The following is a 113,301-nucleotide window of genomic DNA, read 5'->3' as shown; positions in this document are numbered from 1 at the left end:
CGTCATCGGCACCTTGGTTGCGGACAGTCCACAACACGATCAGGCCGAGAACTCCGGCACCGCTCAGGATGAAAGCGGGTGCCGTTTGGTTACCGGTTGCTCCGATCAGCCAGGTCGCCATGAAAGGCCCAATGCCGCCGCCGATCACGGCACCAACGCTGTGGCCAAACGCGACGCCGGTGTGGCGAACGTGGGTAGGGAAGAACTCAGGCATGACCGAGTAGGTGCCAGCTAGACACAGCGCGTACGGGATCATTCCCAGGGCCAGCCCGGCCATGGCCAAGCTGACCTGACCTTGCTGCATCAGCAGAAACGATGGGACAGAGAGAACGGCATAGCCGAGATAGGCCAGGCGCAGCACGGCTTTGCTGCCGATGATCGAGCCAAGATGACCTGCTAATGGGATCATCATGGCTGCGAAGCTGACTGCCACCAGAACGATGGTGGAGGCCTGGCCCTTCGAGTAGCCGAGGATCGAGCTGAAGTAGGCGGCGATGAAGACGGTGCCGATGTAGGTGCCGATGTTCTGCACCAGGGAAATCATCATGACCTTAATGAGCGGACTCATATAGTCGCGCACGAGCTCAGTGAAAGGTGCGCTATGTTCCTTGTTCCCTTCAGTTTTTTTCGATTCGTATTCCGGGCTGTCTTCGATTCCCAGGCGCATCCACAGACCGATGATGCCCAGTGGCAGGGCGAGAAGGAACGGAACACGCCAACCCCAAACAGCCATCTGTGGGTCGGTCAGCCATGCAGCTGCAAGACCGGCGACGGCTGCGGCGAGCCCTTTACCGAACTGGGCAATTGACGGTAGGAAGGAGATGTACAGCGAGCGACGATTGGCGGGAGCCCACTCGCGAATGTAGCTGGCCGCGCCGCCAATTTCACCGCCGGCAGAGAAGCCTTGCACCATGCGAAGTGCGACGAGAAGGATGGGGGCCCAGACGCCGATTTGCGCATAGCCAGGCAGAAGACCGATGAGTGTCGCAGCGGCCCCCATAAGCGTGATACTTGCGATTAGGCTTGCGCGGCGTCCTACCTTGTCCCCAAGCCAGCCGAACGCTACTGCGCCAATCGGTCGAACAAGGAACGCTGAGCCGAAGACCAGGAAGGTGTTAAGCAGCCCAGTGGCCGGGTCGTCCGACGGGAAGAAGACCAGGGCAAGGGTGGCAGCAAGATATCCGTAAATGCTGAAGTCGTAATATTCAACGAATGTACCAAAGACGGCTGCCGCAGTAGCCTTCTTGGCTTTCGTCTGGCGTTCTATTCCAGGCTCAGGCATGGCCACGGACTCGGTCAAAGAATTGTTGTTATTCATGGGGCTCTCCATTTTTTGGATCACGCCCATTATTAAAAAATGGGACAGCGTCCTGTTTTTGTTTTTTTAGAATCCTCGTGCTCAGTTCGGTTGTCAACAGGTGGCGATTGCCCTGCAGCTCAAAACCGGCACAAAATGAGCCCTTCCGATGCTTAGCAAGCCAATTAAATGCCCAACGCGACCATTAAAATTGCGGTTTCCGAAGCCCACGCAGCCACATCCAGCCACGGTCGATTGATTGAGGTGTTGGATGCTTTGGTCAGACGAGCAGATGGTGAAGCTTGGGGCGTCAGAGAGCTGGCTAATGATTTGGGGGAGAGCCGGAGCACCATCAACCGTATCCTGGTGACCTTAGTTGACCGAGATTTTGCGGTTGAGGATGGCATTGGAAAGTACCGATTGGGGCCGCGCTTCAGGGTGTTGATGCACGCCTTGAATCATCGCAGTACTCTGCTGGATACGGCTCGATATCTCCTAGATGTGTTGGCGGAGGGTGCCAAGCAAGCAGCCTTGCTGTCGGTGTATGCGCCACATTTGAACGGCTACTACGTCCTGCACTGTAGCGAGTCGCCGGCCACCTTGTTCTTCAGGCCGAAGAGCGGAAATCCCTTCCCTTTGGAGTTCGGAGATATCGGTAGAGCGTTCAGTGAATACCTTAAAACGCATCCCTCGCCGAATGAAATCTCGCCCCACCAAACGTCGATTGAACCGCCGCAAGGCATTTCGGAGTCCGAGTTTCCCTCAGCTGTTTCGACGGTGGTTAGGAAGTTAGCTCCGGGGCTACTGGTTTTGGTGTCGCTTCACGATCTTGGGGGCATCGATACGAAGGTGCGGAACTCCGCCCGGACGACCCTCAATAAGATTGCCGACCGGTTAGCACAGGCAGTTGAACTGTCGGATAGCTTCGGTCGTGAGGTGGTTAGTGATGGTGATAGTTCTATCGTTGCCCGGCTTGAGAGGCTGCTGCAGGTGGTATGTGCTGAGCCAAATGGCTATACGTGCAGACTGGGCATGGCCGCTCAGTTGCAATGCAATGCGGCGACTGCCAAAAAGATCATCGAATCTGCCACTCTGGAACGCTTGATCCGCATCGATGGACAGGTGGTCTATCCAGGTGTCCGTCTCTATCAATGGGCGGCGCTGCTCAGCAATAAAACCTACTCTCCGGTGAAACTATGTAAGGCAATTCTCGACTCTCTCGTGAAGGAAACAGGAGAGACAATTGCGTACCTATCATTCGACGGGACTACTTCTAAAGCTCAGTTCCTTGAGGTTATTCAAGGTTGGCGGCCTATTCAGTACAAGCTGGAAACCAGGACGGATGTTCCGCTGTATGCGGGCGGCGCCGGCAAGGCCGTGCTAGCCCATTTGCCGGCAGATTTTGCTGATGGTTTGAACCTGGAGAAGCTCACCGAGGCAACCATCACTTCGCACTCCAAGCTCCGGGCTGATCTTCAGTCCATCAGAGAGCGAGGGTGGTCAGTGGGGGATGGTGAAAGGGTTCTAGGTGCTTTTGGTATCGGCGTTCCGTTCTTTATCGATGGGCAGGTGGCGGGCTCAATCTCTGCGACGATACCTCAATATCGAAAGGAGGATTGTGACATTCCGTCCCTCGTTAAGAGCATGAAGCAGGCCTCAAAGCGCATAGGCCAGCTGCTTTCATTGGTTAAATGAGCCGAGCCTCCCTTATCTGGCTGCGGGGGGCACTGGACTATCTTACAGTGAGCAGCATGTTAGCTAAGCGCTTACGCTTGGGATATTTCTTTCAAGACCTAGTGCATGGGTCATGCCAGGCTTGGATCTTGATACACTTCAAAAACAAGTCCAGAATCAAGTCTTTTCCTGCTTGGGTAAGAAAAGAAATCCCTTAAATTTCAATGGGTCGGACGCCAGATACGAGTCTCGTTTCCCGCTCCAAGATTCAAAAAAGGCCACTCAGAGATGAGTGGCTTTTTTTCGTCTACGTGTCAAAAGCGCAGGGGTGCTGCCCTCCATTTTCAATGCCTTGGTTTGATTTACCCCGACAACCACGGCATAGGTCTATTACTACGCTGAAAACTCCTCCAGCGCATCGAGCATCGCCTCGTGGAAGTATGCCCGTGACGCCCGGTCACAGAGGATCTGGAACGCCGGGCTGTCGTCGGTTCCGCAATGGATGACGATCACGTTGATCCGCGCCGCCGAAGTCTGCGCCACCGCACCCGGGTCGAAGGCCTGCCGGCTCAGGTCGACGCCGCACAGCTTGGCCATGACCTGGGCAATGGGGGCGCCGCTCAGCAGGAAGCAGGCATGGCTGTCCTGGCGTGGCAACAGGTAGTTGGCGCGGTGGTCGAGTTCCCAGCGTGCTTCTTCATCGGCGATCCGCTCGCCTTGATCCTCGACGCTGCCCAGCAGCAGGTATTCGGTCTGTGACAGACGGGCCACCTGGCTACCGTCAGCCTGGAGGACCGACCGATTGGGGGACTGCGGCAGGACAAAGCCGCGAGCCTCCAGGTAATCGGCCGCTTGCGCTCCACGAAAACCCACCCGGGGCAGGTCGGTCAGGTCCTCCAGCGTGCAGGCTTGCGGGTGGGTAATCGGGCACGGCCTGATCATCTCTTGTGCATTGAGACTGGACATGACTTAAAGCTCCTGCCGTTGGTTTTCAGGATCGAAGAAGGGTAATTGCACCACCGTGGCCTGGACGACGATCCCGCCCTCGACGCGGATCGGGATCTGCTGTCCCACCGCGCTCTGGTGGCTGGCGGCGTAGGCCAGACCGATGATCTTGCCGAGGCTTGCGGAATATTCGCAGGAGGTGACGTTGCCGCTGATGTCCGGGCCGTTGAGCACCAGATGACCTTCCAGGGGTTGCGGGCTGCCCTTGGGCAAGGTGAAACCCACCAGTTTGCGTTTCAGCGGTTGGGCTTCGAGGATGTCCACCGAGCGCCGGCCGACGAAGAACGGTTTGGTGCGGCTGACCGCCCAGCCCATGTCGATTTCCGCCGGGTGGGTCATACCGTCGGTGTCCTGGCTGATGATCACGTGGCCTTTTTCCAGGCGCAACAGGCGCTGGGTTTCGACGCCGAACGGGCGGATGTCGTGGGCCTTGCCGGCTTCCATGAGGGCGTCCCATAGCTTGAGCCCATGGCGCGCCGGCACGTGGATCTCATAGCCCAGCTCACCGACAAAACCGACCCGCAGCAGACGCGCCTTGATGCCGGCGACCGTACCCTGGCGCACCGCCAGATAGGGGAAGGCTTCGGCGCTCAGGTCCAGGTCGGTGCAGAGCTGTTCCAGCACTTTGCGCGAGTCCGGCCCGGCAACGTTGACCGCGCAAATGGCGGCGGTGACGTTGGCGACGTCCACGTCGAGGCGCCACTGTGCGTTCCACTTGAGCATCTGCTGGTAGATGCGGTCGACACCGCTGGTGGTGGCGGTGACGTAGAAGTGATTCTCGGCGAAACGCGCGCACACGCCGTCGTCGATCACCACCCCGTGCTCGTTGGTCATCAAGGCATAGCGGGAGCGGCCGACCGGTTGCTTGAGAAAGGCAAAGGTGTACATCCGGTTGAGCAGTTCGGCGGCGTCCGGGCCGCGTACATCCAGACCGCCCAGGGTCGAGACGTCGATGATGCCGACCTTGTTGCGCACATGCAGGGCTTCGGCTTGCATGCAGGCCTCGCGATCCTGGGCGCTGCCGTAGTAGGCCGGGCGTTGCCAGATGCCGGCGGGCATCATCTTGGCCCCCGCCTGGACATGCCGGGCATGCATCGGCGTTTGCCGGTACGGGTCGAAAGCCCTGCCGGCCACATGGGCGAGCTTCTCGGCCACGAACGGCGGCCGGGCCGTGGTGACGCCGGTTTCGCTGATATTGCGCTGGGTGGCCCAGGCCACCAACCGGGCGGTTGGCAGCGCCGAATGACGGCCCTGGGACGGGCCCATGCCGACGGTGGAATAGCGCTTGACCAGTTGAACGTCGCGGTAGCCGATCCTGGTGGCGTTGACGATGTCAGCGACTTGCAGGTCCTCGTCGAAATCGACGAAATCCTTGCCCTTGGGATGGGGAAAGATCGGCCAGTTGAAGTTGACTTGAACCTCGCCGCTGTATGACGGGCGCTGTGCACCAACCACCAGGCCCAGCGCGAGCGCTGCATCCGTCCCGGCATTCACGCCATCGGCGAGCACGTTGTCCAGACGGTGACGACCATTGACCGAGCCGGCCACCGCGAGGTTGTGCGGCAAGCCACTGAGGGTGAATTCGGCACGCTGATCGTCGTAGGCCAGTTTGCCACCGGCCTGGCACAACAACTGATAGACCGGCATGTAGCCGGCGGACATGCACAACAGGTCGCAGTCGATGCGTTGTCCGTTTTCGGCAACCTGGCCCTGGGCGGTGATCTTGCGTACATCGACGCCGTTGACATGGCGCAGGCCTTTTTCATGCAGTGCTTCATACACGGTGCTGTCGCGCTGACAGGGAATGTTGCGTCGGGACAGTGCCTGCAACAGGGTTTCATCGCTGGGGCCGTGACGCAGATCCACCACGGCGGCGACTTCCACGCCCTGGTCATGCAAATCGAGCGCGGCGAGGTAACCGTCGTCGTTGCCCGTCAGCACCACGGCGCGCTTGCCGGGTTTGACCGCATAGAGTTTCATCAGGCGTTGCGCGGCGCTGGTCAGCATCACGCCGGGCAAGTCGTTGTTGCGGAACACCACCGGTTGATCGAAGGCGCCGCTGCACACCAGGCATTGGTTGGCGCGGACCTTGTACAGGCGCTTGCCCTGGATCACCGGCAGGTAGTTGTCGGTGAACCAGGCGTTGCAGGTGGCTTCGGTGAGGACCCGGATATTGGCGTGCTGCTCCACCGCCGCCAACAGTTCGCGGCGCAGGGTTTCGGCTCGGGTGCCTTCGATGTCGAAGCGGGCATAGGTGAGCGAACCGCCGAGAATCGGTTGTTGCTCGATCAGCAACACCTGGGCCCCGGCATTCGCCGCCGTCAGGGCCGCTTGCAGGCCCGCCGGTCCGGCGCCGATCACCGCGACGTCAGTGAACAGGTAGGCCTTGTCGTAATACTCGGGCTGGAAAGTCAGGTCGAGCACACCGAGGCCGGCCTTCTTGCGGATAATCGGTTCCCAGAGTTTCCACATGCCCTTGGGCTTGTAGAACGAGCGGTAGTAGAAGCCCACCGGCATGAATTTCGAGAACTTGCCCAGGTAGGCATCGCGATCGTGGTCCAGCGAGCCGTTGACGTTCTGCGCCGTCACCTGCAAACCGGCGGACAGCGCATGAGCGTCAGCCAGCACGTTGGGCTCGCGAGGCAGTTGCACCAGGCTGTTGGCGTCCTGGCCGGCCATGGTCAGCGGGCCACGCGGGCGGTGGTATTTGAACGAGCGGGAAATCAGGAAGCGACCGTTGGCCAACAAAGCGCTGGCAATACTGTCGCCCTGCAGGCCTTGATAGCGCTGGCCGTCGAAGCTGAAATCCAGTGGCCGATCACGGTCGATCAGCAGGCCCATGGGGGCGGGTAGGCGGTTCATCCGGCGATCTCCTTGGCGGCGCTGAAGTCGACGCGGGCGGTGAAGAGTTCTTTGGGGTCGAAGGTGCGGAGGATTTCATCGCTCACGGTATGACGTTCCGCCAGGAACCAATAGCTCGACGGGGTGTGCATCCACCATTCGCGCACCACACCGGCGAGGTTGGCGCTGTTGAACACGTAGTCGGCCCATTCGGCGTCGCTGCAATTGACCGGATCGGGCATCGGTTTGAACTCGCCGCCGTAGGTGAATTCGCTGATGTTGCGTGGCCCGTTGAGCGGGCAAATCATGATTTTCATAGTCCGCTCTCCGTCAGTGACTGGCCGCCGTGGCGCCCATTTCGTTGACTTGCTGGAAGGTCGAGAAACGCTCCAGGCCGAAGGGTTTGATCAGCTCCGGCACCTGGCCGCCGCTGGCAACCAGCTCGGCCATGGTCTTGCCGCAGATCGGCGTGGCCTTGAAGCCCCAGGTCCCCCAACCGGCATCGAGGTAGTAATTCTTCACCGGTGACAGGCCCATGATCGGACTGTAATCCGGGGTCATGTCGGTGATGCCGGCCCATTGGCGCATCAGTTTGGCGTTTGCCAGGAACGGGAACATCTCGATGGCGTGGGCCAACAGGCTTTCCTTAAGGTCCAGCGTGGAGCGGGTATTGAACAGCGGATACGGATCGGAGCCGCCGCCAAACACCACTTCGCCACGGCTGGTCTGCTGCACGTAACAGTGCAGGGCGGAGGAACTCACCAGTGGATCGAGAAACGGTTTGAACGGTTGGGTGACCATCGCTTGCAGCGGGAAGGTCTGGATCGGCGAGCGGATCCCGGCTTTCGCCATCAGCAAGGAACTGTGCCCGGCAATCGCCTGCACCGCGCAACCGCATTTGATGGTGCCGCGATTGGTCTTGACGGCGGTGATGGCGCCGTTCTCGATGATCAGGTCCTGGACCTCGGTGAGCTGATGGATTTCCACGCCGCGCTTGGCCGCCTGCTTGGCGTAGCCCCAGGCGACGGCGTCGTGGCGGGCAGTGGCACCGTCGATGTGCCAGAGCCCGGCGAGCACCGGCAAGTGACCGGGATCGAGGTTCAAGGTCGGCACCAGTTCGCGGATCTGCTGGCGGTCGATCATCTCGGTACGCCCGCCGAAATGCTTGTTGACCTCGGCCCGCTGGCGGAACGAACGCACGGTGGCATCGGTATGGGCCAGGGTCAGTTGGCCGCGCTCGGAGTACATGATGTTGAAGTCGAATTCATTGGACAGCCCCTGGAACATCCGCACCGACTCCGCGTAGAAACGTACGCCTTCGCTGGTCAGGTAGTTGGAGCGGATCACCGCGGTGTTGCGCGCGGTATTGCCGCCGCCCAGATAGGATTTTTCCAGCACCGCGATGTTGGTGATGCCGTGGTACCTGGACAGGTAATAAGCGGTGGCCAGACCGTGGCCGCCGGCGCCGATGATCACCACGTCATAGCTCGGCTTGAGCTCCTGGGGTGGCGGCAGGTCGACCTCCACCGGGTATTCCGAACTCAGCCCGTACTTCAATAGATTGAACGGCATAGGGCCTCCGATTGGCTGCGTTGAGCCTGCTGTTGCATAAGGGCGGCGGTCACGGTGTTTTTCATCAGAAAGGCAATGGTCATCGGGCCGACGCCGCCGGGTACCGGAGTAATCGCCGAGACGTGGGGCAGGGCGTTGTCGAAGTCCACATCGCCCACCAGGCGGCTGCGGCCATCGTCCTCGATGCGATTGATGCCGACATCGATCACCACGGCGCCGGGCTTGAGCCAACTGGCGTCGATCAACCGCGGGCGTCCCACGGCGGCAATGACAATGTCCGCCTGCCGGCACAGCGCCTGTGGATCGGGACTGCGCGAATGCAGCACGGTCACCGAACAGTCAGCCTTGAGCAGCAGGGCGGCCATGGGTTTACCGACGATGTTCGAGCGGCCGATCACCACCGCGTGCTTGCCGCGCAGATCGCCACAGGTTTGCTCCAGCAGGTACAGGCAACCGCTGGGGGTGCAGGGCGCCAGTACCGTACGCCCCTGGCTGAGTCCGCCAACGTTTTCACTGTGAAAACCGTCGACGTCCTTGCCCGGGGCAATGGCCTCCAGGGCGCGTAACTCATCGATGTGCGCCGGCAACGGCAATTGCAGGAGAATGCCGTTGATCGACCGGTCGGTATTCAGCGTGGCGATCAGGTTGAGCAGTTGTTCGGTGCTGGTGTCGAGGGAAAGCCGATGCTCCACGGAGCGAATGCCCACCTCTTCGGCGCGCAGGATCTTGTTGCGCACATAGACCTGGCTGGCCGGGTCGCTGCCCACCAGAATCACCGCGAGGGCCGGTTGAATGTCTTGTTCGCGCAAGCTGTCCACGTCCTTGCGAACCTGGAACAGCACTTGGGCGGCGGCAGCCTTGCCGTCAATCAGTCGGGGCACGTTCACCGGAAAATCACCGTTCTGTCCTGATTGAGGAAGACCCGATGTTCCAGGTGGTACTTGACCGCCTTGGACAGGGCCACGGTTTCGGTGTCACGGCCAATGGCGACCAGGTCGTCGGGCAAATAGGCGTGGTCGACACGTTGCACTTCCTGCTCGATGATCGGCCCTTCGTCGAGGTCGCTGGTGACGTAATGGGCGGTGGCGCCAATCAGTTTCACTCCGCGTTGATAGGCCTGGTGATAGGGCTTGGCACCCTTGAAACCGGGCAGGAACGAATGGTGGATGTTGATGGCTCGTCCCGATAACTGCTTGCACAAATCGTCCGAGAGAATCTGCATGTAGCGCGCCAGCACCACCAGTTCGGTGCCGGTTTCGTCGACGACTTTCATCAGTTCGGCTTCCTGCTGCGCCTTGGTCTCTTTGGTCACGGGCAGGTAGATGAAACGGATGCCTTCGCGTTCGGCCATGGGCCGCAGGTCGAGGTGGTTGGACACGATGGCGGTGATGGTCATGTCCATCTCGCCCTTGTGATAGCGGTAGAGCAGGTCGGTCAGGCAATGGTCGAATTTGCTGACCATCAGCAACACTCGCATCGGTTCGCGGGTGTCGTACAGTTCCCAGTTCATGTCGAAGGCATTGGCAACGTCGCTGAAACCGTCCTTGATCCGTTGGATATCGCCAGGGTGACCATCGTTGAAGCGGAACACCGCACGCATGAAGAAGCGGCCGCTAAACTCGTCGTCGAATTGCGCCATCTCCCCGATGTAGCAACCGTTGTCCGCCAGGTAGGTGGTGACGGCGGCGACGATGCCGGACACCGCCGGACAGGTGATCTTGATGATGAAATGATTTTTTTCGTGTTGCATGACACGTCCTCGGGAAGATGGCGGCAGCTCATCGCAGGGCGAAAAAACCAGGGCAGACAGCAATCTCATGCATGAGATTATTTTCTTCTGAGGAATAAAATATTCCTTTGAGTGGCTTTATAGGGGAATGCCAGCAGCGCGTCCAGACTTTCGAGAAAGTTTTTTTACAGCAGGAAAATGCTTGAGGCCGATGGGGATCGGCCTCAGCGGGGGTAAAGCGGGAAGGGAGGGGAAGGGCGTTATCCCTTGTCGTTTCCGTAGTTCATGATCGACAGCAAACGAATCGGCACTTGCACCAGTTGCTCGGGGCCATGGGGAATTTCGCCCTCGAAGGTGAGACTGTCGCCGGCTTCCATGTGGTACAGCTGGTTGCCATGGCGATAGATCAGTTCGCCCTGGAGCAGGTGCAGGAATTCGGTGCCGGGGTGGGAGAACGTCGGGAACTCCTCGCTGGCGTCATCCATGCTGACCATATAGGCCTCGAAACTTTTCTTCGGCCCGCGGGTGTGGTTGAGCAAATGGTAGGTGTGGCCTTTCTCGGTGCCACGACGTACCACCTCCATGCCCTGATCGGCTTTCACCAGCAGCGCACTGCCGCCTTGCTGGTCGTATTCGCCGAACAACTTGGACAATGGCAGGCCCAGCACGTCGCACAAGCGGCTAAGGGTGTCCAGGCTGGTGGATACCTGGGCATTTTCGATCTTGCTCAACATGCCCTGGCTGATATCGGCCATCTTGGCCACATCGGACAATTTCAGATCCTGCTCCTGGCGCTGACGCTTGATCTGCAAGCCCAGGTATTGCTCCAGCTTGAGACGCGGTGCGGTTTCGATCGGCATAGTCATCAGGTCCTGCACACTTTCTGTTCGATAATATTAGTTTCGCACCAGGAAAGTGCGAATCAGGTGTGCCGTCCATGCACCGTGCAACATTCCTTTAGGGAAAAGAATATTCCCATATAACCGGCACGAAAGCGCTTTCTACGGCAACTCGACACCCTATGGCGAATCTGGCAAGGCCCTTGCATTCCTGTTGAGAAAATATCTTTCCTTTTAGGAATAAAACGTCTAGCTTTCTTTTTAGAAATAAAAAGAGCCAGCAGCCACCCACAACCTTTTGCCTTTTCGCAAGGAGTGACGAGCAATGTTGCCAGCAGAAACACAGCGCATTATCGACAAGCACGGCATCAAGTACGTGCTTGCACAGTTTGTCGATATTCATGGTGCAGCCAAGACCAAATCGGTACCGGTATGTGGGCTCAAGACGGTCGCCGAGGAGGGTGCCGGTTTTGCCGGGTTCGCCATCAGCGGCATGGGGATGGAGCCCCACGGTCCGGACTTCATGGCTCGGGGGGATCTGTCTACGCTGACGCCCGTTCCGTGGCAGCCGGGTTATGGTCGGGTCGTGTGTATCGGCCATGTCGATGGCAAGCCGCACCCCTATGACAGCCGTTATGTGTTGCAGCAGCAGATCCTGCGTTTGCAGGAGAAGGGCTGGACCCTCAACACTGGCCTGGAACCGGAATTCAACCTGATGCGCCGCGACGAGCAGGGCAAGCTGCAACTGGTCGATGCCAGCGACAACCTGGACAAGCCTTGCTACGACTACAAGGGCCTGTCCCGTTCCCGGGTGTTTCTCGAGCGCCTGACCGAAGCCTTGCAGCAAGTGGATTTCGAGATCTATCAGATCGACCACGAGGATGCCAACGGCCAGTTCGAGATCAACTACACCTACAGCGATGTCATGACCTCGGCGGATCGCTTCACGTTTTTCCGCATGGCCGCCGGCGAGATCGCCAACGACCTGGGCATGATCTGCTCGTTCATGCCCAAGCCCGACCCCAAGCGGGCCGGCAACGGTATGCACTTTCACCTGTCGATCAGCAGCGCCGAGAACAAGAACCTGTTCCACGACGCCAGCGACCCGAGCGGCATGGGCTTGTCGAAACTGGCCTATCACTTCGCCGCCGGGCTGTTGGCTCACGGCCCGGCGCTCTGCGCTTTCGCCGCACCGACGGTCAATTCCTACAAGCGCTTGGTGGTCGGGAACTCCCTGTCCGGCGCGACTTGGGCGCCAGCCTTCATCGCCTTCGGTGCCAACAATCGTTCGGCCATGGTGCGGGTGCCCTACGGCCGCCTGGAGTTCCGCCTGCCGGACGCCGGTTGCAATCCTTATCTGGTCAGCGCGGCGATCATCGCTGCGGGCCTCGATGGCATCGACCGCCAGCTGCAAATCGACAACGTCTGCAATGAAAACCTCTACGGCCTGAGCCTGGAGCAGATTGCCGCCCGGGGCATCAAGACCTTGCCGCAATCGCTCAAGGAGGCCTGTGACGCGTTGGAAGCCGACCCGTTGTTCGCCGAAGTGATGGGGCCGCAGATCGTGGGCGAGTTCATCAAGCTCAAGCGCATGGAGTGGGTGGAGTACAGCCGCCATGTCTCCGATTGGGAGATCCAGCGCTACACCGAATTCTTCTGACTGTTCCCTCAACAACCATTCGGGCATCCGGCACTGCGTCGGCTGTTCACTGCCTCCGAAGGAGACTTGATATGTGTGGAATCGTAGGCCTTTACCTGAAAAATCCGCAGCTGGAATCCCAGCTCGGCAAGCTGTTCGAACCCATGTTGCAAGCCATGACCGACCGTGGCCCGGACAGCGCCGGCTTCGCCATTTATGGCGATGAAGTCGCCGATGGCTGGGTCAAGTTGACCTTGCAGGCGACCACCGAAGGCTTTGACTGGAACGCCTTGATGGGTGCATTGGAAGGCCGTCTCGGCTGTTCCCTGGACTGGTTTCAGAACGCCAGCGCCGCCGTGTTGAAAATCCAGGCAGAAGAAGCGCCGGTGCGCCAGGCGCTGGCTGAACTGGCACCGAGCGTTCGGATCATGAGTGCCGGGCAGAGCATCGAAATCCTCAAGGGCATGGGCTTGCCGCAGGAAATTTCCCAACGCTTCGGTCTGTCCGGGATGAAGGGTAGCCACATCATCGGTCATACCCGCATGGCCACCGAAAGCGCGGTGACCATGGAAGGCAGTCACCCGTTTTCCACCGGCGCCGACCTGTGCCTGGTGCATAACGGCTCGCTGTCCAATCACTTTCGTCTGCGCCAGGAGCTCAAGCGCGAAGGCATTCAGTTCGAGACCGAGAACGACACGGAAGTGGCTGCCGGCTACCTGACCTGGCGCCTGCAACAAGGCGACTCGCTCAAAGAGGCGCTGGACCATTCCCTGGAGAACCTGGACGGCTTCTTCACGTTTGCCATCGGCACCCGCAATGGTTTCGCGGTGATTCGCGATCCGATTGCCTGCAAGCCGGCGATCCTCGCCGAGACCGACGACTACGTGGCCATGGCTTCCGAATACCAGGCCCTGTCGAGCCTGCCGGGTATCGAGCACGCCAAGGTCTGGGAGCCTGCACCGGCCACCATGTACATCTGGGAACGCGAGTCCGCCTAAAGAGGAGCACACATGAAAACCATCGATCTTTCCACTGCCACCGTGCGTGAGCTCAATCAGGCGCTGCACAACCAGGTCGACCACCTGGAGGAACCCGAGTGGGTGGTGACCCATTCCAACGGCAAGCACAACCTCGCGGTCGGGGTGAACCAGGCCCTGAGCATCGATATCCAGGGGCATGCCGGTTACTACTGTGCAGGCATGAACCAGAAAGCCAACATCACCGTGCACGGCAACGCCGGCGTCGGCGTTGCGGAAAACATGATGTCCGGCAGCGTGCGGATCAAGGGCAGCGCGTCCCAGGCCGCTGGCGCCACTGCCCATGGCGGGTTGCTGGTGATCGAAGGCGATGCCGGTGCCCGTTGCGGTATTTCCATGAAAGGCATCGACATCGTGGTCGGCGGCAGCATCGGCCACATGAGTTGCTTCATGGGCCAGGCCGGTCGGCTGGTGGTGTGCGGCGATGCCGGCGATGCGCTGGGCGACTCGCTGTATGAAACCCGTATCTACGTGCAGGGCAGCGTGCAGTCCCTGGGTTCTGACTGCGTCGAGAAAGAGATGCGCGCCGAGCACCTGGAAGAGTTGCGGGAGCTGCTCAACCAGGCCGGCTTCAGCGCCGACCCGGCGAATTTCAAGCGTTATGGTTCGGCCCGTCAGTTGTACAACTTCAAAGTCGATAACGCGTCCGCGTACTGATCCGCGCCAGGAGAATAGACATGAGCGACCCTACTACCCAGAAAGCAGGCACCCCGGTGCTGCGCGAGTCCGCGACCTTCGACCGCCTGACCATCCAGGAAATCCAGCGCGCCGCCGAGACCGGCATCTACGACATCCGCGGCGGTGGCACCAAGCGCAGGGTGCCGCATTTCGATGACTTGCTGCTGCTCGGCGCCAGCGTGTCGCGCTACCCACTGGAAGGCTATCGGGAGAAGTGCGGCACCGATGTGATCCTCGGCAATCGCTTCGCCAAAAAACCGATCCACCTGAAGATCCCGGTGACCATCGCCGGCATGAGTTTCGGCGCGCTCTCGGCCAACGCCAAGGAAGCCCTGGGCCGTGGTGCGACCATCGCCGGCACCAGCACCACCACCGGTGACGGCGGCATGACGCCGGAAGAGCGCGGCCAGTCGCAGCATCTGGTCTATCAATATCTGCCATCGCGCTACGGCATGAATCCGGACGATCTGCGCAAGGCCGACGCCATTGAAATCGTGTTGGGGCAGGGCGCCAAACCCGGTGGCGGCGGCATGCTGCTGGGCATGAAGGTCACCGAGCGCGTCGCCGGCATGCGGACCTTGCCGATTGGCGTCGATCAGCGCAGCGCCTGCCGTCACCCGGACTGGACCGGCCCGGATGACCTGGCGATCAAAATCGCTGAACTGCGCGAAATCACCGATTGGGAAAAACCGATCTACGTGAAGATCGGTGCCAGCCGGCCGTACTACGACGTCAAGCTGGCGGTGAAGGCGGGGGCCGATGTGATCGTACTTGACGGCATGCAGGGCGGCACCGCGGCGACTCAGGAAGTGTTTATCGAACACGTGGGCATTCCGATCCTGCCGGCCATCCCACAAGCGGTCCAGGCGTTGCAGGAGATGGGCATGCATCGCAAGGTGCAGTTGATCGTCTCCGGCGGCATCCGCAACGGCGCCGACGTGGCCAAGGCCATGGCCCTGGGCGCGGATGCAGTAGCCATCGGTACTGCGGCGTTGATCGCCTTGGGCGACAACCATCCACACCTGGACGAGGAACTGAAGAAAATCGGCTCGGCCGCCGGTTTCTACGACGACTGGCAGAACGGCCGTGACCCGGCCGGGATCACCACCCAGGATCCGGAGCTGTCCAAGCGCCTGGACCCGGTGGAAGGCGGTCGCCGCCTGGCCAACTACCTGAGGGTATTGGTGCTGGAGGCGCAGACCATGGCCCGTGCGTGCGGCAAGTCGCATCTGCACAACCTCGATCCCGAAGACCTGGTGGCACTGACCGTTGAATCGGCGGCCATGGCCCGGGTGCCCCTGGCGGGAACCAACTGGGTGCCTGGATCCGGTTACTGAAGCTCGTTCCCATGCTCTCGCGTGGGAATACCTCACGGGACGCTTCGCGTCCCGCTTTATTCGAAGAGGCCATCAAGGCCCATTGTTTGCCATTTGCTCACTGCCCGACACATCCCTTCTTTTGCAGGAGCTTTGAACATGGTCAATCGTCTTTTCGGCAAATCCTTTCTTGGCGCGTTATCCGTCGGTGCAATCGCGCCGATGGTCCAGGCCGCTGAAGCGCCCAGCCTCAATACTGGCAGCACCGCTTGGATGGTCACTGCCGCGGTGCTGGTGCTGTTCATGTGTCTGCCGGGCCTCGCATTGTTCTACGGTGGTTTGGTACGGGCGAAAAACATGCTGTCGCTGTTCACTCAGTGCTTCGGCATCGCCGGTCTGGTGGGCGTGCTATGGGTGATTTACGGATACAGCATGGTGGTCGACAGCAGCGGCATGATCGAAGGGCAGGTGAGCTTCAACAGTTTTGTTGGTGGTTTGAGCCGGGCCTTTTTGGTGGGCATGACCGCCGAAAGCCTGGTGGGGGATATTCCTGAAGGGGTGTTCGTGACCTTCCAGATGACCTTCGCCATCATCACTCCCGCGCTGATCGCCGGGGCGTTCGCCGAGCGCATGAAATTCTCGGCGGCACTGCTGTTCATGGCGCTGTGGTTCACTCTGGTGTATGCCCCCGTGGCCCATATGGTTTGGGGCGGCGCCGGTGCCTTGATGCACAACTGGGGCGTGCTCGACTTTGCCGGCGGTACTGCCGTGCATATCAATGCCGGCGTCGCCGCGCTGGCCGCCTGCCTGATCCTCGGCAAGCGCAAGGGCTATCAGAACGCGCCGATGCCGGCCCACAACCTGAGCCTGACCATGACTGGCGCGGGCATGCTCTGGGTTGGCTGGTTCGGTTTCAACATCGGCTCCGGCGGTAGTCTCAACGGTACGTCCGGCATCGTCATGCTCAACACCCAACTGGGCGCCTGCGCCGGCATTCTCGGCTGGATGTTCACCGAATGGTTCAAGGTCGGCAAACCCAGCGCCTTGGGCCTGGCCAGCGGTGCGCTGGCAGGCCTGGTCGGTATCACCCCGGCGTGCGCTTATGTCGGCGTCGGCGGCGCGTTGGCTATCGGTCTGTTGTGCGGGGTGTTTTGCTACTTGAGCGTCACGGTGCTGAAACGTCGTTTCGGCTACGACGACAGCCTCGACGTGTTTGGCTTGCATGGCATCGGCGGGATGATCGGCGCGTTATTGACCGGCGTGTTCTGCGTGCCATCGCTGGGCGGGCTGGTCGACGGCGTGACCCTGGGGGGACAGGTCATGGCGCAGATCAAAGGCGTGGCGCTGACGACCGTTTACTGTTTCATCGTCAGCTGGATCATTCTCAAGGTAGTCAAGGCCTTGATCGGCTTGCGCGCCGATGAGTCAGTGGAAGAAATGGGCCTGGATCTGGCCGAGCATAACGAGCGTGCCTACAACCATTGAGCTTGGTGCCTGTTGGAGGAGCGCTGGGCTTTGGGCCCGGCCCCGATAGCATGCGCGAAGCGTGGGAGCCAAGGCCTTTCTGTCATCCGTGATTAAACCGGCTGCGTTGCCTCTTCTGCGGCAATGGCGGCCTGCACGCTTGGACGTGCTTCCATACGCTCCATGAACGACGCCAGCTCGGACCAGTCCTTGACGTCGATATTGAAGAACGGCAGCCACTTCAGCACGGTGAACAGGTAGGCATCGGCCAGGCCAAAGGCGCCCAGCAGGTAGTCTTTGTTCCGCAGGCCCTTGTTCAGGTAGTCCAGGCGCTTGAACAGTTTCTGCCGGAAGATTTCTTTGGTGGGCTCAGGGATATCGGCATTGAACAGCGGTGCGCTGCCGCCATGGATTTCGGAAGTGATGAAGTTCAGCAGTTCTTGTAGACGCGTGCGCTCCCAGGTGCCGTTGGCGGGAGCCAGTGAATTGCCCGGAACCTGATCGGCCAGGTATTGGACGATAGCCGGACCTTCGGTCAACACTTGGCCGTTATCGAGCACCAGTGCGGCGACGTATCCCTTTGGGTTGATGTCGCGAAAATCCTGGCCGTCTGCCGTGGCTTTGGTCTTGTTGTTGACCCGGATCAGTTCGAACGGTAAGCCCAGTTCACGCAGCACGATGTGGGGTGACAGGGAGCAGGTCATGGGGGCGAAGTACAGTTTCATGCGAATCTCCTTTAAAACGGGCAGTGCATGCCCGATATGTTGCCGGTGCAGGCCTGAAACGGCCGTGCCAGATATAGCGCTGCAACGGCGGCTCGATTGCCATCGGTCATCCGTCCGGCTACTTGGATTGGGTCGCGGAATTGCCCTGAGTGTCCTCCCGTGCATCGAACGCATTCCTGGCCGCATCGATATCGGCAGTATGGTTCTGAGCCCACAATCCAAGCGCGATGACGGGCACCGTGAGTGAACGCCCGAGTGGCGTCAATTCGTATTCCACGTGCGGTGGCATGACCGAATAGACCGTTCGCTTGATCAACCCGTCCCGTTCGAGTCCGCGCAGGCAAAGCGTCAGCATCCGTTGCGATATGCCATTGATGGTGCGCTTGATTTCCGTGAAACGGCGCGGGCCGCTCTCAAGCAGCATGATAATCAGGACGCTCCATTTTTCCCCGACGCGAGCCAGTACCTGACTGACTTTCTGGCAGTCGGTGCTTTGCAGGTTATGAGGCGATTCAGTCACATTCATAATACCGGGTTCACTTTGTGTGCCTTATTGTGTACAGCTGAAATGCTGATTACATTGCTGATTCCAGTAACAAATTTATACCAGGAATTCAGCCATGACAGTACTTCATATCGACGCCAGTATCCTGAATGAACATTCGGCCAGCCGCCAGCTCTCGGCAGCCATCGTCAATCGCTTGAGTCAGATCGTACCCGGGCGCAAAGTCATCCGGCATGATCTTGTCACTGAGCCGATCGGCCATTTGTCCACCGCCGAGTTCTTTGCCTACCAGGGTATCGAGCCTCAGGACGATGAAGTGAAGCAGGCTGTTGCCCGTAATACCGCAATCCTCAACGATTTTCTCGCCGCCGACGTCGTGGTGATCGGCGCGCCGATGTACAACTTTTCGCTGCCCTCACAGCTTCGTGCCTGGCTGGATCGGATTGCGGTGTCGGGCAAGACCTTCCGCTACACGGAACAGGGACCCGAGGGGCTGGTCGGCGGCAAGCGCGTGATCGTTGCCTCGACGCGCGGTGGCTTCTATAGCGAAGGTTCTCCAATCGCTTTCCTCGATCACCAGGAAACCTACCTGCGGGGTTTCTTCGGCTTCCTGGGTATCACTGACATCACCTTTGTCCGGGCTGAAGGCCTGGCCATAAGTGCGGAAAACCGTACTGCCGCCATCAACTCGGCCGTAGACCAAATCGAAACGCTCACCGCATAACGTGCCCAACAGGTCCTTTATGAAAAAAACTTCTTCAGCAACGCGAAACGCACCCAGTCGAGCAATGAAATTCACCTCCCTGGGACTGCGCATTCTTGCGGCTGTCGTGTTTCTCAGCGCCGGTGGCGCCAAGCTCGCGGGCGTGCCGATGATGATCGAGATATTCGACAAGATCGGCGTCGGTCAGTGGTTTCGCATCGTGACAGGCGTTGTCGAGGTGATCGGTGCCATCGCCCTCCTGAGATCGACGAGCGCCGTATTCGGCGGACTGCTGCTGGCAAGCACTATGCTCGTTGCCGTCCTGGTCCACCTGTTTGTCATCGGCGGCAGTCCCGCGCCGGCCATTGTGCTGCTGTTCATCACTGCGACGGTCACCTGGTTGCATCGTGCCGATTTCGCGGCGGTGCTGGGTCGCGTCTGATGTTTGGAGAAAAGACATGAATACCCATGATTCCCTGCGCAACCCCCGGCGCGTCGTACAGCGTACGCGAGGCCATGGCCACGGCCCCATCACCCGGTTGATGAGTCCTTCCGACCTGGGGCAAGTTGTAAAACCTTTTGTGTTCCTGGACATCTTCGATGCGAACCGGGCAACCCTCCAGGCGATGGCCAATATGCCGCTCCATCCCCACTCGGGTGTTGCGACGGTGACGGTCTTCACCGAGGGCCGCATGCGCTACAGCGATGTGGAGGCCGGTTCCGGGACGCTGGGTTATGGCGGCGTCGAGTGGATGCGGGCCGGCAGCGGAGTGTGGCACGGCAAGGAGATGACCCCCGACGACGTGTCGCGTATCCAGGGGTTCCAGCTCTGGTTGTCGTTGCCTGCCGAGGTGGAAAACGGCGAGCCGGTCAGCCGCTATATCGAAGCCAGGGACATGGTGCAGGCGGGGCCGGCGTACGTCATCGTCGGAAAGTACGACGGCATGCAAAGCCCGGTACCTGCCCCCGAAGGCATCAACTACCTGTTGGTGACCCTGCGGGCAGGGGAGCGCTGGACCTACCAGCCTCCGGCCGGCCACGACGTTGGTTGGCTGGCGCTTGCACAAGGCTCTCTCGGTGGCGCCGCTGCCGTCGTCGCGGGTGAGATGGTTGTCTTCGAACCGAGCGAGACGCCGATTGTGCTCGAGGCTGCGGGAGCGGCGGATGCGGTGTTTGTCCTGGGGTCTGCCGTACCTCACCCTTACCCGTTGCACCTTGGCTATTACTCGGTGCATACCTCTGCCGCGGCGCTCGAGGCGGGCGAAGCCCGTATCGCCGAACTGGGACGACGGTTGACCGAGTCGGGTGACCGCCGAACAGCGGCGGGGACGATTCCGGTTTTTCGATGAAGCCCTGCGAGAAGTGGAATGAACACACGGCTTGTCTTCGCGCCGGCGAAGCACAACAGGCTCTTCGTGCAATGCTGGGCAGCGACTGATCAGGCGTATCCTTCCATCGCCGGCGCAGCCCTTCTTAAGCCTCCACTTCGCCTTTGGCGAGTCTCCTGCGCGGAGGCTCGCCTTCTCTTCGGTCGACCTCCGCCCGCGACTTTTGGTACAAACCCTAGTGGCCTGTACGGTTAATTCGAGTACTCAAATTCGAGTGCCAGGGCTTGCCAGGCAAGGCGCCATGACGAGTCGTAGCCCCGCTACGGCGAGGAATGGCAACGCAGGCTGGCAAGTCCTGGCGCCGAAGTTGAGTAAACGAATTAGCCACACAGGCCACTAGTCCCTTGCGATCAATTGAATAATCACAACGCCCCCATAGAGATTGTTCATGGAGAACGCCGATGATTTTGACAGTCGGGTGACGGATCATAGCGGCTTGTTTCGAGACCCTGACCGAGGGCGGCACCGGTTCCGACTGTTTGCAATTGATGAGTTTGTGACTGTCTCTGCAAATTTGGAAAATGTAACCGGTGTCACGGAATGGGATGTCGATTGGAGCTTGATTATCATGCGTTCAGCAACGCCCAAGAGAAAATAAAAGGATCGGGTTTCCACTAGACACAATCGAATGAAAAGCCCAGGCGGCCTAGGAGTTTTATTATGGTGAATGGAAGGGATGGCGGGGGCGATATGGAGCATGACCATCCACAACAGGTGCATGAAGTTCTGGATATCTGGGGAACGCTGCAATCTTTCATACGAACCGCCGCGCCGCTCAAGGTGGACATGATTCTCGAAGGGGAGACGGGTACCGGGAAAGATACGTTGGCGCGCCGTGCCCACCAACTTTCCGGACGCCCGGGGCCGTTTGTCGCGCTGAACTGTGCCGCGGTGCCTGAGCAACTGGCGGAAAGCGAATTGTTCGGCGTCATGGCGGGGGCTTTTACCGGGGCGCTTAAATCCCGGGCCGGTTACATCGAGTCTTCCGACAAGGGCACCCTGTTTCTCGACGAGATCGACAGCATGCCGCCCCTGTTACAGGCAAAGTTGCTTCGGGTCCTGGAAATGCGCGGTATCGAGCGGTTGGGCTCGACGCGTTTCGTACCGTTGGACCTGCGCATCCTCGTCGCCACGCAGACCCCGCTGAAAACCCTGGTCGAGCAAGGTAAATTCCGTCGCGACCTGTTCTTTCGTCTGAATGTCATCACCGTCAAGCTGCCGACCCTGCGCTCGCGACCCGATCTGATATTGCCATTGTTCGAGCGCTTTGCCTGCGAGGCGGCATCCAGGCACGCCAAGTCCGCAATCCCGGCCGCGGCTGATTTGCGCAAGCAACTGCTCGCGCATCATTGGCCAGGCAACATCCGCGAGCTCAAGGGGGCCGCCGAGCGTTTCGTGCTGGGAGTTGCGCCCCTGCAAGGCGAGTCGCACGCCAGCGGAGAAAGCCCGGTACTGCTGAAATCCCGGCTGCGCTCGTTCGAGAAAGCGTTGATCCAGGATTCCCTGTCTCGCCATGCCAAGTGCATCGAGGCGGTGGTCAGTGAGCTGGGTATCCCCAAGCGGACGCTTTACCACCGTATGAAAGAGTTGGACATCAAGGCGGCACGCGATTGGGCAGGCGCAGACATGGCCCACGCCTGAATGTTCGGCTGGCGTCGTTGTAATGCTGTTTGATTGTTCGTCTCAAGAAACATTGGAACCATTTTTCACGCACCTCCACTCATTAAGCGAACGTCATGTCGATGTTCAAATAACTTTAATGATCAGGAGTAATAACTATGGCTGGTGGTGCTTCTCTCGGCGCTTCGATGGCTGCAATGACCAAAATGGACGCAACTGCTGCTGCGACCACTACGATGAACGCTGAAGCTCAATCCAACAAGATGATGACCGATACCGTGAACGGTATCTCCAGTGCCTATCAGGACTCGGCAACCAAGTCCCAGAACGCGATGCAACAAACTGGCAAGGCCATCAACTACTAAGTTGTCGACAGCCCTGCCCGTAATAACGGGTGGGGCTGTATGGCTCATCATTTTCGAGGAGTAGAACACATGATTTCTTCTTCGCTTAGTACCGCTTCGGTGCCCAGCGGTTTCAATACCGCTGCCGAATTTGACAGTAAGAACAGCGATACCGCCAGCAGCATCGCCTCGTTGCTGGTCGACGTACTGCTTGAAAAGAAAGGCAGCGGCGCGACATTCGACGAGAAAAACCCGCTGATCGGCATGGTCGCCGAGCATATGGACAAGAACCCGGAGAAGTTCGGCAAACCTGACGATGCCACCGGCAATGTGAATGGCTGGAAAGATGAACTGACCGAGGACGACTATCTCAGCGGTGATGAAAAGAAAGCCTTTACCAAAGGGTTGGAGAGTCTGATCCAGGAGATCCTCGGTGGTGGCGCGGGCAATGCCGGCGGCACCAGCAATACACAGGGCAACTCGGGCTCGCTGGACACCAACGACTTGCTGTCGGCCTTGCTCGGTGACCTGGGCGAAGAGAAGCTCGACAACCTGCTCAAGCCGACCGGCGATCCTGCCCGCGACAAGCGTGGCGAGGTGGCGTTCAACCCTGAAGACAAGGACTTGCTCAAGGAAGTCGCGCGCTTCATGGACATGCATCCGGAAGAGTTCGGCAAGCCGGATGGCAAGTCGAAGGATTGGATGGGTGAGCTGTCCGAGGGCGATACCTACATGTCCCGTGCCGAAGGCGCGCAATTCCAGAAAGCCATCGACATGATCAAGGGGCAGGTCAAGGACAACGCTCAAGGCAACTCGCTGGCAGCGGACATGCCGAACGCCGCGCAGAACTTCCTGAACGGTGGCGCGGGCAATACGCTGCAGACCGACGCCAGTATTGCGGCGGGTAACGTTCTGTCCGTGCTGGTCCAGCAGTCGTCCACCAACGCCCGCGGTTGAGGGCATCACCCATGCTTTGGCAGGAGAAGCGTGATGGCGATTACACGCATAGCAGATAGTCATTCAACGATATCCGGTTCTGCAATGACGCCGGACGATGCTCCTGCCAGGGCAGACATCGCCTGGTTCAGCGCGCAGATGCAGCGTCCCGCCGAAAAACCGGCCAGTGCCGATCAGGTGGCCATACCGGCGTCGCAAGCCTCGTTGTCGCTGCAAGGCTTCAGTGATCGGGCGGCACGGGACCTGGATCGGGCCTCGCGCTCCATCGATCCGCAAGATGCAATGAAGGCCAACCGCTCGTTGTCCTCGTTTTACCTGGAGAGTCTGCTGAGCGCAAAAATCGTCAGCAAAGCCGCACAGAGCGTGGAAAAACTCACCAGTCTGCAATAGGCACGAATATGCGTCTTAGAGTATTGAGACTGGCAGCGCTCCTGCTGCTGTCGATGTCGATCGCGGCCTGTGGCGACCGGATGGAGTTGCACCGTGGCCTGTCCGAACAGGACGCCAACGAAGTGCTTGCCGAATTGGCGAGCAAACACATCGATGCCCAGAAACGCGTCGACAAGACCAGTGTGGCGGTGCTGGTCGCCGCACAGGATATTTCCCGCGCCGTTCGGGTACTCAGCGCCGTAGGGCTGCCAAGGGATTCGCATTCGAGCCTGGGCGATATTTTTCGCAAGGAAGGGGTGATCTCTTCGCCGCTGGAGGAGCGGGCGCGCTACATCTACGCCTTGTCCCAGGAACTGGAGCGCACGCTTTCGCAGATCGACGGAGTGGTGGTGGCGCGCGTCCATGTCGTGCTGCCTGAGCGCATTGCCCCCGGTGAGCCGGTGCAACCTGCTTCGGCGGCGGTGTTCATCAAGCATCGCGAGGATTTCGACCCGGACAGTGTCGTGCCGCGCATTCGCAGCATGGTCGCCAGCAGTATCCCGGGCATGGCCGGCGCCGATGAAAAGAAACTCTCGGTGGTTTTCGTCCCGGCTGAGACCTATCAGGCGCAACCGGACATGGTCAGCTTCGGATCGTTCGTCATCCCGCGTGAGCGCTGGGAGTTCTGGCAGTTGACGGCATTGCTTTGCACAGTGGGACTGCTGTTGTTCATGATCGGACTGTTCGCGTTGAGCCCGAGTTGGCGAAAAAACCTGACGACCCGCCTCAAGCCCGATAAAGAGCCTGTGAGCGACGCCCGATGAACGTCGCACCAGGCACCGAGCCTTTGTTGAACTGGTTGCGTTGGTGGGCCCATGGTTGGTCCGATGCCCATCCGAGTTGGGAGCTGGCAGCGCGTTGCGGCGTGGATGCTGGGCTGTTCGAAACCTGCGGCAAACTTCGCTATTCGTGGCTGAGTCACCGGCTGGAAGTCCGGGCGCTGCCGGCGCAAAAACCGCATCCGGCCTTGTTGCGCCTGCTTCTGCTCGAACCGCAGGGTCGTCAACGGGCGTTGGAACTGGCAGTCGTCATCTGCGGCGGGAGCGAACCGCTATCGACCCTGGATGACGCCTGTCACACCTGGTGCCGGCGCATGGCCAAGGCCTTGCAGCCTGGCAATTGGATACCCGAAGGGTGGCGACAGTATCCGTGCGAAGAGGCCGGGCTGTTGCTGCTCAAGGCCTGGGTCGGACAACCCTGTTGGGAAAAACTGCGTCTGGGTTTTGCTCGCGGCGCCGTCGAGGCGGTCGAGCGGATCACAATGCCGGCGATGCCCTCATCCCGGCTGGATGCCATGTGGGAGGCGGTCAGCTGGCATGTCTCTAACGTCACGGAGTAAGAGGACCAGACATGCTGGCCGTTCGAAAAATCACACTGGCAAGTGACAGTCCGGTCATCGGCGAGCCATTGTTGCGTCGCGAGACCCTCGCCGACTGTCTGCTCGCCGGGCAGATCCTGGAGAGCGCTCGAGAGCAGGCGCAGGGCATTCTCGACGCGGCGCTTGCAGAGGCGCAGGTGTTGCGCGAGGAAGCCGCCGGGCAGGCGCAGGCGCAGGTCTGGGAGCAGGCTCAGGCGCTGTTCGACGACTGGCAGGCGCAGCGCGAGCAGATGTGGGCAGGGCTGAACGAAACCGCGCGGCAATTGCTCAAGGAAGCCTTACGGACCTTGCTGGGCGAAGTACCGCAGCCTGGGCGGATCGACGCCTTGCTGCATCACTTGAAGGCGGCCCAGCCTGCCGACGAATCCGCTGTGTTGCACTGCCACCCGCAGCGGGTGCAAGCGTTGAGCGAACGTTTGGCGTCGCCGAGCTATTCGAACTGGACGGTGCGTGCCGATCCGCAACTGCCCGAGGACGGCATGAGCCTGCGTACCGAAAGCGGCGAATTCAATCTGAGTTGGCAAGCGCTGGAACGCTGGGCGCTGCCGGAGCAGGTGTGTCTGGAGGGTGATGACTGAGTCCCGGTCGATTCATCGAACCTGGGATGGAACCGAAGTGAAGCAGGGTGCCACTCAGGAGAGGAGTCACGAACCAGGAGTATCACCATGTTTTCTTTGGAAGCAATCCGACACCGTCTCGATCGCAACTTCGAGCGCACGCAACAACAGTTGGACAAGTCCGCCGTAGAGATGGATGGCCTTTCCCCGGATGACTGGCACGCGTTCAACAACGCCATGCGCCAGACCTCCACCGCCTCTTGGGCGGCGAATCAGGAGGTTGTGGTCAAGCACAACCTGGCCAAGGCCATCATCAATGAAATCCGCTGAACTGAGGCTGACGCTCGAGCGTTGGCTGGACAGTGGCGAGCATGAACTGAGCCTGACCGTCGACAGTGCCCGGATGTCGGTGCAGCGCCGTGGCGGTGGAGTGTTGTGCTGCGCAATGCTCAATGCGGCCTGGCGTGGCGACGACGCTTCGCTTGAAGCCGCGCTGCGTCTGTGCGGGCCCAGCCTGGGTCGCTTTGCCGGTGCGCTGGCGCTCGACCCGCAGGACCAATGCTTGTGCCTGTTACTGCGTCTTCTGAGCGATGACAGTGGCGCGATCATCCGTGCGCTGGAGTCATTGGCCAATCAGCGCGATGTCTGGCAATCGATGCTCACGCAATCCTCCGTCGTGGCCGCTCGACGGCTGGATCGACCTACCTTGAGGGGCAGACCCTATGTTTAAGCGACTTTGCTGGTTACCCCTGCTCGGCGTCCTGGCGCTGCCGGCGCTGGCTGGAGTCCCGGAGGATTGGCGCGTGTCGGCTTACGCCTACGAAGCCGTGGAAACACCCCTGACCACGGTACTGGCCGATTTCGCCGAATCGTTCGGCGTGAAGTTGAGCATGCGTGGCGTCAACGGTGTCGTGAACGCGAAGATACGTTCGGCAAATGCCGAAGAATTTCTCAACCGCTTGGCGCTGGAGCATCAGTTCCAATGGTTCCTCTACAACGGCACATTGTACGTGAGCCCACAGGCCGAACAGGTTTCCCAGCGCCTGGAGATTTCCGCCGATGCCGCACCCGACCTGAAGCAGGCGTTGACGGACATCGGCCTGCTGGACAAGCGTTTCGGCTGGGGTGAGTTGCCCGACGAAGGCGTGGTGCTGGTCAGCGGCCCGTCGAGCTACATCGAGCTGATCCGCGGCTTCAGCAAGGAGAAGGTCAAGCCCGAAGAGAAGCAACAGGTCATGACCTTCCCCTTGCGCTACGCCTCGGTGGACGACCGGGAAATCCGTTATCGCGACCAGAGCGTGGTGATACCGGGGGTGGCGAATATGCTCAACGGTCTGCTCGACAGCCGTCGGACACCCGTTACGCCGGTGGGTTTCCAGGACACCATCCAGGCCTACCAGAACATGGCGGAGATGGCGCGCGGGAAAATCCAGACCCTGGCGGGCGAGCGCGAGACGGTCAGGCCTCGGTCCGGTAGCACATCGAGCACTCGCTCGAACAAGAAGGTGGTGGCCGATTCACGCAACAATGCGCTGTTGATCTATGACGATCCGCAGAAGTATGCGGTCTATGAGAAGCTCGTCGAGCAATTGGACGTTTCCCGTAACCTGGTGGAAATCGACGCGGTGATCCTGGACATCGACCGTACCCAGTTGTCGCGCCTGGAATCGCGCTGGGGCGCGCAGGTCGGGTCGGTCGGTTTCGGCAGTTCCTTGCTGACCGGGGGATCCTCGACGCTGTTCATCAGTGACTTCAAGCGTTTCTTTGCCGACATCCAGGCCCTGGAGGGCCAGGGCGTGGCGTCGGTGATTGCCAATCCGTCGGTGCTGACCCTGGAAAACCAGCCGGCGGTGATCGATTTCAGTCGAACCGTATACATCACTGCAACGGGGGAGCGGGTAGCGAACATCCAGCCCATCACGGCCGGAACAAGCTTGCAGGTGATCCCGCGAACCATACCCAATGGCGCGCAGAATCGCTTCCAGTTGATCATCGATATCGAAGACGGGCAGATCGAAAAGACCGGCGACAGCACCACGCCGGGAGTCAAGCGCAGCACCGTCAGTACCCAGGCGGTCATCAGCGAGAACCGCTCGCTGGTCATTGGCGGGTTTCATGTCGATGAAAGCGGCGATCATATCGACAAGGTTCCTGTGCTCGGCGACCTGCCGGCGGTGGGCTCACTGTTTTCTTCCAAGCGTCGGGAGAATTCACGGCGCGAGCGGTTATTCATTCTCACGCCCAGGTTGATCGGTGACCAGGTGGACCCGGCACGCTACCTGGCCCAGGAGAACAAGTCACAGTTGGCGGCGGCCCTGGCGCACACCGGATCGCCGGGCAAGGACGTGATGCTGCGCGAGGTGCTGGCCACGGCCATGGGGGATCTGGTCAAGGGACGCATTCCGGTCGGGACCAAGGCTTTGTCTTCCGGGGTGGCGGTGCGAGACCTGTGCAAGGTGGGCGATCAGTCCCTGGTGTTCAGGCCTGGAATGGGGCAGTGGTTCGCGGGTGACGACTACAGCGTTGCGGTGGGGGTCGTGCGCAACACCGGCAAACAACCCCGGCAGTTCGAGGAACAGTCTTGTGCCGGCCCGCAGACGCTGGCGGTGACGGTCTGGCCGCGAGCCTTGTTGCAACCGGGCGAGTCCGCCGAAGTGTTTGTTGCCCTGCGTCCTGTCGCTGTTGCGGGGCTGCCGGGAAAGCCATCGAGGATGTCGTTATTGCCGTATTAAACAGTGCTCATATTGAGTAGATTAATTAATCATGACCCCATGTTCTGCTATCTGCCGAATGTCTCAATAATTAGTCTTACTAATTTCGGATGGCACGAGCGAAAAGGCAGGGAATATAAATATGAAAGTTAATTTTTTTTTCATGTTCTTGATCAGTCAGTTGCTTTTGAGTGGTTGCTCCACCCTGGGCACCTCGAATTGTCAATCGGCAGATTGCGCAAGGCCAGTCTCCAATGAGCAGCAGTTGAGCGTTTGGTGGTCACCGGCTTTACGTAACGGACAGAGTGATTACAGTAGGGTACCGCTGCATGAATGAAGTGATTATCCGCAGTACCGATCGACAGGGTTTCATCAGTCGTATCGGTGATGGACAAGCCAGTATCTGGCAATGGGCGCCGGGTATAGAGCTTGTCTTTCGCGAAGAGGGCGTTGGTTGGGGCATTGCCTTGAACATTCATCGCAGTGCGCAACGGCCGAATCTCTTTTCCGACACGCTCAAACGCCGTTTCGAGGATGTGGAGTCCTTCGATGGCTACTACATCTGCCTCGATAGCCAGCATACGTTCGTTATCTGGCGTGCGTTGCCCGGCGAGCTGCGCTCCAGCGATACGCTGGAGCATCTCTTGACCCAGGTCCTGGAACTGGCCGGCCTGAAGCACTGAGCCCGTGCCGTTGTGGAAGGAACCGCAGGCCATTGTTTTCCACTCATGAGGTGAGCCAGGCGCATGTCTGGCAGACGCTAACATGAGAGGGAATCAAAATGGCGAACGCCAACCAAACTATCCAGCGTTTTCTCGACCGGATGGGTGAACGCCTGGGCCTGCCCCTGGCTTTACAACAAGGCGTGTGTGCGCTTTATGACCGCGACGATAATCAAGTGGCGGTTATTGAACTGCCGGAGCACAGCGAAAACATCGTACTTCATTGCCGACTCGGTAACGTCCAGCAGCGCGCGGATAATCTGCAACGCCTGTTGGATATGAACTTCGATGTTTCTGCCTTGCGCGGATGCTGGCTGGCGCTCGACCAGGGCCAGGTGCGTCTGTGCACCCAGCGCGAACTTGAATATTTGAATGAGGACCGCTTCTGTCACTGGGTAACCGGCTTTATTGCGCAGGTCCAGGAAACCCGTACTTCGCTCGGTCGATTGTTGGCGTAAATGCAACTTGTTGGGAACTGGTTGTTATTCGGCGCCACTTAGCGAGGGATGGTTACAAGCCGTAACTATCCCATTCACTTACAAGCGAGGCTACAGATCATGGCAGATTTAGGTATTTCGCAAACTTCATTGGGTTCTTCCGGACTTAACAGCCTGGGCGGTGTGGGCAATACGGGATTGGGCCTGAGTGCTGCGAATGGCAGCCAGTCCGGTGGATCGGCCCTGGAGGATCTGGCCGGACTGTTGGCAGAGATGCTGCTCAAGTCTTCCTCGGGACAGGGCGCGGGCGGGGCGAAGACGGGTGAAGGCTCTACCCTCAGCGACCTGCTGGAGAAACTCAAGGGCGGTGATTCCGAGAAGGGCGGCACCAAGGGCGGCGACGAAGCGTCGGACAAAGAGCTGCTCAAGCAAGTCTTGCTCGCACTCTTCGAGAAAATCCTGGGCGGTGACAAAGGCGATAGTTCGGACAAGGGCAACGGCCTCGACGCCTTGGGTGGTACTGGCGGCGGTGGCGGCAAGCTCAACCCGCTGGGTGGCACCAACGAACTGAGTGGTGGCAAGGGCATCGGTGGCACTGGAGGGATCGGCGGCGGGGGTGAAAGCCAGAGCACCGAAGACCTGGTCAACAACCTGATGAAGAGCCTGGGCGACGGTTCCTTGAAGAACTCGGTATCGCCAACCGCCGACGGCGGTGGTCAGGTCAGCAAGGACGATGGCCTCAAAGAGTTGCTGGAGCTGATCAGCCAGTTCATGGACAGCCACCCGGAAACCTTCGGCGATGCGGCCAAAGGCACTGATACGAACTCCGACAAGGGCGTTTCGCCAACTTCAACGGCCGGCAGCCCGGCGCCTGGTGGCGGTGGCGGCGCGGTTCCAACGGCGGGCGGTCCCGAGGGCGGGGCGCCGGCGGTCGGCGGAACTGGTGGCGGTGGCGGCGGTACACCCGCGCCTGTGGGCACAGGCTCCACGGGCCCGGCGCCAACCTCCAACGCGACGTCGAGCACTGGCGGCGCTTCGAACATCGACTTCCCGACCGCCTCGAACAATCCGACCGTGGTCAACGAGACCATCAAGATCGGCCCCGGCGAAACCTTCGACGGCAAAGGCCAGACTTTCACCGCAGGCCCTGCCTTGGGTGATGGCGGTCAAAGCGAGGGGCAGAAACCACTGTTCGAACTGGCCGAGGGCGCCACCTTGAAGAACGTCGTGATCGGTGAAAACGGTGCGGACGGTGTCCACGTCAAGACAGGGCCGGCCAAGCCGGACGCCAACGGGGAACTGATCGATAAACCGGTCAACGTCGACAACGTTCACTGGACCAACGTCGGCGAGGATGCGCTGACCGTGAAGGACGGCGGTGCCAAGACCACCAACCTGAACGTCACCAACAGCTCGGCCCAGGGCGCCAATGACAAGGTGTTCCAGCTCAATGCCGATACCAATGTGAATGTCGATAACTTCAAGGTCAAGGATTTCGGCACCTTCATGCGCACCAACGGTGGCCAGCAGGGTAACTGGGACCTCAACCTGAATAACATCAGTGCTGAAAACGGCAAGTTCTCCTTCGTCAAGAGCGACAGCGAAGACTTGAAGCTCAAGACCCATAACATCGATCTGCAGAACGTCGAGAACGCCTACAGCAAACTGCCTGAATCGACCAAGCGGGAGGAGGTGTGATGGCCGGCGAGCAGCCTGAGGATCAAACCCCGGTGAGCTGGAAGAGCCTGGTACAGGGCGACGGTTACCTTTCACCGCGGCAGCGTCAGGCGTTCGAATACGCCATCGACCTGGTGCTTGAGCGCTTGCATGCGACGCTCGACCAGCCGGTTCAGGGCAACGGGCGTTTTCAGTTCGACCGCTATGTCGACGGGCTGGAAACATTGTTCCTGCGTAATGCCAGTGCTCAGGACCTGCAAAGCGATGCAGCGGTGACCGCGTTCTGGATCGTGCGGCTGTTCGCCGACAGGATCCTGCGGGCGGGGGATACAAGACCCAGCATGCACTGATACGTCGCTGGATCCGGGCCCGGTCATATGACCGGGCTTTTTCGTTGGTGGGTACTCAAGGCACTTGCTCGCGATAGCGATATGTCAGCTGCTAAGAAGCCGCGTCAGCGACTGGCCATCCGGGCCTTGTCGAATTCCAGGTAGAGGATGGTGCGTTCGGTATTCGAGGCGTTCACCACGAAGTGATCGAGCGAACCGTCGAAGATCACCGCCTCACCCGTGCGGTGCTGGTGGAATTGGCCGTTGACATTGAGGTACGCATAATTCCCTTCCGTCGCGGCACTCAAGGTGATGTGCATCTGCAGCAGGCCTTCGCCGAGAATTTCCGGGTGCCGATGACAAGTCAGGAAACTATGGGCTGCCAGCCGTGCCAGGGAGCAGACCTTGATGCCCCGCAGGGCGCCGAGCAATTGGAGTGTCCGGGGAAAAGATGCCCGGGCGGCTTCGATCGGGCGGTCCTGCACTTGCAGGGCGAACTGTACCCAATCGCGATTGCCGCCGGCCTGGCCCCAGCCTTTGAGCCAGCCGTAATCGCCGCCCCGGTCCAGATATTGGTTGAGTTCAGTGAAGACCTGGTCGTGGCTCTTGTCGGTGCGGTCGATGTCGAGCAGAGGCGCATCCAGCTGCAACAGTTCGTCGCGCATGACTTGCCACTGGTTGGTCAGCTCGAGTAGTGGTTTGAATGATTCCAGGGGATAGAAGGACGGACGCATGAGGGACTCCGGATAATTGGAAGGATCGCTGACCTGTCATTGGCCGGGCCCTTGCGGACACCGGCCAACGACGCGATGGGTCAGCTCTTGAGTTGCAGTCCCGCGTCTTTCAACTCGGCCAGCAGCGCCTTGGTGTCGCTGCCGGTACGGGCAATATCACCCGCCAGGGTGTATGCCTTGGGCACGTTCTGGTCTTCGCCATAGGTGAAGTTGATCTGCCCCAGGGTCTTGGTCACGGTCGTGGCCGCACCGCTGCTGGCGCTGAGCAACGGGGTCGGCGTGGTGAAACTGTCCGGTTGGGTGGCGGAGTGGTAGACGGTGATCGCCTTGAGCCGCATGTTGTCGCGGTTGCCGAGCATCTTGGTCAGGTCGCCCTGGGTCAGGGTGCCATTCCTCGAGCCGACATCCACGGCCTCGGCGGGCCCGTCCTTGAGTTCCAGGCGAACGCGGGCGAGGGTGCCCATGGAGGATTTCAGGTGCCCGACCAGTTCCTTGAGTTTCGGATCCTGCTCCATGAACCCGGCGATGCGCTCGGCGTTGCTTTGCACGTGGGCCGGATTCATGTCCATGGTCAGTTGGGTCAGCAGGCTTTTCTCATCCAGACGCGAAAGATTCGTGTAGGAACTCTCGAAGCGGCCGCTGTCGAGGATGTTGTGATGGGCCTTCGCGGCGGCGTGCTGATGACCGGCCTTGCTCAAGGCGCGCTTGGCCGCATATTGCTCGTCGTTTTGCGGTGTCCTGTCGGCGAACAGGGTTTCGAGGCCCTCCAGGTGCGCGTCGACGGCTTTTTCCGGCGTGCTGCCGGCCTCGGGGGCCTTGGACTGTTCGCTGAGCCGGGCCAGTGCTTTCTCGGTGTCCTTGTCGGGAAAGGCTTTTTTCAGGCTATCGGAAAGCTTGTCGACGTCCGAGTCCTTCAGCTCAGCGGCCTCCTTGAATTCGAACTTCACGCGTTTAGTGGTTTTCGATTCCACCGTGACCGATGTGTTGAGCGCGGCGGGGATCGTGGCCCCTACAAAGCCGGCAACGTCAGTGCTGCCTTCCGGTGGTGGCAGTTCCTGCCCACCCGCCAGTTGACCGCGAAGATGAACACCACCGGTGATGCTGTTGAAAAAACGCGGGCGGTTCATACCGCCCTCACGACGCTCGCGACCGTCGTCCGAGGTCGAGGCCAGCGAGTAGTCGCTGTAGTTCATCAGGTTGACGCTGACACTGGCACCGCCAGTCGCCCGGGCCGCTGCGGACAACGGCGTGCTGCTGTCCTTGCTTAGCGCGAGCCCGGCGCGGCCATCGACGGTAGCACTGAGGACCACGTCGAAATTGAAGTTGCGGCCCTTTTCCACTTCATGGGAATAACCGCTTTTCATGATGTCCATCGGGGTGGTCTTGCCGGACATCATGTTATTGATGAATTTGTCGACGTCTTCACTGGCAACGTTGAACACCAGGGCATTGCGTTGGCGGCTGGTACCGGTGCCGCTCAGTTCAGCGTCCAGGCGAAAGGCCGGCAAGAAACTGCGCTCGGAGTCCGTGGGCAGCTTCGTGTTGTTGGACTCCTTGCCGGTCATGTCGGGCAGCACGTTCCGGCCTGCGCCAAGTCCCCCGGAGCCAACGACCGAGCCCTCGCGAATCATGTAGACCTTGACGGCATCGCCGTCACGTTCGGCGTTCAGGGTGTAGCTGCGCGAGGCGCCCAGACCGCCGCTGGGGAAGGGCCCCATGGGTTTGCCGGTGGGGGCGATGAATGGCGTGCTGAGGTTGGCGCCGTAGCTGCGCTGGATACTGATTTCATCGTCGCCGTCGAGCTGCTTGAACGCGGTTGAGAGTGTGCCGGCCAACTCCTTCTGGGTCGTACTGCCGGTGGCAGCGCGTAGGTTGGTGTTGATGGCGTGGTCGGTTTTGCTGAAACCATTGATGAAGGCCTTGATGCCGTCATAGGTCGATTCGAGACTGGCATGCCCACGAAAGCCCATGTCGGTGACCTGCTTGACCGGATGATCTTCGTACTGCACCTCGCGCAGCTGCAGCAGTCCGTCGCGAAATTCCATGATCTGCGCCGTACGCATCCGTGGCGGTTCCATTGGCTGGTGCGGTTGCTCAAGCCCGGTGGCCTGGGCCTGCTTCTGCTCGTTTTCGATCTTGCCCACCAGGTCGGACAGATCCTTGAGAGCCACCACATCCAGCGCGAGTCGGGCCTTGGTCAGCGCCAGGTCATCGCTCGGGTTACGTCGGCGGCCCAAGGGAATCTCTTCCTTCTGGTGAGAGATGTTCATGCCTTTTTCTTCGAGCTTGGCCAACAGTTCGCCGGTACGGTTTTCATCCGAGGGCGCGATTTTCTTCAGGGCGCCTTGCAGTTCCAGCATCAGGTTGTGGTCGGAGCTGTTGATGTTGAGCTTACGCGCGACATCCGACAGGCCCATGCTCAGGGCCGTGCGTTTGGACGGCGGATTGAATTCCCCATGTTGGTTGAGCAAGCCTTCGAACTGGCGGAACGGCAGCGTTTTCAGCTGGCCGTATTCCTGGCCCAACTGCACGGTGCTTTTGTAGGCATGATTTTCCAGCTCACTGCGAAACCCTTCGAGTTGGTCCACCAGTGCTTTGCCTTCCGGCCCCAGGTCGAGCCTGGCGATCCGTGACTTGAGGTCTTCGCCCTTGGCCGGTATGGGGGTGTCGGCATCTGCGATGGCTTCCAGGCGCTTGAACAGCTTGCCCTCGGACTGATAGACATCGTTGAGGCCATCACGGCCCTTGGCGGTATGCACCAGGCTGTCACCAGTGGCCTTCATCCAGCGCGGCATCTCCAGCGTGGGCTTGAATACGTGGGCCGCGACGAACTCGCTGGTACTGGGGCGGATATTCGACTCCATGCCGCCACGACCCAGCACGGTGGTGCTGAACTTGGCGATCAGGCCGGTGCCGGGGATTTTCTTGCGTACCTCGGCGCCACTGATACGTTCGTGCAGGTCGGTCACGACATCCTTGCTTTCCGACGGCTCGACCGGTTTCCAGTCGTGGTTGTTCTGCCGGGCCAATAGCTTGCCGTCACCGTTCAGCAGGGTGGCGTTCAACTGTTTGTCATCGCCGGTGCGCAGTGAGCCCAGTGGCTCATTGTCCGGTGTAGCGATTTTTTTCCACTGTGCTTCGGGACGCGGCTTGGCCTCGGAGGCCTGCCAGTCTTCCTTGTCCAACTGGAAGGCTTCGCCTTTATCGTTGAGGGCGTACAGGTCGGCGTGCTGGTCCAGGGCCAGGGTCTTGATCGAGCCGTTCAGGCCTTCGGTGGTCAGCTCGGTCGTCATGCCTTTTTTATGATGGGCGGTGAGCTTGCCGGTGTCGTCCAGGGCCACGAACCGTTCCCCGTTGACCATGGCGAAAGCGGTGACGTTACGTCCTTTCAGGCCGGCGATATCACTGCCGACGCTGATGCTGGTGGTCTGGGTTGCCTGGGCCAGCGCATAGTCGCGACCGAAGGCCTGCGGCGCCGCGGCCTGGCTCACTTCGAGTTTTTTCAGCGTGCCGTCCTGAATCATGTAGGCCCGGCTGTCGAGGCCGATGCTCAACTGGCTGACGTCCTTGATGTCCGTATGGCCCCAGGAGCGGGTGGCCACGTCCCAGCGCTGGATTTGCTGTTTGTCCAGGCCGACCTTGTTGTCGCGGCCCAGGTCGAAGGTGTTGTCCGGGGTCGGCGTAACGCTGGGCAGCCCCTTCGTGTTGTTCAGCACCAGGGCGTCAGTCAGGTTCCAGCCAGCCTTGAGCGAACCGTTGGCCGTATCGACCGGGAAGGCATGAGTGTGACCGACCTGATCCTTGACCAGTGCGTGGGCTTGGCCCTTGTCGTCGCCGATCAAGGCTTCAGTGCGGTGCGTCACCCCCAGCTCCGCCTCCGGATGGGCGATGGCCTGCTCCGCCGTCAGGGACAGTTCGGTACGGTCATCGCCCAGTTGCTGGCGATCGACACTGTACAGCCGACCCTGAGTGTCGCTGAGCAGCAGGGCGTCCTTGGTCAGGGCGATGCTGGAAGCCTGCGCGTCATCGGCGAGCTTCAAGTCGATGCCCGCCGTGAGTGGCGCCGCCGGGCTGGTGTTCAGGTCGATCAGGCCGAGGCTCTGTTTGTCGTCCTTGATGTGGAGCAGGGCGGCTTCGCCCTCGCGGCTGACCGAAAAGGCCTTGATGTTGGCGGCCGGGTAATGCCGATTGTCCGGGGAGCTCAGGTCGACCACGGCTTTGTCTGTCAGGCCATAGGTGCGGCCATTGCCCTGGGTGCTCAGGGCGCTGAACGTCTGCTCGGCGAGGTCCGGATGCGCTTGCCAGGCTTTGCTGGCCGGGTCGAAGCGATAGAGCTTGTCGTTGTGCAAGCGCAGTTGCTGGCCGTTGTGGTCCTCGTGGACACCGGTCAAATGGCTGAACTGGGCCTTGCCGGGTGCGTCGAGAATCTCCTTGCCGATGCGGGTGTTCTGGCCGTACAGACCCAGGGTGCCGTTCTCGTTGCGCAGTTGCGGCGCAGCGTCGGTGAAATCCTTGAGGAACGGGTGGGCGTCGCTGGTCTGGCTGCTGCGCAATATCGTGGTGGCGGTATCGGACTGCTTGAGATGGAGCAGGTTGCCCTTGTTGTCCAACAGCGCATGTTCGTGACTGTTGGACCCGGACTCGCTGTGCAGGGCGACGAATGTGTTGTCGGCGGTCCGGAGTTTCGATTGAACGATGTCGGCGAGCGCCGCGGGCTCCATGCGCCCTACGTGCAACTGCCCTTCAGAGTCCAGGTTCAACGGTTTCTTCGGGTCGCTCATGCGCTCGAGCAACTCAGTGCCATGGGTGAAGTGTCCGCCCTGGCTGCGGGACAGCTTCGGCCCGGGCTCGTTGGTTTGCACCCGTGCGTCGCCGGTCGGCGCGAGTAGATCGTTGATCGAGGGGCCGAGGCCATCCCCTCCCTGCATGCGTCCAGTGCCCCGCCGGGTTTCCCGGGTGGCCGACTTGATAGCGTCTTCATCCTCCTTCAGGGTTTTGCCGGTCGCCGGGTGAATGCCTTCATCGGTATCGTGCAGTGGCGTGTCGTCCCCGACTTCCTCGATCTCGCTGGTAGAACCGCTTGAAGCGCCGGCCGGCTGCGCCGCTGTCGCCTTTGGTTGCGGGGTGCTCTGGGCGAGTATCCGGTCCAGATCCGATTTGCTTCTGTGGGGCACGGGCGGGACGCTTTCGCTACCCTCCGGAATCGACTCCAGCGTGGCCTTCATCCGTTGCTTGGGTTTGGCACGGTAAGGTTGCGACATCACCAGTTCAAAGGTTTCATGGTCCATCAGCTTGGGCAGCGGTTTGGTCGGCGCTTTCGGGGTTTTGCCTGCCGTTGAAGTCGAAGCCTCATCGCTTGCCGTCGAGGACGACGTCTGTGGCTGTGTCGCTGGCTTCTTGCCGGCCAGTTTCTCTTGCCGGCGCTCGTTCTCCAGTATCGCCCCCAGCGAGCCGGCTTTAAGGTTGGCCCGTCCAGGTCGGGCGGATGAGGGCGTGGCCGTTTGCGGTGTCGGTGCGGCGGTTGCAGCGGCCGCCGAGGTCGCAGCTGCAGCATTCGGGCGACTGCTTGACGACGTGCCGATATGCAGCAGCTTGCCGAGTTTCTTGCGGAAGTTCTTGCCGATGCTGCCCAGTGAATGGGAGCTGCGTTGGGTCGGTTGTTCCGGTCGTTGATGGAACTCGCTGCCGCCAGTGGTTCGCTGCGCCGTATCCACGGAGCCTGAGCTGGCGGTCCGGACGTTTGTTGATGGGATCATGTCGGTGCTCCTCGTACTGATAATCCGCGCCCGGAAAAGCCCGTCCTGGGCGAACGTTAGGGATGTATTCAGTCCGGTGAGTGGCCGTCGGCGTCCACTGGTTCCATGAGCACAGCAAAATCGCGCAGGCGCTCGATCAATCGAGGTTATCGGTGATCTCGATGACCTCGTCGCGGGCCTGTTCATCCAGCTCCCGCAACAGGCGATAGGCCTGGGCCACGGCTTGCAGGGTTTCACGGGGGATGAAGCGACCGACCTCGCTGCGATACAGGGTGCGGGCCAGCCAGACGAAACGGATCACCGGCACACCGGCTTCACGGGCCCGCTCGATCAGTTCACGTGCTTCGGCATCCTGTCCCTTGCAGATGATGCGCGGCAGGGCGGTTTCCTCTGGCCGGTAGAACAGCGCCACGGCGTAGTGCGTGGGGTTGACCAGCAGCATGTCGGCGTCTTCCACCGGGGCTTTTTTCGGCGCTGGCGCGGCACCGTCCTGGGTGAGCTCGCGCCCCATGGAGCGGCGGTGCATCTTCATGTGCGGGTCGCCTTCGGAGTCCTTGTGTTCTTTGCGAATGTCCTCGTGACTCATGCGTTGGCCCTTGAGGAAGAAGTATTTCTGCAAGCCGAAATCCAGCGCCGCCAGCACTAGCAACACCCCCAGGCAGATACGCGACAGGCGCGAGAACATCTCGATCATGGCCCGCCAGTAGGTATCCAGATCGGTGGTGGCCAGCCCGATCAGATCCCCTACCGCCGGCGGCAGCAGCACATACAGCACACAGGTGATCAGCACCGCTTTGCTCAGGCTGTTGAACAGATTGAACAATTGCCGGGCGGAGAACATCTGCTTGAATTGGTTGATCGGGTTGAGCCGGTCAAAGTCCAGTTTCAGGGCTTCGGGGGCGAAGAGGATGCCGAACTGCGACCAGCCACCGATGACCCGCATGATCACTGCCAGGCCCAGGGCCGGGAGCATGAATGCCAGCAGGTCGATGCCGGCCTTGATGGACATTTCCTTGAGCGCGGGCTGGAAAGGCATGTCCAGTTGCCCGAAGGGCACGGACATCAGCCCCTTGAGTTTATCGATGCCACTTTCGGCGAGGGCGAAGATCAGCTCGATCAAGGCACCGAAGATCAACAGCTTGTGCACGTCCTGGCTCTGTCCGATCTGGCCTTTCTTGCGCGCATCGTTGAGTTTTTTCTGGGTGGGTTTTTCTGTTTTTTCACTCATGACGACTCCTGGCGCGGCTTTTGGGGAGGGCTGTTTTCAGGATCTCAGGGCTTCGGAGTGAACAGCAGCGGCAGGGTATGGCGCAGATCGCCCAAGGCCTCGAGCCGACCGTCCGCCAGGTACGACAGCATGGGCAGGTACAGCAGCAGGAACGCCAGTCCGGCCAGGCTCTTGGCCGGCATCGCCAGGGTCGACACCTGCAATTGCGGGCTGTACAGACTGAGGATCGCCATGCCGAATTCGATCAGCAGGAGCAGGCCGACCAGAGGCGCGGCGTAGAGCACCATGAATCGGAAGAGGCTTGCGACCAGGCTCAGGTAGACGGCGAAGCCATCGACCGCGGGTATCGGCATCCAGCGGGTGGCCGGCCATACGCTGTAGCTGTCCCACAGCACCTGGGTAAGACTGGAAAAACCGGCGCCGAGGATCAGCAGCATGATCAGCACCTGTTTGAACATGAACCCGAGTTCCGAGGTGTTGTCACCGAGCGCCGGGTTGACCTGCCCGCCGACCAGGGCGCCGCGCTGGTTGTCGAACAGGCAGCCGATGGATTCGAACAGCCAGAATGGCATGGCCAGCAGGATCCCCAGGAGCATGCCGATCACCGCCTCCTTGACGGCCAGGCCGCACAGGCTCAACCAATGGAACTCGGCGCCGGCCAATGTGGCGCGGATCCCTGGCATGGGCATCAAAGCCAACGCCAGGACGATGCCGTTACGCTGGATGCCCTTGAGTTCACGAAAGGAGAAGGCCGGCACCAGCAGCAGGCAAGGGTAGATCCGTGCCATGCCGAGGGTCAGGGCGATGACCGAGTCCGACAGCAGGCTGATGGCATAGTCGAGCATGTCAGTGTCCGGTCTGCGCAATCATGTTGAACGACAGGATGGTCAGTTGCATCAACTCGACGCCGATCCAGCGCCCGGTCAGGGCCAGGGCCACGCCGACCGCGACCAGCTTGATGGCGAACGGCAGCGTCTGGTCCTGCAATTGCAGCACCGCTTGCAGCAGCGAGGTCACGATGCCGACGATCACCGCCACGATCAGCGGCGGCGCCGAAAGCACGACCACCAGCAACATGGCCTGCTTGAACAGGTTCAGGACTTCCATAAGGGCCTCGATTCTTCGCGCACAGGTGCTGCTACAGGTAGCTGTAGAACAAACCGTCGAGCAGCCGTGTCCAGCCGTCCACCAGGACGAACAGGAGGATTTTCAGGGGCAGGGAAATCGTCATCGGCGCGACCATCTGCATGCCCAAGGCCAGCAGGATGTTGGAGACGATCAGGTCGATGACGATGAACGGAATGTAAATCAGGAAACCGATCTGGAAACCGGCCTGCAATTCCGAGAGGACGAAGGCCGGGACGATCACCAGGATATCCTCGCGACTGGCCTTGGCGGCCATGTCCGCCGGCCACATGCGCTGGGTGTTTTCCAGCAGGTGGGTCTGGGTATCGGGATCGACGTTGCGCGACATGAACAGTCGCAGCGGCTCGACGATCTGGCTCGCCGAGCTCTGCATTTGCGCCAGGGTTTCATGGCGTTCCGGCAGTTGCTTGAAACGCTGCCCCATCTCGTTGAATACCGGCGCCATGACAAACAGGGTCGCCGCCAGCGCAATGCCGTACAGCGCCATGTTCGGCGGCACCTGCTGCACGCCGATGGCGTTGCGCGTGATCAACAGCACCATGGAAATCTTCAGGAAAGCAGTGCAGATCACCATCAGCAACGGCACCAGCGAAAGCCCGCCGAGAAACAGCGCGAGCATCATCGGGTCGATTTGTGCCTCGCTCATCGCGATGGTTCCAGGTGTGTGATCTGCAGGCCGAGGCGTCCCTCCACATCCACCAGTTCGCCATGGGCCAGGGACCGCTCGCCATAGCAGAGCATCGCGCCACCCACGGCGCCGCCTTCCACGGTCAGGACCGAGCCGATGGCCAGGTTGCGCAGCTCGGACAGTTTGAGGTGGACGTTGCCCAGGCGCAGGGTCAGCGCCAGCGGCAGGTCGGTGAAAGGATCCGGCGCTCTGTCAGGCGCATGCCCGGGGTTATCCAGGTCGGGCAAACCGTCAATGGCGTTCATCTGATCGAGGCTGGGAGGACTGAGGTAATCGAGTGGTGCATTCATGGCGTTTTCTTCCAGGTCGATGACAATGAAACGCAGTGGATGAGTAGGCTGCCCCTGTAGATCCAGGCGCCAGTCGCCGATATGCAGGGTGCCTTGCCCCTCAACGTTGAACAGCGGCTGATCGGGAAAAACGATGTCGCCCGGGCGCAAGGACTGCAAGAGCGTGGTGCTCAGCCGGGTACGACCCAGCAGAAGGGGAAAGCACAAGGACAGATCGGCGTCCTGGCCGACCGCGCCCGGACGCCAATGGCCTCGGTCGAGCAAGCGCAGCAAGGTGGTCGGCGCCATTCGCGATGGGCTGCACACGCGCATGCCGTTGATGCGCGCCTCCAGCAGACAGTCCAGGCCCTCATCCAACGCCGTTTGCGCCGGCTCCAGATGGACAAACAACGCCTGCAACTCGGGACTCAGGTACTGGTTGTAGAGTTGCCAGTACCAGGCGCTGTCCAGCGGATTGTGCTGGCCTTCGGGCAACATGGCCGGGCAACTGGAGACCAGGCTGAGCAAGGCTTCGGCATCGCTCAGCAAAAAGGGGCCGCAGCCACAGTTCATGACATTGCCCGCAATCGGCTCGAAGCCGGCGTCGGGCAGGTGCAGGCTCAGCGTGCCCCGGGCCGCCTCCAGCTGAAAATCCATCGTCAGGCCTTTACCCAGCCGCTTGCGCACCTGCGCTTCGTCGCTGTTCATCGGCCGCAGCCTGAGTGCTCGAACGGTCATTTCAGCGGTCCTTGAGGTCGAGTGACAACTGGACCCGCCGCCCGAGCCGCTGGCTCAACAACTGGCGGCTGGATTCCTGGTTTTCCCGGCAACGGGCCCAGGCTTCGCCCTGGGCAAAGCGCAGGGCGATATCCATGACGTTGCCCTGGCGCGTGACCTGTACGGCGACTTCGCCCAGGTTCGGCAACTCGAAGATCGCCTCGACGGGCAAGTCGTCAGCGAGCGGCGGCTGCTCATCGATGTGCTGTATCAGCGCCTCCCACAGCGGTGCCTCATGGGACGCGGTGGCGGATTCCGCTTCGAACGATGGCGCGCTTCCAGCGAACCCCTGGGAGGAACCCTCGCCGGTGAATCCCATGAACGTCGGATTGAATCCGACGGGATCGGAGCCGAGCAGGCTCTCGAAGCGTTCACCGTCATGGCGGATCTCGCCGGTAAATTCGAAGGTGCGGGCGGCGCGGGGAAGTTCGCCGCGCCCGGTCGCTTCCTGGGTGCGACCGGCGGCCGTCCTGGCCGGGGCGTGGGCGTGGTTCATGAGGCCTCCCGGGCAAGATCGAGCAGGTAGTCGAGTTTCTCCACATCGCGCAGCCGACGGTTGACTTCGAGGCGACTTTCCTCGGCCCAGAGCGATTGCTGGTCGTGTTCCTTCTGCAGCGCCAGGCGGGCCTGCTCGCTGCGCTCGATCCTGCGCAGCGACAGTTGTTCCTCGGCGAGGGAGTCCTTGAGTTCCGTCAGCGGCATGGGCTTGTCGCGGTACTGTTCGAGCAGTTCGAGACGTCGTTGCTGATGGAGGGTGCGCAAACGTTGGGTTTCGCTGCTCAAACGGTCGAGCCGGGCGTGCATCTCGGCCAACACCTGGCGCTGGCGGCGCCAGGCCTGTTCAGCCAGCCGCAGGCGTTGTTGGCGGATGGGCGCCAGCATGTCGACGGTTTGGCCAATCGCGGCAAGATTGGCGGCTTGGTAGTCGTCCTGGTCTGCATCAGAGTGGGACATCGGCGGTTACCTGGGCAAGATGGTCGAGGGTGTCGTCGAAGGACACCGGTTCGCGCAGCGACTGTTGTAGAAACTCATTGATGGCCGGGCGTGAGTCCACCGCACAATCGGTCAAGGGGTCATGTCCGGGCTGGTATTCACCCAGCTTGAGGAGCATTTCCACCTGCTGGTAAGCCGCCATCAGTTTGCGTATCTGAGTGGCGTTCCTGACCTGTTCGGTTCCCACCACGCCGCTCATTGTGCGACTGAGACTGGCGAGGACATCGACCGCCGGGTAGTGGCCGCTTTCAGCGAGCTTCCTGGAGAGCACGATGTGACCGTCGAGCAGCGAGCGGACTTCGTCGGCCACCGGATCGTTCATGCTGTCCGCCTCGATCAGTACCGAGTACAAGGCGGTGATGGCCCCGTCGTAGGTGCGTCCGGCCCGCTCGACCAGGCGCGGCAGCAGGCTGTACACCGAGGGCGGTAAGCCGCTGCGTCCGCTGGGCTCGCCACTGGCCAGGCCGATTTCGCGTTGGGCCCGGGCAAAACGCGTCAGCGAGTCGACAATCAGCAGCACTGATTTGCCCTGCTCACGGAAGCCCTCGGCAATGGCGGTGGCGGTGAAGGCCGCCCGGGCGCGCTCCATGCTGCTGCGGTCGGACGTCGAGCAGACCAGCACCGTGCGCTGGCGCAACTGCTCATCGAGTTCATGATCGAGAAACTCCCGCAGCTCACGTCCACGCTCGCCGATCAGACCGAACACGATGGCATCGCACGGTGCATTGCGCGCCAGTTCGGCGAGCAGGGTGGTTTTGCCGCAACCGGCGCCGGCGAACACGCCGACCCGTTGTCCTTCACCCAGGGTCAGCATCGCGTCAATGCTGCGCAGGCCGGTGGGCAGGGGCACCTCGATGCGCGGACGGGCGGTCGCCGCCGGTGCATCGCGAATCACCGGGATGGCCCCCGGTGTACCGGCATCGGCGAACGCGCTGGGACCGTCACCGTCCAGGCTGCGACCGAAGCCGTCCAGCACCGCGCCGAGCAGACGCTCGTCGACACACAGGCTATGGGGTTGGAACAAGGGTTTTACCGGTGCGCCGATGGCGATGCCATCGAGCGGGCCGAGGGCCGCGAGCAAGGTGTTCTGGCGGTCGAAACCGACGATTTCCGCCATGACCAGGCTGCCGTCGGCGCGGCGGATTTCGCATAGGTCACCCATGCGGGCCTTGGGGATCTGGCTGTGCAGCAGAATCCCGCTGACTGCGCAGATCCGCCCGAGCACTTCCACGGGGGCGTCCATTTGCAGGCGTTGGCGTTCGCCATGCGCCCAGTCTTCCAGACGCTCAAGAGCCTCGCGCATCACCAGCTCAACTCGACTCGGCGGTCGCCTTCGAAAATCACCTGGCGATCGTTGATCTCCACCAGGCGTACCCCGTCGATCTCATCACCGAGGAACAGTCGACGGCCATCGTCCGTCACGACATGGGGCAGGCGGCCATTGCTGATCTGGGTCACGGTAAATGGCAGAACGGGTTTGGCCACCGGCAGGGCGCTCTGCACCCGAATCGGGCTTTGGTACTGGCGTTCGAAACGCAGCAGCATCCGTTCGGTCACTTGCAGCAGATCGTCTGCGGCGAAGTCACCGTTAAGAAGCAGTTTCCCCGGCTCTTCAGTCAAGGTGATGCGGTTTTGCAGATCACGCTGTTGCAGCATGTTCAGGATCACCTTGCGCACGGCCTGGGCATCGGCCAGCACCACTTTGGCCGCGGGTGGCGGGGCGGCGGGGATCGGTTCCTGGCGATTGAAGGCCCAGAACAGGATTCCAAGAAACAGCGCCAGGCCGCTGATCAACAGTAACGATGCGATCAGCGGGGGACGCTGGCGGCGCTGCTGCGCAGGCGCGGTTTCGTCCCGCAAGGCGTTCAGGGAAAGCAGTTGCGGTGTATCTTGAGCGCTGTTCGAGGGTTCATCGGGCGCAGGCGAGGCCAGCTCGGCGCTGACTGTCTCGTCTTCGGGCCAATCGGTGTTGGCACTGACCACCGAGAGCCAGACGCCGTTCAGGGAGAACGGCGTGTCGGGCTTCAAGGTTGAAATAGCCTCGACCCGATGCCCCTCGTTGTCCGTGACAATGCCTTCCTGGCCGGTCAGCGACCAGTTGCTGTCAACCAGTTGCAGCATGCAGTGGCGGCCCTTGATGCCAGTATCGTAGAGGGCAAGGTCGGCGTCGCTGGACGAGCCGATACTCCACTGTTCGCCGGACAACGGCAGTGCCGCGCCGCGATGCAAACCGGTTAGAACCCGCAGTTCATACAGCATATTGTGTTGCATGGTCGTGCTCCGTCAGGCCATCAGGGCCATTGCCTCTTCCAGGTCGATGCGTCCCAGGACGTTGACCTGCACCGTGGATAACAGCTCGGTGAAGGACAAGACCGGAACATGATTGAAGTCGTCGTGCAGCAGGCTGCGCATCGGGCTGCGCAGATCCTGGGCAACCAACAGCACCGGTGCCGGCCTGGCCCGCAAAGGGAAGGCTTCGCGCAATTGCTCGACAAAGGCGCCGGCCAGTTCCTGTTCGAGGGCGAAATAGGATTCGCTTTGGGTCTGGCGCAAGGCATCGCGCAGCAGTACCTCGGTTTCCGGAGTCACCAGCCAGGCGTGCATGACCCCACCCTCGCTGTGCTGGTGGCATATCTGGGCCTTGAGGGCGATTCGCACATGGTCGGTCAAGGCACTCAGGTCGCGTTCGTGCTGTCCTTGTTCGATCAGCGTCTCGGCGATCAGGCGCACTGCCCGCAACGAAACCAGTTCGGAGGACAGCCGTTGCAGCACCGCCGAGAAACGCGCCAGGGGCAGGGTACGTTGCAGTTCCTGGGCGAGTTCGGGTTGCTCGCTTTCGAGCCAGCCAATGATGGCCTTGGTTTCCTGCAAACCGATGAATTGCGGTCCGGTGGATTGGAAGGCGCGGTTCATGCGCTCGAGAATCAATGCATCGCAACTGGCGCCTTCGACCCCCTCGCGCAGCAGGATGGGATGCTCGGGATCGAACCAGAACCACTGGCTCTCATCGCGCTCGGGTGAACCGGGTTCGCCGCCGTCGTCGTCATTGACCAGGTGGTAATCCACCGCCAGTTTTTGCGTGGCGAAACTGGCGCGTATCAACGGCACTTCGTACACGCTGAACAGGAATTCGTCGGCTTTCTGATGCTCGTCGAACTCGATATCGAACGAGGGCAGGGTCAGGCCGAATCGATGGACCAGGGTGTTGCGCCGCTGGCGAATGCTCTGGATCAATTGCTCGACTTCACGGCTACCCTGATGGCTGGCATGAAAGCGCAGCAGATAGGCCCGCGACGGGTTGAAGCGACGGATATCCTCGCGACCGTTCAGCTCGGGGTTCTTGAGGCGTTCTTCTCCCGCGTTGGCCTGCTGGCTGTTTTTCTGGCTGGCGCGCAGCATCTGGACCAGGCCGCTGCACAGGCACAGTACGCTGATGGTGATGAAGACCAGGGTCGGCATGCCCGGAATGGCGGCGAAGCCGAGCATTCCCACCGAAGAGATGACCCAGGCCTTGGGCTGACTGGTCAACTGCTCGGCGATTTCCCGACCGATGTTCTGGTCCACGGACTGACTGTCGGGCGCCACGCGGGTGATGATCATGCCGGCGGTCAGGGAAATCAGCAGGGCGGGGATCTGTGCGATCAGGCCGTCACCGATCGTCAGTACGGAATACACGTGCATCGAGTCGGCCGGTTCCATGCCGTTTTGCAAGACGCCGATGGAGAAGCCGCCGATCAGGTTGATGAACACGATCACCAAACCTGCGATGGCGTCGCCCTTGACGAACTTCATGGCCCCGTCCATGGCACCGAACAGTTGGCTTTCCTTGCTCAACTGTTCGCGTCGCTGGCGGGCTTCGCGCACATCGATCAGGCCGCCACGCAGGTCGCTGTCGATGGACATCTGCTTGCCGGGCATCGCGTCCAGGGTGAAGCGCGCGGCCACTTCCGCCACACGCTCCGAACCCTTGGTGATGACCAGGAAGTTGACGATGGTGAGGATCAGGAAGATCACCAGGCCGACCGCCAGGTTCCCACCGACCACAAAGCTGCCGAAGGCCTCGACGATATGGCCGGCATCCTGCTGCAACAGGATCAGGCGGGTGGTGGCGATGGAAAGGGCCAGGCGGAACATGGTGGTCAGCAGCAACACCGCCGGGAAAGTCGAGAACGCCAGGGGCCGTGGCAAGTACATGGCCAGCACGATCAGCAGGGACGAGATGCAGATGTTCAGCGCGATCAGCACGTCCACCAGGCCGGTGGGCAGAGGCAGGATCATCATGAACACGATGGCCATGACCATGAACGCACCGACCACTTCGGTGCGGCGCATCGCCGAGATGGCCAGCCGGTTGAGCCAATAGATAAGTTTGTTCATCCCTTGGGCTGTCCGTCGGCGAGCCCGAGGGTCTTGCGCTCGTGCCGGGCCATTTCGTCCATCAGACCGAGCATCAACCGCAGGCTGTTCTGCCGGGTCTTGTTGTCTTTCCAGACCGGCATGGGCAAACGCTGTAGCAGCGACAACAGGCCATTGAGGAAAATCGGTTGCAGACGCTGATCGCGGCCGACGGCTTCCTCGGTCAGGGACGATAGATCGCGGGCAAAGAAGCCATTGCCGCAGAAGCGTACGACGCGGCGGGCCAACTGCAAGGCGGTCATTTTGCCCGTGGCGTTCTTCAGCGCGAGTCGCTCCAGCAGTTCACGGCAGATTTGCAACATGTTGCTCAACTGACTGGAGGCGCCCAGGCCACGCAACATTGCCCGCAATGCCGCACCTGGCAGGGAGGGTGCCATGGCCGCGATGTCGTCGGCGAGAGCCCGCTGCAAGGTGCGCAGCACCCGGGGAAATTGTTCTTCGCTGAAGCGCTCGAACAATGATTCCAACAGGACCGACAGCGGTTGCTGGCCGACGATTGCCTTGTAGTAGAGCTGGCGGATGATCTTGCGCTGGTCAGCGTCCTGGCTGAACAAGGCGATGGCGCTGGCGGTGTTCAGGCCTGCGCGAATCTTGTCGCCGTGGGCCTCGCGCAAGGTTTCGATGGCGGTCTGTACGTCGGCGATTTCTTTCTCGTCGCCGCTCATGGTCGCCAGGCGCAAGGTCTGCTGCAACACGATGTCGGTGCGGGCCGGATCGTCCTGGGTCAGCGCTAGCATCTGCTGCATCGACGGTTGCTGTTGCAGCAGCATCTGCATACGCCGGGCCTGTTGTTCCAGGCTGGGTTGGTCCGGGTGATCGAGCAGTCGATAGAGCTCGGTCAGCTTTTCGATCCGCTCCAGGCGGTTCGACCCCTGGGACGTCTGGACGTGACGCTCGTCGATACTCTTGGAATGCCGTTCCACGCTCTCGCTGAACTTCATCCCGATCTCTTCCATCGAGTCCAGCAATGGGTTTCGGGGGGCCTCCATACGCTCTGACCTGGGGGCGGGTACGGGGATGAAATCCGGTATGACTGGCGTGTCGTTGTAAGCGCCGATTTTCATGAATAAGGAACGCCATCAAAGAGTCTAGGTGTGTTCTGTGTGGCGCTTTACGGTATTGAGTTCCCTTGTCGGCTAATTATTTTTTCAACTTTTAAGTTGTGAAAAAAATTGCACTGGCTTTTCGTCTGGAATGCAAGGAATGGCACAGGGTAGTTACTTTTGTTTTTAAAAATTCAAATTAATCAATAAGTTACGATTTTATAAAAGTTGGTATGCAAGCTGCTCTATACCTCCTCGCCATGTTGGCTATTCAAATTGCATGAAGCGAGGAATTCATTGTGGAATTAAGCAGCGTTCAGCCTGAAGTAATCAGTTCGATCCATCTGGATGTCGGGGCGTTGGCCAAAAGCAGTGAGCGCAAGTTGCGCAGCTTTATTACCCAGCGGGTATTCAATGCAGCGGATGTCGATGATTTGATGCAAATGACCTACCTGGAAGCGTTGCGCAACCAGCATAAGTTCATCGGTGCTTCGAAACCGGAAACCTGGCTGTTCGGCATTGCCATGAACCTGGTGCGTAACCACTTCAAGTGCATGTATAGCCAACCGCCGTGCAGCGAACTGGAGGAGTCCGGAGCGGACAACCTCGAGCACGGTCATGACCCCAGCAATGTGAGCGACCATCAACGCGTCCTCAGTCGCACATTGAAGGCCATCGGTGAGCTGTCCGAAGACATGCGTAACGTCATGAAGCTGGTGGTGGAAACCGACATCAGTTACCAGGATGCGGCAGACAGCCTGGGGGTCCCGATAGGCACGGTACGCTCGCGTTTGTCCCGTGCTCGCGAACAACTGAAAACCAGCGTTTTTGCAGGAGCGGTCTACTCATGAGCAGCCTGAAACAGGGAGTCCCGCAACACGTCCTGCCGCGCGGTGTACGTGAATTCACCGAGGCCGATCTTCCCGTCATGATGGCGATCTTCAACGAGACGGCGGACACGGGCGCCAACTCGCCGGTGACCCGGCCCATGACCCTGGAAGAGGTCACCTTCTACATCAACCTGTACAAGAACGATGGCTTGCCGGTGTATGTCATCGAGCGGGGCGGCGAAGTGGTCGGCTGGTTGTCGATCAACCGCTTCAGTTGGGGCACCCAGGCCTGTCGCAACACCGGAGAAGCAGCCATTTATGTGCGCGCCGATCACTACGGGCGGGGAGTGGGCGTACGCCTTGGCCAGGCTTCGGTGATCCTGGGCAGGCAGTATGGCCTGGAAACCTTGGTGTCCTGGATCATGGGCGCGAACAAACCGAGCCAGCACATCGTCCAGGCCATTGGTGCGAAGCTATGGGCCCGCCTGCCGAACATCGCCCGCTTCGGTGAGACCCGTGCCGATGTGTTGTTGTTCGGCTTGCCGCTGTATGAAGAACTCGCGAGAGCGTCGCAGCATCTCGATCACGGCGTTTGATGGGGGATCAGGCTTGCTCGCGATGGCGGTGCCGCAGCTTGCGGCGTCATTGCGGGCTTGCCTTGATGCCGGTCGGTTAAAACTCAAACAGCTTAAAAAACTGTGAAAAACTGTGGGGCAGAATCTGTGGGAGCAAAGCTTGCTCGCGATTAGGGTATGTCAGTCGACAACGATGCAGGCTGCTCTACCGCTATCGCGAGCAAGCTTTGCTCCCACAGTCAGGCAGAGGGCATCCTGAACGCCGGGTTGTCGGGGTTGTAACCCCGTTCGGCGATGGCTTTTTTCAGCCTGCTCTCCAATGAACCACCGCTCTGATCCTTCAACGCGGTCTCGATCAGCATGGCGCGGGAGATGCCATGGCTGCTCGAGTCGTTCTTCATCGTCTCGGCGTAGTAAAGGCCCTTGCCCAACGGTTGCATACCGGCAGGTGCATGATCGATCAGCGCGTCCGGGGGCAACAGCGCCTGGAATTTGCGCCCCAATGCCTGGGTCGACGCGTAATCACCCTTGATATGCAGAACGGCGGAATCCGGTCGGGCGCCCATTTCGCTGGGACCGGCGATCTTCGCCGCGACGATGATCTTCTCGCTCTTGACGAAGGTCGCGAGGGCCCGCGCCAACTCCCCCGAATAGCGTGGTTCGATATTGACGGTCAGGCGCCCGGTGCTCTCTTCATTGTTGGTTCGACCTTTGGGCTCGAACCGGTAGAACTCCATGCCCGGGTCGGGATGCCCTTGGATGAGTCTGTCGAGGGTGACGACTCGCCGGTACTGCGGCGGCATCGTGTCGAACGATTGTGGCGTGATGTCAACGCCGTCTTCGCGATCGAGCCTGACCAGTTCATCCAGCACAGCCTTTTTTTCTGTCGGCTGGAGAAGTTGCACCTTGGGGTTGTCGTCCAGATACAGGGTGTAAATGTCCCGCATGGCCACAGGCGGCTTCAGTTGCTCGGCCTTTTGGGCCCATTCATGCAAGCCGGCAAAAACCGGCTTGCCGTCGGGCGTGCCTTGTTCCTTGACCTCGACCACCGAGCGACTGCCTTGGCCTTGTTCGAGGATCAGCGGGTTGAGCTGGAAGCGTCCTTCCGTCACCGGCTCCTGCCGTGGCGGCGACGGGCGCTTGTCTTTAGCATTTTCCCCGAAGAGGAGGGCTGTGACACTTTTGAAGAAAGAGCCCTGGGTGTCCGAACGTTCAACACCTGGTTGCCCATCTACCGAACTGCGGATCCGGTAGGACTTGCCGCCGGCCTCGATCTGGCCTTCGGCCTTGGGGTCCGGGCTATCGACGGGCGAACTTGGCGGCGCCTCGACTCGGGAGAAGCGAAATTGCAAAGGGTTCATGGAGCGCAGGTGTCCTTGTTCAGCGCGTGGCTGTTTGTCTGAAAGCCGGGTTGTCCGGGTTGTAGCCTTTGGCGGCGAGGGCGGTCTTCAGCTTTTTATCCAGCGAGTCGCTGCTGCGATCACTCAGGGCTGTTGCAATGACCTCGGACCGTGACAGGCCGTGACTGGTCGACTCTCCGGGGACCGTTTCGGAATAGGAAAGGCCTTTGCCCACCGACTGCATGCCCGCTGGGGTATGGTCGATGAAAGCGTCGGCAGGCAACATGCTCTGGAGTTGGCGTCCCAGCTCCTGGGTTTTCGCATAATCGCTGCGGACATAGAGAATGGCCGAATCGGTTCGCTGACCGAACAACTCCGGTCCGGCTATTTTGCTGGTAAGGATGTTGTCGTCGTTCTTGACCATGGTCGCCATCGCCTTTGCCAGCTCGCCGGCATAGCGTGGCTCGACACCGATGGTCAGCCGCCCCATCTCGTCTTCGCCATTGAGACGAGGTCGCTCAGGCGCGATCCGGTAGAAGGTCTTGCCCGCGCCAGGGTGCTCGGCCATGTAGACGTCGAGGTGACGGTCTTGCTTCATCATGCCGTCCAGTCCTTGGGGCCACACGTCGATTCCTTCCTGGCGCTCGAGTTTTTTCAGCCCGTTCATGAAGGCCTTCTGCGCCTCGGGGGACATGGGCTTGGGTTTGCTCTTGGGCGCATCCTCCTTGAAAAAGTCGTAAATACTCTGATTCATCGGATGCTTGTTCTTTTGTGCTTTTTTCGCCCAGGCGAGCAGGCTGGCAAAGCTCTTCTTGCCATCGGGAATCTCGCCATCCTTGACCGCGACGCTGCTCGCCGCCGAACTGCTTTGCCCTTGCTCCAGGTTGATTTGTTGCAGATTGAATCGAGTGCCCAGTTGCCGCGTAAGCTGCCGCGGCGCGGGGGCCGTGGCGGCTTTTTCGTTGAGCGTCTGGGCGATCTTCGAGCTCTGGCTTTGCCCGCCGAGAAGCTGGCCGGCGCTCTTGAAAAACTTGTCTACGGTGGCCTGCTTGTCCGAACGGTGCACGCTGACCTGTCCATCCGCCGCGGCACGGATCTCATAGTGCTTGCCGTTGACCTCGATCCGCCCATGAGCCTTGAGCGCCCGAACGTCGACATTCGAATCCTTCAGTGCCTCGACACTGGTGAAACGCGATTGCACCGGGTTCATACACGCACCTCACGCCAGCCTTTGATCCAGTCGATCAGCGTTGCGATTTCACGCATCAGCACCGCCACGCTGGCTTTTTCCCGGGTAATGCTCTGGTAGGCAAAATACAAACCGCTGCCGGCATCCCAACCGAGCCCGGGGCCGGCGCTGACAAGGGGGTTGAGCGCGCCACCGAGCAGACGCTGCAACGGCAGGTCTTTGGGCGGTTCGAGCAAACCGATCAACAACAGGCGCTGCTGCGGGTCGTTACAGGCCAGCTTCAGCGGGTAGTCGTTATCAATGAGCAGGTCGCACATCCCTCGGTCATCGAAAACCAGGGGCTGCATTTCAAGTGTCGTGGAAAGGTCTTTGAGCAAGGTTTTGTAAAAAAGGCCTGCCATGGTTGAGTCCGTGAATGATGGAGATACGGGGTAAGTGGCAACGGTGGGCCAGCGGTTCCTTCATCGGGATGGGAAACATGCTTATCGACCGTTACGGCCTTGCCTATGCCGAACGGCATAGATGATTTGCCCCAACCGGCTGATGGTAATGTCTACGCAAGATGGCACATTAGTGCCACCTGCGATGGGGCTGGAGCGTCGTGAAGCTGGGGGCTTTTCCATCAGAAAAAGAGAGAAAACAAATGGAGGGATTCATGCGCAGTGACTCTTTGCGGCACAACGATGGTGTACTGAATATCTGGGACACGCTGCAGTCGTTCATTTCCACCGCAGCGCCCCTCAACGTGGACATGATTTTCGAAGGTGAAACGGGGACCGGCAAAGACACCCTGGCCCGCCTGACCCACCGACTCTCCGGACGCACGGGGCAGTTTATCGCCCTGAACTGCGCGGCCGTGCCGGAGCAGTTGGCGGAAAGCGAGTTGTTCGGTGTGATGGCCGGGGCTTTCACCGGGGCCCACAAGTCGCGGTCGGGTTACATTGAGGCCTCCGACAAAGGCACGCTGTTTCTCGATGAAATCGACAGCATGCCGCCGTTGTTGCAGGCCAAACTGCTGAGAGTCCTGGAAATGCGCGGTGTGGAGCGGCTGGGCTCGACGCGTTTTACTCCCCTGGATTTGCGGGTCGTGGTGGCGACGCAGACGCCCCTGGAGAAGCTGGTGGAACAAGGCAAGTTTCGGCGAGACCTCTATTTCCGATTGAATGTCATCACCATCAAGCTGCCGACATTGCGCTCACGGCCCGATCTCATCGCTTCGTTGTTCGAGCACTTCACGGGTGATGCGGCACGCAAGCACGGCAAACCCGCTCCAGCAGTCCCGGACGAGCTGCACAAGCAACTGCTCAACCATGCCTGGCCAGGCAATATCCGTGAACTCAAGGGCGCCGCCGAACGTTTCGTCCTGGAAGTTGCACCATTGGAAAGCGAACGTAACGCGGGCGAAGAAACGGCTGCACGGCTCAAGACCCAACTGCGGCTGTTCGAAAAAGCCCTCATCCAGGATGCGCTGATGCGCCATTCCAAGTGCATCGAAGCGGTGGTCAGCGAGCTGGGCATTCCCCGGCGCACGCTTTATCACCGAATGAAGACACTGGACATTACTGGTGCCGAGGTGACAGCCGGTTTCGCGTATGGATGAATGTGCGGTTGCAACTTCGATGGGCTCGTGCCTGGAATCAGACAATATCGTCAATCAGAATATGCGCCTGCCCGCGACTGCACCGCTCGATGCGCGCCTCGACCTTGTAGACCTTGCGCAGCATCGATTCGCTGATCACTTCGCTGCTCGGGCCGCTTCCCTGGGTGGTGCCGTCGGCGATGACCAGAACCTGGTCGGCGAAGCGCAGCGCCTGGTTCAGGTCGTGGATGGCGATGAACACGATGACCTCTCGTTTGCGCGCCAGGGTGCGCATGAAGTTCAGCACCTGGACCTGCCGATGCATGTCCAGGGCGCTGGTCGGTTCATCCATCAGCAGGATTTCCGGTTCGCGCACCAGGGTCTGGGCGATTGACACCAATTGCTGTTGGCCGCCGCTGAGCTCACCGAGGTTGCGGAACGACAACGGGGTGATGCCGAGCGCCTCGAGGATGTCATCCACCAGCCGCAGTTCTTCATCGTGGACCACCCAGCCCGGCGTCAGTTGTTTGCGCGCCAGCAGGACCGATTCGTAGACCGTCAACCGTGCGCTGGCATTCAGGCCTTGGGGCATATAGCTGATGCCTGCGGGGCCCTTGGCCGAACCCTGCAGAACCACCTGCCCGGGCCCGTCGATCAGCCCGGCCATGCGTTTGAACAAGGTGGATTTACCGGCCGCGTTGGGGCCGACGACCGCGACCACCTCTCCGCCCAGGAAGGTGGTCGTGGTGACGCCTTCGATGACCGTGCGCTGGCCATAGCCAGCGCCGAGATTCTCCAACTGGAGCTTCACCATGAGTTTTTCTTCCCGCCGAGAATCAGAGATATGAAAAAGGGTACGCCGATCAGCGAGGTGACCACGCCGATGGGAAAGATCGCGCCGGGGATCAGGGTCTTGCTGACCACCGAACTGGCGGACAGGATCAGCGCGCCCGTCAGCAGGGAGGCCGGCAGGAAGAACCGTTGGTCTTCGCCGATCAGCATGCGCGCAATGTGCGGGCCCACCAGCCCGATGAAGCCGATAGTGCCGACAAACGCCACCGGGAAGGAGGCGAGCAGGCTGACCATGATCAGCGTTTGAAAGCGCAGGCTGCGCACGTTGATGCCGAAACTGGCGGCCTTGTCATCGCCCAGGCGCAGGGCGGTCAGGGCCCAGGCGCGTTTGGCGAAGATTGGCAGGGTGATGAGGATCACCAGGCAAATCACTCCGAGCTTGGGCCAGGTGGCCTTGGTCAGGCTGCCCATGGTCCAGAACACCACGGCCGCGACGGCCTGTTCGGTGGCGAAGAACTGCACCAGCGCCAGCAGCGCGTTGAAGGTGAACACCAGGGCGATGCCCAGCAGTACGATGGTCTCGGCGGTGACACCGCGGCGCATGCTCAGGAAGTGGATCAACAGCGCCGAGAGCATGGCCATGATGAAGGCGTTGACCGGCACCATGTATTGCGCGGCCAGGGGAAACAACGCTACGCCAAAGGCCAGGCCCATGGCCGCGCCAAACCCGGCGGCGGCCGAAATGCCCAGGGTGAACGGGCTGGCCAGCGGATTGTTGAGGATCGTCTGCATCTGCGCGCCGGCCAAGGACAGCGCCGCGCCCACCGCAACCGCCATCAACGCCACCGGCAGGCGGATGTCCCACATCACCACCCGGACCTGCGGCGAGGCGCTTTGCGGTGACAATAGCGCACCCAGTACTTCGTCGAGGCTGTAGCTCGCCGGGCCGAGGGCCAGGTCCAGCAGGACGCTGCACAGCAGCAACAGCACCAGCGCGGTGAGGATCAGGCGTTTACGCAGTACCAGGCGTCGGTAGGCGTCCCGTTGCACCACCAGTGTTTCGTTCATTGAGGTCATTGTTTCGCCTCCCTCTTGTCCAGGCTGACGAAATAGCCCGACTCATAGGGCACCGGCAGGAATCGTTCGTGCAATTCACGAAACGCCGCATCCGGATCCAGGTCGGCGAACAGCGTAGGGTGGAACCATTTCGCCAACTGCTGGATCGCCACGAATTGATAAGGGCTGTTGTAGAACTGGTGCCAGATGGCATGAAAGGCCTGATCGTGCTGGGCCTTGATGCCGGCATAGGCAGGGCGCTGGGTGTACCAGGCGAGTTTTTTCTTCGCTTGGGCCATGTCTGCACCCGGGCCCACGCCGACCCAATGACCGCCGGGGGCAAAGGCCTCCCAGTTGGCGCTGGTGACGACCACCTGGTCCGGATTGGCGACAATCACCTGCTCGGCGTTCAGTTGGCCGAAGGTGGTGGGAATGATGTGCTTGGCGATGTTGTTGCCGCCGGCCATTTCGACAAACAGGCCGAAGTTCTCGTGACCGAAACTCAGGCAGCAATCGTCGGTATAGCCGCCGATGCGCTCGATGAACACGTTGGGGCGGGCCGGGTGGCGCGCCTCGATGACTTCCGTGACACGACGGATCTGCTGTTTGCGAAACTCGATGAAGTCCTCGGCACGTTGCTCCTTGCCGAACAACTGGCCGAACAGGCGCATGGTCGGCTCGGTGTTTTGCATCGGGTTATTGCGAAAGTCGACGTAGACCACCGGGATCCCCAAGGCGTCGAGTTTCTCGATGTAGCGCGCATCCTCGGTGGCGTGCTGGGCTTCGATATTGAGGATGATCACGTCAGGGCGCTGGGAGATCGCCTGCTCGATGTCGAAGGTGCCATCTTCGAAACCGCCGAAGGTGGGGATGCTGGCGATGGCCGGAAAGGCGCGCAGGTAGGCGCCATAGGTGTCCGGATCGGACTGGATCAGGTCCTTGCGCCAGCCGACGATGCGCTCGATGGGATTTTGCGTGTCCAGCGCCGCGACCAGATACAACTGGCGGCCTTCACCCAGGATGACGCGGCGCACGGGCAGGTGGACCTTGACCTTGCGCCCGAGCAGGTCGGTGACGATGCCCAGGGCCGGATCTGCATCTGGCGCAGCGGCAAGGGCAGCACGTGGCGCAAGGAACAAGAGCGACATCAGCCCTGCGCACAGCAGTGCAGAGAAGGTGGGGCGGCGGCGAAAAGCAGTAACCATGGTTCAGGCCTTTACAAAGGTCAGGCGGGGCATCGGCAACATGCGTCGTCCCGGACCGGACGTTTCAGAAATCAACGGTGGCAGACAACAACAGCGTGCGTGGCGAGCCTTGGGAGAACGCGCCATAGGAGGCCACACCGGACCAATACTCGCGGTCGAACACGTTCTGTACGCTGGCGCGAAATGTAGTGGGCCGCTCTGCGATGCGCGTGGCGTAGCGCGCCCCGACGTCCAGGCGGGTCCAGGCATCCAGCTCTTGGGTATTGGCCTGGTCGACGTACTGGCTGGCGGTGTGGATCACGCCACTGGTCAGCGTCAGGCCATCGATACCGGGTGTGTCCCACTCGGCCCAGAGGTTGGCTTGGACCTTCGGTACGCCTACCGGTCGGTTGCCACGGTTGGCAGCGACCCCGGACCTGGTCAGTTCGCCATCCAGCAAAGTGACGCCACCGAGCAGGCGGGTGCCCGGGGCGAGCTCCCCCGACATCGTCCATTCCACGCCGCGGTTGCGCTGTTCGCCTTGTACCGAGAACACGCCGGAGGCCAACTCGCCGCTGGGCTTCTTGATCTGGAACAGCGCGAGGGTGGACATGAAACTGCCGTAGTCGAGCTTGATCCCGACTTCCTGCTGCCGCGAGCGGTAAGGGGAAAAGATCTCGCCGGCATTCGAAGCGGCGGACGGCGCGATGTCGCCCTTGCCCAGGCCTTCGACGTAGTTGTAGTAGAGCGAGACATGCTCCCAGGGCCGGGCGACGACGCCGAACAGCGGCGAGGTCGCGCTTTTTTCGTAAGACGTGGTGACCACGCCGGTCGTGTCGTAGTTATCCGACTTGATGGCCTGCCGGCGTAGCCCGACGGTGACTTTCAAGCGTTCGTCGAGCACCGACAGGGTATCGGCGAGCGCCGCGCCCGACAGCTCGCTCTCGGAGACCTTCGGTGTATCCGGCTCGGCGATGGCCGGCCGCGGACGATCGATTGGATGGTAGATATTGGAGAAGAGCTCGGGCCCGGAAATGATGCCTCGGGACAGCTCATCGCGATAACGGCTGACTTGCAGGACGCCGCTGTGACTCACCGGCCCGGTGTCGAAAGCCAGGCGTGCCCCGGCGTCGACGGTATAGCGCTGGACCTTGAATTTGTAGTAACCGGGCGTGGACGACGTGTCGCCGGCCTCGTTGATGAGGGTCGGGGTCTGGTCGGACAGGCGCTCTACATCGGATTGACCGCCACCGGCATGGGCGAAGACTGTCAAGGCATCGCTGAGGTCGTACTCGCCACCGAGCAGTGCCGATTTGTCCTGGGTCTGCGACCAGCCCCAGTCCTGGCTGACGCTGGTGCGTCCGTTGGCGGCGGAGGGGATCTGAATGCCAGGCTCGATCAGGAACGGCCGGGACGCCGCGTCGAACTTTTCCTGCTGGTTGATCAGGTCCAGGGTGGTGCGCAAGCGCTCGCCCTGATAGTCCAGGGAAAGGGCGCCGATCCCGACGTTACGGGTCTGCTTGTCGATCGCCGTGTCACCTTGTTGGGTGCTGGTGTTGAGCCGCAAACCAAACTGACGCTCCTCGCCAAAGCGCCGGCTGAGGTCCAGGTGCCCACCCAACTGCGAGTCCATGGCATAGCGAGTGGTGAACCGGGTCAGGTCTTCGTCGAGGGCGCGCTTGGGGACCAGGTTGATCACGCCACCGACGGCATTGTTGGGCGCCATGCCATACAGCAGCGCCCCCGGGCCTTTGACCAGTTCGACGCGCTCGGCGTAGTCGGTGAACACGCGGTAATTGGATGCCACGCCGTACACACCGTCGAATGCCAATTCACCGAGGTTGCCTTCGCCCACCGGAAAACCGCGGATGAAGAACGAGTCGACAATCCCGCCCGTCTGGCCGGTGGAGCGCACGGATGGGTCACGCTCCAGCACGTCGCCAACGGTGACTGCCTGCTGATCCCTGATCAGCGTCGAGGTGTAGCTGTTGATGCTCAACGGTGCATCCATCACGTCGGTGTTGCCCAAAAGGCCAAGGCGTGCGCCGCGGGCGACCTGATCGCCGGGATAGACCGGCGGCAGGTCGCCTGGCCGCCGGCCGGGCGCTGCCACGCTGATCTGGGGCAGGGACAGCTGGCGTAGCACCAAGGTGTAGCTGCCATCGTCGCGGGCCAGCATTTCCACGCCGCTGTCACCCAGCAGGCGGGTGAGGGCTTCCTGGGCCGGATAAGTCCCCGACAGCCCCGGGCTCAGCAGGCCTTCGGTGACCGAGGGCTGGAACGACAAGGCAATGCCGGCATCCACGGCAAAGCTCGACAGGGCGGTGCCCAGTGGTCCCGGGGCGATATCGTAGGTGCGCACAGCGACGGTCTCCAGCTTCAACGGTTCGGCGGCCCAGGCGAACGACCCGCCGGCCGCACCCAGGACCAGGCTGAACAGCACACTGCGAATGGCGGACTTGGGTGGACGATCCGGACGCAGGGGCCGTGCAGCAAGCATGGATGGGTGACCCTATGGGCAAGATGAAAGGGTTATTCCTTACCAGGCCAGTTGAAACCGGAAAAAGTATCACCTGCGCAGGTATTTATTTTTCCCGGGGTCAGGCGGGGGAGAGTGTCACCCAGTACCCGTTCAAGTGACCGTTGACCAATACCGGGTAGGTTTGCACCAGCATGTTCAGGCTGCGCTGGGTGTCGCTGATGGGAAAAGCGCCGGAAATGCGCAGCTCGGCGATAGCCGGGTCGCAACGCACGAAGCCTGGGCGGTAGCGCGCCAGTTCGGCGACGAAATCCGCCAGGCGCATCTTGTCGGCCATCAGCATGCCTTGGGTCCAGGCTGTGACGTTACGATCCGTCGGGTTCAACGGGCCGAACGCGCGAGCGGAAAAATCAGTTCGCTGTCCGGCGTTGACGAGCATCGGCGCGGTCTGGCGATTGTCCGCCAGTTCAACCCGGACCACGCCGTCGAGGACCGCCAGGTGCGTGCGTGCCTGCATTTGGCGGACGATGAACCGGGTGCCCAGGGCTTGCATGAGGCCGTCCTGGCTGCTGACCAGGAAGGGGCGGGCCTGGGACGAGACATCCGGCGCGGTTTGCACCAGGATTTCCCCTTCGCGCAATTTGATCAGCCGCTGGTTAACGTCGAACAATACGTCGATGGCGGTGGCGGTGTTGAGGGTAAGGCGAGAGCCGTCGGCGAGGGTCAACTCGCGGCGCTGGCCGACAGCGGTGCGGTAATCGGCCGACCATTGTTGCGATTGCGCCAGTTTCCAAGTACCCCAACCGGTGGGGGCCACTGCCAGCAGCACCGCCAGTTTCCTGAGGGCCACACGGCGTTCGGGGTTGCTTGGGCGATCCAGCGCCGACATCGCCAGGGACGGTGGCAGGCCGCCGAGCTTGCTTTGCAGCAACTGCGCCCGAGACCACGCCCGGCCCCGTTCAGGGCTGCTGACTTTCCAGCATTCCCATTCGGCCTGCTCGCTGCTGCTGAGGTCGCGTTCACTCAGGCGCATCAGCCAATCGGCGGCCTCTTCGAGGATCTTGGGATCGAGCGGCGGCTCATGGCGGCGAGTCAGCATTCACTCCACCAGCATCAGGCATTGTACGAACGCCTGTTTCATGTAGCGCTTGACGGTGATCAGCGAGACGCCCAGGCGTTCGGCAATGTCGCTGTACTTCAGGCCGCCGATCTGCGACAGCAGGAACGCGCGCTTGACCAACGGTGGAAGGGCATCGAGCATCGCATCGATTTCATGCAGGGTTTCCAGGACCATGAAGCGTGTTTCGGGGGAAGGCGCTTCCTGGGCTGGCAGGTGCGCGAGAGCGTCGAGGTAGGCCCGCTCCAGTGCCTTGCGCTGGTACCAGTTGACGAGGATGCCTTTGGCGACGCAACTCAGGTAGGCCCGTGGCTGCTCGATGGCGGTGATCTGGGAGGCCAGGATACGGGTGAAGGTGTCCTGGGTCAGATCCGCCGCATCCATGGCGTTACCCAGTTTTTTCTTCAGCGTGGCGTACAACCAGCCATGATGGCCGGCGTACAGCGCCTCGATCACGCGCAGATGATGGTCATTGTTCGCGGGCAGGGTTTCGCTCATGGCTGCGTTTTTTTTGCAATTGAGAAGTATTCCCAATGCTAATTGACAACGCTCCCGCGGCGCAAGGGTGATTCTCTGTCCAGTTTCAAGCGGGCGGTATACGGGTCAGTGCCGCGACCATCGCGTCGATTTCGGCGTCGGTATTGTAGGCGTGGATTGAGGCCCGGCTGACCGCCACCAGGTCGCGCTGCTGCATGTCGAGCATCGTCGAGCTGAATGTCGAGGTGCTGACATTGATTCTTTTCGCCTGGGCTGCCAGCCACTGTTGTACTTGCAGCGCGCTGTTACCGTGGTGGGTAAACGTCACGATTCCCGACTTGAGCGCGCCCAGGTCTTGCACGGTGACGCCGGGAATCACGGCCAGGCGCTCACGCAAATACCCCGCCAGTTGCTGGATTTGTTGCCACATCGGTTCCACGCCTTGCGCCAGTGCGTAGTCCGCGGCAGCCCCGAGGCCCAGTTTCGCCGCTACGTTGCATTCCCAGTTTTCGAAACGCCTGGCATCGCCGCGGATGCTGAAGCTGTCCGGTGTCTGCAGGGTTGCGGCATGCAAGTCGAGGAACGCCGGCTCAAGGTTCTGGCACAGGGATTTTTCGACGTACAGAAAACCCATGCCCCTGGGGCCGCGCAGGTATTTACGGCTGGTCGCCGCCAGCATGTGGCAGCCGATCTTCTGCACATCAATCGGCATTTGCCCAACGCCTTGGCAGGCGTCGAGCAGAAACAGCACGCCGGCCGCCCGCGCCAGTGCTCCGATCTGCTCGATGGGCTGGACCGGGCCGCCGTTGGTGGCGATCACCGGTAACGACAACAACGCCACACGCTCGTTCTCCAGCAAGGCCTTGAGCGCCGGTAGGGAAACCTGGCCTTGTTCATCGTTGGGGATCACCCGGATTTCGATGCCGCGCTGCTGTTTGAGTTGCAGGTAGGGGATGTAGTTGCCAGCGTATTCGGTGCTGGAGGTGAGGATGACATCCCCGGCCCGCAGCGGCAGCGAGTAGAACGCCATGTCCCAGGCGCGGGTAGCATTTTCGATGACCGCGATTTCATCGGGGTCAGCGTTGATCAGACGGGCGATGGAGCTATAGACATTGTTCAGATCCGGGGTCTGTTGCGCAGCGGCTTCGTAGCCGCCGAGCCGGGCTTCCCTTTGCAGATGCGCGGTCACGACCTCGACGACGGGCCGGGGCATCAGCGCTGCGCCGGCATTATTGAAGTGGATCAGGTGCTCGACCGCCGGTGTGTCGGCGCGCAGTCGTTCAATGTTCAAAACCGGACTCCTTGATCATTCCGCCGGTGGGACTTGGCTCGGTTGCAGGCGCGTGGGCCAGTAACGCAAGGCGACTACGGGCAGCAGCGCCAGCACATAGGCCAGGCAGACAAACAGGTAGGTGTATTGCAAGCCGTAGACCTGACTGAGCAGCCCACCGATTGAAATACCGGCGATGGACGCAAATTGTGCGGTGCCCTGGGCAATGCCCAACACGTGACCTTGTTGCGAGCTGTCGGCGGCTTTCGAAATCAGTGCCATCAGTACCGGCGTGGTGGCGCCCAGCAACACCCCCCAGATGAAATAGACGACGACAAACACGACGGCATTGCGCGTGACCCCGGCGATGGCGGTCAGGGCGATGCAGCCCAGCACTACATAAGTCATCCGGTGCAGGGTGTCCTGCTGATTCAAATGCTCGAAATAGCGCGACCAGGCCGTGGCGGACAGAATGAAACCCAGTGCCAACAGGCCGTAGCACAGGCCGACGACCGAGTTGCTGACGACAAACACCGAGCTTACGTACAACGAAAATGAGGTCTGCGGCAGCATCCGCGCCAGCAGCAGGATGCCCATGACGCAGAGCAAGGACAGTAGCGGCGACGTTTGCCAGACACTGGTGGTGCGCCCCGTCGCTGCACTGGCAATGACCGTCGTGGCCTTCTTCACTGGCGGCACGTCCGGCAGCGTGACGGCTGCCACCACGGTGCAGACCGCGCACAGCGCCGAGGCGATGATGTTGATCCAGAAGAAAGTGGCGTAATCGAGGATCAAGCCGCCGACCACCGCGCCGAGCAACGAGCCGACGTTGGTGGAAATCTGCAGGATGGCGAACAACCGCGCCCGCCGTGAAGGGGCTTCGATACTCACCCCGTAGGCCTGCGCCGGGGCGATGTACCCGGCGAAGGCGCCTTGCAGGAATCGCAGGACCAGGATCACCCAGATATCGCCGGACAGTGCCAGCCCGAGCTGGGTCAGCGACAAGCCCGCGAGTGCGCGGATCATCATCAGCTTGTGGCCGTAACGGTCGCCGATACGGCCCCAGAAGGCGCTGGTCAGAATGATGCCCAGCATCGGCCCGACATACACGGCGATGCTGGCGAAGCTGAAAATCGACTCCGAGGACGTGAGCCCACGCAGGTGGACGGGCCAGAACGGACCGCTCATTTCCATCGCGCCCATGGAGATGAGTTGAATCGCGAATAAAAGATAAATCAGGATTCTCACATTCGAACCCTGGACGACACCTGCGTGGGACATGACTCAGCCTCGGTGGTTAAACAGTTGCAAGCGGGTTGGTCAGCGTGTGCTGCAAACGATAGTTGGCGTATTGCAGCATGTGCATGCGCAGCAGTGAGCGGGTGGGCCACGGGTCCTCGATGAACGCCTTGCGTTCGACCTCCCACAACGGTCCGGCGACACGCTCGCGCACCACGTCGAAGGCCGCCTCGGTTTCCTCGCGCAGCACCCGCCAAAGCCGGGTATCGCCCAGTTCATATTCCCGGGTCAGCCACAGGGCGATTTCGTGCAAGTGCGTGAGGAACGCCGCATCCAGCACAAACATTCGCACCGGCTCGATATCGTCGACGAACACGGTCGGCAAGATGCCCGGCTGCACGTGAGGCGCCAGGGTGTAGCCTCGCTCTTCCAGCAGCGGCGCGTAGGTCCGGCCGTCGCCAAAGTCGCGGATCAGCAGACTACGCGCTTTGCCGTCAGGGGAAAACAGCACCATGGTGTTTTGCTGGTGGGCTTCCAGGCCGATGCCGTACAGCAGGTAAATCGCAACCACCGGATGGGTGACCACCCTGGCGTACTGGCGGAACCAGTCCTCGATCGCTTCGGCACCGGGGCGGGCACCGTCGCGCTCGATCAACTCGGTGAACAGTGGTCGTGCGCTGCCGGGCAGGCGGGTGAACAGCGAAGCCACGGTGATCGGCAGGCAATCATCCTGGCGCTCGAACGCTGCCTGGCTGGCCCGGTAGACCACCGACAGGTGTCGACCGGGCGCATCGTCCTGGGTAATCGCGTTACGGTAGCGCACGCCGATTTCCTCCGGGAAGATTTCCAGGCGCTGACCGAAGCCGTTTTCGGCGGCGAGGATCTGCGAGATCACCGTGCTGATGCGCGGACCCATGTGGATCGACTTGGCTTGCAAACTGCGCAGCTCGCTGGTCATCCACACGGCAATGGGCAATTTGATCAGGGGCGCGGTTTGTTCCAGCACCGGCATCATCGTTCGGTAGGACATGGTCGGCAGTGTCTGGATGTCTGGGCCGTCGGTGATCAGGATGCCGTCTTCGATTTCCTTGGCGAAGGTCTTGAGGACAAAAGCCTCCAGATGCCAGGCATGGATCGGCAGCGGCACCCAATGGATTTCGTTCAATCCCTTGGTGTTGAGCTCGGCTTTCCATTGCTCCCATTGCACCGGGAAGTTCGCGGCGAACCAGCTGTGATAGCTGGTCACGTGGGGCATGCTTTCGCTCCTGGCCATGTCTGCGCGCAGCGCGGCGATGCGCAGCGGCACCTGGGCGTTGAACTCGGGCGACAGTCGCTCGACCTCTGCGTCGCTCAAGCCGGGGCGGGCTTTCCAGGTCGGGTAGTACGGATGGCCTTCCAGCGATCCCCACTGGTCCAGCAGAATCGCTGCGTCCTTGGTGCTGGCGTGCTGGCGCAGGTAGTCGGTCAGGCTGTCCAGGCCGTGGCTGCGGGCGGCCTCGGCCAACCGGGCGTTCCATTGCTGGCGATGCTGGCGGGCATGGGCATCGTTCATCAGGCTGTTTTCCATGTCCGACTTGAGTCCGGCCATGCCTTCGTCGCTGGGCTCGAAGTCGAAGCTGTCGCGCAACACATCCAGCAGGTCATGATGGCTGTGAATGACCTGGCGCAGGCCCTCGTCGGTCACCAGGACCACGTCGCCGTCATTGATCAGGGTATCGGCGGGCGCCAGGGTGATCCGCGAGAAAAACAACTGGTTCCGGGTGTTCTTCAGCGGGTAGGTGGCCTGGGTGCCGTCGGCGGAAAAGTTCAACGCCGAACGATCCAGGATGTTCTCGGCAAACAGGCAGCGAACCAAGCGTCGCATGGCGTTTTTCCGGGAGTAGGTGATCAGGGTTTTGAAGTCATCCATATCAGCGGTCTGCTCGTCGATAGATAAGAAAGGTGAGGGGCCATTCATGCGGTGCGCGGCCAATGGCTGGGGAAGTAGTCGAGCGCTGAGTCACGCAAGCCTTGCATGTAGGAAACACTCCATTGCAAGACCTCCTCGATGTAGGGAACCTTCAGCTCGAAGCGCTTGGCCATTTCCACCAGCAGGACCAGGCCGTAGGCGACGTCTTCATTGAAGGCACGGCTTTCGCGCTCGATCACGTAGCCGGCGCGGTTGTCGGCGGCAGGCACCATCGGGGCGAGGATGTTGTTGTAGGCCTGGTTGGTGCGCAGGATCGACAGCATGCTGCTCTGGTCGCGGATCTGCTCGCCGTAGGCCTCGACGATCTCTTGTTTCAAGGACTTGACCGAGGACAGGTCCACGCCCAGACGCTGGCTGATGACCGCGCACAGCGCCTGGCTTTCTTCATCCATGCGCTCGAGAAAGTAAGCGCCCAGCTCCGGGCATTCGGTCCACCAGCACATGGGCTGCGGGAAAATCTTGCGATGCCACTGGCCATAGGGACCGATCAACCCGTAGATCACTGAACTGTGCATGATCGGGTTGCCCGGGGTCAGGGTGATTTCCAGGTAGTCGTCGAGCATCGTCACGCAAGGGCCGTACAGCCGGGTGAGGATTTGTTGCAGATGTTGGCGGGACGCCTGGGTTTCCCGTGCGTGGGTTGCCACGTACAGCTGGCTTTTACCGCCGCCCATTCTCACCGATTGCCCGGCTTTGAGTTCGAATGCGGTATGTGGGACATCCTTCATGCCCCAGATCACCAGGTTGGGCTTTTGTGCCAGTGCGGCTTCAGCCAACCAGTCAAAGCCGCAAAAGCCCGGGATGGCACCGATGTAAACCGGTTTGTCGGTGCTCAGGTGTGGCGCGATGTCATGCAGCAGTTGCGGTCGTGCGTGGGCCGGCACGGTGATGATGACGATGTCGGCATCCTCGACGGCGGTTTTGGCATCCTGGGTGACCCGGTCCGGTTGCGCACTCAGTGTCGAGCCGTCCGGCAACAGGGCCCGCATCGGTGTTTGCCGGACGTGATGTTCGACAACCGCAGGGTTGCCGGTGAGTATCGAAACCTGCACATGAGGCAGTTGCTTGAACAGGATGGCGTTCAGGTGACCGGTCCTGCCACCGCCACAGATGGCGACTTTCAGCGCATTCATTAGCAAGCGTTCCTGTATGGGGTGGGGGTCATGCGACGCTCAGTTGCAAAGGCGCGGACAGTGTTTCAAGCCATTGGGTCTTGCCCAGCCAACTGTCCAGTTGCACGGCGACGTTCGGATCGAGCAGCTCGCGCTCTTGCAGCCATTGTTCGTCGAACACGGTGTGCAGGTACTTTTCGCCGCCGTCCGCAATCGGGACCACGACGTTGCCGGTCAGCACGCCCTTGTGGATCAGTTCAAGCGCCTTGTAGATCGCGCCGCCGGTCGAACCGCCGACCAGCAGCGCCAGGTTGCGGGCGATGTAGCGTGCCGTTTCGAAGGCCTGGGAATCGGTGACCTGGATGCCCAGGTCGATGCAGCTGTAGTCGAGCACCAGGCCCACGGTGTCGCCGGCCGGCGTCCCGGTGCCCGATTGGTAATAGGGGTAGCCGGGGTGGCCGAAGACAATGGAACCGGCAGGCTCCACCGCGACGGTCACGGTCTGGGGGTTGTGCACTTTCAGGCCACGGGCAATGCCGGTCATCGAGCCGCCAGTGCCCACGCATCCGACATAGGCACCGATAGCGCCTTTGGCCTGGGCGATGGTTTCGCGGACAAAGTCGCTATAGCCGCCGGCATTGGCGGCGTTGTCCGACTGGTTCATGAACACCGCGCCTGGAATCTGCGTCGCGAGTTCGGCGGCCATTCGCTGGCGTTCGACCACGGCGACTTCATCCTCGCGATACTGCCCGGTGACGAATCGCACGTCCGCCCCCAGTGCCTTCATGACGGCGATCTTGTCCTGGGCGGCGTGATGATCGACCACGGCGATGAAGTGCAGGCCGAACTCGACGGCGGCCATTGCCAGCCCGATACCGGTGTTGCCCGAAGATGACTCGACGACCACGCCACCAGGCTTCAGGCGTCCGGACTTGAGCGCAGCCAGCACCATGTTGCGCGCCATGCGGTCCTTGATGCTGCCGCCGGGGTTGTTCTTTTCAATCTTGAGTAACAGGCGGGCATTGGTGTCTGGAACATCAATGCCGAGCATGGGCGTGTTACCGATAAGATCTGAAACTTTGTTAAGTATCATTCAGGAGACTCCCTTTAACAGTCAGGTGAAAATACGAAGTGGTCTTGCGAACAACAGGTCGCCATTAATCGCCGGGGCAGGGGGTGGCGATGAAACTGGTTTTCCAACAAGTCCATCTGATAACCGGCCGTGTTGGCGTAGATCAATAAATCTCCCGCTTGGGGTAAAGTCGCGAAGTTGATCAGGCGATAAGTAATGACATCATCATCCAGGCAACTATGACCGGCGATGTACGCTTGGGTCGGTGTCGGCGGCGATGACGCATGGCTGATTAAGATCGGGTCGACCAGATATTCCGAGGAAAACCATGTTTCACAGGCACTGAAACTACTGCCCTCGACGAAGATGACGGTTTTGTTATCCGCCAGCTTTTTGGTCCGAGTGACCCGGAATACCGAAATGGCGGCTTGGTCCACCAGGCTTCGCCCAGGCTCCAGTGATAACGTGATATTGCTCGAGTGCAAGTAATTGGCAATGGACTGCCCCGGCGAATAATCGGCTTCGAGGAATAACGCCAACCACTGACTGGCCGTCAGGTATCCGCCATAGGGGTAATAAGAATCCGGAACCGAGTGGTTGTAATAATGGCTGGGCTTATTCTCGTTTTGTAGAAAACTGTCGTAGGCTTGCGACTCGACATAACGAATGGGCAGGCCGCCACCGATGTCGATCATCGTGGGCGCCAGGTTCATTTCCCGGGCGGCCTCGACGAAGGCGGTGACCTCACGGAAGGCCTGGGCCCGTGATTCGTAGCCGTAGCCACCGAGGTGAAAATGGAAGCCCTCGAGGTGGAAGTTTTCCCGTTCCTGCGACAGCTGTTGCAGGCATTCGAGCAGCTCGTTTGTGCCCATTCCGAAGCGACTCGTCGGGCAGCTTCTTGGTCTATAACGCAGGAGAACCCTTGTCCTGACTGGGGCAGGCAGGGACCTGACCAGCCTGTTGAGGTGCGCGAACTCCTCCGGCGAATCCACGCAAATCAGCGAACCGGCCTCCACCAGCGCTCGATGAAACGCCGTGGTCTTGGCTGGCCCGGTCGCGCACAGATGCGCGCCCGGCATGCCGGCTCGTCGGGCTGCGTCCAGTTCGTGAACACTCGATACATCGATGCCGATGCCCAGTTGCGCGGCTGCGTCGAGCAGGCATTGAGACTTGTTGGCCTTGGCCCCGTAGAAAATCGAGTGCTTGACGTTGTACTGATTCAGCACCGCTTGCAGCGCGGTGACATTGGTTTTAAAGGCATGGGGCCATACTAAATTAAGCGGCGATCCATATTGCGCAAGCAGTTCCAATAGTTGCGCTGCACGGTTTTCGATGAAGTGCGTCAGCACAGGGTCGAGCAATGGCGTCAACATTGTAGGTTGGTGCACTTCAGGGAACTTTCTAAGTGTCGACGGTCGTTCATTAGGCATAGTTAACCCCTGGCGTCGAAAATGTCGCCATTCATGTTTCGATAACTAATCGTTATCGACAGACGTATGCGTGCCTTTTTTAAGGCGTGAATGAATGCAGGTCTTTAGTGATACACAGAGGCGCCGTTTAATTGCTGGCAGGCACACTGTTTAGTGTCACTCGATGGCATTCAAATGACATCACCGCTATGCACTTCCTATGGCCATGAAAATCTCCCTGATGCATGAGAGGTCGCCTCTCGATGGCGAGAACCTTATTGCTAATGCGAACGATTATCAAGTAAGGTTTGGAAATATTTTAAACATTTACTCGTCGACCGAACGCACCGAAGCTGCTGTTTGCAGCTGCTCGATTGTGTTCGTCCGTATTTAAAAACAGCCCGCAATGTCTTGATGGACAAGGCATTGCGGGTTGGTGAAACAGCATGTGTCAGGCACGGTTTTTCCCCTGTCCCGGGCGCATGGATTTTTTACCGAACCACGACTGATGCACGCCAGGAGAGCACCATGACCACTGAACGTCCCAGCACCATCGCCACGCTTCCCATCAGCTATCTGTTCGTCCCGGGCAATCGTCCGGAACGCTTCGCCAAAGCGGTCGCCGCGGCGCCTGACGCAATCATCCTCGACCTCGAAGACGCCGTTCATCCCAACAGCAAGGCGGCCGCCCGTGCCGCGATCTGGGCCTGGCAGGAGAGCACGCCGAAGGTCTCCTGCCAGCGATACATCCGCGTGAACAGCATCGGCAGCGGTTATTTTTCCCAGGACCTGACCTGGCTGAGGGACATGCGCTACCCCGAGCGCTGCGCGGGGATTTTCCTGCCCAAGGCCGAGTATTCCGAGGCCCTGTGCCAGTTGGTCGAGCGGCTGTCAGGTTGGCAGCCCGACCTCAAGATCGTGGCCATCATCGAGACGGCCAAGGGCTTGCAGCAGGTCGAGTCGATTGCCTCGATTGCCGGGTTATCGCGCCTGGCGTTCGGCTCCCTGGATTTTTCCCTCGACATCAACTGCAGCCAGGTGCCTGAAGCCTTCCTCTTCGCCCGCAACCGAATCGTGCTGGCTTCGCGAACGGCCGGTCTGCCGGCGCCCATCGACGGCGTGTCGCCAGCGATCAGCGACCTTGCGGTGGTCAAGCACGATGCACAGTACGCCCGGTCCCTGGGCTTTGGCGCCAAGCTGTGCATCCATCCTGCCCAGTTGACCACGGTCCAGCGTGCCTTCCTGCCCGATGCGCACCAGCTGGCGTGGGCGGACCGGGTGATGCAGGCCGTGGCTGCCGGTAGCCATGCCGTGCAGGTGGACGGCCAGATGGTGGACCTGCCGCTCATCGAACAGGCGCAGCGGCTGCTGGACGTGGCCAGCCTGTACGAAGTACCCGCCAAGGCAGACGCCTGCTGACCCATCGCCAAACAGGAGGCCACACCATGGAACAGGGTTATCAGATTGCGCTGCGCCCAGTGAGCGAGGTGCTGCAGTCCGAGCAGGTCGATCCTGCCAACGTGCAGTGGTTGCGTGAATCGATCGTCCGCGCCGGGCATTGGTTGGAACCGATCATCATCGAGCGTTCCCGAGGCATCGTGATGGACGGCAATCACCGGCTCAACGCGGCACGGCAATTGGGCTTGAAACGGGTGCCGTGCATCCAGCTCGACTACGCCGATCCACGGGTGCGGGTGCGCCATTGGCAAACCGGAAAAGCCTTCGAAGTGGAGCGGATTTTCACCACCATCGGCCGGGGCGAGCTGTTTCCGTACAAGACCACGCGGCATGCATTTGACCCGGCCTTGCCGGTGGTCGCGATCCCGCTTGATTGCCTGTACGAGCCGCGCTGAAAAAATAAATCCGGGAGGGTGATACTTTTCCGCGGGTCGGCTGGCGATAGGAGTGATTACCATTTTCTCTTGCTAAAAAGGATTACTCCGTCATGTCTGTTGCAAGTCGTCCCTGCGGTGAGTGCGCGTTAGCACTCGCGATCCGTACCGCCACGCTGAGTTTCGTTCTGGTCGCAGGAAGCGCCACTGCCTGGGCGGCAACCCCGGTCCAGGAACCGGTTGCCGATAAGAACCCGAACGTTTCGGCGGACGGGAAAGCGCAGGGGCTGACCCTTGACGAGACCCATGTCACCGGCACCTACAGTGGCCCGGGCGACTTGCCTCCGGTACTGGCCGGTGGGCAGGTTGCCCGGGGCGCCCGCTTGGGAATGATGGGCAACAAGGATGTGATGGACACGCCATTCAGCGTGACCAGCTACACCGCCAAGACCATGGCCGACCTGCAAACCGTGACCGTGGCCGACGCCTTGCAGCGCGATCCGTCGGTGCGCTCCACCGGCCAGACCGGGGGCATCGTCGACTCCTTCTTCATCCGTGGCTTCCCGATTGGCGAGGGTAACCTCGGCGAACTGGCCTACGACGGTGTGTATGGCGTGGCACCCAACTATCGGGTGTTCACCGACTATGCCGAGCGGGTCGAAGTGCTCAAGGGCCCGGGTGCCTTGATGTATGGGATCTCGCCCAACAGCGGGGTAGGCGGGGTGATCAACATCGTGCCCAAGCGTCCGCTGGACGAAGACCTGACCCGTGTGACCACCAGCTACGCATCCGACTCCGAGCTGGGCGGGCATCTGGATGTGAGCCGCCGGTTCGGTTCGGAAAATCAGTTCGGAGTGCGCTTCAACGGTACTCTGCAAGGTGGCGATACCGCCGTCGATAATCAGGAACGCGAACTCAACATCGGTGCGATTGCCCTCGACTACAAGGGCGAGCGGTTGCGCTTGAACCTGGATTTCATCAGCCAGAAGGAAAGCTTCGAAGGCGCTTCGCGGCCCTTCACGATTGCCCCCGGCGTGGATGTTCCGTCCGCGCCGAACGGTCGCACCAACCTGTCGCAGGATTGGGGTTGGTCGGACACCCGGGAGCAATCGGCTCTGCTGGGTGGCGAATACGACCTGAATGACTCGGTCACGGTTTTTGCCCATGCCGGTGGCGGCCGGTCTGATGTTGACCGGATGTCCGACCAGGTCCCGAGGATCCTCAACGATGCCGGTGATACCGCCAACGTGCCGGGTCATTACAAATTCAACGTGGACCGCTCGACGGCCGACGTGGGGATTCGCGGAGTGTTCGACACCGGCCCGGTCACCCACACCACCACCGTGATGGCGACGCGTTATCAGGACGAATTGTCCCGTGGCATCACCAATGGCACTGAGGTGCGCTCAAATATCTACCATCCGGTGGACGTGCCCAAGCAATACATCAACGAGCCGAAGGTACTGCGGGTCTCCGAGTCGGAACTGAGCGGTGTAGCGTTGACCGACACCTTGTCGATGCTTGACGACCGTTTTCAATTGACCCTGGGGCTGCGTCGACAGGATATCGAGTCGCGCAACTACGGGGCGAACGGTTCGGTCAGTTCCCGCTATGACGACAGCGCCACGACGCCTCTGGTGGGCGTGGTGATCAAGCCCTGGGAAGATGTGTCGCTGTACTACAACTATGTCGAAGGCTTGAGCAAGGGCGACATCGCCCCCGGCACTGCATCCAATGCCGGCGAGACGTTCGCGCCTTATGAGTCGAAGCAGCACGAGATCGGCGTCAAGTATGAACATGGCACGTTCATGACCACATTGGCCTTCTTCCAGATCGAGAAACCCAGTGGCGAAACAGGGGCAGACAATGTTTTCTCGGTGCAGGCCGAACAACGCAACCGTGGCGTGGAGCTGAGCATGTTCGGCGAAGTGGCACCCGGCACCCGCCTGATGGGGGGCGTGACGCTGCTCGATGGCGAACTCACCGATTCGGCCACCGCCGCCAACCGTGGCAATAAACCCGTGGGCGTGCCGGACGTCCAGGCCAACGTCTGGGCCGAATGGGACACGCCGTGGCTGGAGGGCTTCACCCTCACCAGCGGGGCGATCTACACCGACAAGCAATACGTGAACCAGGCCAACACCCAGGAACTGAACTCCTGGACCCGCTTCGACGCGGGGGCCCGTTACGCCACGAAGATCGACGGCCGGCCTACGACGTTCCGCGCCACGGTGCAGAACGTGTTCGATCGCGAGTACTGGTCGGGAGTCGCTTCGTATGGTGCGTTCTCGCCGGGCTATCCGCGCACGTTGCAGCTTTCGGCCACGGTCGATTTCTAAAGGATGCGTGGGTGATCCGAAATCAGGGTCACCCCCGCTGTGCATTGTCTGAAAAGGAGTATTCGCACGATGAGAAATCCAGGTCCCACACCGCTGCACTCGAGCCGGCCTCTGGGGACAATGTCTGCTCAGTTGGCGTTCGATCTTGAGCGCAGCCCCAACGAACATATCCGCAAGTTGCTACGTTTTTATGGGCTGCGTACCAGCCTGATTCGCTTCAAGGTGATCAATGCGCTGGCGGTTGCCGCCCAGGACGGGCGCGCCATCGGCGTGCGCGGTGTGCACACTTACCTGCATGCGTCGGCTGCCGACCTGTCGTTCATCGGTGTAAGGGAAGTGCTCAAGCGTCTGTGCGAGGAGGGCGTCATCGTTCTTCACACCGACAAGAGCTATCGGTTCACCGAGCAGGCCTGGGCAATGCTGATGCACGAATGGGCTGATTGACTGCGTTTACCTTCCTACGTCTACGTCGGGTGGCGGATCGGCTTTGTCACTTCCGACGTCCACCCACGCGCGGATCCTACGAATAGACTTCGCCTGCGCTGTTCATTCGGGATCCACGGCGATCCCCATCTTCGCCAACGTCAGCGTTTAATCGGCACGCCCCGAGCCGCCGTCCGCGACCTCTTCGATCAGGACCATGCTGAACAGGCGCACCTGTTCGCCGAAGTACTCAACGAACAATTTTGTGGTGCGATGAGTGATCTCCTCTTTACGTGCGTGATCAAGGATTCCTTCGGGGGAACTTGTCGTTGGCGAACGGCATGAGTTGACTCCCGGAAAGGGGCGAAGTGCCCATGGAGCGCATTGTTCTTGTTCAAATGCAACGCATTGGGCCGCTGGGTCGACATAGTGTGCTCCCGGCATTGTTTTACGACTCAAGGCTTGTGGTATCCATCGCGGTTTTGGCAAGAGGGCGTGTTTCTCTCTCTCGCGGGGATCGTCGCTTCCAGGCTCAAGCTCTCGAGGTAGCGCCCCAGATGTTTTATTTGAGGTCAGGGTTCCGGATCGCATCATTGGTCCGGGGAAGAGGGATTCATCAAAAGAGATCATTTAAATCATAAAAGATCATTTTACATGATCATATGCCGAGCATAGGTTGACAGGGCACACACACCGCAGTCAGTGGCGGATCGTGTCGGATCTGAGGCTGTGGAACAACAATAACGCAACCACTGCTACACGGAGTCAACTTGAACCCGACAACCGAATCAGAAAGAGTCCGTAATCACCCCCGTTACAAGGAACTGATCTCGCGGCAACGGACATTCGTCGCCCTTCTGAGCGCTGCAACCCTTGTTCCATACATCGCGTTTATCCTCGTTTGCGCATTCGCTCCGCATTTACTGGCATTGAAATTATCGGCGACCAGCATGATCAACATCGGTTGGCCGCTGGGCGTAATATTCGTCGTTGGCGTCTGGTTGTTCACCGGTCTCTACATCCTGCGTGCCAACGGTGAGTTCGATGAACTGGCCGCACAGATCCGGGCGGAGGCCACCGTATGAAGCCCATCCTCCGGAACTTCGTTTCAGCTCTGCTGCTCGGCTCGACTACCTCGGCTGCCATGGCCGCCGAAGTCTTGCAGAACGTCGAAAAGCAACCGATCAACATCACCGCAATCAGCATGTTCCTGGTCTTTGTCGTGGCGACCCTGGGCATTACCTACTGGGCCTCGTCCAAGACCAGATCGATGAACGATTTCTACAACGCCGGCGGCGGTATCACCGGTTTCCAGAACGGTCTGGCATTGGCTGGGGACTACATGTCAGCGGCTGCGCTGCTGGGGATCACCAGCATGTTCTTCTTCAATGGTTTCGACGGGGTGCTCTATTCGATCAGCTTCTTTGTGGCTTGGCCGCTGCTGTTGTTCCTGTTCGCTGAGCGCATCCGTAACCTGGGGCGCGTCACTATCTCCGATATCGCCTCTTTCCGCCTGGATCAGAACCGCATCCGCACGATGACTGCTTTTGGCTCGTTGACGGTGGTGTGCTTTTACCTGGTGGTGCAGATGGTGGGGGCAGGGCAGTTGATTCAACTGCTGTTTGGCCTGCCCTATAACTACGCGGTCATCGCGGTGGGTCTGTTGATGGCGGTCTACGTCACGTTTGGCGGCATGGTCGCTACCACCTGGGTGCAGATCATCAAGGCCGGATTGCTGTTATTGGGAGGGACGGTGTTGATGCTCCTGGCCCTCGGCAAGTTCGGATTTTCCTTCGAGCTGTTGTTCGAAAAGGCAGTAGCGGCCCATCAAAATGGCGAGCGGATTCTGCTGCCGAGCAAATTGGTGGCCGATCCTTTGTCGCTGATTTCACTGGCGCTGGGGTTGGTGTTCGGTACTGCCGGCTTGCCGCATATCCTCATGCGTTTCTTCACGGTTCCAGATGCCAGGCAGGCACGTAAATCGGTATTCATCGCCACAGGTTTCATCGGTTTTTTCTTCCTGATCGTGGCGGTGCTGGGACTGGCGGCCATTGTGATCGTCGGCCAGGACCCGACCTTCTACGAATCGGGGATCCTGGGTGGCAAGCTTATCGGTGGCAGCAACATGCCGGTGATGCATCTGGCTAAAGCCGTGGGTGGGGATCTGATGCTCGGCTTCATCTCCGCCGTCGCGTTCGCGACGATCCTGGCGGTGGTCTCCGGGTTGACCATGGCCGGCACATCGGCGATTTCCCATGACCTCTATGTGATGGTGTTCAGGAAGGGCCGGGCGAAGAACGAGCGCCGTGTGTCGCGGATTGCCTCGGTGGGCATCGGCATTGTCGCCGTGGTACTGGGGATTCTGTTCAAGGATCAGAACATCGCGTTTCTGGTCGCGCTGACTTTTGGCGTAGCGGCTTCGGTCAATTTTCCGATCCTGGTGCTATCAATGTACTGGAAAGGGCTGACGACCCGGGGTGCATTGATTGGCGGGATGGCCGGGCTGGTAAGCGCGGTAGGCCTGGTGATTCTCTCGCCGGCCGTGTGGGTCAAGGTGCTGGGCAATACCCAGGCGATCTTCCCGTACGACTACCCGGCAATCATCTCGATGAACGTGGCGTTCCTCTTCACCTGGCTGGGCTCGATCACCGATCGCAGTCACAGGGCGGAGCTTGAGCGCGAGCGTTTTGACGAACAGTTGATACGTGCGCAAACGGGGCTGGGGGCGGCGCAGGCCGTCAGTCACTGAGGTGAAGTCACTTCTCTTCCTTATTATTTTGCGCACCCTGTAAAGGAGTCAGCCATGCAACTACGAGACAATGGCCTGAGGTTTTCACCCATCACAGTTGCCCTGCACTGGGCCGTGGCGGTCTTGCTGCTGGCGATTTTCGCCCTGCAAGCGATGATCGGTCAGGCAATCGGTGACGTACAGCAGATGGGCAAGCTGCAGAATCTGCTGGGCCTGATGCTGTTCCTGGTATCGATCTATCGGTTCTGGGCGCGGGTCACTGCTTATCATCCGCTGCCCGTGGGCACACCCAACCCAATAGAGGTCATTATCAGCCGTTCGGTGGCAGTGTCGCTGGCCCTGGCGATGGTCCTGTTGCCGATCGCGGTGTGGGCGTCAAGGTCTGCGGCCGGGGAGGTGATGGGGCTGCCGGGCGGATTATCGATACCCACTGTCCTTCCCGCTAATCCGGACTTGAAGGCGATCGTCGATGTGCTCTTCAGCATCGGTGCTTCGGCGTTTCTCGCAGGGCTTGCATTGCACATGTTCGGTGCACTCAAGAATCACTTTCTACTGAAGAACAACACGCTCAAGCGGATGCTTGGCAAACACGTGGAGCTGTGAGTCATGAACGAAGCCGGATTCGATTTTGCAGGCAACGCCATCACCCGACTCTGCGGTGTGCGGTATCCGATTTTTCTCGCCGGCATGGCGGCCATTTCCGGCCCGCAACTGGTGAGCGCGGTGGCCAATGCCGGTGGCATGGGGGTGATGGGTGGCCTGCGCTTGCCGCCGTTGACCTTGCGCCGCTGGATCCATGAAACCCGAGCCCTGACCGACCAACCCTTTGGCGTGAACCTGGTGCCGCAGTTCGGCGGCCCGGACGTTTTCGAAGCGCAGTTCCAGGTGATCCTCCAGGAAAAACCCAGGCTCCTGTCGCTGTTCTATGCCGAAAAATATTCAGCCGACATGATTCCCCGGGCGAAAGACGCCGGGCTGGTGGTCATGGTGCAGACCGGGACGGTTGAACTGGCCCGCCGCGCCATCGCTCAGGGCGCCGACATCATTGTGGCGCAAGGCTGCGAGGGCGGTGGGCACTTGAATCGTGGCACCATCGGCATCATGCCGTTGTTGACATCGATTCTCGCTATCTCCGAGGGGCGGCCGGTACTCGCCGCTGGCGGCGTCACCACCGGTGACGATGTTCGGGCAATGATGTCCCTTGGCGCGTCGGGGGTGTTAGTGGGTACGGCTTTCCTTGCCACCGATGAGTCGAACGCCCACCCGCTCTACAAGCAAAAAATTGTCGAGGCGACCACTGACGATACCGAGTACCGGACCGGCTACTCGTTCGGTTGGACCTATGGCACACCGCACCGGGTGATCCCCAATCGGGACAAGTGGAATCTGCTGCGCCTGATCGGCGGAGGCGCCCGGGCGATCGACAAGCCGCGAATGGCTGAAAAGCTGTCGTTGTACGCAGGGCAGGGCGTGGGCAAGATCCACAGTGTGGTCCCGGCTGCCGAGCGCATGGCCGAACTGCTCCATGGCTTACCCACTACGCCAGGACGGCTGGCGGTGCGGGAGGGCGGCATCGGGATTGCCCGGTTCATGCAGGAAGATAGGAAGCCGCTTGGCTGGCAATGAAATATTTTCCTGATCCTGCCCGGGGAAAACGAACGGCTCGGTGATATCCGCCGAGCCGTTTCCCTTTGCGCGTGGCGTGTCCTACGGATTCGCCTGCCGGGCAACCTGTTGTTGCGCCAATTCAATGAATGCACTCATCGCCGAGGTGATCATCGAGTCATTGCGGCGGATGAATACGGTGGAAACGTTGGCGAATTCCGGCGGCAGTGTGTGCCAGCGGATTCCATGTCGGACGCTGCAGTTTTCCGCGATGGCCCTGGGCAGCAGGGTCACGCCCATACCAGCGGCGACGCATGACAGGATGCCATCGAGGGTACCCAGTTCCATGATCTGGTTGGGCACCAGACCGACCTGGTAGAACCAGTTCTCGAGGGTCGAACGATAGAAGCAGCCAGTGCGGAACACCAGCACCGTTTGCTGGGGCATCTTTTCCATCAGCATCGGCAATGAATCGAACTGGCTACTGCTGACCAGCACCAGTTCCTCCAGGAACACTTCTTCCTGGGCCAGGGCCGGGTTCTGATGGAAACCGCCGACGAAGGCGCCATCGAGTCGGTGCGTTTCAACCGCCTTGATCAGTTCGACCGTGGTCCCGGTCTGCAACGATAAGTGGACCTGGGGGTACTGTTCGCGGTACTTGGTCAACACTTGTGGTAAGCGAATGGCGGCCGTGGTTTCCATCGACCCCAGCCGCAACAACCCCGTCGGGCTGCCGGTGTCCCTCAAGACGTTGCGGCTTTCTTCGGTCAATTGCAGGATGCGACGCGCATAGCCGAGGAATGTCTCGCCCGCCGAGGTGAGCACAACCCCGGATTTCTTGCGGATGAACAACTCTCGATTGAGTTCGGCTTCCAGCTCCTTCACGCGCATGGTGACGTTGGACTGCACGGTATTCACCTGCATCGCCGCGGCGGTGAAACTGCCTAAGTCGGCCACTGCGCAGAAAATCTTCAGCTGGCGCATTTCCATGAAAGCCTCCATGGATCATTAAAAGTGATTGTATGTATGTTTAACGATCACTTTACGGTTTTCCGCCAAGCTAAGTAAAGTGGCCGAAACCGGATGACGAGCGCAGGGCCCGATGATGACATTGACTTCAACAATCGAGCGTGTCTTTGCCGGCGGTCTGGAGCTGCTAAAGCCCGAAGGACAATGCACGGGAATTTTCAAGCGCTCTCTCACAGAGGCCGCGCGCGTGGAGCTGCACGGCATCGTCGGAGACCAGCACGGCGATACCCGCGTGCATGGCGGTCCGGAGAAGGCCGTCCATCAGTATGCAGCGCAGAATTATGCGCGCCTGGCACAAGCCTTTGGGCAGAGTGCCGAGCAATTGCTGGCGGGTAGCCTGGGGGAGAATATCTCGGCGTTCGGGCTCTCTGAGTGCAACGTTTACGTGGGTGACGTGTTCCGGATCGGTACCAGCGTAATGCAGGTGTCCCAGCCGCGTAGCCCGTGCTGGAAGATCAATCATCGTTTCGATGCCGAGCACATGTCGATGTTCGTCGCCAATGAGCGGATTACTGGTTGGTACTACCGGGTCCTCCAACCAGGCTTTATCGAAGCGGGCAGCCAGATCGAATTACTGGAACGGCACACCGAGCGCTTCTCCATCGACTGGTTCTGGCAGGTGCAGTTATCGCATCGACCTGACATTGACGAGCTGCTGGCGCTTGCATCAGCGCCGGGGCTGGCGGCTGACTGGGGAGCGCGCCTGTCCGAGCGGGCGAAGTGGTTGCAAAAGCATGCTGGAAAGGGTTTCTGATTTCAGGTTAAGCAATAATGACACATTTAATTGTCATAATTATACTTGAGTGCAAGAAAGTCCCTGCTTTCATCCCGTGATACTCAATCAACAGAGGATTCAACCCATGAGCATCTCACTTGTCCCGAATAACACACTGATAACGGCAACACCCGAGGAGGGAAGGCAACTGGCGTTGAAAATGGCTCGCCTGGTGATCAAGGCCACACAACCCGATGAAGCCGTCCGCAACAGACTTCGCGATGTCTATGCCAACGATGCTGACATGCTCATACGCATCTCCCAGGTGGTTGCGGCAGAGTTCGCGACAGTAGCGGCGGCGAACAGGTACTGGGTCGATAAACAACCGTAGGACACAAGGAAATCAAGCAGCCTCCGGGCGGGGCGGCATTCGTTCGCGGTCCGCCTGGCAGCCGTCTTTTACCGATGCATCGACACAATCGGCCCTTTGATAGGAGGGCCACCGGAAGCCGGCTGCTCATCCAATCTACTATCACTTCGAAAACCAGGATGGAAAGATTTACTGATGGATTCTTTATCCCAGGTGGTATTGGGCGGCACCGTTGCCGCCATCATCGCTCCCTCCGGCCATCGCCGTGCCGCCTTGCTGGCGGGTGCGGCATTGGGCACCTTACCGGATCTGGATGCTCTCTGGCTGGGCTTCTCGGCCACCGATCCGGTGGCGGTCATGACCGAACATCGCAGTTTCAGCCACTCGTTGCTGGTCCTTCCCTGGGTGGCCGCGCTGATCTGGTGGGCGTTCAAGCGTCTTGGTCGCGGGCGGGTGGCCCAGGCACCTGTGCGGTGGTTCTGGGCGATTCAACTGGCCTTGGTGACCCACCCGCTCCTGGATGCCTTCACGACCTACGGCACCCAATTGTGGTGGCCGTTGCGGCCATCGCCGACGATGGGCTCGAGCGTCTTTATCATCGATCCGGTTTATACGGCTCCACTGTTGCTGGGGTGCCTGCTGGCCTGGTTCGGTGGGTCCCGGCGATGGGCGGATAAGGTACTGACGGTCGCCTTGGTGATCAGCAGCGGTTACCTGGGCTGGACCCTGCTGGCCAAGGCGCAGGTCGAGCGTGCGGCGCAACAGAGCCTGACCGTCCTTGGGTTGGGGGATGCTCCCCGGTTCTCGGTACCTATGCCTTTTAACACCCTGCTGTGGCGGGTGGTGGCGATGACCCCTGAAGGTTATGTAGTGGGGGACCGTTCGGTGGTGGCTGACCGCGGGCAGATGCACTTCGCGGCTCATGCTTCGGACGTGGAAGCGTTGCGCCAGGCCAGTGATATCCCAGCCGTAAAGCGTCTGCAGTGGTTCAACCGCGGCTTCATGCGCGCCCAGGTGGTGGATGGCCGGCTGGTACTCAGCGACCTGCGCATGGGGCTGGAACCGGTCTACAGCTTCAACTTTGTCGTTGCAGAGCAGGTTGAGGGTCGCTGGCGTGAAATCGTTCCTCGGAGCCTGGGCGACGATTACATCGAAAGAGTACAGCGCAACACGACCGCGATGTGGCAACGCATCTGGCATGAGCCTCAAGCATCGACCGACGTACAAAGCGCCGTTGTCGACCAGCTTGAGAGACGCGAGCCGCTCAAGCTGGGCGATAGCGGCAACTGATGTCCAGGGAGTAGCGCCAGCGGCCTCAAGCCGGCTGGCGTTGACCCCACTGTCTTGCCACTGCTGTAGCGATGATTTGATCCTGGGCCGCGGTCAGACCGCTGATACCTATTGCCCCGACTGTCTTGCCTGTCGCATCACAGATGTGCGCCCCTCCCGGCAGGGCGGTCAGACCTGCATCGCAGAAATCGTCGGGGCGCAGTTGCTCACGCTGCAAGCGCTCATGGAAAGACGAGGTTTCCACTCCCATCCGGGCAGCGGTGTAAGCCTTGCCCTGAGCAATTGCGATGGTGCGGATCGGCGCATCGGGTTCGCGTGCGAAGGCAACCAGCAAGCCATTGGCATCACACACCGCAACACTGATGGGACGGTTGTATTCTTTTCCCGCCATGCGGGTGGCTTCGGCAATCAATGCTTGCGAAGCGTTCAAATCAAAAAGACGACTCATTGCATCATTCTCCGAGGGGCGATCAGGCAATGCCCAGAACGCTGACGAAAACCAGTGCGATGCCGACCATAAGAACTTTCAGCAGGGTGATCGCGAAAATGTCCGGGTACGACTGTTTGTGAGTCAAACCACAAACCGCCAACAGGGTGATGATTGCGCCATTGTGTGGCCCGGTGTCGAAACCGCCGGACGCAATGGAGGCAAACCGATGCAAAATTTCGGGGGACATGTTTACGGCGGCGGCCCAGTCCATCCACATCGTGCTGAACAGATCCAGGGCAATCGAAACACCCCCGGATGCCGAGGCGGTGATGCCACAAATGATGTTGATCGTGACGGCCATCGATGTCAGGGGATTATCGCCGCCGATGTTCATGGCCATGACGCCGGAAATGATCGACTTGAAGCCCGGTAGCGCAGCGATCACATTGCCGTAGCCCACCTCCGACGCGACGTTCATGATCGCCAGCAGCGAACCCACGGCACCCAGGTTGATGGCTTTGCTCATCGAGCCCTTGGGCATGGTGAAAAAGCCGACCGAACAGGCGATGGCGATGCCCACTGTCACGGCGATGATCAATGACCAGGTGCTGATGACCGTTTTGATCGAGGTGGCTGCCAGGGGCAGGTGCATGTCGATGATCAGGTTGAGCATGTCCGGGTCCCACTCAACCACCTTGTTACCGATGTAGTTGATCACCAGGACCGCCACCAGGGGCAGCAGGGAAATCCGCCAGGAGGGCAGCTTCAGGTTGGCCAGTTGCGGTTCGTTCAGCGTGTGATCGCCGTATCCCTCGCCATTGGCGCGTGCCTTGTTGACGCGGTGGGTCAGCCACAGCATGCCGGTGGCAAACATCACCAGGGCAATGAAGATACCCAGGTAAGGGCCGGCATAGATGGTCGTTCCGAAGAATTTGCTGGGAATGATGTTCTGGATTTGCGGGGAGCCCGGCAGGCTATCCATGGTGAACGTGAACGCTCCCAGGACAATGGTGGCAGGAATCAACTTCTTGGGAATATCCGCTTCCCTGAACAGGGCTGCTGCAAACGGATAGACCGCGAACACCACCACGAACATGCTCACGCCCCCATACGTCAGCAGTGCCGCTGACAGGACCGTGGACAATACCGCGCGACGAGGCCCCAGGGAGCGAATCAAGGCGCTGGCAATCGACTTTGCCATGCCACTCTCTTCCATGATTTTGCCGAAGACTGCACCCAGCAGAAAGATGGGGAAAAAGTTTTTGACATAGACGGCTGCCTTGACCATGAACAGTTCGGTATAGGTCGGCATCAGTGGCAACCCTTGCGTCAGCGCCGCAAGCAGGGCAAAAATCGGCGCAAAAACGATGACCGAATAGCCCCTGTAGGCGAAGTAGATCAGCAAGGCGAGGCTGGCTGTAATACCCAATGCTTCAAGCATGTTTTCTCCGGTTATTTTGTTATTAGTAATCGGTCATTAGCGCTTGGTGCTTCAACCTGAGATGTTGAGTGGCACGTTTTTCCATCGCGCGCGAACCTTCTTTCTGCCCTGAATGAAAGGCCGGAGCGTGTTTTCATAGAAGAGGAAGGAAGGGCCTGGCGCCCACTGCCAAGGTCGGTGTGCCAGGCCCCATGCGATCGTTGCCGAGTCGCTATTTCGCCGTCGGCATCACGAACTCGGCACCCTTGTCGATGCTTTCGGGCCAGCGCTGCATGATCGACTTCTGCTTGGTGTAGAAGCGCATGCCTTCTTCGCCATACGCATGCATGTCGCCGAACAGGCTGCGCTTCCAGCCGCCGAAACCGTGCCACGCCATGGGTACCGGGATCGGGACGTTGATCCCGACCATCCCGACCTGGATGCGCCGGCTGAACTCCCGGGCCACGCTGCCGTCGCGGGTGAAGCAGGCGACGCCGTTGCCGAATTCGTGTGCGTTGATCAAGTCAACGGCTTCCTTCAAGTCGTTGACCCGTAGGCAACCCAATACGGGACCGAAGATCTCGTCCTTGTAGATGCTCATTTGCGGGGTCACGTGGTCGAAAATCGTGCCGCCCAGCCAGAAGCCACCCTCGCAACCTTCGCCTGCCTCGGTGCCCCGGAAATCGCGACCGTCGACCAGCATTTGCGCGCCTTCGGCAATGCCTTGTTCGATGTAGCCAGTGATGCGATGGTGAGCCGCTTTCGACACAATCGGGCCCATTTCGGCCGTCAGGTTCATGCCGTTGAGAATCTTCAATGCCCGGGTGCGCTCCACCAGTTTCGGCATGACTTTGTCGGCGACATCACCGACAAATACCGCCACCGAGATCGCCATGCAACGTTCGCCGGCAGAGCCGAAGGCCGCACCGATCAGCGCATCGACCACCTGGTCGATGTCGGCGTCAGGCATCACCACCATGTGGTTTTTCGCGCCGCCCAGCGCCTGCACGCGCTTGCCGTGGCGGGCACCGGTTTCGTAGATGTAGTTGGCGATCGGTGTCGATCCGACAAAGCTCACGGCTTTGACTTCGGGGTGATCGAGTAAGGCGTCGACCGCTTCCTTGTCGCCTTGTACGACATTGAACACGCCGTCCGGCAAACCGGCTTGCTTGAACAGGTCGGCAATGAACAACGACGGTGACGGATCGGTCGGGCTGGGCTTGAGCACGAAAGTGTTGCCCGCCGCGATGGCGACCGGGAACATCCACATGGGCACCATCACCGGGAAGTTGAACGGTGTGATGCCGGCCACGACACCCAGCGGTTGGCGGAGGGTCCAGTTGTCCATTCCGGTCGACACTTGCTCGGTGAAATCGCCTTTTAACAGCTGAGGCATGCCACAGGCGAACTCCACGATGTCGATCCCCCGGGAGACTTCGCCCTGGGCATCGGTGAACACTTTGCCGTGCTCCGCCGTGATCAACCGGGCGAGTTCGTCGCGGTGTTTGTTCAGCAGTTCGAGAAACTTGAACATGACGCGAGCACGGCGTATCGGCGGCGTGTCGGCCCACTTGGGAAATGCGTCGGCGGCTGACTGCACGGCGGCGTTGACCTGATCGACTCCGGCCAGGCCCGCACGGCCGGTGACCATGCCGCTGGCCGGGTTGAATACGTCTTGCGAGCGCCCGGACGTATTCGGAACGTGACGACCGTGGATGTAGTGATCGATTGGGGAAATAGGATCCGTCATGCAATCTCTCCGATGAGGGGGGTGGGGGAACCATCGGGAGTGTAGGAAGAGTGCAGGGGGGCGCCTAGTCGTCTACTATTGAACTCATTGTTCACCATGGCAAACAATAACATTCATGAAAAAATCCCTTTTCGACACCCCTTGGAATCAACTCCATTGGTTGACCGTGCTGGCTGAGCAGGGAAGTTTTACAGCGGCGGCGCGTCGTCTGGGGATCAGCAAGGCTGCGATGAGCCAGCACATTGCCGAACTGGAGAGGCAAGCGGGCGTGACCCTGGTGCGGCGAACCACGCGCAGCGTGCGGCTTACGGATGCCGGTCGTGGCCTGGTCGAGGAAACCCGTGTGGCGTTCGGGACGATCGCACATAGCTTTGCCGGCGTTCAGGATCTTGCGCAAACGCCCCGGGGATTGCTTCGAGTGACCGCGCCGGTTGCGTTATCCAGGCAGCAACTGGTACCCAGGCTGGCAAGTTTCTTTCAAGCCTATCCGGATATCCGTATCGAACTGTCCATGTCGGACAACATCAATGCTCTGGCGATGGAGGGGTTTGACCTTGCCATTCGACATACGGAGACGCCGCCCGATACTCATGTAGCCTGGCCGCTTTGTCGCACACGCACGCTATTGGTTGCCAGTCGTGCGTACTTGCAGCGTCGGGGCTCACCAACGGAGCCCCACATGCTGGTCGATCAGGATTGCCTGTACTACCCCCGCCAGGATCAGCCGGCCTGGCACTTTGTGCCGCGTGGCGCGGGACATAATCACCCGCGTACGACGGTGCCGGTCAATGGCATATTTTCCGCGAATAACAGTGAGGCGTTGCGCGAGGCGGCGCTCTGCGGATTGGGGATCGCCTTGCTGCCGGATTTCAGTGCGCAAGCGGCACTGCGCGACGGTGGGCTCGTTGAAGTCATGCCCGACTGGGAGTCTACCGGGGCGTTTGCTTCGTATTTGTTTGCGATCCGGCCTTATTCTGCGAATGTACCGCGGGCGGCAAGTGTTTTTATTGCCTGGTTGCGCGATGCATTCACCGGCGGCTTTGTTTCAGCTCCGGCGAGATAGGTACTGGAGGTAGCGGGGGCTCCTCCAGTATGTTGCGTTACGCGAGTCAGAGCTCACCTGTAAGGAATTGAGCCTGGCCCAGGCCAAAACTCCAATCTTCATCGGCGTTGGTTATGATCGAAACCATCACATCTGTCGATGCGATGCCGCAGTTACGTTTGAGCCCCTCAGTCAGCTGCGAGTAGAACTGCTTTTTCATTTCGACACTGCGTGGTCGGCTGATGACGGTAATGACGATAACCTGATCGGTTCGCTCGAAGCCCAGTCCCGTGTCCTGGACAATCATGCGATTGGGGGCATGCTCGTTGAGAATCTGGTAACGATCACGTTCCGGTACCTGGAACGCGTCTACCATGGCGCGATGAGTCGTATCCAGCAGCCGCTGGATTGCTTCATCGGAGCGGCCTTCTACGACATCGATTTTTAACAGTGGCATGACAGACCTCTTCTATAGGTGGGTGGATATCATCGAGTGGACGAGGCAACGCCCAGCTCATCGACAAGTGCTTGAACAAGCGTGGCGGCAGGCAGCTCGCGGGCGAGGGGCGCTCCCTGGCCGGCCCACTGCGCGGCAAAATCGTTGCATCCGGATTTCAGGGCCAATGCGTGGAGTTTCTTGGAGAGGTCATACGCCAGCGGAAACTCCGCAGGTACGGCCTGTTGGTGACCATTGCCAGGTGCTTCGAAATACAACTTGTTGACCAGACCGCGCGCTGGACGACCGGAGATGCCCCTTGTGATTCGGGTATCGGCGGCGCGACTCGATTTCAATGCCTCACGGTGCGCGGCCGTTGTGGAGGATTCCGGACAAAGCAGAAAGGCGGTACCCATTTGTACGGCTCCGGCGCCCAGGGCAAGAGCGGCACTTATACCGGCTCCATCCATGATTCCGCCTGCCGCGATCACAGGTAAGTTGATCTGTTTAACCACTTGGCGCAGTAGCGCGAAAAGACCGATCTGTGCATCTTCGCCCAGTTCATATTCGAGCACCCCCCTATGGCCACCGGCTTCGACGCCTTGAGCGACGATGACATCGATGCCGGCCTGAGCCACCTCATGCGCTTCGCTCACCGTAGTGGCGCATCCCAAGGTGATAATGCCTCGTTCCTTCAGGGCCTTGATCCATGTCACGGGCGGTACACCGAAATGGAAGCTTACGACCTCCGGGCGCTGTTCCAGCAGCAGATCCAGCATTTGTTCGTAGGCCAGGAAACTGCGATAGATCTCAGCCAGCTCGGTAGGAGGCTGGCTATTGAATGCCTGGAAGTGAGGGGTCAGATGTTTTATCCAGGCGTCGCTGCGCAGTCGGTCGCCAGAGGCTGGCCGGTGGCAGAACAGGTTGACGTTGAGCGGGCCGCCAGTCATCGCTTTCGTGTCTTGAATCAGCGCTTTGGCCTGCTCGACCGTGCTGCCGCCGAGCCCAAGTGAGCCTAATCCGCCAGCGTTGGTGACGGCTGCCGCCAACAGCGGCGTGGATACGCCAACCATCGGCGCCTGAATAATGGGGTGACGGATACCCAGCAATTGGATGAGCGACTTGTTCATTGCACGTTCTCATGTTGGACAAGTGAATCGAAGGACGAGGGACGGATCTCCGGGCGATTGTGAGCAGCCATCCAAGCCCGCTCGATGCGCTCGCCACGTGGGCGTTCATCCGCTACGCGTATCAGTGTCGGCCTCTGTGCCGGCGCTCAAAAGTGCATCTTTGAATGCTTCGAACGCGGCGGTCGAATAGCCTCTTCGACAGACCAGCCAGGTCTCCACCGGTCCCACCGGGATGAGCTGAATCCCGCGGACGGTCTTCTGCAACGCAAGCAAGCTTCTGGGCATGATGCAGATGCTCTGGCCGGCCGTGACGCAGGCAAACATGGCATGGTAGGAACCGACTTCAAGGATGGTCCTGGGCATGGATTGCCCCTGTGCCGCCAACCACCGCTGAGCAACCAGACGATAGGTGCAACCTTTGGAGAAAGCGGCCAGGGACACGCTCTCGAAATCATTGGGGGCTAAGTTTGAAGGAGTCAGCAATACCAGCTCTTCCTGGAAAACGGGGATGCCTTCCAGGCCTTGTTCAAGCAGGAACTCGCTGGACGCCAGTTGCTCTTCAGGGGTGAGCGCTACCAGGGCGCAATCGACGCCTCCTTCAAGCAGTTGTTCGACGAGCCCTTTTGAGGTGCCTGTCACAAGGTTGAGTCCCACACGCGGCCAGGCTCCGTGAAAGCTTCCAAGTATCGATGGCAGACGGATCGCGGCCGTGCTTTCCATGGCACCTATCCGTAAAGCGCCTTGAGGCTCGCCAGGATGCAATACCTGAATTGCCTCCTCGGCCATGGCGCGAATTCGTCGGCTGTACGCCAGGAAAACGTTGCCCCGTTCGGTCAGTCGCAAGCGCTTACCCTCTCGTATGAACAGCTCCGCACCCACCTGTTGTTCCAATGCCTGTATGCGGGTTGTCACATTTGACTGCGCGCGGCCCAAGGCCGTGGCTGCTCTGGTGATGCTGAGTTCCGAGGCCACCGTCTCGAAGATCGCTAAAGAAGATAGGTCCATCTCAATCTCAATTTAAGAATAATCAATAAATATTATTCTCTTGTTGAGATTGTTGAAAGTCCTTCGTTTCAGGCCTTGAGTAAATGAAGGTTTGCGCCCGTATGACGCGATGCCGGTGGGGTGAGCACGATGGAATGATTCGGGGCACTGTCTTGGCCTGGATTACGGCCAATACAGTGCCCCGAATTTCAAGTGGGTATCAGCGGATGCATACAGCGATGGCGACCTATTTCAGTTCCTTGGTCAGGAACTGCGCCCGGCCATGGCCGAATGACCAGTCCGCATCGGTGTTCTCCACAATCGATACGATCAAGTCATCCCTGGATATGCCACACCGATCATGCAATCGCTCGGACAAGAGCCCATAGAACCTTTCCTTTTGCGCCGTGGTTCGTTGGCGCGAGATGACAGTCAGGAGCACCACTTTGTCTGATCGTTTGAAGCCCAGACCCGTGTCTTCCAGAATCATCTCCGTTGGTTGGTGTTGGGTAACCGATTGATAGCGGTCACTCGCCGGCACATCGAAAGCCTCGACCATCGCTTCATGCGTGGTGTCCAGGAGGGTTCGTAAATCGTGTTCATTGCGACCGACAATGACATCGAATTTGAGCAGCGGCATGGGGTTTACTCCTGCAGGGATGAGCGGGAAAAGTAGGTGGTTTGCCTACGTTACTGACGACGTCCGAAAGAGATCGGGTAAGCCGCCGAGCGTGCGTCAATCATCGGGTCTGCGGTCTCTATGCCGGCAGGTACCGAGCTTGGCAGGAACATCAGCTGTTTTTGGGCCGCGTCGTTGTCTGCCACTGTCTTGGTGACTTCGAGCGTACCGAGCTCCACGGTCTTGCGCTGCTTGGGCCAGGTCACCGATGGGTCATCCAATTTGTCGCCGGCGTCGGCGATCTGCAGCACCAGCTTGAACTTGACCGGACCGTGCTTGACCCGTTCCTGGATCTCGTTGCCGAGATAATCCGGTGCCTGCTTGGCTGTTTCGGCATCGCTCAGGTAGTGCTCTCCGGCCACTGGCAGGAACTGATAGCGTCCGTAAGTAGCGGTGTTCGCGGCATTGGTGAACTTGAAAGTGTTGACGCCGAAAAAGGGCAGCGTTGCGTAGCTGATCGGAGCCGGCTTGGGAGCGGTCAGGAAGTTCTTGGCGGCCGGATGCGTCCCCAGATAGGTTTCAAGCGGTGTTGGCTTGGCGGCATCTGGTCCGCTTTGGCTCAGGGCAATCAGCAGGTCTCGGAAATCGTCCGCGGTTGCTGAAGGAAAGCCGTTGAACGAGTGCGCCACGATATCCGTGGTCGCCCCTCCCGCCAGATGAAATTTGACCGCCAAGCCACGCGGGCTGGCCAGCCCGTCGGTGTCCGACACGGTAGGAATACCGGCGAAAGCGGAAAAGCGCACCGTCACGGGAACGCTGGTGTCCTGCAGGTGCGGCGCCTTGCTGATGGCTTTTGCGGTATCACTGGGGGTGAATGTGCCCTCCAACACGATACCTTTCGCGTGGACTGCTCGTGCGGGATGTTTGCCGAAAACGCCATTCAGTGCGTCGACCAACTGAGTGGGCGTGGATTTCTGTGCGGCTGCAACCTTGTCGGCGGACTCGGCCAGCAGTGTGCCGGAGCACGCCAAAGCGACGGCAAACGCAGCGAGGGAGGGTAGTGTTTTACGCATGATGGACTCCTGTTTATGGGGGTGACGCTGGCATACCATGACCTATTTGTGCATTAATGACAATATAAATTGTCTTAATTATTTATTAATTTGGATGACCTTTGGGCCAAATGATGTGTCGAGCGTAGCGGTGGCTATGGCTATACTGCGGAATTTGGCCTGCCAGACGCCTGATGAGTACGAAGAACGACATCCTCAAACTGCTTCAGCGTGAAACGCTGACCGTCAACCAGCTCTGTGAACGCTTGGGCATTACCCGTAACGCCATCAATGTCCAGATCAGGCAATTGGAGGCAGAGGGGCTGGTGCGCCGGCAAAAAACATTGGAGCGTGGAGGCGCGGGGAAGCCCGCCGCTGTATTCGAGGCGGCAGCGGGTGCCGAAGACATTAATTCCGGGGCTTATCCCGTATTCCTCAAGGCCCTGCTGACGACCCTCGGCGATAGCTGTGCAAAGGACGTATTGAGCGACCTGTTGGAAAAGACCGGCCGTCAGATGGCGCATGCCGCTGGCCTGGCTTCACCCACCGATTTTGAAAGCGGCCTGCGCGCTGCCATGGCGGCGGCGGACGCCTTGGGCGCAAGTACAGAAGCCATCAAGCATCCTGAAGGCATCATGGTTCGCAATTATAGCTGTCCCATTGGTAGCGCTGTGCGCCAGGAACCCTGTGGCTGCAAGGCCCTTGCAGCATTTTTCTCCGAGGCAACAGGGATGCCAGCGCAAGAGCACTGCCTGCGCGATGGCAAGCTGATCTGTCAGTATCTGATTCAGATAAAGAATCTCTGAGCGACCTTGCGGCTCGGCCTCGAGTCAGGCCCTGACACTCGATGCTTTGAAAAGGCATCGTAGGATTGGCTCCCTCCACTTAGTTCGCACCTCCCTTGCGCGTTGCATACCAGCAGATCAACGACCCCACCGTGACCAGGGTCGCCCCCTGCCAGAACTGCAAATCCAGGTGCGTACCCAGCCAGAGGGCCGCGAACGCCGATGACAGTACAGGGGCAAGATACGAAGCAGTGGCCAGGAGCGTGAGGTTCCCTCGGATGATGCCAACGTTCCACAGGGCATAGCCACCCGCCATGGCTGTTGCAGCGGCAACCAACCCCAAGCTGCCGTGCAACGTGAACGCCGGAATGGCCCCACTGCCAAAACCGTACTTCACCCAAAGCGTCACCGCCGTCAAGACGAAAAAGGGCATCACCAGGTTCTGGCCGCCGGCCTGTCTTCGTGTGAGGTTGCAATACACGGCAAAGGTAATGGCGCACGTCAGCACCAGGCCATAGCTCAGCGGATTGGACTCGATGTTGGCCAGAATGCCTGGCAAGGACAGTCCATCGGTACTCACCACCCATAGGATGCCCAACAGCGCGAGCGCCGTGCCGGGCAGAATAAGCCAGTTTGCCCGCTGTCCACCCAGGATGATCGAGAGCAATATCGTCAGGCTGGGCCACAGATAGTTCACCACCCCAAGCTGGATAGCCTGAGTGCGGCTGACCGCATAACCCAGCGCAAGGGACAGGCATACCTCGTAGGCGACAAACAGAGCGCTGCCAGCTACCAGGTACGGCCATGAAATCGCGCGCAGCCGTGGACGACCCAGAAACACCGTCAACAACAGGGCCCCCAGCGAATAGAGCATTGCGGCCCCAGCCTCCGGCCCGAAATCCTCGCTCACACTCCTGATCAATCCAGCGGCGGTACTCCACAGCACAATGGCGACCAGCCCACACGCGGTGGCCGCTCTCTCACTTCTGACTTGCATTTGGGCGTCCTTGACACGGTCTGACAAAATCATGCGATTGGACGCGGGCCTTTTCGGGCCGAAATTACGAAGTACTATCTGAGTGCGGCAGCATCCTGAAGGCTCAGTGACCTCGTTTCTGGTGCAAACAGGCACGACACGACCAGGCCGACCAGTGTAACCACCGCTGCCGCATACAGGGTGAATTCGACACCAATGCTTTCGAGCGCCGCGGGAACAAAATAAGTGCCGGCAGCAGCGCCCACACGAGAAAACGATGTGCCTATGCCTACCGCGAAGGAGCGTATATCGGTCGGGAATATCTCGTTGGGGTAGACCAGGGTGAGGACTTGCGCACCGCCGATGAACAGGGCGTAGAGGGAGAAGAACAGCAAGATGATGATGCCGGCGCTGGCATGGTAAAAGCCCAATCCAAGCAACGCGATCCCTGAACACGCGAAACTGTAGATCAGCAGTTTGCGCCGACCCAGGTAGTTGATCAGGCGCGTCGCGACCATGCATCCGATCACAAAGAACAGCGTAATCGCCACCGAACTGAGCGAACCGAAATCGCCCCTGATGTTCAATGCATCGAGTACCTTTGGGGCGAATGCGTACACCGCGAAAATCGGAACGATCGAGCAGGTCCAGAAAACGACGACGAAGAACATGCGTTTCCCGTATCCGGAGCGGATGAGATTGCGCAGCGGGATTTTTGCAGCGCTGGGTTGTTCGGAAAGATTGGAAAGCGAAAACTGCTGGCCGTAGATGCGTTTGATCACTTGCTCCGCTTCTGTTCTGCGTCCACGGCTGATCAGCCATCTGGGAGACTCAGGCGTGCCAATGCGTACCAGAAGCAGCAAACCTGCAACGACCGCTCCACTCGCCAGGACGAAACGCCAAGCCTCTTGGACATCCGTGCGCAGAATCAGCTCGCCACACACATAAGCGCAGGCCGCTCCGGCAAACCAGAGCACCCCCAACAAAGCGAGCCGGGGACCTCGGTATCGTGTAGGTAGAAATTCTACCAACAGCGCAGTGGCGACCGGGTATTCGATACCCACTGCCACGCCAATCAGAAAGCGTAAGGCGAACGTGCTTTCTGCCGAGTCAGTCCAGAGCATGCCCAGGGAGGCCAGTACAAAAACCGCCGGACCGATCATGAACGTGGTTTTTCGACCCAGGAAGTCGCTCAGGAAACCGCCGGCGAAACCACCAAAGAAAATACCGATGAGAGCAGATGCAGCAATCATCCCTTCCCAAAAACTGTCGAGTTTCATGGCGGCGGACAGTTGCACCATCACCACGCCGATGATGCTCAGCAAATACCCGTCGACGAAAGAACCGCCTCCAGAGCGAACCGTTAGCAGTTGATGAAATGCATTGAGGGGAACTTCTTCAATCGACACACGAGAATCAGACATTGTTTTTATTCCTCGAACGATGCCTTTCAGGACATGCGCTTTCGAAGGTTGGCCAACACCTTGCAAACAAAAAAATTAGAGCGCGAGGTCACCAACATGGGACTTGAATCTGCATCGGGCCACCGACTCACGAAGATGGCCCGACAGATTCACATTGCAGAGGTTATGGCTGAGCAGTTACGGCAGGCCCGGCTTGAAACATGGCCTTATAGGTGTCCTTGTGCGCGGCGTAGTAGTCGGCAACCACCTTGTCTGCCGACGATTCACGCGCCTGCTTCATCATCGTTTCCAGGTCTTTCATTGGAATGGTGAAGTGCGCAAAGAAATTCGCGACCTGCGGGAAATCCTGAGTGAATCCTTTGCGAGCCACAGCGTGGATCTGCTCGGTCTTGCCGTAGATCTCCTTGGGGTCATCCAGATAGCGCAGGGACCATGTGGAGAACATCCAGTGGGGGCTCCAGGCGTTGATCAGTGACCACTTGTCACGCTTCAGATTTCGATCCAGCTCGTTGAGCATTCCGGTTTCAGAAGAGGCAACGAGCTTGTAACCGTCAAGTTTGTACTCTGCGATGGCGCGGGTCGCCGTCTTGTACTGACCATTACCGACTTCAGAGGTGAGGATCTTGCCGCCGAGCTTCTCCCTGACTTCAGGCTTATTGAGATCTGCAATACTGGCGACTTCACTGACGGGGATCGTGGTAGGCACTGCCAGGCCGAGGCGGCCCTCGTACAGCACGCCGAGGTCTTCCAGTTGGTCTTTATACTTGTCCCAGAAGGGCTTGTGGCTGAAGGTCAGCCAAGCCATCGGTATCAAGTCGACCTTGCCTGTCGCCAGTGCCTGGAACTGAATGCCGATATCGGCCTGGATCAACTTCACCGGTTGCTTGAGCTGATCTTCCAGCGCCGTTGTCGCAAGCTTGGTGGTGATCTCGGCATCCGACCAGTTCACCCAGCCAATGATGACAGGCTTGGGGTCGTCGGCTTGCGCGAGCACCGTTGCACTCAACAGTGCGGCGCCCGCCAGCCAAGTAGTTGCTTTTCGCGCGAACGAAAAAGTGATCATCGAATAATCTCCAATAAGTGTAATTATTAGGTTTGGTAGATAGATGATTGGAGCCTGTCCCAAGGCGCGTGTTTTTATTAATCAGCAGTGCCTGCAGGCAATGCTATTTCTTTGCTGAGTCAGCAAACTGTTCCCTCAAAGGTATTGGTAGCGGTTAACGATGGGCTCACTGATTGCCCACTTCGCCTCGACACCCTTGCGAATGGTGACGTGGTTGCCCGCGCTGATTGCCACCGGCTCATGGGTGGTGCTGTGAATAACCGCCTTGCCACTTTGCACCACGAACTGCACGTCCTGGTCGTAGGTGTATTCGAAACTGTCCGTCTCGCCACTTTCCCAAAGTTCCCAACCCTGGCTCTGCTCTTTCTCGCTGGCGCTGGCTTGGCGCTGAGTAATGTGTGACATGTTGCTTTTCCTCTGATTGACTGCCTGGTGGCGAAGCGCGCTATGCGGATGTTCGCGTGAGTGAAGGAGAAACCTGGCTGTGGAAGGGCAGGGCCTCAGGTTGCAACGCCGGTTTTTTCAACAGGATGTCGCTGGCTTTTTCAGCGAGCATGATCGTGGCTGCGTTTATGTTCGCGCTCGGAACCGAAGGGAAAACCGATGCGTCGATCACCCGCAGGTTATCCACGCCGAGCACCCGTAGCTGGCTGTCCACCACCGCCATGGGATCCTTCTTCTGACCCATCTTGCAGGTGCCGCATGGGTGATAGGCGCTGGCCGCGTCCTCACGGATGAATTCGTCCATCGCCTTGCCGCTGCGGATGTGAGTCCCAGGGGTATCCTCGCGATGGTTGTAGCGCTTGAGGGCCGGTTGATTGGCGAACTCGAGACCCAGCCGCATCGCTTCACGCATGACGCGCCAATCTTCATCTGTCGCCATGTAGTTGGGATCGATCAGCAGGGGATCGGAGACCTTGGCGCTGCGCAGCCTGACCGTTCCACGACTGGTCGGGCGCATCGGGCCAACCCCGATGCGATACCCATAGGTCGTCGACACGGGTATCCAGTTCTTGTCGAAGAACACCGGGAAGAAGTGGAACTGGATATCCGGATGTGGTGTGGCCGCAGAGCTGTTGAGGAACGCTCCGACGTGACATTGGTTGACCGAGGCAACGCCCTTTTTCAGACCGAACCATTGCGCACCTGCCCACAACATCCGGTGGGGTTGCAGCTCCCGGTTCAAGGAAATCGGTTCTTTGGTCTCGATCTGAATGTGGCACTCGAGGTGGTCTTGCAGGTTCTGGCCGACGCCCGGCAAATCCACGCGGCATTCGATGCCATGTTCACGCAGATGATCCGCGGGGCCGATACCGGACAACATGAGCAACTGGGCGGAGCCAAAAACCCCGCAGGACACAATGGCCTCACGCCGCGCCCGAACCTTGACGAGGCGGTTCTTGTAGCGGACTTCAAAGCCCGTGGCGCGACGGCCCTCAAGGGTGACTTTCTGGACTTCACAGCCCAGCCAGATCGTCAGGTTCGGATGTGCGCCCATGGCGTGAAGGTATCCGTACGCGGCGCTGTTGCGGATGCCGTCCCTGACGCTCATTTCAAAACGTGAAACGCCTTCTTGCTGATAACCGTTGACGTCGTCGGTGAGGGGAAACCCGGCTTGCTGGCCGGCTTCCAGGAACGCTGCGTTGAGCGGGCTGAGTTTCTCCTGCCGTTGAGCCCTGATCGGCCCGTCCTGACCGCGGTAAGCGCTTGAGACAACGCTGGATTCGATCTTTTTGAAGTAAGGTGCGCAATCAGCCCAGCTCCAGCCCTTGGCACCTTCGGTTTCCCATCGGTCGTAGTCCATCGGATGCCCCCTCAGCCAGGTCATGCCATTGATGGAAGAAGATCCCCCCAGCACCCGGCCACGAGGCTGCTGGATGCGGCGTTTGTTGAGGTGGGCCTGTTCTTCGGTGTAGTACCACCAGTTGTACTTTGAGGTCGGCTTGAAGGCCGACCGCAACCCGGCCGGCATGCGAATGATCCAGGACTTGTCCGAGGGGCCTACTTCCAGCAGCAAAACCTTGTGACCGGCATCGGAAAGTCGACGGGCCAAGACACAGCCAGCGGAGCCAGCACCAGCAATCACGTAATCGAATTCGGTCATTATCTGTTATTCCTCGGCGAAGCCCATCGGCTACCACCGTCATCGGGCAATGCAGTTCTTGTTGTGTTTCTTGAGCTTGATAACTGCTTTGTGCATAACGTATCGGAAGGTCTGGAGGGCCGATATTTAATAAAGAAAATGCCGGGCTTAAATAAAATTTAAGCCGAGGTGTCTGCTCATTCGCAGACCGTGACGCAGACCTGTTCGCTCGTCCCGACCTCGTTTGACAACGTCAGGATTTGCTCGCTTAATGCTCCTGGCATCGGGGCAGTCCGCTGTCGTTTTTTCTGATCTCAATCCCCATTCGAGGACGGCTGTTGTGCGGCAACTGGATCTGTCCCTCCTGCATACCTTCAAGACCATTGCCGAGTGCAAGAGCCTTTCGCTTGCCTCGCAGCGCCTGCACAAGACCCAGGCCGCCATCAGCATCCAGCTCAAGAAGCTCGAGGACCAGGTGGGCAAGCGGCTGCTCGACAGGGGCCATCAAACCGCCGAACTGACGAGCCACGGAGAGCTGCTTCTGCAGTACGCGCGCAAGATGCTCGCCCTGAGCAACGAGGCGATGGATCTGTTCGTCAAGGAGGAGATTTCCGGCACCGTTCGCTTTGGCATTCCAGACGACTATGCGAACGCGTTTCTTCGACCGGTGCTTCGCGACTTCATCCAGCGTTGTCCCAACGTACGGTTGCAGATCCGTAACGACATCAGCCAGAACCTGTTTTCCGCCCTTGAAAAAGGCGAACTGGATCTGGCGTTGGTCACGCGGCGCAATAACGATGGTAATGGGGAGATCCTGCGCTGCGACCAGCTCCAGTGGGTCGCGGGCGAGTCCTTCGTGATGGTGCCTGACGTCCCGCTTCCATTGGCTTTGTATCCCCATGGGTGCGGTTATCGTGGCCAGATATTGAAGGCGTTAAGCGACAGCCAGCGGGAATATGAAATCGCGTTCGAGTGCACCGGCGTCGCAGGCGTTCAGCTGGCTGTCGATAGTGGTCTCGCCATCGCTGCTACGTCGAGCGCACTGATGCAGCCAGCCTGGCAAGTACTCGATGCGCTCACCCATGATCTTCCGGTGCTTGGGAGCGTGACGATCGAGTTGCGGCTGGGGAATCACGAGGTCCCGATAGCCGTGCAGCATTTTGCCGACGAGTTGCGCAAGCAGGTGTCGCTCAAGTGAGTGACCTTGCGGGCTGTTCTCCAGCGCTGGGTTGGCTGTACTGATCCAGCCACGCACGCAGCTGGTTGACTTCGTCACGGTAGGGGCGTCCCAGGTTGGACATGAGGTAATAGCCTCGACCGGACCTGACAGTGAGAGATGAAAGCCGGGCCAGTCGTTCGCTTCGCAGTTCTTGATCGAGCAAGTAGCGGGTTCCGATGGTGACGCCACGACCTCGCGTAGCGGCATCCACCAACACGATGTAGTTGTTTCCATACTCGGTCGGTTTGATCTGGCGAGCATCGATACCTTGTGCGCTGAACCAGGCTTTCCAGTTGATCCAGTTCGGTTCGAGCCGCTCGTAATCCAGCAAGTTATGCTTGAACAGGGCTTCGGGGCCATCGTGTTCAAGTGGGTTTTCCCTGATGTAATCCGGGCTCGCTACAGGGAACAGTTCCTCCTCGAACAGAAGCTGCGATGACCAGTTCTCGTGTTGGACGGGGTCGTAGACGATGGCCAGGTCCACGTTGTCATCGAACAGGTCCGAGGTGTGGTCCGATGTGATCATCCGGATACTGGCCGAAAAATGGGGATGGTGCTCACGGAAATCCCGCATGACTTCGCTCAGCCAATAGTGAGCTGTCGCGGTGTTGGCTGCGAGGGTGATGGGTTGCCATTGATCCCTTGCACAGATCTCCTCCACGGCGTCCGCCAGATAGTTGAATGACGTGCTGACTTTGGCATGAAGCTGCTTGCCCCTCGGTGAGAGCGTCACGCGTCGACCGTTGCGCTCGAACAGCTCGACCCCCAGGGACTCTTCAAGCTGCCTGATCTGTTTACTGATCGCCGCTTGCGAAACGTGGAGCTCTTCGGCTGCGCGGGAGAAGTTCAACGCACGGGCCGCGGCCTCGAAAGCCATCAGGCTGGTCAGTGACGGAAGTCGATGACGAAGGCTTTTCACTTGATAACCTCAGGTTGTCAGGGTTCATGAATTTCTATCTGTGTACACCTCCATTACAGGGCTTGTAAAGTCTGGCTCAGGCGGAAAAAATGGCCAATGGTCGCTCTGCCTAGTCTGCCGCTGTTAATAACCGATAGTTAATCATTAGCCTGGAAACCCACATGACAACCTTGGATTGGCATCGCGAACGCTCGGACCTTTCGGGCATGCAACTGCTTGATCAAGCCGCTGCTAGCGCAGACATCGATCTGCGAGCCGTGCGGCTCTATCGCTTGGGCAGGGTTCGCGAACAGATGCGCCAGCGGGGCATCGCCGCCCTGATCATCAGTGATCCGGTCAACATCCGCTATGCAACCGGCGCCCGAAACATGCAGATTTTCTGCGCTCGCAACACGCCTTCGCGTTACCTGATCGTCACCGAGCACCGGACGATCCTGTTCGAATTCACCGGCTGCGAGCACCTGGCAAATGGCCTGGAAACCATTGACGAAGTCCGTGCTTCTTCCACCGCCAGCTTCGTCGCCGCGGGTCCCCACATCGCCGAGCGTGAGAAGGCCTGGGTCGTCGAGATGGTGGGTATCCTGACTGAACTGGTGGGGGCCAACGCGACCATTGGCATGGAACGGATGAACGCCGGCACATCGATCGCCATGGCGAGCGCGGGCGTCAGGATCGTTGATGCGCAAGAACCCATTGAGATGGCTCGCGCCATCAAGTCTCCCGAAGAAATGAAGTGCATCGTGGCGTCTCTCCGGGCAACGGAGATTGCCGTGGGTAAGCTGCGCGAAGCCATTCGCCCGGGCATTACCGAAAACGAGTTGTGGTCGGTGTTGCACCAATCGGTAATCGCCCAGGACGGTGACTACGTTGAAACCCGATTACTGAGCGCGGGAAATCGCACCAATCCGTGGTTCCAGGAAACCTCGAACAACGTGATCGGCGAGAACCAGCTGATCGCGCTGGACACCGATGTCGTGGGTTGTCACGGCTACTACTCGGATTTTTCCCGCACGTTCCATGCGGGGCCAGGCTCCCCGAGCGATCATCAACGCACCCTGTACAAGCTCGCTTACGAGCAGGTGCATCACAACATGGAGATCATCAAGCCAGGCATGACGCTGAAGGAATACAGCGAAAAGGCTTGGAACATCCCGACTAAATATCACGCCAATCGCTACTACCTCTCTGCCCATGGTTGCGGCATGACGGGGGAATATCCCTACCTCTACCACCATGCCGACTATCCGGCGTCTGGCTACGACGGTGAGATCCAGCCAGGCATGACGCTTTGTGTCGAGAGTTACATGGGCGCGGAGGGTGGCAGCGAAGGCGTGAAGCTGGAGCAACAACTACTGGTCACGGAAACCGGCACTCGACTGCTTTCGATGTTCCCGTTTGAAGAAGAACTGCTTCGATAAGGCTCCATACAACGGCTAAAAAAACAGAGGGGCGAATAATGAACAAAATACTAAAGGCGCTGCTGTTGGGTTTTTGTCTGATTTGCAGTGCTGCATCCAATGCGGCCGACTCCAAGGCGATCAGCATCGGCGTTAACAGTTGGGCGGAAAACATCGCGGTCGCCAACATGTGGAAAATTCTCCTGGAGGAGAGGGGCTACAACGTCACGCTCCAGAACGCCGGGAAGATCATCCTCTACAACAGCGTTGCACAAGGGAAAATCGACGTCACTTTCGAGGTGTGGCTCCCAACCACCGACAACGCGGCTTATCAGAGCATCAAGGACAAGGTCCAGTTGATCGGGCCTTGGCTGAGCGAAGCGAACCTGGGGCTGGCAGTCCCCGACTATGTGGATATCAAGAGCATCGATGAGTTGAATGCCCACAAAGATGAATTCCAATGGCGCGGCAGGGCCTCCATCTTCGGAATCGATGCCGGCACCGGGCTGATGGGCCTCACCGACAAGGCGATGGCGGAGTACAAGCTGGACTACACCCTGCTGCCGTCCTCCGAAGCGGCGATGCTGCAATCACTGGATCGCGCCATGAAGCGCAAGGAACCTATCGTGGTGACGCTGTGGAAGCCACACTGGATATGGGCCAAGAAGAACCTGCGCTACCTTGAAGATCCGAAAAAGGTCTATGGGACAACGGATTCGATCCACGGCATTGCAGCCCAATCATTCAAGGCCGACCATCCAGAAGCCGAACGCTGGTTGCAGCAGTGGAAGATGGACGAGAAATCCCTTGGCGAACTGATGGCGACGATCAATGAGAACGGCACCAGCACACCTGAAAAAGGAGCTAAAGCCTGGATCGATGCCAACAGGGCCACGGTTGATGGCTGGTTGAAGTAACGTTCCGAGAGCCGAAACCGCCACCCTCGGGTGGCGGCTTTCTCGGCCAGAAACCTGAACAGCGGCTACGAGCCCTTCAAGACGCCAGCAGGCTCGGCGCGGGCTCCGACGGCGGCCTGACCAATCTCTTCGACTTCCCGCAGGAATCGCAACGCACGCTCGTAAAGTGCCGTGCTCAACGTGGATGGCGGTGCTCGGCTGGTCTGATCCCGAAGGGGCGGGCGGACACCCCTCGGTAGAACGACAGGATGGCGAGCATCTGCACGACGACGGCGGCTGTGACGACGGCGACGATGGCTTGACTCGAAGGGCTGAAGGCGGCACGCACCAGGCCGAAGAACGCGGGCGCGAAAGCGTAGGTGGCTTGGCTGATCGCGACCATCAGCGCGATGACCCGGGCGGTGTGTTCACGGCTGAACTCGGTCTGTGCGATCAGCGGCGGCAGGGAAGTGGCGTTGCCGATGCCCGAGCCGATCAGCACCACCGCGATCCAGGCCACGCTCGGGTGGAGGTCCAGGCCAAGGAGCATCAGGGTACCCAGCAATTGGATGGCATACCCGAGACAGGCCAGCAGCCTGCGGTTGATGCCTTGGGTCATCAGCCGCGCGGCGACGTAGCGCCCCCCCATGGCACTGGCGGTGGCCAGGCCCATGGCGAGTGAGGCGTCGTGGGCGCCCATGCGTCCCGCCAGGATCGAGTACAGGTGCGCGATCAAGCCGATCTGGGCGAACAGTCCCAGGGACATACCGGCTGCCAGGCTGCGGAAACCGGCTGACTTGAGCGTCTGCACGGCGGTCCATGGCGCGGTGTCGGCGCTGGTCGTCACGGGTTCCGGCTGCTGCGCGTTGTCGGGATGCTGCCCCAGGCTGTGGGGGCTTTTGTTGAAAACCAGGAAGGCGAACGTGGCGATGAGCAGCACGGCCGCGAGGCTGATCACCAGCGCCGCCGTGGCAAAGCCAAACCCCTCGATCAGCCATACCCACAGCGGCGAAAAAATCACGCCCCCCATGCTGGCGCCGTTGTAGGCCTTGCCCAGGGCCTTGGGCCTGTCCTTGACGTACCACGGCGCGATCAGGGTATTGACGGCCGCCGCCCCCAAGGTCACCCAGCCGATACCCGAGCACACGGCACCGGCATACAGCACCCAGAGCTGGTTGGCCTGGGCCCAGATATTCACGCCGATGCCCAGGAGAATGCTGCCCAGCAGGGTGATGGCGGGAATGCCGAAGCGTGCATAAAGCCTTGGCAGGTTGGCGATGACGATCGTGCCGCTGAGGAAGTGCACGGTGACGGCGGTCGACACCTGGGCGATGGGCCAGGCCGTGCGCTCCATGACCGCTTGCATGTAGATCGGCGGCCCATAGAAGCCGATCCCCCAACCGAGCATCGCCAGGACGAATGTGCAGGTCAGTACGGTTTTTCCAAAAAAACGGGTGTGTTTCATCGCCGGCTCCTCCATGTGGGCTTGAAGAATATGCGTCCGGTCGATGGCTCACTTCGAGGAGCGTCGAACTATGGATGTTGAGTTTTCAGTGCCCCGTATTGATCAACTTCTCCGCATCATGCCGGCGCTTGCGGAACGAGCACGGCGTTTCGCCGAACTGCTTGCGGAACCACAGGATGAAATGCGACGCATCGGAAAAGCCCGTGGCGTAGGCGATCTGGGTGACGTGCTGGTTGGTGTTCATCAGCAGTTTTTTCGCATGGTCCAGGCGCAGTTTGCGCCAGTAGTGCGCCGGTGATTCGTTGGTGCTGGACATGAACGCGCGATGCAGTTGGCGTTCATTGGTGCCGACACTTTCCGCCACCGAACGCAACGAACCGGGGGCGTCCATGTGGCTGCGCATGTAGCTGATGGCACGCTCGACCATCTCGTTCTTGTAGACATGCAGTTCGGTGACCCGGGACTTTTCGTTCGGTGTCTGCCGCTGGATTTCCTCGTCGTCCACCAGCAGGTATTCCAGGCCTTTCTGGGCGCGGATCGTGCCGCAATGGTGGCTGATCAGGTTGGCCGCCAGGTCGATGGCCGTGCCACCGGGGCAGGTGATGATGCCGTCGTCATCGACATAGCTCTTGTCCACCAGCACTTCGGCCTTGGGGAAACGCTGCGTGAACTCTTCACGGATGGTGAAGTGCACGGTGCAGCGACGTCCGTCCAGCAGGCCGGCCTTGCCGAGCACGAAGGAGCCGGAACACAGGGCGATGATCGGGGTCTTGGCCGCATGCAGTTCGCGCAGAAGGTCCAGCAGCCAGTCCGGCGGATCGCGGGTTTCGCTCAGCAGACCTCCGGCCAGGACGACGTAGTCGTACTCGCCGATGACGCTCAAGGGTTTGGTCGGAGAGATCGGCATGCCGCAACTGGCCGTGATCGGCTGATCGTTGCAGGTCATCCAGTCCCATTTGCAGAAGATCTGCTGGCTGCGGAACGACTTGTCCGCGGCGAATCGCAGCGAGTCCACCAGGCCGGCCACCGGAACGAGGGTGAACTGATTCATCAAGATGAAACCGACACGCAGGTCAGGCTTCACCGCGACTTCGGTGTTCTCGTCCGTGGGCGTTTCGTATGTGCTGTTTGTCTTCATTATTGTTGTCCTCACGTACCTGATGGCGTCCCTGCGCAAGGGCCAAGATCGGCACTGGGTGCAGCTATCACTGGGATTAAGAATAGACCCGATCGAATGTCTTAAATATAACAGAGAGCACAACCTGTATAAAAAATCGGACAGCCGGTCTTCCGCGCCCTCCATGACTCATGACAGCCACTGTGTGCGAGCTTGCTCGCGATAGCGGTGAATCTATTACACCGCCGTCATCGCGAGCAAGCTCGGCTCCCACAGCGTTCGTCCTCACAACAGCTCTGAATAATCTTCTTCGGCCGTAACCTTCCAGCAATTGTCCTGAACCTGATAGTGCCCCCCAGGCCAACTCGGCACCATTGTTTCCAACAATTCACTCATATTGGATTAACAAGATATGTACCGTGGCTTCTGGTATGCACAGGCGCTCGATCTCGACAGTCACCTCGCTCCGGCGCTTGAGGGTAATGAGCAGGCTGATGTCTGCATCATCGGCGGGGGCTACCTCGGCCTGTGGTCGGCTATCCGGCTCAAGCAGGCTCATCCGACCTGGCGGATCGTGATCATCGAGCGCGATCGTTGTGGTTCCGGCGCCAGTGGACGCAACGGCGGCATCGCCACCAACTGGTGGGCCAAGTATCTGTCGGTCATGAGCATCTGCGGCGAGAAGGAAGCGCGCCGGATCTGTGAGGCCGCCGAGTCCGCCATCGACGAGATCGGCAGTTTCTGCCGTGAGCACGATATCGATGCCCAGTACCGCAAGGACGGTTGGCTGTGGACCGCCAGCAACAAACGCCAGGTCAATTCCTGGAAGGTGCTGACCGACAGCCTGGAGCAGCACGGGGTCAATCCGTTCCAGACGCTTACCCCGGAACAGGTGCGCCAGCGCACCGGTTCGCCACGGATGATGGGCGGTATCTTCGACCCTAACGCTGCCACTGTGCAGCCGGCCATGCTGGCCCGTGGTCTGCGCCGCGTGGCCCTGAAGCTGGGCGTGGTGATCTACGAGAATTCGCCGCTGACGCACCTGGAACGCAGCGAGCAACCTGTAGTGCACACCGCCGGCGGCCGGATCCAGGCGAAGAAAGTGGTGGTGGCGATGAACGCCTGGGGCGCGCAGTTCCCGGAATTGCGCCGCATGGTCGCCATCATGTCCAGCGACATGGTCGCCACCGCGCCGGTCAAGAACCGTCTGGATCAGATCGGCTTCAGCGGCGGCGAATGCATCACCGACTCGCGCACCGTGTTGAATTACTACCGCAATACCCCCGATGGCCGCATCGTGTTCGGCAAGCCCCTGGGTCAGTTCGCGTTCGCCGGCAAGATCGGTGACCTGTACGAGCGGCCAACGCCGGCAGCCGAGAAAGTGGCGGCCGAGATGTACAGCTTCTATCCACAACTCAAGGACGTCCCGGTGGTGAGCAGCTGGACCGGTCCTATCGACCGCGCCATGAAAGGCTTGCCGAACTTCGGCCGTCTGGGCGGGCATCCGAACATTGTGTTCGGTATCGGTTTCTCGGGCAACGGCGTCGCCACCACCGTGTTTGCCAGCCGGATCATCAAGTCGCTGGTCGAAGATGCCAATGACGAGTGGTCCAACTGCGGCCTGGTGAACCAGAAAATGAAGATGTTCCCGCCTGAGCCGTTCCGCTTCATCGGGGCTCACCTGGTGCGTGACGCGTTGGTACGCAAGGAGTCCCTGGAGGACGAAAACCAGGACGCCAGTTTCCTGACCACGCAACTCGCTTCGCTGGCACCGGCCGGCTACGTCCCAGCACAAAAAAAATAGGAAAGTATTCATGAAGCATCGCGTCGTATTTCTCGATGACGAGGGCATCGGGCCGGGCGTCGTCATCCCTGACTTGCCCTTCGAGCACGAGTGGGTGAGTTACCATTACACCCAGCCGGAGCAGTTGGTCGAACGGCTGAAAGGCGCGACCGTCGCCTTGACCTGCAGCGTCCCCCTGCGCGAAGAACATCTTGCCCAGTTGCCGGACTTGCAGATGATTTCCCTGGCGTTGACCGGCACCGACATCGTCGATGTGGAGTACTGTCAGGCTCGCGGCATCAAGGTCGGCAATGTCCCAGGTTACGCCACCAATACCGTGGCCGAACATTCTGTCGCCATGATGTTCGAGCTGTTTCGCCGGGCATCCAGCTACCACCGCCTGATGCAACAGGTGCATGCCGGTACCCATGAGCCGAAGAACATCTACTTCGACTTCCCGATTCGCGATCTGCGTGGCCGCCTGTTGGGTATCGTCGGCAATGGCCCGATTGCCAAGCGTGTCGCCGAACTGGGCAAGGCCATCGGTATGAAGGTGAGCTTCCATGATCGCGGCGGCCGTTATTCCGGTCCGGGCTTTGTCTCGCTGGACGAGCTGCTGTGCAACAGCGATGTGCTGATGATCAACTGCCCGCTCACGGATGAGACGCGAGATCTGGTCGGTGCCGCGCAGTTGGCGCAGATGAAACCGGATGCGGTGATCGTGAACACCGGTCGTGGTGGCGTGGTCAACGAGGCCGCGCTGATCGACGCCATGGAGCGCGGCCGGCTCGGCGGCGCCGCGGTGGATGTCCTCGAGCAGGAGCCGGCGCAGCCGGACAATCCGATCTTCCGGCTGATCGACCATCCCAATTTCATCCTCAACCCCCACGTGGCCTGGAGCAGTCAGGACGCCATGCAAGGTTTGATCAACCAGGCACTCGGCAACATTGCCCAGTTCGTCAACTCGACACATAGCCCAGCCTTGCGCTCAGGAGCCGCACGATGACCAGCCCTCTTAAAAGCAGCTTTGTAAACGGCGCGTTCGTCGAGCCGAGCGGTGCCGAGCAGATCCTGGAAAACCGCAATCCATCCGACCCGCGCGACATCGTCGATCGTTTCGCCCGTGCCGACGAACAACTGACCCACGTTGCCGTCGAGGCGGCCAATGCCGCGGTTTCGGCCTGGGCCACGAGCAATCCGCAGCTGCGCGCCGATGTGCTGGACCGTATCGGCAGCGAGATCCTGGCGCGTCGTGAAGAACTCGGTCGCCTGCTGGCTCGCGAGGAAGGCAAGGTGCTGCGCGAGGCGATGGGCGAGGTGGACCGCGCCGGACGTTCGTTCAAGTTCTACGCCCAGGAAGCATTGCGGGCGTCGGGCGAGAAGTACGAATCGGTTCGTCCTGGTGTCGGCATCGACACCAGCCGTCAACCGGTAGGCGTAGTGGGCATCATCAGCCCCTGGAACTTCCCCATTGCCATTCCGGCCTGGAAGATCGCCCCGGCCCTGTGCTTCGGCAACTGCGTGGTCTTCAAACCCGCGGAAATGGTGCCGTCCTCGGCCTGGGCGCTGGCCGAAATCATCTCCCGCTCCGGCCTGCCCGCGGGTGTATTCAACATGCTGATCGGCCCGGGTCGCAGCGTCGGTGATGCGCTGATGCGTCACCCGCTGGTGAAGGCCATCAGCTTCACCGGTTCGGAGCAGACCGGTCGCCAGATTGCGGCCATCGCCGTCGAGCGCATGGCCAAGGTGCAGTTGGAAATGGGCGGCAAGAACCCGCTGATCGTCATGGACGATGCAGACATGGAGGTGGCCCTGGACGTCGCCCTCCAGGGTTCGTTCTTCTCCACCGGCCAGCGCTGCACCGCCAGTTCGCGGTTGATCGTGACCGAGGGTATTTACCCCGAGTTCATCGCGCGCCTGACCGAACGCACCCGTGCCTTGAAAGTTGGCGATGCCTTGGACGCCTCGACGGATATCGGCCCGGTGGCGGACGCGAAACAGCTGGAGGTCGATCTGGACTTCATCCGCTCCGGGATTGCCGAAGGCGCCACGCTGGTTTGTGGCGGCGAGCGTCTGGTGCGCGAAGGTGGTGGTTACTTCCTCGAGCCGGCGTTGTTCGTCGATGTGACGCCAGAGATGCGCATCTATCGCGAAGAAATCTTCGGGCCAGTGCTGAGCGTCCTCAAGGTGCGTAACTACGAGGAGGCGTTTGCGGCGGCCGAAGACACGCCGTTCGGGCTCTCCGCAGGCATCGTCACCACTTCGCTGAAGTACGCCGAGCACTTCAAGCGCAACTCCAGCGCAGGCATGGTCATGGTCAACCTGCCCACGGCGGGGGTGGATTACCACGTGCCGTTCGGCGGCAACCGTGGCTCCAGCTACGGGCCGCGCGAGCAGGGGACCTATGCCCGTGAATTCTTCACCCGAGTGAAAACCAGTTACCAGTTGAGCTGAATGCGGTAGGCTTCAACCACGTTTATGCTGCAAACCCGAAAGGGGATGCAGCATTTTTTTTTGCGCTCTCATATTGGCCGAGGTGACTTTAATTCATGCCCAGACAGCTTGCCGAGGCGGCCTCGACTCATCACGGTCGCGGAATCGCCTTGTGCCTGACCTCGATGCTGGTGTTCGCTTCCCAGGACGGGATCACCAAATTCCTTGTCAAGGAGTTCTCCGTCGCGCAACTGCTGATGGTGCGTTACTGGGTGTTCGTGGTGTGTGTCGTCGGCTATCTGGCATGGAAGGGCGAAGTGCGTGTCGCGGTGCGCAGCAAACTGCCCCGGCTCCAGCTTGTGCGTTCGTTGCTGGCGCTGGGCGAGGCGGCGATTTTCGGTTGGGGGCTCAAGTATCTCGGGCTCGCCGACTGCCATGCCCTGTTCGCGGTGTTTCCATTGTTGACCCTGGCCTTGGCGGGTGTCTTTCTGGGGGAGTTCATTGGCCTGCGCCACTGGGTCGCCGCGCTGGTAGGCTTCGTCGGTACCGTGGTGATCCTGCGGCCCGGTTTCGGCATTTTCGATCCGGCGGCGTTGATCCCGCTGCTGGCGGCGACAACGTTCGCCGTGTACAACCTGCTGTCCCGACGTATAAGCCAGACCGATTCATTCGCCACCAACATGCTGTACATGGCGGTGATCGGCGCCATCGCTTCCACCTGCTTCGGGATCCCCGCGTGGCAGGCGCCAACGTCTGCGCAGTGGGGCCTGCTGGGGGTGTATGCGGTTGCCGGGATGACCGGGCACCTGTTGCTGATCAAGGCGTTGGAGTTTGCCCCGGCCGCCGTCCTGCAACCGTTCAACTACTCATTGCTGGTCTTTGCGACGTTGGTGGGACTGCTGGTCTTCGGTGAGTTTCCCGATCTGTATACCATCGCCGGCGGGTTGCTGATCCTGGCCGGAGGGATGTATGCGGTGAGAGCGAGGTAGGACCTGATAAGGCCCTAATGCTAAGGCTTGCCTGGTTCATTGTGGCGAAGGGGTAAATCCCCTCGCCACAGGTTCATCGCTTTTCTTAAGTGAACAGCATTAGGGTCATGTCCGGGCTTTCAACTTGCCGATGACGTACTGCGAAACGATCAGGTCCAGGTGGGCGCCGCCGGCATTCTTGTAGACCGTCCTGTCGTCGGCCAGGCGCGAGAACGTGCTGTCCTGGCAAAGGTCGAACAGGTCGCCTTCAATCTGCGCCTCGGTAATAGCGCCCGTTTGCAGTGGGCCCAGGATGTCCCCCGAGCAGGCCGATGTCGAGTGATCGTCAACAAAGATGCGCGCGCCTCTCAATGCATCGTCATCGGCCTCGCGCATGTCGGCACGGTAGCCGCCTACCAGGTCGACATGAGTGCCGGGGCGGACGAGCTCCCCGCGAACCAGAGGCGTGGTGCTGCTGGTGGCGCAGGTAATGATGTCGGCCTTGCGCACAGCGGCATCGAGGTCGTTCACGATGCTGACGTTCAGGCCTTGCCCGCTGAGTTCGTCATGGAAATCGCAGAGTTTGGACGCCGTGCGGTTCCACAGCAGAACCTCATTGATCGAGGGGCGAATGTGCAGATAGGCCTGGGTCAGTGCCTGGGCAATGGGGCCTGCGCCCAGCACCAGCAGGACCGAACTGTCTTCCCGGCTCAGGCGTTGTGCGGCCAGGGCGGAATCGGCGGCGGTTTTCCAGCGGGTGATTTCAGGTCCGTCCAGAATGGCGCTGATGGCCTTCGACACTTCGTCGATGACCATGAACGCCGCATGTTCGGTCGGCAGGGCAGGGGTTGCGCGGCTGTTGGCAGGGTACATGGACGCAACCTTGATGCCGGCGCCCAGGCCGGGCAGGATCACACCCCGGCTGAGCAGGCCATAGTCGGCATCACCGATGAAGAAGCTTTCACCCAGGGGGCGTTTGCCCAGGTGAGCCGTGCGCAGGGCATCCAGGACGTCGCCCCAGTTGATCGATGCACGGATTTCCTGAGCCGAGATGATTTGCATCGCGCATTCCTTTCAAAAAGAGCCTGCAAAAAAGGCCCGTCAAAAAAAAGAGCGCCATCGATACAGACTGATGCGCTCAAAGGTTGAATGGAGAGGAGCAGAGCCCCGTTCAGGCACTCCGCGAAACAGCGATGTAACGGATCAGGCCCAGATGTCGCCGATGGTGAAGCCTTCCGGGAACGGATCGTCGTGCTCCAGCACCAGGGTGTTGAGGCCGTAGATCCAGCTTTTGCCGGTAATAGTCGGCACCACGGCCTTCTTGTCGCCGATACTGGTTTCTTCCAGCAGGCGCCCGGTGTAGATGTTGCCGATCAGGCTCTGGTGGCGGAAATCCTGGTTCAGCGGCAGCTCGCCCTTGGCGTGCAGGGTGGCCATCTTGGCGCACGTGCCGGTGCCGCAAGGGCAGCGGTCCAGTGCACCGGTCCAGGTGGTCGGATCGTCCCAGGAGAACTCGCCGGAGGCCATGGTCACGGCGTTTTTCCAGTCGGCTTTCGGGTCTTCGCTCGGGCCGGACAGTTGGGAAATGGTGATGCCCACGCCTGGGTAGTCAGGATGCGCGACCGGCAACTGTTCGATGGCCGCCTGGCGGATCATCGAAGACACCCGGGCAATCTCGGCGCCGTGCTGCGGGATCAGTTCCAGGCCTTTGAACTGGCGAACGTCGGCAATGACATAGAACATGCCACCCCAGCCCACATCCACGGTGACCTTGCCCAGATGCGGCACATCGATGACTGCGTCCAGATGCGCGGCGAAGGCAGGGACGTTCTTGAAGGTGACGCCCTTGACCTTGCCGTCCTTGCACTCGGCGCGGATGCGGATCAGGCCGGCGGGGGCTTCCAGGGTCAGCTCGGTGACCGGTTCCTTCATTGGCAGCATGCCCATTTCCAGCAGCACCGTGACCACCGAAATGGTGTTGCCGCCGGACATCACCGGGTATTCGATCTGTTCGAGGATGATGTAGCCGGCATCGGCTTCCGGGTGGCCGGGCGGAACGATGATGTTGCAGCAGTGCGCCGGATAGCCACGGGGCTCACGCAGCAGCAGCTTGCGCAGTCCGTCATCGTTGGCTTCCATCCATTTCATCTTGTCATGGACGGTATTGCCGGGAATGTGGGGGATCCCGCCGGTGACCACGCGCATTGGCGTGCCGGCGTGGGTATCGACTGCATGAATGGTTCTTTTGAAGGTCATGTTTCTACCTGCTCACAATGTGCGAAAGCCCAGGGCTTCCAGTTGCTCTTACGGCAAGGGCCGTGCAGCACGCCCCTGCCGTTCAGGGTGTCAGTAGCTCGCGGCGCTGGCTTGCTGCAGGTCCAGCGAGCGGGTTTCCGGCGCCATCAGCCAGGTGACGAAGAGGCCGACCATGGAGATGCCGAAGGCAACGATCATGGTGTTGGCAATCCCGATCGAGGTCAGCGACAGCGGTACCAGGTAGGTGCCGATGGCGGCGCCGATCCGTGACAGGGAGGTCGACAGGCCGACGGCGGAGCCGCGAACCTCGGTCGGGAACAGCTCGTTCGGGTAGACGTATTGCAGTACCTGGGCGCCGCCGATGAACAGGGCGTAGCTGCCGAACAGGATCAGCGTCAGTTGCGCCGAACCTTCCGGGAACAGCCCCAGCGCCAGCAGGGCGAGGCCCGACCACAGGAAGCTGTGCATGAGCATGTTGCGGCGCCCCAGCGGGTTGATCAGCTTCACGCCCAGCAGGCAGCCGAACACGAACATGACCGTGATCGCCACCGCGCCCCAGGCGGCCATGTCACCGGTCAGGCCCATGGCATGCAGGATGCGCGGTGCGAACGCATAAATGGCGAATTGCGGAATGATGGAACAGGTCCAGAAGATGCTGACGAAGAAGATGCGTTTGCCGTAGGTCGAGTGGAACAGTGACCACACCGATACACTGCGGGTCGGGGCCTTTTCCGGCAGGTTGGCGACAGAATACTGGCTGCCATAGACCTTCTTGATGACGTGGTCCGCGTCCTGGGTCCGACCCTTGCTCAGCAGCCAGCGCGCCGATTCCGGCGTACCTGCACGCATGATCAGGAACAGTACGGCGGGAACCACTGCACTCGCCAACGCCCAGCGCCAGGCATCGGGTTCGCCGCTCCTGAGGATGAGTTCACCGGCCACATAGGCCACCGCGGCACCGACGAACCACATCAGCACCAGGCTCGCCAGGATGGAGCCACGCTGTTTCTTGGGCAGGAATTCAGCCAGCAAGGAGGTCGCCAGGGGATGGTCCGCGCCGATGGCAATGCCCAGCAACAAGCGCAGCGCGATCAGCGTCCAGGCAGTGGTGACCCAGAATTGCGCGAGCGAGAACACCGCCAATGCAACCAGGACCAGTACGTACAGGGTCTTGCGGCCGAGTTTGTCGGTAAACAGACCGCCGACGAAGCCGCCGAGGAACATGCCCACCAGCGCCGCCGCTGCAACCATGCCTTCTTGCAGGGTGCTCATTTGCAACGACTGGCTGATCTGAGCCATGACGACGCCAATGATGCTGAGGATGTAGCCGTCCAGGAATGGAGCGCCGGACGAATAGACCGCGAGCTTCTTGTGAAAGCTGTTCAACGGCGCGTCTTCCAGCGAAATCTTGTAATTGTTAGGCATGCTTGCCTCCTTAACGCTTAGGCATGCCTGCTTATTGTAGAGGCCTCGCAGTGCGAGGCCCGTGCAATAAGCAGGGAGTATCTTTTTTGGAATTGTGTGATCGGGTGGCCGGTACTATCGCACCTCGCCTGATGGGGCCATATAACAGGTCTGACGGCTTATAGGAGGTTCCTACTGGCGGACGGAACGTGCCGGACAGCGCCTGTGAAGGCGTTTTGCCACCTGTTTTGGGCTTCCCGGATCGTCAGATTCCGAGGCAGAGGTATTTGATTTCCAGATAATCCTCGATGCCGTACTTGGAGCCTTCACGGCCCAGGCCCGAAGCCTTGATGCCGCCAAACGGCGCGACTTCATTGGAGATCAACCCGGTGTTGACGCCGACCATGCCGTATTCCAGGGCCTCGGCCACGCGGAACACACGGCCCAGGTCGCGAGCATAGAAGTACGAGGCCAGGCCGAACTCGGTGTCGTTGGACATCGCGATCACGTCGGCTTCGTCTTTGAAGCGGAACAGCGGCGCCAGCGGGCCGAAGGTTTCTTCCTTGGCCACGGCGGCGCTCGACGG

The 113,301-nt window shown here is 60.1% G+C and carries 108 protein-coding genes (2 of these 108 cut by a window edge); 48 read left to right on the top strand and 60 right to left on the bottom strand.

The window, feature by feature from the left end:
* Positions 1-6, bottom strand: partial view of a hydroxyacid dehydrogenase gene (locus tag N4Q37_RS00535; protein ID WP_260954444.1) — the 5' portion only. 1,008 nt of this gene lie to the left of the window's left edge; the window shows 6 of its 1,014 coding nt (coding positions 1-6); it begins with the start codon at positions 4-6; the stop codon falls past the left edge of the window.
* Positions 1-1,318, bottom strand: the 5' portion of a protein-coding gene (locus N4Q37_RS00530) for an MFS transporter (RefSeq protein WP_260954442.1). It extends 23 nt beyond the left edge of the window; only the first 1,318 of its 1,341 coding nucleotides appear in the window; the start codon lies at positions 1,316-1,318; the stop codon falls past the left edge of the window. Before N4Q37_RS00530 ends, N4Q37_RS00535 begins: the two co-directional genes overlap by 29 nt.
* A 168-nt stretch (positions 1,319-1,486) precedes the next feature.
* Between N4Q37_RS00530 and N4Q37_RS00525 the strand changes: the two genes are divergently transcribed.
* Entirely contained in the window at positions 1,487-2,992 is a 1,506-nt protein-coding gene (locus N4Q37_RS00525) for an IclR family transcriptional regulator domain-containing protein (protein ID WP_260954440.1), read from the top strand.
* Between the two features lie 372 nt (positions 2,993-3,364).
* Here N4Q37_RS00525 and N4Q37_RS00520 read toward each other — a convergent pair whose 3' ends face one another.
* The 7 genes from N4Q37_RS00520 to N4Q37_RS00490 form a co-directional block, all read right to left on the bottom strand.
* Positions 3,365-3,937, bottom strand: a complete 573-nt coding sequence (locus N4Q37_RS00520) for a sarcosine oxidase subunit gamma (protein WP_390897876.1) — start codon at positions 3,935-3,937, stop codon at positions 3,365-3,367.
* A 3-nt stretch (positions 3,938-3,940) separates the two neighbouring features.
* The gene (locus N4Q37_RS00515) at positions 3,941-6,838 is read right to left on the bottom strand and encodes a 2Fe-2S iron-sulfur cluster-binding protein (protein WP_260954439.1); all 2,898 of its coding nucleotides are present in this window, start codon (positions 6,836-6,838) and stop codon (positions 3,941-3,943) included.
* Positions 6,835-7,134 carry a sarcosine oxidase subunit delta gene (locus N4Q37_RS00510; protein ID WP_260954438.1) on the bottom strand — a complete coding sequence of 100 codons (300 nt, stop codon included), beginning with the start codon at positions 7,132-7,134 and terminating at the stop codon, positions 6,835-6,837. Before N4Q37_RS00510 ends, N4Q37_RS00515 begins: the two co-directional genes overlap by 4 nt.
* A 13-nt stretch (positions 7,135-7,147) precedes the next feature.
* Positions 7,148-8,389, bottom strand: coding sequence for an FAD-dependent oxidoreductase (locus tag N4Q37_RS00505; RefSeq protein ID WP_260954437.1), 1,242 nt, complete (start codon positions 8,387-8,389; stop codon positions 7,148-7,150).
* Positions 8,371-9,276: a bifunctional methylenetetrahydrofolate dehydrogenase/methenyltetrahydrofolate cyclohydrolase FolD gene (gene folD / locus N4Q37_RS00500; protein WP_260954436.1), complete on the bottom strand. Its 906-nt coding sequence runs from the start codon at positions 9,274-9,276 to the stop codon at positions 8,371-8,373. Before folD ends, N4Q37_RS00505 begins: the two co-directional genes overlap by 19 nt.
* Complete coding sequence (purU, locus tag N4Q37_RS00495; protein WP_260954435.1) at positions 9,273-10,139, bottom strand: formyltetrahydrofolate deformylase; 867 nt, start codon at positions 10,137-10,139, stop codon at positions 9,273-9,275. The genes folD and purU overlap by 4 nt, the downstream gene beginning before the upstream one ends.
* Positions 10,140-10,378: 239 nt before the next feature.
* Positions 10,379-10,984, bottom strand: a complete 606-nt coding sequence (locus N4Q37_RS00490; protein ID WP_449301157.1) for a helix-turn-helix domain-containing protein — start codon at positions 10,982-10,984, stop codon at positions 10,379-10,381.
* Positions 10,985-11,282: 298 nt separating this feature from the next.
* Between N4Q37_RS00490 and glnT the strand changes: the two genes are divergently transcribed.
* From glnT to N4Q37_RS00465, 5 genes are all read left to right on the top strand, one after another.
* Positions 11,283-12,617 (top strand): type III glutamate--ammonia ligase, encoded by a 1,335-nt coding sequence (gene glnT, locus N4Q37_RS00485; RefSeq protein ID WP_260954433.1) that lies wholly within the window; start codon positions 11,283-11,285, stop codon positions 12,615-12,617.
* 71 nt (positions 12,618-12,688) lie between these two features.
* Positions 12,689-13,594, top strand: a complete 906-nt coding sequence (locus N4Q37_RS00480) for a class II glutamine amidotransferase (protein ID WP_260954432.1) — start codon at positions 12,689-12,691, stop codon at positions 13,592-13,594.
* A gap of 12 nt (positions 13,595-13,606) precedes the next feature.
* The gene (locus N4Q37_RS00475) at positions 13,607-14,290 is read left to right on the top strand and encodes a GltB/FmdC/FwdC-like GXGXG domain-containing protein (protein ID WP_260954431.1); all 684 of its coding nucleotides are present in this window, start codon (positions 13,607-13,609) and stop codon (positions 14,288-14,290) included.
* A 20-nt stretch (positions 14,291-14,310) separates the two neighbouring features.
* Positions 14,311-15,648: an FMN-binding glutamate synthase family protein gene (locus N4Q37_RS00470; RefSeq protein WP_260954429.1), complete on the top strand. Its 1,338-nt coding sequence runs from the start codon at positions 14,311-14,313 to the stop codon at positions 15,646-15,648.
* A gap of 138 nt (positions 15,649-15,786) precedes the next feature.
* Positions 15,787-17,112 carry an ammonium transporter gene (locus N4Q37_RS00465; RefSeq protein ID WP_260954428.1) on the top strand — a complete coding sequence of 442 codons (1,326 nt, stop codon included), beginning with the start codon at positions 15,787-15,789 and terminating at the stop codon, positions 17,110-17,112.
* A 92-nt stretch (positions 17,113-17,204) separates the two neighbouring features.
* Here N4Q37_RS00465 and gstA read toward each other — a convergent pair whose 3' ends face one another.
* Entirely contained in the window at positions 17,205-17,816 is a 612-nt protein-coding gene (gene gstA / locus N4Q37_RS00460) for a glutathione transferase GstA (protein WP_260954427.1), read from the bottom strand.
* Positions 17,817-17,934: 118 nt separating this feature from the next.
* Positions 17,935-18,342: a winged helix-turn-helix transcriptional regulator gene (locus N4Q37_RS00455; protein ID WP_260954425.1), complete on the bottom strand. Its 408-nt coding sequence runs from the start codon at positions 18,340-18,342 to the stop codon at positions 17,935-17,937.
* A 94-nt stretch (positions 18,343-18,436) separates the two neighbouring features.
* On the opposite strand from N4Q37_RS00455, the gene N4Q37_RS00450 reads away from it, so the two are divergent.
* The 19 genes from N4Q37_RS00450 to N4Q37_RS00365 all read left to right on the top strand — a co-directional run bounded on the left by N4Q37_RS00450 (position 18,437) and on the right by N4Q37_RS00365 (position 31,594).
* Positions 18,437-19,045 carry an FMN-dependent NADH-azoreductase gene (locus tag N4Q37_RS00450; protein ID WP_260954423.1) on the top strand — a complete coding sequence of 203 codons (609 nt, stop codon included), beginning with the start codon at positions 18,437-18,439 and terminating at the stop codon, positions 19,043-19,045.
* 64 nt (positions 19,046-19,109) lie between these two features.
* The gene (locus N4Q37_RS00445; protein WP_260954421.1) at positions 19,110-19,466 is read left to right on the top strand and encodes a DoxX family protein; all 357 of its coding nucleotides are present in this window, start codon (positions 19,110-19,112) and stop codon (positions 19,464-19,466) included.
* 16 nt (positions 19,467-19,482) lie between these two features.
* The gene (locus N4Q37_RS00440) at positions 19,483-20,373 is read left to right on the top strand and encodes a pirin family protein (protein WP_260954420.1); all 891 of its coding nucleotides are present in this window, start codon (positions 19,483-19,485) and stop codon (positions 20,371-20,373) included.
* A gap of 427 nt (positions 20,374-20,800) precedes the next feature.
* The gene (locus N4Q37_RS00435) at positions 20,801-21,010 is read left to right on the top strand and encodes a hypothetical protein (protein ID WP_260954418.1); all 210 of its coding nucleotides are present in this window, start codon (positions 20,801-20,803) and stop codon (positions 21,008-21,010) included.
* Positions 21,011-21,072: 62 nt separating this feature from the next.
* Positions 21,073-22,053, top strand: a complete 981-nt coding sequence (locus N4Q37_RS00430; RefSeq protein ID WP_260954416.1) for a sigma 54-interacting transcriptional regulator — start codon at positions 21,073-21,075, stop codon at positions 22,051-22,053.
* Positions 22,054-22,190: 137 nt separating this feature from the next.
* Positions 22,191-22,397 carry an ATP-dependent helicase HrpA gene (locus N4Q37_RS00425; RefSeq protein ID WP_260954414.1) on the top strand — a complete coding sequence of 69 codons (207 nt, stop codon included), beginning with the start codon at positions 22,191-22,193 and terminating at the stop codon, positions 22,395-22,397.
* A gap of 69 nt (positions 22,398-22,466) precedes the next feature.
* Complete coding sequence (locus N4Q37_RS00420) at positions 22,467-23,333, top strand: harpin HrpZ family protein (protein ID WP_260954412.1); 867 nt, start codon at positions 22,467-22,469, stop codon at positions 23,331-23,333.
* Between the two features lie 84 nt (positions 23,334-23,417).
* Positions 23,418-23,723, top strand: coding sequence for a type III secretion system inner rod subunit SctI (gene sctI / locus N4Q37_RS00415; protein WP_260954411.1), 306 nt, complete (start codon positions 23,418-23,420; stop codon positions 23,721-23,723).
* Positions 23,724-23,731: 8 nt separating this feature from the next.
* Positions 23,732-24,526 carry a type III secretion system inner membrane ring lipoprotein SctJ gene (gene sctJ, locus N4Q37_RS00410; protein ID WP_260954410.1) on the top strand — a complete coding sequence of 265 codons (795 nt, stop codon included), beginning with the start codon at positions 23,732-23,734 and terminating at the stop codon, positions 24,524-24,526.
* Positions 24,523-25,101 (top strand): hypothetical protein, encoded by a 579-nt coding sequence (locus N4Q37_RS00405; RefSeq protein ID WP_260954409.1) that lies wholly within the window; start codon positions 24,523-24,525, stop codon positions 25,099-25,101. The genes sctJ and N4Q37_RS00405 overlap by 4 nt, the downstream gene beginning before the upstream one ends.
* Positions 25,102-25,112: 11 nt before the next feature.
* Positions 25,113-25,718, top strand: a complete 606-nt coding sequence (gene sctL / locus N4Q37_RS00400; RefSeq protein WP_260954408.1) for a type III secretion system stator protein SctL — start codon at positions 25,113-25,115, stop codon at positions 25,716-25,718.
* A gap of 87 nt (positions 25,719-25,805) precedes the next feature.
* On the top strand, positions 25,806-26,027 hold the full coding sequence (locus N4Q37_RS00395) for a type III secretion protein HrpF (protein WP_260954407.1): 222 nt from the start codon (positions 25,806-25,808) through the stop codon (positions 26,025-26,027).
* Positions 26,014-26,427, top strand: coding sequence for a type III secretion system chaperone (locus N4Q37_RS00390; protein WP_260954406.1), 414 nt, complete (start codon positions 26,014-26,016; stop codon positions 26,425-26,427). Before N4Q37_RS00395 ends, N4Q37_RS00390 begins: the two co-directional genes overlap by 14 nt.
* On the top strand, positions 26,420-28,429 hold the full coding sequence (gene sctC, locus N4Q37_RS00385; protein WP_260954405.1) for a type III secretion system outer membrane ring subunit SctC: 2,010 nt from the start codon (positions 26,420-26,422) through the stop codon (positions 28,427-28,429). The genes N4Q37_RS00390 and sctC overlap by 8 nt, the downstream gene beginning before the upstream one ends.
* A 121-nt stretch (positions 28,430-28,550) precedes the next feature.
* Positions 28,551-28,745, top strand: coding sequence for an HrpT family type III secretion system protein (hrpT, locus tag N4Q37_RS27715; RefSeq protein ID WP_390897875.1), 195 nt, complete (start codon positions 28,551-28,553; stop codon positions 28,743-28,745).
* Complete coding sequence (locus tag N4Q37_RS00380) at positions 28,738-29,091, top strand: negative regulator of hrp expression HrpV (protein ID WP_260954403.1); 354 nt, start codon at positions 28,738-28,740, stop codon at positions 29,089-29,091. The genes hrpT and N4Q37_RS00380 overlap by 8 nt, the downstream gene beginning before the upstream one ends.
* A 98-nt stretch (positions 29,092-29,189) precedes the next feature.
* Complete coding sequence (locus tag N4Q37_RS00375; RefSeq protein WP_260954402.1) at positions 29,190-29,588, top strand: type III secretion system chaperone; 399 nt, start codon at positions 29,190-29,192, stop codon at positions 29,586-29,588.
* A 99-nt stretch (positions 29,589-29,687) separates the two neighbouring features.
* On the top strand, positions 29,688-31,265 hold the full coding sequence (locus N4Q37_RS00370; RefSeq protein ID WP_260954401.1) for a pectate lyase: 1,578 nt from the start codon (positions 29,688-29,690) through the stop codon (positions 31,263-31,265).
* The gene (locus N4Q37_RS00365) at positions 31,265-31,594 is read left to right on the top strand and encodes an HrpW-specific chaperone (protein WP_260954400.1); all 330 of its coding nucleotides are present in this window, start codon (positions 31,265-31,267) and stop codon (positions 31,592-31,594) included. The genes N4Q37_RS00370 and N4Q37_RS00365 overlap by 1 nt, the downstream gene beginning before the upstream one ends.
* Before the next feature lie 104 nt (positions 31,595-31,698).
* On the opposite strand, the gene N4Q37_RS00360 is transcribed toward N4Q37_RS00365, so the two are convergent.
* The 13 genes from N4Q37_RS00360 to sctW form a co-directional block, all read right to left on the bottom strand.
* Complete coding sequence (locus N4Q37_RS00360; protein ID WP_260954399.1) at positions 31,699-32,307, bottom strand: aspartyl/asparaginyl beta-hydroxylase domain-containing protein; 609 nt, start codon at positions 32,305-32,307, stop codon at positions 31,699-31,701.
* Between the two features lie 80 nt (positions 32,308-32,387).
* Positions 32,388-38,063, bottom strand: coding sequence for an AvrE-family type 3 secretion system effector (locus N4Q37_RS00355; RefSeq protein ID WP_260954398.1), 5,676 nt, complete (start codon positions 38,061-38,063; stop codon positions 32,388-32,390).
* A 136-nt stretch (positions 38,064-38,199) separates the two neighbouring features.
* Complete coding sequence (gene sctU, locus N4Q37_RS00350; protein ID WP_260954397.1) at positions 38,200-39,291, bottom strand: type III secretion system export apparatus subunit SctU; 1,092 nt, start codon at positions 39,289-39,291, stop codon at positions 38,200-38,202.
* Positions 39,292-39,335: 44 nt separating this feature from the next.
* Positions 39,336-40,136, bottom strand: coding sequence for a type III secretion system export apparatus subunit SctT (gene sctT / locus N4Q37_RS00345; RefSeq protein ID WP_260954396.1), 801 nt, complete (start codon positions 40,134-40,136; stop codon positions 39,336-39,338).
* Position 40,137: 1 nt separating this feature from the next.
* Positions 40,138-40,398, bottom strand: coding sequence for a type III secretion system export apparatus subunit SctS (gene sctS, locus N4Q37_RS00340; protein ID WP_260954395.1), 261 nt, complete (start codon positions 40,396-40,398; stop codon positions 40,138-40,140).
* 31 nt (positions 40,399-40,429) lie between these two features.
* On the bottom strand, positions 40,430-41,083 hold the full coding sequence (sctR, locus tag N4Q37_RS00335; protein WP_260954394.1) for a type III secretion system export apparatus subunit SctR: 654 nt from the start codon (positions 41,081-41,083) through the stop codon (positions 40,430-40,432).
* Complete coding sequence (locus N4Q37_RS00330; RefSeq protein ID WP_260954392.1) at positions 41,080-42,132, bottom strand: FliM/FliN family flagellar motor switch protein; 1,053 nt, start codon at positions 42,130-42,132, stop codon at positions 41,080-41,082. The genes sctR and N4Q37_RS00330 overlap by 4 nt, the downstream gene beginning before the upstream one ends.
* A gap of 1 nt (position 42,133) precedes the next feature.
* On the bottom strand, positions 42,134-42,667 hold the full coding sequence (locus N4Q37_RS00325; RefSeq protein ID WP_260954391.1) for a type III secretion system HrpP C-terminal domain-containing protein: 534 nt from the start codon (positions 42,665-42,667) through the stop codon (positions 42,134-42,136).
* Complete coding sequence (locus tag N4Q37_RS00320; RefSeq protein ID WP_260954390.1) at positions 42,664-43,125, bottom strand: type III secretion protein; 462 nt, start codon at positions 43,123-43,125, stop codon at positions 42,664-42,666. Before N4Q37_RS00320 ends, N4Q37_RS00325 begins: the two co-directional genes overlap by 4 nt.
* Entirely contained in the window at positions 43,112-44,467 is a 1,356-nt protein-coding gene (locus tag N4Q37_RS00315) for a FliI/YscN family ATPase (RefSeq protein WP_313958304.1), read from the bottom strand. Before N4Q37_RS00315 ends, N4Q37_RS00320 begins: the two co-directional genes overlap by 14 nt.
* The gene (locus N4Q37_RS00310; protein ID WP_260954389.1) at positions 44,467-45,435 is read right to left on the bottom strand and encodes an FHA domain-containing protein; all 969 of its coding nucleotides are present in this window, start codon (positions 45,433-45,435) and stop codon (positions 44,467-44,469) included. Before N4Q37_RS00310 ends, N4Q37_RS00315 begins: the two co-directional genes overlap by 1 nt.
* Before the next feature lie 12 nt (positions 45,436-45,447).
* Positions 45,448-47,541, bottom strand: coding sequence for a type III secretion system export apparatus subunit SctV (gene sctV, locus N4Q37_RS00305; protein WP_260954388.1), 2,094 nt, complete (start codon positions 47,539-47,541; stop codon positions 45,448-45,450).
* Positions 47,538-48,569: a type III secretion system gatekeeper subunit SctW gene (gene sctW / locus N4Q37_RS00300; protein ID WP_260954387.1), complete on the bottom strand. Its 1,032-nt coding sequence runs from the start codon at positions 48,567-48,569 to the stop codon at positions 47,538-47,540. The genes sctV and sctW overlap by 4 nt, the downstream gene beginning before the upstream one ends.
* 353 nt (positions 48,570-48,922) lie before the next feature.
* On the opposite strand from sctW, the gene N4Q37_RS00295 reads away from it, so the two are divergent.
* Positions 48,923-49,474 carry an RNA polymerase sigma factor gene (locus N4Q37_RS00295; RefSeq protein WP_260954386.1) on the top strand — a complete coding sequence of 184 codons (552 nt, stop codon included), beginning with the start codon at positions 48,923-48,925 and terminating at the stop codon, positions 49,472-49,474.
* On the top strand, positions 49,471-50,049 hold the full coding sequence (locus N4Q37_RS00290; protein WP_260954385.1) for a GNAT family N-acetyltransferase: 579 nt from the start codon (positions 49,471-49,473) through the stop codon (positions 50,047-50,049). The genes N4Q37_RS00295 and N4Q37_RS00290 overlap by 4 nt, the downstream gene beginning before the upstream one ends.
* Before the next feature lie 218 nt (positions 50,050-50,267).
* Here N4Q37_RS00290 and N4Q37_RS00285 read toward each other — a convergent pair whose 3' ends face one another.
* Genes N4Q37_RS00285 through N4Q37_RS00275 form a run of 3 tightly spaced genes read right to left on the bottom strand, consistent with a single transcriptional unit; the run spans position 50,268 to position 52,958 of the window.
* Positions 50,268-51,389 carry a T3SS effector HopA1 family protein gene (locus N4Q37_RS00285; RefSeq protein WP_260954383.1) on the bottom strand — a complete coding sequence of 374 codons (1,122 nt, stop codon included), beginning with the start codon at positions 51,387-51,389 and terminating at the stop codon, positions 50,268-50,270.
* 19 nt (positions 51,390-51,408) lie between these two features.
* The gene (locus N4Q37_RS00280) at positions 51,409-52,578 is read right to left on the bottom strand and encodes a T3SS effector HopA1 family protein (RefSeq protein WP_260954381.1); all 1,170 of its coding nucleotides are present in this window, start codon (positions 52,576-52,578) and stop codon (positions 51,409-51,411) included.
* On the bottom strand, positions 52,575-52,958 hold the full coding sequence (locus N4Q37_RS00275) for a type III secretion system chaperone (RefSeq protein ID WP_260954379.1): 384 nt from the start codon (positions 52,956-52,958) through the stop codon (positions 52,575-52,577). The genes N4Q37_RS00280 and N4Q37_RS00275 overlap by 4 nt, the downstream gene beginning before the upstream one ends.
* Before the next feature lie 254 nt (positions 52,959-53,212).
* Here N4Q37_RS00275 and N4Q37_RS00270 point away from each other — a divergent pair, with 254 nt between their 5' ends.
* The gene (locus N4Q37_RS00270) at positions 53,213-54,157 is read left to right on the top strand and encodes a sigma 54-interacting transcriptional regulator (RefSeq protein ID WP_260954378.1); all 945 of its coding nucleotides are present in this window, start codon (positions 53,213-53,215) and stop codon (positions 54,155-54,157) included.
* Between the two features lie 37 nt (positions 54,158-54,194).
* On the opposite strand, the gene N4Q37_RS00265 is transcribed toward N4Q37_RS00270, so the two are convergent.
* The 12 genes from N4Q37_RS00265 to N4Q37_RS00210 form a co-directional block, all read right to left on the bottom strand.
* The gene (locus N4Q37_RS00265; RefSeq protein WP_260954377.1) at positions 54,195-54,950 is read right to left on the bottom strand and encodes an ABC transporter ATP-binding protein; all 756 of its coding nucleotides are present in this window, start codon (positions 54,948-54,950) and stop codon (positions 54,195-54,197) included.
* Positions 54,944-56,005: a FecCD family ABC transporter permease gene (locus N4Q37_RS00260; protein WP_260954376.1), complete on the bottom strand. Its 1,062-nt coding sequence runs from the start codon at positions 56,003-56,005 to the stop codon at positions 54,944-54,946. Before N4Q37_RS00260 ends, N4Q37_RS00265 begins: the two co-directional genes overlap by 7 nt.
* Entirely contained in the window at positions 56,002-57,189 is a 1,188-nt protein-coding gene (locus tag N4Q37_RS00255; protein WP_260954375.1) for an ABC transporter substrate-binding protein, read from the bottom strand. Before N4Q37_RS00255 ends, N4Q37_RS00260 begins: the two co-directional genes overlap by 4 nt.
* Positions 57,190-57,253: 64 nt before the next feature.
* Positions 57,254-59,668 carry a TonB-dependent receptor gene (locus N4Q37_RS00250; RefSeq protein ID WP_260954374.1) on the bottom strand — a complete coding sequence of 805 codons (2,415 nt, stop codon included), beginning with the start codon at positions 59,666-59,668 and terminating at the stop codon, positions 57,254-57,256.
* Positions 59,669-59,768: 100 nt separating this feature from the next.
* A complete protein-coding gene (locus N4Q37_RS00245) occupies positions 59,769-60,746 on the bottom strand; it encodes a FecR domain-containing protein (RefSeq protein ID WP_260954373.1) in 978 nt (325 codons plus the stop codon).
* Positions 60,747-61,262: a sigma-70 family RNA polymerase sigma factor gene (locus N4Q37_RS00240; RefSeq protein WP_260954372.1), complete on the bottom strand. Its 516-nt coding sequence runs from the start codon at positions 61,260-61,262 to the stop codon at positions 60,747-60,749.
* An 85-nt stretch (positions 61,263-61,347) separates the two neighbouring features.
* The gene (locus N4Q37_RS00235; RefSeq protein WP_260954371.1) at positions 61,348-62,532 is read right to left on the bottom strand and encodes an aminotransferase class V-fold PLP-dependent enzyme; all 1,185 of its coding nucleotides are present in this window, start codon (positions 62,530-62,532) and stop codon (positions 61,348-61,350) included.
* Positions 62,533-62,547: 15 nt separating this feature from the next.
* Complete coding sequence (locus N4Q37_RS00230) at positions 62,548-63,792, bottom strand: MFS transporter (RefSeq protein WP_260954369.1); 1,245 nt, start codon at positions 63,790-63,792, stop codon at positions 62,548-62,550.
* Positions 63,793-63,808: 16 nt separating this feature from the next.
* On the bottom strand, positions 63,809-65,614 hold the full coding sequence (locus N4Q37_RS00225) for an IucA/IucC family protein (RefSeq protein WP_260954368.1): 1,806 nt from the start codon (positions 65,612-65,614) through the stop codon (positions 63,809-63,811).
* An 89-nt stretch (positions 65,615-65,703) separates the two neighbouring features.
* Complete coding sequence (locus N4Q37_RS00220; RefSeq protein ID WP_260954367.1) at positions 65,704-66,852, bottom strand: NAD/NADP-dependent octopine/nopaline dehydrogenase family protein; 1,149 nt, start codon at positions 66,850-66,852, stop codon at positions 65,704-65,706.
* Between the two features lie 28 nt (positions 66,853-66,880).
* Positions 66,881-67,924, bottom strand: a complete 1,044-nt coding sequence (locus tag N4Q37_RS00215) for a PLP-dependent cysteine synthase family protein (RefSeq protein WP_260954366.1) — start codon at positions 67,922-67,924, stop codon at positions 66,881-66,883.
* A 14-nt stretch (positions 67,925-67,938) separates the two neighbouring features.
* A complete protein-coding gene (locus tag N4Q37_RS00210; RefSeq protein ID WP_260954365.1) occupies positions 67,939-69,333 on the bottom strand; it encodes a Y4yA family PLP-dependent enzyme in 1,395 nt (464 codons plus the stop codon).
* A 507-nt stretch (positions 69,334-69,840) separates the two neighbouring features.
* Between N4Q37_RS00210 and N4Q37_RS00205 the strand changes: the two genes are divergently transcribed.
* From N4Q37_RS00205 to N4Q37_RS00170, 8 genes are all read left to right on the top strand, one after another.
* Positions 69,841-70,731 (top strand): HpcH/HpaI aldolase/citrate lyase family protein, encoded by an 891-nt coding sequence (locus N4Q37_RS00205; protein WP_260954364.1) that lies wholly within the window; start codon positions 69,841-69,843, stop codon positions 70,729-70,731.
* Positions 70,732-70,757: 26 nt separating this feature from the next.
* Positions 70,758-71,165 (top strand): ParB N-terminal domain-containing protein, encoded by a 408-nt coding sequence (locus N4Q37_RS00200; protein WP_260954363.1) that lies wholly within the window; start codon positions 70,758-70,760, stop codon positions 71,163-71,165.
* 92 nt (positions 71,166-71,257) lie between these two features.
* Positions 71,258-73,483, top strand: coding sequence for a TonB-dependent receptor (locus tag N4Q37_RS00195; protein ID WP_260954362.1), 2,226 nt, complete (start codon positions 71,258-71,260; stop codon positions 73,481-73,483).
* 120 nt (positions 73,484-73,603) lie between these two features.
* A complete protein-coding gene (locus tag N4Q37_RS00190) occupies positions 73,604-73,927 on the top strand; it encodes a fe2+ zn2+ uptake regulation protein (protein WP_260954361.1) in 324 nt (107 codons plus the stop codon).
* A gap of 749 nt (positions 73,928-74,676) precedes the next feature.
* The gene (locus tag N4Q37_RS00185) at positions 74,677-74,991 is read left to right on the top strand and encodes a DUF485 domain-containing protein (protein ID WP_260954359.1); all 315 of its coding nucleotides are present in this window, start codon (positions 74,677-74,679) and stop codon (positions 74,989-74,991) included.
* Complete coding sequence (gene actP / locus N4Q37_RS00180) at positions 74,988-76,655, top strand: cation/acetate symporter ActP (RefSeq protein ID WP_260954358.1); 1,668 nt, start codon at positions 74,988-74,990, stop codon at positions 76,653-76,655. Before N4Q37_RS00185 ends, actP begins: the two co-directional genes overlap by 4 nt.
* Positions 76,656-76,709: 54 nt before the next feature.
* Positions 76,710-77,258 (top strand): cytochrome b, encoded by a 549-nt coding sequence (locus tag N4Q37_RS00175; protein ID WP_260954357.1) that lies wholly within the window; start codon positions 76,710-76,712, stop codon positions 77,256-77,258.
* Between the two features lie 3 nt (positions 77,259-77,261).
* Entirely contained in the window at positions 77,262-78,281 is a 1,020-nt protein-coding gene (locus N4Q37_RS00170) for an NAD(P)H-dependent flavin oxidoreductase (protein ID WP_260954356.1), read from the top strand.
* Positions 78,282-78,362: 81 nt separating this feature from the next.
* On the opposite strand, the gene N4Q37_RS00165 is transcribed toward N4Q37_RS00170, so the two are convergent.
* Positions 78,363-79,250, bottom strand: a complete 888-nt coding sequence (locus N4Q37_RS00165) for a LysR family transcriptional regulator (RefSeq protein WP_260954355.1) — start codon at positions 79,248-79,250, stop codon at positions 78,363-78,365.
* Positions 79,251-79,362: 112 nt separating this feature from the next.
* Here N4Q37_RS00165 and N4Q37_RS00160 point away from each other — a divergent pair, with 112 nt between their 5' ends.
* The 3 genes from N4Q37_RS00160 to N4Q37_RS00150 all read left to right on the top strand — a co-directional run bounded on the left by N4Q37_RS00160 (position 79,363) and on the right by N4Q37_RS00150 (position 81,664).
* Positions 79,363-80,043 (top strand): MOSC domain-containing protein, encoded by a 681-nt coding sequence (locus N4Q37_RS00160; RefSeq protein ID WP_260954354.1) that lies wholly within the window; start codon positions 79,363-79,365, stop codon positions 80,041-80,043.
* A gap of 106 nt (positions 80,044-80,149) precedes the next feature.
* Positions 80,150-80,395: a hexameric tyrosine-coordinated heme protein gene (locus tag N4Q37_RS00155; RefSeq protein ID WP_260954353.1), complete on the top strand. Its 246-nt coding sequence runs from the start codon at positions 80,150-80,152 to the stop codon at positions 80,393-80,395.
* 174 nt (positions 80,396-80,569) lie between these two features.
* Complete coding sequence (locus tag N4Q37_RS00150; RefSeq protein ID WP_260954352.1) at positions 80,570-81,664, top strand: metal-dependent hydrolase; 1,095 nt, start codon at positions 80,570-80,572, stop codon at positions 81,662-81,664.
* A 25-nt stretch (positions 81,665-81,689) separates the two neighbouring features.
* Here N4Q37_RS00150 and N4Q37_RS00145 read toward each other — a convergent pair whose 3' ends face one another.
* From N4Q37_RS00145 to N4Q37_RS00135, 3 genes are all read right to left on the bottom strand, one after another.
* Complete coding sequence (locus N4Q37_RS00145) at positions 81,690-82,112, bottom strand: GlcG/HbpS family heme-binding protein (protein ID WP_260954350.1); 423 nt, start codon at positions 82,110-82,112, stop codon at positions 81,690-81,692.
* A gap of 22 nt (positions 82,113-82,134) precedes the next feature.
* A complete protein-coding gene (locus tag N4Q37_RS00140; RefSeq protein WP_260954349.1) occupies positions 82,135-83,535 on the bottom strand; it encodes a GntP family permease in 1,401 nt (466 codons plus the stop codon).
* Between the two features lie 211 nt (positions 83,536-83,746).
* Positions 83,747-85,264 carry a CoA-acylating methylmalonate-semialdehyde dehydrogenase gene (locus N4Q37_RS00135; protein ID WP_260954348.1) on the bottom strand — a complete coding sequence of 506 codons (1,518 nt, stop codon included), beginning with the start codon at positions 85,262-85,264 and terminating at the stop codon, positions 83,747-83,749.
* A 115-nt stretch (positions 85,265-85,379) separates the two neighbouring features.
* Here N4Q37_RS00135 and N4Q37_RS00130 point away from each other — a divergent pair, with 115 nt between their 5' ends.
* Positions 85,380-86,327: a LysR family transcriptional regulator gene (locus N4Q37_RS00130; protein WP_260954346.1), complete on the top strand. Its 948-nt coding sequence runs from the start codon at positions 85,380-85,382 to the stop codon at positions 86,325-86,327.
* Between the two features lie 46 nt (positions 86,328-86,373).
* Here the strand turns inward: N4Q37_RS00130 and N4Q37_RS00125 are convergent, their stop codons facing one another.
* From N4Q37_RS00125 to N4Q37_RS00105, 5 genes are all read right to left on the bottom strand, one after another.
* Positions 86,374-86,763, bottom strand: a complete 390-nt coding sequence (locus N4Q37_RS00125) for a tautomerase family protein (RefSeq protein ID WP_260954345.1) — start codon at positions 86,761-86,763, stop codon at positions 86,374-86,376.
* A 29-nt stretch (positions 86,764-86,792) separates the two neighbouring features.
* Positions 86,793-87,872, bottom strand: a complete 1,080-nt coding sequence (locus N4Q37_RS00120; protein WP_260954344.1) for an NAD(P)H-dependent flavin oxidoreductase — start codon at positions 87,870-87,872, stop codon at positions 86,793-86,795.
* A gap of 105 nt (positions 87,873-87,977) precedes the next feature.
* A complete protein-coding gene (locus N4Q37_RS00115) occupies positions 87,978-88,877 on the bottom strand; it encodes a LysR substrate-binding domain-containing protein (protein WP_260954343.1) in 900 nt (299 codons plus the stop codon).
* Between the two features lie 226 nt (positions 88,878-89,103).
* Positions 89,104-89,496 carry a tautomerase family protein gene (locus N4Q37_RS00110; protein ID WP_260954342.1) on the bottom strand — a complete coding sequence of 131 codons (393 nt, stop codon included), beginning with the start codon at positions 89,494-89,496 and terminating at the stop codon, positions 89,104-89,106.
* 50 nt (positions 89,497-89,546) lie between these two features.
* On the bottom strand, positions 89,547-90,548 hold the full coding sequence (locus tag N4Q37_RS00105) for a catalase family peroxidase (protein WP_260954341.1): 1,002 nt from the start codon (positions 90,546-90,548) through the stop codon (positions 89,547-89,549).
* 173 nt (positions 90,549-90,721) lie between these two features.
* On the opposite strand from N4Q37_RS00105, the gene N4Q37_RS00100 reads away from it, so the two are divergent.
* Positions 90,722-91,333, top strand: coding sequence for a helix-turn-helix transcriptional regulator (locus N4Q37_RS00100; protein ID WP_260954340.1), 612 nt, complete (start codon positions 90,722-90,724; stop codon positions 91,331-91,333).
* Positions 91,334-91,412: 79 nt separating this feature from the next.
* On the opposite strand, the gene yddG is transcribed toward N4Q37_RS00100, so the two are convergent.
* The 5 genes from yddG to N4Q37_RS00075 form a co-directional block, all read right to left on the bottom strand.
* Positions 91,413-92,309, bottom strand: a complete 897-nt coding sequence (yddG, locus tag N4Q37_RS00095; protein WP_260954338.1) for an aromatic amino acid DMT transporter YddG — start codon at positions 92,307-92,309, stop codon at positions 91,413-91,415.
* A gap of 74 nt (positions 92,310-92,383) precedes the next feature.
* The gene (locus N4Q37_RS00090) at positions 92,384-93,712 is read right to left on the bottom strand and encodes an MFS transporter (protein WP_260954337.1); all 1,329 of its coding nucleotides are present in this window, start codon (positions 93,710-93,712) and stop codon (positions 92,384-92,386) included.
* Positions 93,713-93,875: 163 nt separating this feature from the next.
* On the bottom strand, positions 93,876-94,775 hold the full coding sequence (locus tag N4Q37_RS00085) for a glycine betaine ABC transporter substrate-binding protein (protein ID WP_260954335.1): 900 nt from the start codon (positions 94,773-94,775) through the stop codon (positions 93,876-93,878).
* 135 nt (positions 94,776-94,910) lie between these two features.
* The gene (locus N4Q37_RS00080) at positions 94,911-95,180 is read right to left on the bottom strand and encodes a cupin domain-containing protein (RefSeq protein WP_260954333.1); all 270 of its coding nucleotides are present in this window, start codon (positions 95,178-95,180) and stop codon (positions 94,911-94,913) included.
* Between the two features lie 40 nt (positions 95,181-95,220).
* Positions 95,221-96,879 (bottom strand): choline dehydrogenase, encoded by a 1,659-nt coding sequence (locus N4Q37_RS00075; RefSeq protein WP_260954330.1) that lies wholly within the window; start codon positions 96,877-96,879, stop codon positions 95,221-95,223.
* A gap of 250 nt (positions 96,880-97,129) precedes the next feature.
* Here N4Q37_RS00075 and N4Q37_RS00070 point away from each other — a divergent pair, with 250 nt between their 5' ends.
* On the top strand, positions 97,130-98,056 hold the full coding sequence (locus N4Q37_RS00070; protein WP_260954328.1) for a LysR family transcriptional regulator: 927 nt from the start codon (positions 97,130-97,132) through the stop codon (positions 98,054-98,056).
* Here the strand turns inward: N4Q37_RS00070 and N4Q37_RS00065 are convergent.
* A complete protein-coding gene (locus tag N4Q37_RS00065) occupies positions 98,049-98,996 on the bottom strand; it encodes a LysR substrate-binding domain-containing protein (RefSeq protein WP_260954327.1) in 948 nt (315 codons plus the stop codon). The two genes, N4Q37_RS00070 and N4Q37_RS00065, sit on opposite strands and share 8 nt — an antisense overlap.
* A gap of 161 nt (positions 98,997-99,157) precedes the next feature.
* On the opposite strand from N4Q37_RS00065, the gene N4Q37_RS00060 reads away from it, so the two are divergent.
* Together N4Q37_RS00060 and N4Q37_RS00055 are read left to right on the top strand one after the other, a co-directional pair.
* Positions 99,158-100,414, top strand: coding sequence for a M24 family metallopeptidase (locus tag N4Q37_RS00060; RefSeq protein ID WP_260954326.1), 1,257 nt, complete (start codon positions 99,158-99,160; stop codon positions 100,412-100,414).
* Between the two features lie 65 nt (positions 100,415-100,479).
* Positions 100,480-101,310 (top strand): glycine betaine ABC transporter substrate-binding protein, encoded by an 831-nt coding sequence (locus N4Q37_RS00055; RefSeq protein WP_260954325.1) that lies wholly within the window; start codon positions 100,480-100,482, stop codon positions 101,308-101,310.
* A 175-nt stretch (positions 101,311-101,485) separates the two neighbouring features.
* Here N4Q37_RS00055 and N4Q37_RS00050 read toward each other — a convergent pair whose 3' ends face one another.
* The gene (locus tag N4Q37_RS00050) at positions 101,486-102,754 is read right to left on the bottom strand and encodes an MFS transporter (protein ID WP_260954324.1); all 1,269 of its coding nucleotides are present in this window, start codon (positions 102,752-102,754) and stop codon (positions 101,486-101,488) included.
* An 85-nt stretch (positions 102,755-102,839) separates the two neighbouring features.
* Positions 102,840-103,892, bottom strand: coding sequence for a GlxA family transcriptional regulator (locus N4Q37_RS00045; RefSeq protein WP_260954323.1), 1,053 nt, complete (start codon positions 103,890-103,892; stop codon positions 102,840-102,842).
* 391 nt (positions 103,893-104,283) lie between these two features.
* Between N4Q37_RS00045 and N4Q37_RS00040 the strand changes: the two genes are divergently transcribed.
* The 4 genes from N4Q37_RS00040 to N4Q37_RS00025 all read left to right on the top strand — a co-directional run bounded on the left by N4Q37_RS00040 (position 104,284) and on the right by N4Q37_RS00025 (position 109,076).
* Positions 104,284-105,675: an NAD(P)/FAD-dependent oxidoreductase gene (locus N4Q37_RS00040; RefSeq protein WP_260954322.1), complete on the top strand. Its 1,392-nt coding sequence runs from the start codon at positions 104,284-104,286 to the stop codon at positions 105,673-105,675.
* Between the two features lie 10 nt (positions 105,676-105,685).
* Positions 105,686-106,660, top strand: a complete 975-nt coding sequence (locus N4Q37_RS00035; RefSeq protein ID WP_260954321.1) for a D-2-hydroxyacid dehydrogenase — start codon at positions 105,686-105,688, stop codon at positions 106,658-106,660.
* Positions 106,657-108,108, top strand: coding sequence for an aldehyde dehydrogenase family protein (locus tag N4Q37_RS00030; RefSeq protein ID WP_260954320.1), 1,452 nt, complete (start codon positions 106,657-106,659; stop codon positions 108,106-108,108). The genes N4Q37_RS00035 and N4Q37_RS00030 overlap by 4 nt, the downstream gene beginning before the upstream one ends.
* A gap of 95 nt (positions 108,109-108,203) precedes the next feature.
* Positions 108,204-109,076, top strand: a complete 873-nt coding sequence (locus N4Q37_RS00025) for a DMT family transporter (RefSeq protein ID WP_260954318.1) — start codon at positions 108,204-108,206, stop codon at positions 109,074-109,076.
* Positions 109,077-109,181: 105 nt separating this feature from the next.
* On the opposite strand, the gene N4Q37_RS00020 is transcribed toward N4Q37_RS00025, so the two are convergent.
* From N4Q37_RS00020 to N4Q37_RS00005, 4 genes are all read right to left on the bottom strand, one after another.
* Positions 109,182-110,117, bottom strand: coding sequence for an ornithine cyclodeaminase family protein (locus tag N4Q37_RS00020; RefSeq protein WP_260954316.1), 936 nt, complete (start codon positions 110,115-110,117; stop codon positions 109,182-109,184).
* A 141-nt stretch (positions 110,118-110,258) separates the two neighbouring features.
* Positions 110,259-111,311, bottom strand: coding sequence for a proline racemase family protein (locus N4Q37_RS00015; protein ID WP_260954315.1), 1,053 nt, complete (start codon positions 111,309-111,311; stop codon positions 110,259-110,261).
* 90 nt (positions 111,312-111,401) lie between these two features.
* A complete protein-coding gene (locus tag N4Q37_RS00010) occupies positions 111,402-112,736 on the bottom strand; it encodes an MFS transporter (RefSeq protein WP_260954313.1) in 1,335 nt (444 codons plus the stop codon).
* Positions 112,737-112,980: 244 nt separating this feature from the next.
* A partial coding sequence (locus N4Q37_RS00005; protein WP_260954312.1) for an aldehyde dehydrogenase family protein occupies positions 112,981-113,301 on the bottom strand: 321 nt, incomplete at its 5' end.

The organism is Pseudomonas citri (genome assembly GCF_025336485.1).
In the GTDB taxonomy this organism is placed as follows: domain Bacteria; phylum Pseudomonadota; class Gammaproteobacteria; order Pseudomonadales; family Pseudomonadaceae; genus Aquipseudomonas; species Aquipseudomonas citri.
This window is presented reverse-complemented; position numbering and strand designations above follow the sequence as displayed.

Excerpts from the sequence above, each read along its gene's own strand:
- N4Q37_RS00525 (WP_260954440.1), top strand. The coding sequence starts at position 1,487 with ATGCCCAACGCGACCATTAAAATTGCGGTTTCCGAAGCCCACGCAGCC.
- N4Q37_RS00520 (WP_390897876.1), bottom strand. The coding sequence starts at position 3,937 with ATGTCCAGTCTCAATGCACAAGAGATGATCAGGCCGTGCCCGATTACC.
- N4Q37_RS00515 (WP_260954439.1), bottom strand. The coding sequence starts at position 6,838 with ATGAACCGCCTACCCGCCCCCATGGGCCTGCTGATCGACCGTGATCGG.
- N4Q37_RS00510 (WP_260954438.1), bottom strand. The coding sequence starts at position 7,134 with ATGAAAATCATGATTTGCCCGCTCAACGGGCCACGCAACATCAGCGAA.
- N4Q37_RS00505 (WP_260954437.1), bottom strand. The coding sequence starts at position 8,389 with ATGCCGTTCAATCTATTGAAGTACGGGCTGAGTTCGGAATACCCGGTG.
- purU (WP_260954435.1), bottom strand. The coding sequence starts at position 10,139 with ATGCAACACGAAAAAAATCATTTCATCATCAAGATCACCTGTCCGGCG.
- N4Q37_RS00490 (WP_449301157.1), bottom strand. The coding sequence starts at position 10,984 with ATGACTATGCCGATCGAAACCGCACCGCGTCTCAAGCTGGAGCAATAC.
- glnT (WP_260954433.1), top strand. The coding sequence starts at position 11,283 with ATGTTGCCAGCAGAAACACAGCGCATTATCGACAAGCACGGCATCAAG.
- N4Q37_RS00480 (WP_260954432.1), top strand. The coding sequence starts at position 12,689 with ATGTGTGGAATCGTAGGCCTTTACCTGAAAAATCCGCAGCTGGAATCC.
- N4Q37_RS00475 (WP_260954431.1), top strand. The coding sequence starts at position 13,607 with ATGAAAACCATCGATCTTTCCACTGCCACCGTGCGTGAGCTCAATCAG.
- N4Q37_RS00470 (WP_260954429.1), top strand. The coding sequence starts at position 14,311 with ATGAGCGACCCTACTACCCAGAAAGCAGGCACCCCGGTGCTGCGCGAG.
- N4Q37_RS00465 (WP_260954428.1), top strand. The coding sequence starts at position 15,787 with ATGGTCAATCGTCTTTTCGGCAAATCCTTTCTTGGCGCGTTATCCGTC.
- gstA (WP_260954427.1), bottom strand. The coding sequence starts at position 17,816 with ATGAAACTGTACTTCGCCCCCATGACCTGCTCCCTGTCACCCCACATC.
- N4Q37_RS00455 (WP_260954425.1), bottom strand. The coding sequence starts at position 18,342 with ATGAATGTGACTGAATCGCCTCATAACCTGCAAAGCACCGACTGCCAG.
- N4Q37_RS00450 (WP_260954423.1), top strand. The coding sequence starts at position 18,437 with ATGACAGTACTTCATATCGACGCCAGTATCCTGAATGAACATTCGGCC.
- N4Q37_RS00445 (WP_260954421.1), top strand. The coding sequence starts at position 19,110 with ATGAAATTCACCTCCCTGGGACTGCGCATTCTTGCGGCTGTCGTGTTT.
- N4Q37_RS00440 (WP_260954420.1), top strand. The coding sequence starts at position 19,483 with ATGAATACCCATGATTCCCTGCGCAACCCCCGGCGCGTCGTACAGCGT.
- N4Q37_RS00435 (WP_260954418.1), top strand. The coding sequence starts at position 20,801 with ATGGAGAACGCCGATGATTTTGACAGTCGGGTGACGGATCATAGCGGC.
- N4Q37_RS00430 (WP_260954416.1), top strand. The coding sequence starts at position 21,073 with ATGGTGAATGGAAGGGATGGCGGGGGCGATATGGAGCATGACCATCCA.
- N4Q37_RS00425 (WP_260954414.1), top strand. The coding sequence starts at position 22,191 with ATGGCTGGTGGTGCTTCTCTCGGCGCTTCGATGGCTGCAATGACCAAA.
- N4Q37_RS00420 (WP_260954412.1), top strand. The coding sequence starts at position 22,467 with ATGATTTCTTCTTCGCTTAGTACCGCTTCGGTGCCCAGCGGTTTCAAT.
- sctI (WP_260954411.1), top strand. The coding sequence starts at position 23,418 with ATGACGCCGGACGATGCTCCTGCCAGGGCAGACATCGCCTGGTTCAGC.
- sctJ (WP_260954410.1), top strand. The coding sequence starts at position 23,732 with ATGCGTCTTAGAGTATTGAGACTGGCAGCGCTCCTGCTGCTGTCGATG.
- N4Q37_RS00405 (WP_260954409.1), top strand. The coding sequence starts at position 24,523 with ATGAACGTCGCACCAGGCACCGAGCCTTTGTTGAACTGGTTGCGTTGG.
- sctL (WP_260954408.1), top strand. The coding sequence starts at position 25,113 with ATGCTGGCCGTTCGAAAAATCACACTGGCAAGTGACAGTCCGGTCATC.
- N4Q37_RS00395 (WP_260954407.1), top strand. The coding sequence starts at position 25,806 with ATGTTTTCTTTGGAAGCAATCCGACACCGTCTCGATCGCAACTTCGAG.
- N4Q37_RS00390 (WP_260954406.1), top strand. The coding sequence starts at position 26,014 with ATGAAATCCGCTGAACTGAGGCTGACGCTCGAGCGTTGGCTGGACAGT.
- sctC (WP_260954405.1), top strand. The coding sequence starts at position 26,420 with ATGTTTAAGCGACTTTGCTGGTTACCCCTGCTCGGCGTCCTGGCGCTG.
- hrpT (WP_390897875.1), top strand. The coding sequence starts at position 28,551 with ATGAAAGTTAATTTTTTTTTCATGTTCTTGATCAGTCAGTTGCTTTTG.
- N4Q37_RS00380 (WP_260954403.1), top strand. The coding sequence starts at position 28,738 with ATGAATGAAGTGATTATCCGCAGTACCGATCGACAGGGTTTCATCAGT.
- N4Q37_RS00375 (WP_260954402.1), top strand. The coding sequence starts at position 29,190 with ATGGCGAACGCCAACCAAACTATCCAGCGTTTTCTCGACCGGATGGGT.
- N4Q37_RS00370 (WP_260954401.1), top strand. The coding sequence starts at position 29,688 with ATGGCAGATTTAGGTATTTCGCAAACTTCATTGGGTTCTTCCGGACTT.
- N4Q37_RS00365 (WP_260954400.1), top strand. The coding sequence starts at position 31,265 with ATGGCCGGCGAGCAGCCTGAGGATCAAACCCCGGTGAGCTGGAAGAGC.
- N4Q37_RS00360 (WP_260954399.1), bottom strand. The coding sequence starts at position 32,307 with ATGCGTCCGTCCTTCTATCCCCTGGAATCATTCAAACCACTACTCGAG.
- N4Q37_RS00355 (WP_260954398.1), bottom strand. The coding sequence starts at position 38,063 with ATGATCCCATCAACAAACGTCCGGACCGCCAGCTCAGGCTCCGTGGAT.
- sctU (WP_260954397.1), bottom strand. The coding sequence starts at position 39,291 with ATGAGTGAAAAAACAGAAAAACCCACCCAGAAAAAACTCAACGATGCG.
- sctT (WP_260954396.1), bottom strand. The coding sequence starts at position 40,136 with ATGCTCGACTATGCCATCAGCCTGCTGTCGGACTCGGTCATCGCCCTG.
- sctS (WP_260954395.1), bottom strand. The coding sequence starts at position 40,398 with ATGGAAGTCCTGAACCTGTTCAAGCAGGCCATGTTGCTGGTGGTCGTG.
- sctR (WP_260954394.1), bottom strand. The coding sequence starts at position 41,083 with ATGAGCGAGGCACAAATCGACCCGATGATGCTCGCGCTGTTTCTCGGC.
- N4Q37_RS00330 (WP_260954392.1), bottom strand. The coding sequence starts at position 42,132 with ATGACCGTTCGAGCACTCAGGCTGCGGCCGATGAACAGCGACGAAGCG.
- N4Q37_RS00325 (WP_260954391.1), bottom strand. The coding sequence starts at position 42,667 with ATGAACCACGCCCACGCCCCGGCCAGGACGGCCGCCGGTCGCACCCAG.
- N4Q37_RS00320 (WP_260954390.1), bottom strand. The coding sequence starts at position 43,125 with ATGTCCCACTCTGATGCAGACCAGGACGACTACCAAGCCGCCAATCTT.
- N4Q37_RS00315 (WP_313958304.1), bottom strand. The coding sequence starts at position 44,467 with ATGCGCGAGGCTCTTGAGCGTCTGGAAGACTGGGCGCATGGCGAACGC.
- N4Q37_RS00310 (WP_260954389.1), bottom strand. The coding sequence starts at position 45,435 with ATGCAACACAATATGCTGTATGAACTGCGGGTTCTAACCGGTTTGCAT.
- sctV (WP_260954388.1), bottom strand. The coding sequence starts at position 47,541 with ATGAACAAACTTATCTATTGGCTCAACCGGCTGGCCATCTCGGCGATG.
- sctW (WP_260954387.1), bottom strand. The coding sequence starts at position 48,569 with ATGGAGGCCCCCCGAAACCCATTGCTGGACTCGATGGAAGAGATCGGG.
- N4Q37_RS00290 (WP_260954385.1), top strand. The coding sequence starts at position 49,471 with ATGAGCAGCCTGAAACAGGGAGTCCCGCAACACGTCCTGCCGCGCGGT.
- N4Q37_RS00285 (WP_260954383.1), bottom strand. The coding sequence starts at position 51,389 with ATGAACCCTTTGCAATTTCGCTTCTCCCGAGTCGAGGCGCCGCCAAGT.
- N4Q37_RS00280 (WP_260954381.1), bottom strand. The coding sequence starts at position 52,578 with ATGAACCCGGTGCAATCGCGTTTCACCAGTGTCGAGGCACTGAAGGAT.
- N4Q37_RS00275 (WP_260954379.1), bottom strand. The coding sequence starts at position 52,958 with ATGGCAGGCCTTTTTTACAAAACCTTGCTCAAAGACCTTTCCACGACA.
- N4Q37_RS00270 (WP_260954378.1), top strand. The coding sequence starts at position 53,213 with ATGCGCAGTGACTCTTTGCGGCACAACGATGGTGTACTGAATATCTGG.
- N4Q37_RS00265 (WP_260954377.1), bottom strand. The coding sequence starts at position 54,950 with ATGGTGAAGCTCCAGTTGGAGAATCTCGGCGCTGGCTATGGCCAGCGC.
- N4Q37_RS00260 (WP_260954376.1), bottom strand. The coding sequence starts at position 56,005 with ATGACCTCAATGAACGAAACACTGGTGGTGCAACGGGACGCCTACCGA.
- N4Q37_RS00255 (WP_260954375.1), bottom strand. The coding sequence starts at position 57,189 with ATGGTTACTGCTTTTCGCCGCCGCCCCACCTTCTCTGCACTGCTGTGC.
- N4Q37_RS00250 (WP_260954374.1), bottom strand. The coding sequence starts at position 59,668 with ATGCTTGCTGCACGGCCCCTGCGTCCGGATCGTCCACCCAAGTCCGCC.
- N4Q37_RS00245 (WP_260954373.1), bottom strand. The coding sequence starts at position 60,746 with ATGCTGACTCGCCGCCATGAGCCGCCGCTCGATCCCAAGATCCTCGAA.
- N4Q37_RS00240 (WP_260954372.1), bottom strand. The coding sequence starts at position 61,262 with ATGAGCGAAACCCTGCCCGCGAACAATGACCATCATCTGCGCGTGATC.
- N4Q37_RS00230 (WP_260954369.1), bottom strand. The coding sequence starts at position 63,792 with ATGTCCCACGCAGGTGTCGTCCAGGGTTCGAATGTGAGAATCCTGATT.
- N4Q37_RS00225 (WP_260954368.1), bottom strand. The coding sequence starts at position 65,614 with ATGCGACGCTTGGTTCGCTGCCTGTTTGCCGAGAACATCCTGGATCGT.
- N4Q37_RS00220 (WP_260954367.1), bottom strand. The coding sequence starts at position 66,852 with ATGAATGCGCTGAAAGTCGCCATCTGTGGCGGTGGCAGGACCGGTCAC.
- N4Q37_RS00215 (WP_260954366.1), bottom strand. The coding sequence starts at position 67,924 with ATGATACTTAACAAAGTTTCAGATCTTATCGGTAACACGCCCATGCTC.
- N4Q37_RS00210 (WP_260954365.1), bottom strand. The coding sequence starts at position 69,333 with ATGCCTAATGAACGACCGTCGACACTTAGAAAGTTCCCTGAAGTGCAC.
- N4Q37_RS00205 (WP_260954364.1), top strand. The coding sequence starts at position 69,841 with ATGACCACTGAACGTCCCAGCACCATCGCCACGCTTCCCATCAGCTAT.
- N4Q37_RS00200 (WP_260954363.1), top strand. The coding sequence starts at position 70,758 with ATGGAACAGGGTTATCAGATTGCGCTGCGCCCAGTGAGCGAGGTGCTG.
- N4Q37_RS00195 (WP_260954362.1), top strand. The coding sequence starts at position 71,258 with ATGTCTGTTGCAAGTCGTCCCTGCGGTGAGTGCGCGTTAGCACTCGCG.
- N4Q37_RS00190 (WP_260954361.1), top strand. The coding sequence starts at position 73,604 with ATGTCTGCTCAGTTGGCGTTCGATCTTGAGCGCAGCCCCAACGAACAT.
- actP (WP_260954358.1), top strand. The coding sequence starts at position 74,988 with ATGAAGCCCATCCTCCGGAACTTCGTTTCAGCTCTGCTGCTCGGCTCG.
- N4Q37_RS00175 (WP_260954357.1), top strand. The coding sequence starts at position 76,710 with ATGCAACTACGAGACAATGGCCTGAGGTTTTCACCCATCACAGTTGCC.
- N4Q37_RS00170 (WP_260954356.1), top strand. The coding sequence starts at position 77,262 with ATGAACGAAGCCGGATTCGATTTTGCAGGCAACGCCATCACCCGACTC.
- N4Q37_RS00165 (WP_260954355.1), bottom strand. The coding sequence starts at position 79,250 with ATGGAAATGCGCCAGCTGAAGATTTTCTGCGCAGTGGCCGACTTAGGC.
- N4Q37_RS00160 (WP_260954354.1), top strand. The coding sequence starts at position 79,363 with ATGATGACATTGACTTCAACAATCGAGCGTGTCTTTGCCGGCGGTCTG.
- N4Q37_RS00155 (WP_260954353.1), top strand. The coding sequence starts at position 80,150 with ATGAGCATCTCACTTGTCCCGAATAACACACTGATAACGGCAACACCC.
- N4Q37_RS00150 (WP_260954352.1), top strand. The coding sequence starts at position 80,570 with ATGGATTCTTTATCCCAGGTGGTATTGGGCGGCACCGTTGCCGCCATC.
- N4Q37_RS00145 (WP_260954350.1), bottom strand. The coding sequence starts at position 82,112 with ATGAGTCGTCTTTTTGATTTGAACGCTTCGCAAGCATTGATTGCCGAA.
- N4Q37_RS00140 (WP_260954349.1), bottom strand. The coding sequence starts at position 83,535 with ATGCTTGAAGCATTGGGTATTACAGCCAGCCTCGCCTTGCTGATCTAC.
- N4Q37_RS00135 (WP_260954348.1), bottom strand. The coding sequence starts at position 85,264 with ATGACGGATCCTATTTCCCCAATCGATCACTACATCCACGGTCGTCAC.
- N4Q37_RS00130 (WP_260954346.1), top strand. The coding sequence starts at position 85,380 with ATGAAAAAATCCCTTTTCGACACCCCTTGGAATCAACTCCATTGGTTG.
- N4Q37_RS00125 (WP_260954345.1), bottom strand. The coding sequence starts at position 86,763 with ATGCCACTGTTAAAAATCGATGTCGTAGAAGGCCGCTCCGATGAAGCA.
- N4Q37_RS00120 (WP_260954344.1), bottom strand. The coding sequence starts at position 87,872 with ATGAACAAGTCGCTCATCCAATTGCTGGGTATCCGTCACCCCATTATT.
- N4Q37_RS00115 (WP_260954343.1), bottom strand. The coding sequence starts at position 88,877 with ATGGACCTATCTTCTTTAGCGATCTTCGAGACGGTGGCCTCGGAACTC.
- N4Q37_RS00110 (WP_260954342.1), bottom strand. The coding sequence starts at position 89,496 with ATGCCGCTGCTCAAATTCGATGTCATTGTCGGTCGCAATGAACACGAT.
- N4Q37_RS00105 (WP_260954341.1), bottom strand. The coding sequence starts at position 90,548 with ATGCGTAAAACACTACCCTCCCTCGCTGCGTTTGCCGTCGCTTTGGCG.
- N4Q37_RS00100 (WP_260954340.1), top strand. The coding sequence starts at position 90,722 with ATGAGTACGAAGAACGACATCCTCAAACTGCTTCAGCGTGAAACGCTG.
- yddG (WP_260954338.1), bottom strand. The coding sequence starts at position 92,309 with ATGCAAGTCAGAAGTGAGAGAGCGGCCACCGCGTGTGGGCTGGTCGCC.
- N4Q37_RS00090 (WP_260954337.1), bottom strand. The coding sequence starts at position 93,712 with ATGTCTGATTCTCGTGTGTCGATTGAAGAAGTTCCCCTCAATGCATTT.
- N4Q37_RS00085 (WP_260954335.1), bottom strand. The coding sequence starts at position 94,775 with ATGATCACTTTTTCGTTCGCGCGAAAAGCAACTACTTGGCTGGCGGGC.
- N4Q37_RS00080 (WP_260954333.1), bottom strand. The coding sequence starts at position 95,180 with ATGTCACACATTACTCAGCGCCAAGCCAGCGCCAGCGAGAAAGAGCAG.
- N4Q37_RS00075 (WP_260954330.1), bottom strand. The coding sequence starts at position 96,879 with ATGACCGAATTCGATTACGTGATTGCTGGTGCTGGCTCCGCTGGCTGT.
- N4Q37_RS00070 (WP_260954328.1), top strand. The coding sequence starts at position 97,130 with ATGCTCCTGGCATCGGGGCAGTCCGCTGTCGTTTTTTCTGATCTCAAT.
- N4Q37_RS00060 (WP_260954326.1), top strand. The coding sequence starts at position 99,158 with ATGACAACCTTGGATTGGCATCGCGAACGCTCGGACCTTTCGGGCATG.
- N4Q37_RS00050 (WP_260954324.1), bottom strand. The coding sequence starts at position 102,754 with ATGAAACACACCCGTTTTTTTGGAAAAACCGTACTGACCTGCACATTC.
- N4Q37_RS00045 (WP_260954323.1), bottom strand. The coding sequence starts at position 103,892 with ATGAAGACAAACAGCACATACGAAACGCCCACGGACGAGAACACCGAA.
- N4Q37_RS00040 (WP_260954322.1), top strand. The coding sequence starts at position 104,284 with ATGTACCGTGGCTTCTGGTATGCACAGGCGCTCGATCTCGACAGTCAC.
- N4Q37_RS00035 (WP_260954321.1), top strand. The coding sequence starts at position 105,686 with ATGAAGCATCGCGTCGTATTTCTCGATGACGAGGGCATCGGGCCGGGC.
- N4Q37_RS00030 (WP_260954320.1), top strand. The coding sequence starts at position 106,657 with ATGACCAGCCCTCTTAAAAGCAGCTTTGTAAACGGCGCGTTCGTCGAG.
- N4Q37_RS00025 (WP_260954318.1), top strand. The coding sequence starts at position 108,204 with ATGCCCAGACAGCTTGCCGAGGCGGCCTCGACTCATCACGGTCGCGGA.
- N4Q37_RS00020 (WP_260954316.1), bottom strand. The coding sequence starts at position 110,117 with ATGCAAATCATCTCGGCTCAGGAAATCCGTGCATCGATCAACTGGGGC.
- N4Q37_RS00015 (WP_260954315.1), bottom strand. The coding sequence starts at position 111,311 with ATGACCTTCAAAAGAACCATTCATGCAGTCGATACCCACGCCGGCACG.
- N4Q37_RS00010 (WP_260954313.1), bottom strand. The coding sequence starts at position 112,736 with ATGCCTAACAATTACAAGATTTCGCTGGAAGACGCGCCGTTGAACAGC.